This is a genomic window from Pseudoduganella sp. jia 12 (assembly GCF_055502675.1).
The window spans coordinates 57,672-170,599 of record NZ_JBUXKP010000008.1 but is presented as its reverse complement, the minus strand read 5'-3'; the positions used below and the strand labels follow the sequence as shown (position 1 = coordinate 170,599).

The window sequence follows — 112,928 nt, the reverse complement described above, 5'->3', positions numbered from 1 at the left end:
GGCCAGGTACATGCGCAGGTCGGTGCCGGCCAGCGCTTCCCACAATTGCTCCTGCACGCGGTGCGGCCGCAGCGCGTCGAGGATCAGCAGCGTGCAGCCGGGCCGGTGCGCCGCCAGCAATGCCGCGGCGCGCCCGATCGCCTCGGCCGCTTCGCGGTGCAGCCACGCGCAGTCGAGCGGCGAGTACAGGTCGCGGCCCACGAAGTTGTCGCGCGTGGCATAGCGCAGGTCGACACGGATGCCGGCGATCGACGACAGGTGCCGGTAGTCCGGGTGGCCGGGGTTGCCGGTCAGCTGCTCGCTGGTGATGGTGGGCTTCATGGCCGGTGTCCTGACATGTCCAGGCAGGCGCGGGCAGCCTGCGCAATGCAGCCGGCGAGCTGGCCTGCGCCGTGGGAGAGCGGCGAATGGCCGGCCGTCAGCAGGTACAGGGCGATGCCGATCGGCGGCTCCAGCGGCCGGCGCTGGATGCGCGTGGACGACGCGGCCGTAAACGGGTCCACGACCGCCATGCCGCCGCCCGCCTCGACCAGCGAGCGGGCGATCTGGTATGTCTGCACCACGGTGCGGAAGGTGGGATGAAAGCCCTGTGCCTCGCATGCGGCCATCACCAGTTCGCCGAGCGGGTCGTCGTCGGCATGGCCGATCAGTTCTTCCTGCAGGCCGCATGGCGACAGCGGCAGCGCCAGTTCCTCCTCGCGCCACGTGCCGGGCGGTGCGATCGCCGTCATCGCGCCATGCGCGATCGGTTCGGCGACGATGCCGGGGTGGCGCGGGTCCTGCAGCGACAGGCCGATATCGGCCTCGCCGAGGCGCAGCATGTTGACGATCTCGCTCGTGTGATGCGTGGCCAGTTCGCAGCGCGTGGCGGGAAAGTCGCGCCGCCATCGGGTCATCGCATCGGGCAGCACGGAGACGGCCAGCGTGGGCGTGGAGACCAGCCGGATCGTTTCCACCGCCCGTCCCTTCAGGCTCGCGGCCAGCCGCCGGATGCCCTGCAGGTCGCGGTGCAGCTTTTCCGTTTCGGCGAACAGCCGGTGCGCTTCCGGCTTCGGGTACAGCTTGCCGCGCACGCGCTCGAACAGCGGCATGCCGAGCTGCAGTTCCGCATGCTGCAGCACCTTCGTGACGGCCGGCTGGGAGATGTGCAGCACCTGGGCGGCGCCGCTGATCGTGCCGACCTGCATGATCGCGTGGAAGACTTCGATGTGGCGCAGGCGCATGGGCTCCCCTTCTGTCGAATGTTCAGGATAGGAGAATCGCCACCGCGGCGCAACGCTTCAGGGCTTGGCCGCGGCCGGCGCCGCTTGCTGGACAGGCTGCGGTGCCGGCTTCGGCGCCGTCAGCACTTCCAGGATCGCCGCGCTTTCCGCATCGGGCCAGCCATCCCAGTTGGCCTGCCGGTACTTGGTCTGGAACGCCACCAGCACATTGTGCGTGGCTTCGTCCAGCACGCCGGTGTTCGGCACCGCATAGCCATGCTGCGCCAGCTTTTGCTGGAACCAGGCGATGTCCGGCATCGCCGCCTCGAAGCGCGCCTTGTTCTGCGCCACGGCGTTTGCATCCGGCCACAGGATCAGGCCCGCGTCCGCCAGCTGCTTCCACGGGAACAGCGGCCCCGGGTCCTGCTTGCGCTGGGGTGCGATGTCCGAATGGGCCAGGATGTTTTCCGGCGCCACGCCGTGGCGCTTGACCAGATCCTTCAGCAGCGGGATCAGCTGGTCGATCTGCGCCTGCGGGAACGGATAGTACTGGCGGCGGCCGTCGGGCGTGAGCGTGAAGCCGGGGTTGACGATCTCGATGCCGATCGAGCTGCTGTTCAGGTTCGTGAAGTTCTTCCAGTTCGACACGCCGGCATGCCAGGCGGCGTTCTTCTCGTCCACCAGGGCGTAGAACTTCGGCTGCGTCGTGTCGGTCAGCAGGTAGTGGGCGCTGACTTCCTTTTCCGTCAGCAGCATGATCGAGCGCTGCAGGTCGGACACCGTGTAGTGCAGCACGATGAAGCGCACGCGGCTGCTTTGCCCCTTCGCGGTCAGCGAATGATCGAGCTGGTAAGGCGGCGCCGGCGGCGTGGTGGCGCAGCCGGCCAGCGCGGCGGCGAACAGGGTGGCAAGCAGGATCTTTTTCATCGTGTCGGGTCAGGTCTTGGTAGGTTCGGGCCGGATGGCCAGGCGCGCGGCTGCCGCGTGCGGCCGCGCTGTTCTTTGTTCGAGGTCCAGGCCGGCCGGCAGCGCCTCCCGCATCGCCTGCGCGATCAGGGGATGCAGCCCGGCCGCCCGGCCCGACAACACGATCGGCCGCGGGCCGAAGCGTGACGCCAGTGCCTGCGCCAGCCGGGCCAGTTCGACGCCGGCCTGCCGCAGGATTTCGCGCGCTTCCGGATCTTCCTCCGCGCTGCGCGCCACGGCCAGCGCCAGCTGCCCGATCTCGCCCCGCTGGCGGGTGTAGATGAACTGCCGCGAGAACGACCAGTCGCTGCCGCCCACGTGATCGAACACCGCGCGGGCCAGCGGCGATGCCTGCCAGGCGCCCGGCTGCTCGTCTTCGCGGCGCCAGATGCGGCGCATCGCCTCGCGGGCAATCCAGAAACCACCGCCGCCATCGTCCAGCACCACGCCGCGGCCGCCGGCGCGGTGGACTTCGCCGCCCGCATCGATGAACGCCGCGATGGAACCGGTACCGGCATAGACGAGATACCCGTTGCCGGGCTCGAACGCGTCGAGGAAGGCGATTTCGATATCGTTGCACAGGTTGATGTCCTGCGGCGCCACGCCGAGCAGTTCGGCCAGCCAATCGGTGAGCAGTTGCGAATCGCCGCCGAAACCCGTCAGGCCGGCGCTGACACGGCATGGCCGGCCATGCGCCAGCACGTCGCGGGCCAGCGCTTCGAAGGTGGTGCGCAGGCGCGCCCGCCCTTCCGGGCTGGCCATCTGCAATGCGGATGACCCGGCCACGTGGCCTTCGGCGACGATGGTGCCGAAGGCATCGGCAAGCGCCCAGCGCGTTTGCGTGCCGCCGGCATCGATGCCCAGGCCAACGTCATGCGCTTCCATCATGCGCCTTCATCACACTTTTGCGCCGGCACGCGCGCTCTCGTTCCCGACGCGATCGACCGCCGTGACGACCACGGCGCGCGCCGGCACGCCGGCCAGATCGCGCAGCACGATTTCGTTCTTGCCGGCCGGCGCCGTCGTGAAGCGCCACTCGTCGCCGTAGCGCGCCCAGATCGCGTAGGTCACGGCGTTTCTCGCCGTGCCGATCGCCACCGCCAGGCCGCCATCGCCCCGCTTTACCGCCACCGTGGGGGCATCGGGTGCCCGGTCGCCCAGCCATGGCGAGGCCGGCACCAGCGCCGCGCTCTGGTAGCTCTGCGCCTTCAGCCGGTCGTACAGGCCGCCGCGGTTCTGCATCAATGGGGCGATCGAGAAATGCACGTGGCCCCGCGCGGCCGGGCGGCTGCGCGTGACATCGATCTGCTGCACGATTTCGTCCGGCCCGAACGGCTTCGCGGAACCGTCGGCCGTGCGGCTGGTGAACAGGCCGGGCCACACGTGGCGGCCGCGCGTGTTCTGCGCCAGCCAGTAGTCGAGCAACACCGGATAGGCCTGCGGCGCCTGGCCGATGGGCCAGTACAATTGCGGCGCCAGGTAATCGAGCCAGCCCTTCTGCAGCCACAGCTCGGCATCGGCATACAGCTTGTCGTACTGCGAAAAACCGGCGATGCCGCGCGGGCGGCGGTCCGGGCGGCCGATGCCGAACGGGCTGATGCCGAACTTCACCCACGCCTTTTCGCGGCGGATGCCCAGGTAGATCCGCTCGATCAGGCGGTCCACGTTCTGCCGCCGCCAGCCGGCGCGGTCGAGCGTGCCGCCGCCGCGCACGTAGCGCTGCCACGACGGTTCGTCGGGAAACGGCAGTTCCGGCTTTTGCCACGACGGCGCATCCAGCGCCACCGCTTCGCCGCCTGCCGAGGCGGGCGCCTCGATCGGGTAGGGATAGAAATAATCGTCGATGTGCACGCCGTCGATGTCGTAGCGGCGCACCACGTCGAGGATCACGTCCAGGGTCCGCTGCGATGCGGCTTCTTCGCCCGGGTCCATCCACAGCAGCTTGCCGTAGGTTTTCACGGCCTGCGGGTTGGTGTTCGCGAAATGCTCTTTCGCCAGCGGCGTGCGGGCGGCCGCATGGCGCGCGCGGTAGGGATTGAACCACGCGTGCAGCTCGAGGCCGCGCGCATGCGCCTGGTCCACCCAGAACTGCAGCGGGTCCCACATCGGCGACGGTTCCTTGCCGGAGCGGCCGGTCATGAACTCCGACCACGGTTCCAGTTTCGAGGGATAGATCGCATCGGCGCTGGGGCGCACCTGCAGCACGATCGCATTCAGGTTCAGCGCCTTGGCCCGGTCCAGGATCGCGACCGCCTCGGACTGCTGTTTGGCCACCGGCGCGTTGCTGCGGCTGGGCCAGTCGATGTTGGCGACGGTGGAGACCCAGGCGGCGCGGAATTCGCGCGGCGCGGCGGGCGGCTCGTTGCCCGTGTAGCGCAGCGGCTCGGGATGCGGGACGGGGCCGGTCGCGCCAGCGCCGGCGGCAGGCACCTCGGGACGTTTCGGGGATGTCGAGCATGCGCTCATCAGCGCCGCCAGGACGCCGGCGCTGCCTGCGGAAAGCAAAAGCCGCTTGTTACGATCGAAAGCCAAGACCACTCCTGTGAAATAAGCGGCAATATTGTAATCCCAGCCGCTTGCCTGGCCCCGTCCTGGTCAGTTTCGGCCAAACCCGGGGTCGATCTTCACCAGCGCCGTCATGGCGAACGCGGGAATCGTGGCCAGGCAGGCCCAGATGAAGAAGTTGCGATAGCCCATGAGCTCCTGCAGGTAACCGCTGGCCATCTGCGGCACCATCATGCCCAGCGCCATGAAGCCGGTGCAGATCGCATAGTGCGCCGTCTTGTGCTCGCCCTCGCACACCATGATCATGTACATCAGGTAGGAGGCAAAGCCGAAGCCGTAGCCGAACTGCTCGACCGCCATCGCCACGGTGACCAGGCCGATGCTGTCGGGCTGCGTTTGCGACAGGTAGACGAACACGAGGCCCGGCAGGTGCAGGATGAACGCCATGGGCCACAGGCAGCGCTTCAGGCCGAAACGGGCGATGGCCAGGCCGCCCAGCAGGCCGCCGACCGTCAGCGCGATGATGCCGACGGTGCCGTAGACGAAGCCGACCTGCGTATTGTCCAGCCCCAGCCCGCCCTCGGCCACCGGGTCGAGCAGGAACGGCACGGCCATCTTCAGCAGCTGCGATTCGCCGAGGCGGAACAGCAGCAGGAAGCCGAGGATCGTGACGATGCCTTTCTTCTGGAAGAATGCGGCGAACGTGAGGAAGAATTCGGCGAACGGGCTGCCTTTCACGCGCGCCGGCGTGTCCGCGGCGGGGCGCGGCAGCATGAAGAAGTGCCAGGCGCACAGCAGCGCGAACACCGCGGCCAGCAAGCCGAATACGATCGACCACGCGCTGCGGGGGTCGCCCGTGCGGGTGATGAGGATGCCGGCCAGCGCCACCAGGGCGCCCTGGCCCGTGATGTTGGCCAGCCGGTAGAACGTGCTGCGCACGCCCACGTAGGCCGCCTGCTCCTTTTGCGGCAGCGCGAGCATGTAGTAGCCATCGGCAGCGATATCGTGCGTGGCGGACGAGAAGGCCATCAGCCACAGCACGGCAAGGCTCGCCTGGAAGAACGTGGGAAGGTGCGTCGTGAAGGCCACCAGCGCCAGCGCCACGCCGGTGAGGCCCTGCAGTGCCACGGTCCACTGGCGCTTGGTGCCGAACATTTCCACGACCGGCGCCCACAGCGGCTTGATGACCCAGGGCAGGTACAGCCACGACGTGTAGAGGGCGATTTCCGTATTGGAGAAGCCGGTGTTCTTGTACATCACCAGCGAGAGGGACATGACGGCGAAATAGGGAATGCCCTGGCCGAAGTAGAGGGTGGGCACCCACCACCAGGGACTGCGCTGCGCTGCTTTCATTACATCCTTCGATTCGACGACTATACAAGGATGCAGGCGGCGCTTCAGGCGTTCAGGGCCCCGCGCACGCTGCCTCCGGCTCGTGCCAGCAGGCTTTCGGCCCGCGGCACCGGCACCTTCTTCAGCAGTGCGACGATGGCCACCTTGACGTGGAAGCCGCACTCCTCCAGCACGGCCCGCGCGGCGGCTTCGTCGGCGCCGGTGGCATGCACCGTCAGGCGCACCGTGCGCGCGAACAGCTTGGCGTTGGTGGGTTTCAAGTCTACCATCAAGTTCCGGTACACCTTGTAGAGCCGCACCATGATGGCGCTGGAGATCGTGTTCAGCACGATCTTCTGCGACGTGCCGGCCTTCAGCCGCGTGCTGCCCGAGATGACCTCTGCACCGGTATCGAGCGTGATGCCCACGTGCGCCCCGGTGACTACCGGCGCATCGGCATTGTTGGCGATGCCGATCGTCAGCGCGCCGGCTTCGCGCGCGGCGTACAGGGCGCCCAGCACATACGGCGTGCCGCCGGACGCGGCCAGCAGCAATACCACGTCGTCGGGAGCGGGGCCGATCGAGCGCAGGTCGCGGGCGCCCTGTTCGCGGTCATCCTCCGCCCCCTCGACCGCCATGAACATCGCGCCCTCGCCGCCGGCCAGCAGCGCGACCGCGCGTTCGGGCGGCCAGGAAAACGTGGGGTACAGCTCCACGCTGTCGAGCACGCCGAGCCGGCCCGAAGTGCCGGCACCCACGTAGACCAGCCGCCCGCCCGCCGCGATGCGGGGCACGGCCGCCTCGATGGCCGCGGCAATTCGTGGCGCCGCCGCGCGCACCGCCTGCACGGCGTTGAACTGGTCGTCGACGAACGCCGCCACCAGCTCGGGAACCGGGTACTGGTCCAGCTGCGCGTGCTCGCTGCTCGGGGCTTCGGTTTTCAGCATGGAAGCCAGTGTATGCCAAAGCCCTCAACCGCGGCGCATCTCGGCCACGAAGTCGTAGTGGTCGCTGCGGCAATAGGAATGCGTGAGCTCCACCGCCTCGCCGTTCTCGAGATAGGCGATGCGGGTGATGAACAGCACGGCCTGGCCTTCGGGCACGTCGAGCTGGCGCGCCAGCTCGGCCGGGGCGTTCATCGCGCGGATGTGCTGCAGCGCGCGCACCGGCGGCTTGCCGATCCGTTCCAGGTACTGGTACAGCGAATCGCCGATCGCCAGCGGATCGGGCACCACGGTGGCCGGCAGCACGCTCACTTCATAGGCCATTGCCACGTCGTCGGCAAAACGCAGCCGTTCCAGCCGGGCCACCCTGGTGTTCGGCGACAGGGCAAGGCTCATCTGTTCGTCCGCGCCCGCGATGACGATGTCGCGCCGCAGCCAGCGCGAGGCCGGCTTGTAGCCACGCTGCTGCAACTGCTCTGAAAAGCTCGACAGGTTCGACAGCGGCTGTTCGATGCGCGGCGCGATGTAGTTGCCCGAACCGCGCTTGCGCACGACGAGCCCCTGCTCCACCAGCTGGTCGATGGCCTTGCGGGCCGTGACGCGCGACACGTTCAGCTGCTCGGACAGCGTGCGCTCGGAGGGCAGCGCCTGGTCCACCTGGTAGCGGCCCGCGCGCACGTCATCCGTCAGCTTGCGCGCGATCTGCATGTACAGTGGCGAGGTGTCCGGCTTCGACCCTTCGAGCCTCGAACCTGCCGGCTTCGCAGCATGCGGCTTCGAATCTTCAGGCTTGGCACCATCGCGTGGCTGGGCTGCTTCCTTGGCTTGCTGCAAAATCATGACAATTCTCCTATACCGCATAGTGTAACGGCGATGGACAATGGCCGCCTCGTTCGCCGCGCATGGAAAACACGGGCGCGCATCGCGGCAGAGCTTGTCCAACGACGCAGTAATCCGTACCGGACAGGCATCACCCGCGGTTATGGCCGGCGCATCAGCTTTCATTGGCCGGGCAGCCGGTGCCGGGCGTAAGCTCTTTCCTCACATCGGATCGGGGGCCATGGCCGCATGCAGCACAAGCAATACCAGGTGGTCGTCATCGGCGGCGGCGTCGTCGGCCTCACCTCGGCCTGGTGGCTGCTGGAAGCGGGTTTCCGTGTCGCCCTGCTCGAGCGGGCGCCCGGCGTGGGCAACGGCGCCAGCTACCGCAACGGCGGACAGCTGAGCTACCGCTACGTGTCGCCGCTGGCCGATGCCGGCGTGCCGTGGAAGGCGCTGCGGTGGATGTTCCAGGAGGCGGGGCCGCTGCGGTTCCGGCCCGAGGCCGATGTGCGCCAGTGGCGCTGGCTCGCGCAGTTCCTGGCCAACTGCAATGCCGCGAGCAACCGGCGCACCACCGTCAAGCTGCTGGAACTGGGAGAGCACAGCCGGAACATGATGGCGCAGCTGGCTCCCACGGTGCCGCTGGCCGAATTCGGCTGGCGCGATGCGGGCAAGCTGGTCGTCTACCGGTCCCGGGCCCTGTTCGACGCCGCCATCGCCAAGCCCGATCCGGACAACAGCCGCCGCGTGCTGAGCGGCACCGAAGCGGCCGCGCTGGAACCCGCCCTGGCTTCCCTGGCGCCGCGGCTGGCCGGCGGCATCTTCAACAGCGGCGAGGCGGTGGCCGACTGCCATGCCTTCTGCCTGGCGCTGGAACGGCGGCTGCAAGCGCATCCGCGCTTCGACGGCACCATCCATGCCAATGCCACTTGCCTGTTCGCGGAAAACGACAGGATCTCCGCCGTCGAAACAGATCGCGGATGGGTGACGGGCGAGCACTTCGTGCTGGCCGCCGGCATCGCGAGCCGCAGCCTGGCCGCCACGGCCGGCATCCGCCTGCCCCTGTATCCGCTGAAAGGCTACAGCCTGACCGCGCCCATCGGTCCCGGGCACACGGCGCCCGCCATCAGCGTGACCGACTTCGAACGCAAGACGCTGTACGCCCGCATCGGCGACCAGCTGCGCGTGGCGGCGATGGTGGACATGGTCGGCGAGGACACGTCGCTGAACCCGCGCCGCGTGGCCGGCCTCACGCGCCTGGTGCGCGACACGATGCCCGCGGCCGCCGACTACTCGCGCATCGTCCCCTGGGCCGGCCTGCGCCCCGCCACCCCGAACAGCGCCCCGCTCCTCGGCCCCACGCGGCACGGCAACCTGTGGCTGAACGTGGGCCACGGCCCCCTCGGCTTCACCTTCGCCTGCGGCACCGCCGCCCTCCTCGCCGACCTGATGACCGGCCGCCCTACCCCGTTCGCCCTCGACATCCTCGCCTGGCCCCGATAAACATTGCCTGGAAAATGGGGACGTACCCCATTTTCCAGGCAATATTTCTCGAAAAATGGGGTACGTCCCCATTTTTCAAGCAACTTTTCGTGGTGCGAGCGCCTGCGGGGCGATATGGCGGATAATGTCGGCTTTTCATTGTCCGACTTGCCATGTCCAAGACGAAGATCCCGGCCGGGTGCCCTTGCGGCGGCGGGCCGTCGCTGGCGGCCTGCTGCGGCCCATACATCAATGGCAGCCAGTTGCCCGCCACGGCCGAGCTGCTGATGCGCTCCCGCTACACGGCCTACACGCTGAGGAACGAGCCCTACCTGCTGGCCACCTGGCATCCCAGCACCCGTCCGACCGAGCGGATCATCGATCCGGACGAGCCGTTGCAATGGCTGGGACTTGAGGTAAAATCGACTTTACGTTTACGTCAACGTAAAGCAGATTTCGGCGGCCAGGGCCATCCGGACCAGGACTATGTGGAATTCGTGGCCCGCTTCCGCCAGCATGGCAAGGGACAGCGGCTGCACGAGATCAGCCGCTTCCTGCGCGAGCCCGACCCAAGCCTCGGCGGCACGCCGCGCTGGTTCTACGTCGACGGAGATTTTCCGACCAAAGAATAAAGGGGACACCGCATGCCGCACATCGACAGCAAACTCAATCCGCGCAGCGAGGATTTCCGCGCCAACGCCGCCGCCATGGAGGCGCTGGTCGACGACCTGCGCCTCCGCGTCGCGAAAGTGGCCGAAGGCGGCGGCGCGGCGGCCTGCGCGAAGCACACGGGGCGCGGCAAGCTGCTGCCCCGCGAGCGCGTGCGCATGCTGCTCGATCCCGGCACCCCGTTCCTCGAATTCTCGCAACTGGCCGCCTTCGACATGTATGACGACGCGGCGCCATCGGCCGGCATCATCACCGGCATCGGCCGCGTGTCGGGCCAGGAATGCGTCATCGTCTGCAACGACGCCACCGTCAAGGGCGGCACATACTACCCGATCACGGTGAAAAAACACCTGCGCGCGCAGGAGATCGCCGAGCAGAACAGGCTGCCGTGCATCTACCTGGTGGATTCGGGCGGCGCCAACCTGCCGAACCAGGACGAAGTCTTCCCCGACCGCGACCACTTCGGCCGCATTTTTTATAACCAGGCCAACCTGTCCGCCCAGGGCATTCCGCAGATCGCGGTCGTCATGGGTTCGTGTACGGCAGGCGGCGCCTACGTGCCGGCGATGAGCGACGAGTCGATCATCGTCAAGGAACAGGGCACGATCTTCCTGGGCGGCCCGCCGCTGGTGAAGGCGGCGACCGGCGAAGTGGTGACGGCGGAAGACCTGGGCGGCGGCGACGTGCACACCCGCCTTTCGGGCGTGGCCGACCACCTGGCGCAGAACGATACCCACGCGCTGGCGCTGGCCCGCAACATCGTCTCGCACCTGAACCGGCAAAAACCCGATTTCGCCGTTCGTGAAGTCGTCGAACCGAAATTCGCGCCCGAGGAACTGTATGGCGTGATCCCCGTCGATACGCGCAAGCCGTTCGACATCCGCGAAGTGATCGCGCGCATCGTGGACGGCAGCGAGTTCGACGAATTCAAGGCCCGCTACGGCACCACGCTGGTGTGCGGCTTCGCCCACATCCACGGCATGCAGGTGGGGATCATCGCCAACAACGGCATCCTGTTTTCCGAATCCGCGCTGAAGGGCACGCACTTCATCGAACTGTGCTGCCAGAGGAAGATCCCGCTGGTCTTCCTGCAGAACATCACCGGCTTCATGGTGGGCCGCAAGTACGAGAACGAAGGCATCGCCCGCAACGGCGCCAAGATGGTCACCGCCGTGGCCACGGCCGCGGTGCCGAAGTTCACCGTCATCATCGGCGGCAGTTTCGGCGCCGGCAACTACGGCATGTGCGGCCGCGCCTATTCGCCGCGCTTCCTGTGGATGTGGCCCAATGCGCGCATCTCCGTGATGGGCGGCGAGCAGGCCGCCTCCGTGCTGGCCACCGTGAAACGCGACGGCATCGAAGCAAAGGGCGGCACGTGGTCGCAGGACGAGGAAGCCGCGTTCAAGCAGCCGATCAAGGAACAGTACGAACACCAGGGCCATCCCTACTATGCCAGCGCGCGGTTGTGGGACGATGGCATCATCGACCCGGCCGACACGCGCATGGTGCTGGGCCTGGGCCTGTCGGCGGCATTGAACGCCCCGATCCCGGACACGAAATTCGGCGTCTTCCGCATGTAACCGCGCAACCCAGGAAAAGCACATGAACTACGACACCCTCACCCTCGACACGGCCGGCGCCATCGCCACGGTCACGTTGAACCGCCCGGACGTGCGCAACGCGTTCAACGAACAGTCGATCGCCGAACTGACGGCCGCCTTCACGGCGCTGGGCCAGGTCGACGGGATCCGCGCCATCGTGCTGGCTGCGAACGGCTCGGCCTATTGCGCCGGCGCGGACCTGAACTGGATGAAGAAGATGGCCGGCTACTCGGAAGACGAGAACCGCGCCGACGCGATGGGGCTGGCGAACATGCTGCGCACCATCTACGCATGCCCGAAGTCGGTGGTGGCCAAGGTGCACGGCGACTGCTATGGCGGCGGCGTGGGCCTGGTGGCCGCCTGCGATATCGCGGTGACCACCGAGGATGTGCATTTCTGCCTCAGCGAGGTGAAGCTGGGACTGCTCCCGGCCACCATCTCGCCCTATGTCATCAAGGCGATGGGGGAAAACGCCGCACGGCGCTACTTCCTCACCGCCGAACGTTTCAATGCCAGGGAAGCGCTGCGCATCGGCTTCGTGCACGAAGTGGTCACCGCGTCGTCGCTGGACGGCCAGGTGACCGCCATCGCCAACGCGCTGGCGTCCAACAGCCCGAATGCGGTACGGGAGGCGAAAGCGCTGGTGCGCGAGATCGCCAGCCAGCCCGTCACGGATGTGCTGGTGGCCGATACCGCCCACCGCATCGCGAACATCCGTGCGTCGGACGAAGGGCGCGAAGGCGTGGCCGCGTTCCTCGAGAAGCGCAAGCCTTCCTGGCTCGGTTAACAATATGGAGTAACGAGTTTTGACGAACAACACCAGCGATTGGGTGGCCCGCAGCCTGAAGAGCGTGTGGCACCCCTGCACCCAGATGCAGCACCATGAGACAGTACCGCTGATCCCCGTCAGCCACGGCCGCGGCGCGTGGCTGTACGACCATGACGGCCGGCGCTACCTCGACGCGATCAGCTCATGGTGGGTCAACCTGTTCGGCCACGCCAACCCGCGCATCAACGCGGCGCTGCGCGACCAGCTGGACGTGCTGGAGCATGCGATGCTGGCCGGCTTCACGCACGAACCGGTGATCCGCCTGTCCGAGCGGCTGTCCGCGCTGACGGGCGGCGTGCTGGGTCACGCGTTCTACGCGTCCGATGGCGCCTCGGCCGTCGAGATCGCGCTGAAGATGAGTTTCCACAGCTGGCGCAACGCGGGCCGCACCGACAAACAGGAATTCGTCTGCCTGCAGGGCAGCTATCACGGCGAAACGATCGGCGCGCTGGCCGTCACCGACGTGGCGTTGTTCAAGGACGCCTATGGCCCGCTGCTGCGCGCCACGCAAACGGTGATGTCGCCCGATGCGCGCCAGGCCCGCGACGGCGAAACGGCACAGGACGTGGCACGCCGCGCCGCGGCGGATGTGCAGCGCCTGTTCGAAGCAAAAGCGGACAGGATCGCCGCCATCATCATCGAGCCGCTGGTGCAATGCGCGGCCGGCATGGCGATGCACGATCCGCTGTACCTGCAACTGGTGCGCAAACTGTGCGATCAACACGAAGTTCACCTGATCCTCGACGAGATCGCCGTCGGCTGCGGCCGCACCGGCACGTTCTTCGCCTGCGAACAGGCCGGCATCTGGCCGGACTTCGTCACGCTCTCGAAAGGCATCAGCGGCGGCTACCTGCCGCTGTCGCTCGTGCTGACGCGGGACGAGGTCTACCAGGCCTTCTACAGCGCCGACATCACGCGCGGCTTCCTGCACTCGCACTCGTACACCGGCAACCCGCTTGCCTGCCGCGCCGCACTGGCCACGCTCGACATTTTCGAGGAAGACGGCGTACTGGAAGCGAACCGCGGCCGGGCCGGCAAGCTGGCCGCCGCGATGGCGCCGCTGGCCGATCACGCACGGGTGACGAACCTGCGCCAGCGCGGCATGATCCTGGCGTTCGACGCGGTCGGCGTGGACAAGACTTTCTCGCGCCGCTTCTTCGCCAATGCCACGCGCAACGAGCTGCTGCTGCGCCCCATCGGCTCGACCGTGTACCTGATGCCGCCGTATATCCTGGACGACGAGGAAATCGCCGGCCTGGCGGCGCGCACGCAGGCCGTGTTCGAACAGACACTGGCGGAGGCATGATGGACTTGCTGGACCGACTCGCAGCGAACCTGGACGGGCTGAAGGAAAAAAGCCTGATCCGCACGCGCCGCACCGTCGACACACCCTGCGGCCCGCGCGTGACCGTCGAGGGCCGCGAACTGCTGGCCTTCTGCAGCAACGATTACCTGGGCCTGGCCGCGCATCCCGCCATCACGGCCGCGCTGCGCGAAGGGACCGAACTGTATGGCGCCGGCAGCGGCGCATCGCACCTGATCAGCGGTCACAGCCGCGCCCACGCAGCGCTGGAAGAACGGCTGGCCGATTTTGCCGGCCCCCACCTCGTCGATGCCCGCGCGCTGTACTTCAGCACCGGCTACATGGCCAACCTGGCCGTGCTGACCGCGCTGGCGGTGGGCGACAAGGACACGGAAATCTTCAGCGAGGCGCTGAACCATGCGTCGCTGATCGACGGCGCCCGGCTGGCCCGCACGACCGTCAAGGTGTATCCGCATGCCGGCGTGGAAGCGCTCGACGAACTGCTGGGCACCAGTCACGCGCGCAACAAGATCGTCGTCACCGATTCCGTGTTTTCGATGGATGGCAACCTGGCGCCGCTGCCGGAACTGCTGGCGCTGTGCGAAAAGCATGGCGCCTGGCTCGTGGTCGACGACGCGCACGGCTTCGGCACGCTGGGCGAAAACGGCCGCGGCGCCCTCGAACATTTTGGCCTGCGCTCGCCCTACCTCGTCTATATGGGCACGCTGGGCAAGGCAGCCGGCGTCGGCGGGGCATTCGTTGCCGCCCATGCCACCGTGATCGAAACGCTCATCCAGCGCGCCCGCCCCTACATCTTCACGACGGCGGCGCCGCCCGCCCTGGCGCACGCGCTGCTGACGAGCCTGGACATCATCGGCGGCGGCGAGGGCCGCGAGCGCCGGTCGCACCTGGCCGGTTTGGTGGCACAATGGCACGATGGCTTGCGGCTGCAGGGCTGGACGGCACTGCCTTCGCGAACCGCGATCCAACCCGTCGTCATCGGCGCCAACGGGGCGACGATGGAAGCCGCCGCGGCGTTGTACGAACGCGGCATCTGGGTCGGCGGCATCCGCCCGCCCACCGTGCCGGCCGATTCGGCACGGCTGCGCGTTACCCTGTCCGCCGGCCACACCGCGGCCGAAGTGGCCCGGCTGGTCGACAGCATCAATGAAGTCAATGCCCATATGGAAAGGAGCCGAGATGGCGCTTGAAGACCCGGTGATCGTTCCTGTAGTGGAAACACCCGCGGCTATTACGGAAGAGCCGGAAGACCTGGAACCGGCGCCCGCGACAACGCTGGCCGCGAGCGGCATGCCGCCGCACTTCTCCTGCTTCGTCACCGGCACGGATACGGAAATCGGCAAGACGCTGATCTCCTCGGCCATGCTGCATGCGCTGGTGCGCCAGGGCGTGAAGGCCTGCGGCATGAAGCCGGTGGCCGCCGGCGCCGTGCTGCGCGACGGCACGCTGCACAACGACGACTGCGACCAGCTCGAAGCGGCCGGCAACGTGCACCTGCTGCAGTCGATCACCACGCCGTTCCTGCTGAAGGAGCCGGCGGCGCCGCACATCGCGGCCGCGCTGGAAGGCATTACCATCGACCCGGTGCCGATCCTGGCTGCCTACGTGGAAATCGCCGCCGCCAGCGATGCCAGCGTGGTCGAAGGCGTGGGCGGTTTCCGCGTGCCGCTGACCGACACCTACGATACCGCCGACCTGGCGCAGCAACTCGGCTTGCCCGTGGTGCTCGTCGTGGGGATGCGGCTGGGCTGCATCAATCACGCGCTGCTGACCGTGGAAGCAATCGCCGCGCGCGGCCTGAAGCTGGTGGGCTGGGTGGCCAATGCGCTGGAACCGGAAATGGCGTTCGCCGACGAGAACATCGAGGCGCTGGCCGACCGTATTCCGGCGCCGCTGCTGGGCCGCGTGCCGCGCCTGGCGCAAGCCAGCGCCGCCGCCGCGGCCGAGTACCTGGATTTCACGAGCCTGCCGAACTGGCCGGCTCGCCGCGATACAAAGTAAAACATTAAAGGAAGAACCAGATGTCCCTGCATGAACCGAAAACCGTCGCCCTGCACCGCCCGACCGCGGCCATCAAGCTGCCCGAGGGCACGTGGCCGCGCGAGGAGGTGCTGGCCCTGTTCGAACTGCCGTTCAACGACCTGATGTTCCGTGCGCAGCAGGCGCACCGCGCCAATTTCCCGGATGGCGATGTGGAACTGGCCACGCTGCTGTCGATCAAGACGGGCGGCTGCGAAGAAGACTGCGGCTACTGCCCGCAGGCCGCGCGCTACGACACCGGCGTGGAAGCAAAGAAGATCCTCGATACCGAAACGGTGCTGGAAGCGGCGAAGCAGGCCAAGGAAAACGGCGCCACGCGTTTCTGCATGGGCGCTGCCTGGCGCAGCCCGAAGGACCGCGACATGGAAAAGGTGGAAACCATGGTGCGCGAAGTGAAGGCGCTGGGCCTGGAAACCTGCGCCACGCTGGGCATGCTGGAAGCGGACCAGGCCGAGCGCCTGAAAGCCGCCGGCCTCGATTACTACAACCACAACCTGGACACGGCGCCGGAGTTCTACGACAACGTGATCTCCACCCGCCAGTACCAGGACCGCCTGGACACGCTGGGCCACGTGCGCGACGCCGGCCTGAAAGTCTGCTGCGGCGGCATCGTCGGCATGGGCGAGACGCGCGACCAGCGCGCCGGCCTGATCGCCCAGCTGGCGAACCTGAACCCGTATCCGGAATCGGTGCCGATCAACCACCTCGTGCAGGTGGAAGGCACGCCGCTGCACGGCCTCGATCGCCTCGACCCGCTGGAATTCGTGCGCACGATCGCCGTGGCGCGCATCACGATGCCGAAGGCGCGCGTGCGCCTGTCTGCCGGCCGCCGCGAACTGGGCGAAGCCGTGCAGGCCATGTGCTTCATGGCCGGCGCCAACTCGATCTTCTACGGCGACAAGCTGCTCACCACCGACAATCCGGAAGCGAACGACGACCGGGCGCTGCTGGCCAAGCTGGGCCTGTCGACGCGCGCCGCCATGCTGGAGTCGGTGCAGAAGGAAGCCTGCGGCTGTTGAGTAAGAATGCCAGCGCCCCGGCAGAGGGCGCGGCACCTGCATTGCAATCAATCGGTACGGGCCACAAGCCCTTTGCCAATTGCTACCTGCACCACAAGAGCATGCAGCACCCAAATGCAAAAGCCGGGGTCAGACCCGGCGGTCCGACCCCAGGGTTTGCCGTGGGGTTTGACTCTCAAATAACGGAGACACCCATGTTCAAGAAAATATTGATCGCCAACCGCGGCGAGATCGCCTGCCGCGTGGCCGCCACGGCCCGCAAGATGGGTATCCGCACCGTGGCCGTGTATTCGGAAGCCGATGCCAACGCAAAGCACGTGGCCGTCTGCGACGAGGCCGTGCTGCTGGGACCCGCCCCGGCCAAGGAAAGCTACCTGTGCGGCGACAAGATCATCGCCATCGCGCTGGCCACCGGCGCGCAGGCGATCCACCCCGGCTACGGCTTCCTGTCAGAGAACGCCGAATTCGCGGAAGCCTGCGCCGAAGCGGGCCTCGTCTTCATCGGCCCGCCCGCGGCAGCGATGCGCGCGATGGGTTCCAAGTCGGCGGCGAAATCACTGATGGAAAAGGCCGGAGTGCCGCTGGTGCCGGGCTACCACGGCGATGAACAGGATGCCGCCTTCCTGCAGCGCGAAGCGGACCGCATCGGCTACCCGGTGCTGCTGAAGGCTTCGGCCGGCGGCGGCGGCAAGGGCATGCGCGTGGTCGACAACGCCGAAGCGTTCAGGGAAGCGCTGGCTTCCTGCAAGCGCGAGGCGATCAGCTCCTTCGGCGACGACAAGGTGCTGGCCGAGAAATACCTGCAGCGCCCGCGTCACATCGAGATCCAGGTATTTGCCGACACGCAGGGCAACTGCATCTACCTGTTCGAACGGGATTGCTCGGTACAGCGCCGCCACCAGAAGGTGCTGGAAGAAGCGCCGGCACCTGGCATGACCGATGAACGCCGCGCGGCGATGGGCGACGCGGCCGTGGCGGCGGCAAAAGCCGTCGGCTACGTGGGCGCGGGCACCGTGGAATTCATCGCAGAACAGGATGCAAGCGAGGATGGCAGTTTCTACTTCATGGAGATGAATACGCGGCTGCAGGTCGAGCATCCGGTCACGGAGATGATCACCGGCACCGATCTCGTCGAATGGCAGCTGCGCGTGGCGGCCGGCGAACCGCTGCCGAAACGGCAGGACGAGCTGACGATCCGCGGCCACGCGCTGGAAGCGCGGATCTACGCCGAGAATCCCGACAAGGGTTTCCTGCCGTCGATCGGCACGCTGCGCCACCTGGATACGCCCGAGGCGGTGCAGTTCGAAGTGGGCGGCATGGGTGGCATTGGCGGCCAGCCGGCCGCCGTGCGCGTCGATTCCGGCGTGCGCGAAGGCGATGCGATCTCGCCGTTCTACGATCCGATGATCGCCAAACTGATCGTCTGGGGCGCCGACCGCAAGCAGGCCCTGGCGCGCATGGCGCAGGCACTGTCGCAGTACCAGATCGTGGGGCTGACGGGCAATGTGGCGTTCCTCAAGCGGCTCGTTGAAAGCGAGGCTTTCACCAGCGCGGACCTGGATACGGGCCTCATCGAACGCAATGCCGACACGCTGTTCCCACCGGCGCGCTCGCTGCCGGTGGCCGCGCTGGCACTGGCCGCCGTGGCGCTGATCGAGCACGAGAAAACCCGGGCGGGCGGCACCAGTGCCGGCGACCCATGGGGCCAGGCGCTGGGCTGGCGCCTCAATTCCCGCCTGGCTCGCACGCTGGCGTTCCGCGACGAGAACGGCAAGGATTACGATCCGGTGTTCACATACCTGCCGCATGGCTGGGAACTGTCGATCAAGGGCCTGTCGGTCGACGTGGCGCTGCTGGCGCGCGATGGCGTCGACCTGTCGGTGCGGCTGGGCGATGCGTCGGTGCACGGCACCGTGCGCCGCGATGGCGATACGTTCCACGTCTTTACCGGCGGCGGCCACCACGTGCTGCACTACCAGGACCCGCTGGCCCATGCCGGCGAAACCGAAGCGGAAGGTGGCCGCCTGACGGCGCCGATGCCGGGCAAGGTCGTCGCCGTGCTGGCATCCCAGGGGCAGGAGGTCAGGAAAGGCGAGCCGCTCGTCATCATGGAAGCGATGAAGATGGAACACACGATCGCCGCGCCGCACGACGGTACTGTGGATGAAATTTTATATGCCGTGGGCGACCAGGTTGCGGACGGCGCGCCGCTGCTGGCCTTCCGCGCCGCGGCCTGAGGAGAACACATTGCATATCCTGCTGTACCGTCCCGATGGCGATACCGGCCCATGGGCGGAAGAATTCGCACGCCACCTGCCACAGGCCCGGTGCGTGACGTGGCGCGAGGGCGACAAGGTTCCGCCCTGCGATTACGCCGTCGTCTGGGCACCGCCGGAAGCGATGCTGCGCGACCTGGCCGAGGTAAAAGCCGTATTCCTGATGGGCGCCGGCGCCGATGCGATCCTGAAGCATGCCGGCGCCCTGCCCGCCCACATACCGATCGTGCGCCTGGGCGACGCGGGCATGGGCGTACAGATGGGCGACTACGTGACGCACGCCGTGCTGCGCTACTTCCGCCGCTTCGACCGCTATGAAGACCAGGCCGCCGTCGGCGAATGGCGGCAACTGCCATCGCACGAGCGCGCGTCGTTTACGGTGGGCGTGATGGGTGCCGGCGCGCTGGGCCGGCGCGTGCTCGATTGCCTGCGCCCGTTCGGCTTCCCGCTGCAAACATGGTCGCGCAGCGCGAAGGAAATCGACGGCGTGCGCAGTTTCGCCGGCGACGACGCGCTCGATGCTTTCCTGCGCAGCACGCGCGTGGTCGTCTGCATGCTGCCGCTGACGGATGCCACGGCGAATATCCTCGACCGCACCAACCTCGGCAAGCTGCCGCAGGGCGCCTACGTGATCAACGTGGCGCGCGGCGCGCACCTGTCGGAGCCGGACCTGCTGGCTTATATCCAGGCCGGCCATATCGCCGGCGCCACGCTCGACGTGTTCCGCAACGAACCGCTGCCGCGGCAGCACCCGTTCTGGGACGAGCCGCGCATCACGATCACGCCGCACATTTCCGCGCTCACCTTGCGCGACGAAAGCGTGCGGCAGATCGCCGGCAAGATCGGGCAGCTGGAACGGGGCGAACCCGTCGCCGACGTCATCAACAGAGAACTGGGATACTGAAATGAACCTGCCGGAAAAAGTGAAGATCGTCGAGGTGGGCCCGCGCGACGGCCTGCAGAACGAAAAGGAAAACGTGCCGGCCGAGGTGAAGATCGAGCTGGTGAACCGCCTGTCCGCCGCGGGCTTCGCCAACGTGGAGGCGGCGGCGTTCGTGTCGCCGAAATGGGTACCGCAGATGGCCACCAGCCGCGAAGTCATGGACGGCATCGCGCGCAAGCCGGGCGTGATCTATTCCGCGCTGACGCCGAACATGCAGGGTTTCGAAGCCGCGCTGGCGGCGAAGGCGGATGAAGTGGTGATCTTCGGCTCGGCGTCGGAAGCCTTTTCGCAGCGCAACATCAACTGCTCGATCGCCGAATCCATCGCCCGCTTCGAACCGGTGGCGAAGGCCGCGAAGGATAACGGCGTGCGGCTGCGCGGCAGCATCAGCACCGCGTTCGGCTGCCCGTACCAGGGCGAGGTGCCCCTCGATGCCGTGGCCGACGTGGTGGCCCGGATGCGCGACCTGGGCTGCGACGAAATCGACATCGCCGACACGATCGGCGTGGCCACGCCGCGCCACACGCAGGCGGTGATGGAAACGGCGATCCAGGCCTTCCGCATCGATGCGCTGTCCGGTCACTTCCACGATACCTACGGCCAGGCGCTGGCCAATATCTACGCTTCGCTGGAGCTGGGGATCTCGATCTTCCACTCGTCCGTGGCGGGACTGGGCGGCTGCCCGTACGCGAAAGGCGCCACCGGCAACATCGCTACTGAGGACGTGCTGTACATGATGAACGGGCTGGGCATCGAAACGGGCGTCGACCTGGACGCCGTGGCCGAGGCTGGCCACTACATTTCGCAATTCCTCGGCCGCAAAAGTTCCAGCCGCGCCGGGAATGCCTTGCTGGCCAAGCGCAACGGCTGAAGCATTGCTGAGTTCGTGTTGCCGGACCATGGTCCGGCTGCCTGGCACGGGGACACGAACTCAGCCGCAGTCGACGACACCGGCCAGAGGCGATATGCGGGGCTGAAGTATTGTTGAGCCTGCGTGTCCCGGTGCCTGGCACGGGGACACGGACTCAGCCGCAATTAACGTACGGTTGGCTGGCGATAATCGGGGCTAAAGCATTGTTGAGGCCGTGTCCCGGTGCCTGGCACGGGGACACGGCCTCAGCCTTGGATAAACCGCGTGCACAAACAAAAACCCCCGCAAGCCTAGACTTGCGGGGGTTCCTGATGAATCTTGGTCGGAGTACAAGGATTCGAACCTTGGACCCTCTGGTCCCAAACCAGATGCGCTACCGGGCTGCGCTACACTCCGAAGAAGCAAGATAATACCGCTCGAAACCGATCGCGTCAAGGCCCTCTTAAAAAATTCGTTCCAAGGCCCACATAGCAAATAAACAATATGCGAATATAAGCATCCCTGTTTCAGGACTTGGAGCCATGCAACAGACCCTGACTTATCCCGAGCGGCCGCGTCGCGGCGGCCTCGTGGCCGGTATTGCCGTTTCGATTCTGGTGCACGCGTTGCTGCTGTCGGTCCTGCGCGCGCCGTCGGCGCCGCCTGCCCAGCCGGACGAACGGCGCTGGACCCAGCCGCTGACGATCCGCATCGTGCCGCCGCCGCCACCGCCGCCTGAACCCATCGCGCGCGTCGAACCGCGGGCAAAGCCGGACAAACCCGCTTCCCGTCCCGCGCCGGTACGCACCGCTCCCGAGCGCGCCAGGCCCGACACGGCCGCACCGTCGGAAACGGTGGTGGTACCGGCGGCACCCGCCGAGCCGGCACCGGTGGAAAGCGCACCCCGATTCGATCCGGACGCGGCACGTGCCGCCGCGCGGGCGATGGCAAAGGACCTGGATGTGCCGTCCGGAAACTGGGTTGCGGAAAAGCTGAAGAAAGAAAAGGAACGGCAGGAAACGGAGGATGAGCGGCTGGGCCGCAATATCGCCGGGGCGGCGCGCCCGGATTGCAAGACAGCCTATGCCGGCGCCGGCCTGCTGGCGCCACTCATCATGTTGATGGACAAAAAGGGCAGTGGCTGCAAATTCTGACGAAAGGAAATCGATGCTGACAATACTGGGGAAATTACCGTCGATCAACGTGCGCAAGGTACTGTGGACTTGCCGCCTGCTCGACTTGCCTTACGAACTCGAGCCGTGGGGCAAGGGCGAACGCGACCCGAACGTACCCGAATTCCTCGCATTGAACCCGAACGCCCAGGTGCCGGTGCTGCGCGACGGCGACACGGTGCTGTGGGAATCGAACACGATTTGCCGCTACCTTGCGCACGACAGCGTCCTGCTGCCGGCCGACCGCCTGCAGCGTGCCCGCATCGAGCAATGGATGGACTGGCAGGCAACCGAGCTGAACGCATCGTGGCGGGCGCCCTTCCTCACCCTGCTGCGCGGCAGCACCCAGTTCACCCCGGAAGCGGTGACAGCCGGCGTGCGCGAATGGAATACAAAGATGGCGCTGCTGGACCGGCACCTGGCTGACACCGGTTCCTTCGTGGCCGGGGACACGTTCTCGCTGGCCGACGTGGTCATCGGCGTCTCCGCCCACCGCTGGCGCGCGACACCGATCGACCGCATCGACCTGCCCGCCGTGGCCGCCTACATGGAACGTCTGTCGCAAGTGCCCGGCTTCGCGGAAAACTGCGGCGCCGGCACACCATAAAAAACCGGGGACAGACCCCTGTTTAGAGGCAACTCTTTCCTGAAAACAGGGGTCTGTCCCCAGTTTTGCGCTACGTATTGCCCTTCAGCGCCAGCGCGCGGTCGTAGAGCGCATTCTTCTTGGCGCCCGTGATCTGCGCGGCGAGGCCAGCTGCCTGCTTGAGCGGCAGTTCGGCCAGCAGGATCTTCAGTACCCGTTCGGCTTCGGCGTCCTGCGCATCGGATTGCGCGGCGGCGCCTTCCAGCAGCACGACGAACTCACCCTTTTCCCGGTGCGCGTCGCCGGCCAGCCAGGCCATCGCGTCCGACAGCGGGCAGCGATGGATTTCCTCGAACAGCTTGGTCAGTTCGCGCGCGAACACGACTTGCCGCGTGGGCTCGAACACGGCCACCAGCGCTTGCGTGAATTCGGCGATGCGGTGCGGCGCCTCGTAGAACACCATCGTGGCCGTGACGTTACGCAAGGCGGTCAGTGCGGTCTCGCGCTGCTTTGCCTTGGCGGGCAGGAAGCCGACGAAATGAAACTGGTCGTTGACCAGGCCGCTGGCCGACAATGCCGTGACGGCGGCCGACGCGCCGGGCAGCGGCATCACGCGCAAGCCCGCGGCACGGACCGCGTCGACGATCTTCGCGCCGGGGTCGGAGACGGCCGGCGTGCCCGCATCGGACACCAGCGCGATACGCTCGCCGGCCTGCAGCCGCCGCACGATCGTCTCGCCCGCTTCCCTTTCGTTGTGCATGTGCGCGGCCAGTAAAGGCTTGCTGATGCCGAAGCGCTGCATCAGGTGCGAGGTATTGCGGGTATCTTCGCAGGCGACCGCGTCGACCAGCCCGAGAACGTGCAGCGCCCGCAGGCCAATGTCGGTAACATTGCCGATGGGAGTGGCCACTACGTACAATGTTGCCGTAGGATACGTCTGAAGCGCGGTCTCGCCGAGCACCGGCAAGGCGGCAATCGGGCTGGATTCGTGAACTGTCATTGGGGGTAGGATGCTGGCGAATAAGATCAAAACACTGCTGTTGTGCGTGGCGGCCGCGCTGTCGGTATCGGCGTGCAGCACGCCTTGCGGCAGCCCGGGGGCATTGTGCGCGCCAATCGATACCGTGACAAGCCCGGCGCCGCGCGTGACCGCGCTGCCCGAACGGCCACCCGCGCCAACGCCCGAGGAAGAAGCCCAGGTGCAGACATTTGCCGTGGCCATGCCCGGCGCCGCCGCGGAAGGCCAGCCAGCAGCCGCGGTGCCGGGCCAGACGGTGCGCATCGGCGTCGTGCTGCCGCTGCGTTCCGAAACGCTGGGCCGCGCCGCCGATGCCGTGCGCGCCGGCTTCATGGCCGCCTGGGAACGCGAGCGCGCCGGTTTCGAGGTCACCATCATCGAAACGGGCGATGCCGCGGACGACATCCTCTCCACTTACCAGGCCGCGCTGGCGCAGCAGGACATCATCGTGGGCCCGCTGGCCCGCTCGGCCGTCACGGCCGTCGCCGCCAGCCCGCTGGTGACGAAGCCCACCATCGCGCTGAACCATCCGGAAGACCGCGAGGGCACCACGCTGCCGCCGCAAATGCTGTCGATCGGCCTGTCGATCGAGGAAGAGGCGCGCCAGGTGGCCGAATGGGCCGCGCGCGAGTACCCGGGCGCCAACGTGATGATCCTGTCCGGCAGCACTGCCTGGCAGCGCCGCATCGCCAACGCATTCGCCGCGCACGCGCCGCAGGTGGGCATCGCCACCAAGACGCTGGAACTGTCGGCACTGAACGGCTACCTGAGCGACGGCGAAATGGTGGCGTTGCGTGCCCGCCTCGTCGAACAGCCGGTGGACCTGCTGTTCGCCGCGCTCGATGCCGACCAGGCGCGCCAGCTGCGCGTGGCGCTGTCCGCGCCGCCGCTGAGCGAGATCCCGCTGTACGGCACGTCGTCGCTGAATCCGGGCCGCGTATCGCTGTACCAGGGTGCGGAACTCGATGGCGTGAAGCTGCTCGACCTGCCATGGCAGATCCAGCGCGACAACCCCACGGTCGCAAGCTACCCGCAGCCGGTCCCGCGCGACGATGAGCGCCTCAGCGCCGACATGGAGCGCCTGTACGCACTGGGCATCGATGCCTTCCGCGTGGCGCGCGAGATCGCGCTGCGCCCCGGCCAGCCGATCTCGCTCGATGGCGTGACGGGCCAGCTGTCGATCGACTTCGGCAACGGCCCGGCGCGCGTGAAGCGCGTGGAACCGGCCGCCATCTACCGCAACGGCGTGCCGGTGCCCGTCACCACGCCGTGATGCCTCCATGGCCCGGACCGACCTGCAGCGCAAGGGCCAGCTGGGCGAGGATGCCGCCCTGGAGCACCTGCTGGCGCATGGCCTGGCGCTCGTCGAACGCAACTTCCTGTGCAAGGGCGGCGAGCTCGACCTGATCATGCGCGACGGCACGCACCTCGTCTTCGTCGAGGTGCGCCGGCGCCGCAGCCGCGCCTTCGGCGGCGCCGCCGCCAGCATCACGCCCGCCAAGCAGCGGCGCATGAAGATCGCCGCGCAAGTGTTCCTGCTGCGCTACCCGAAACTGCCGCCATGCCGTTTCGACGTGGTGGCGATCGACGGCGATGCCATCGACTGGCTGAAGAACGTGCTGGACTGAGCCTGGCTCGCCCGACAGGCTATCGGGCCCGTACCGAAGTGATAACCGAAGTGATAACATGATCGGCTGAGCAATCACCCGCGAGTCCCGCGCGACCATGCCCCCGTCGCCCCATCGATGAAGACACGCACCTACTTACTCCTGATGCTGGTGGCGATCATCGTGCCCGTGGCATGCCTGGCGATGTTCGGGCTGTCGATGCTGCTGCAGTCCGAACGGGAATCGCGCATCCGCGGCATCGAGGAAATGGCCAATTCCACGTCGCTGCAGATCGACAGCGAAATTGCCAGGGCCGAAGGGGCAATCCGCATCGTCGCCAATTCGCGGGAAATCAGGACCGACGATACCGAAGGCCTGTACCGGCTGCTGTCGGCAACGCGCACTTCCCCCCTGAGCTGGACGATGATCGCCGATTACTCGGGCAGCGGCGTGATCAACACCCTGGTGCCCTATGGCACGCCGCTGGCGAAAAACACGGGCAAATGGGCTGCCGATATCTACGACAGCCAGCAGACCCGGGTCGGTGGCTACTTCATCGGTGCGAGGTCGAAGCGCGGCGTGGTGTCGGTGAACGTGCCGGTTCCCAAGGCGGCCGGCAGGAAGTATGTCGTCGTCCAGATCTTCGATCCGAATTACTTCAACAAGGTGTTCCAGCGCCATACGCTCGAACCGGGCTGGATCATCGGTGTGTTCGATGCCAACGGTATCTCGATCGCACGCAACAAGGGAGCCGGGCAATTCGTCGGCAAGCCCGTGCGCCCAGGGCTGTATGAAGCCTCGCGCCGGCAACCGCGCGGCATGGTCGACAACATCACGCGCGAAGGTGTGCGTGTCTACACCGTCTTCGTCCGCTCCAGCCTCACCAACTGGACCGTGGCCATCGGCGTGCCCGTCGATGAAATCGAATCGGCCGCACGGTTGACCACCTGGTATGCGGCTGCCGCGTTGCTGGCGATTCTCGGTGTCGCGGTCAGCATCGCCGTCTTTTTCGCTCGCCGCATCGACCGGGCGCTCGAGGGAGCGACGTCGGCCGCGCAGGCGCTGGCCGAAGGAGCGGTGGTCAGCGTGGCCCCGTCCGGCCTGCAGGAGGCGGATGGGCTGCTGCACGTGCTGCACCGCACCGGCCTGGCGCTGGTGCATGAAAGCGCCGCCCGCGCCGGATTGGAGGAGGAACGCGAGCAGCTCCTGGCAATGGAGCGATCCGCACGCCGGCGCGCGGAAGCCCAGGACGAAGCCAAGGACAACTTCATTTCGATGCTGAGCCACGAGCTGCGCAACCCGCTGGCGGCGCTCACCAATGCCGTCGCCGCCGTCCGGTTGCCCGCGATGCCGGCGTCAAGCAAGGAACGGGCATGGCATATCGCCGATCGCCAGCTCGCGCACCTCACGCACATGGTGGGAGACCTGCTCGATGTGCGGCGCGTGCTGTCCGGCAAGGTGACGTTGCGGACGGCCCGCGTCAACGTGGGCGACCTCGTGAAATTCTGCTGCGATGCGAAGGTGGTGGCCAACACCAAGGACCATGAATGGATGGTTTGCGTGGAAGACGCTTATGCGGACGTCGATGCGAACCGGCTCACGCAGGTCGTCGACAACCTGCTGGCCAACGCCATCAAGTACACGCCGGAGGGCGGCAGCATCACGGTGCGGACAAGCTGCGCGAACGGAACGATCGTCATCGAAGTGGCCGATACCGGGGTCGGCATCGCGCCCGACGTGCTGCCGACCATCTTCGATTCGCTGGTGCAGGGCCCCACGACCATCGACCGCTCGCAGGGCGGCCTGGGGCTCGGCCTCTCCATCGCCCGCGGCCTCGTGCACATGCATGGCGGCACGATCACGGCCGACAGCGATGGCCCCGGCGAAGGGAGCACGTTCACCGTCACCCTGGCGCAGGCTGAACCAGGACAAGGCGCTCCGGCCGCATGATGTTCGACCGATGATCGTGCGCGCACTCGAGGTCCTGCTGCTGCTCGTGCTGGTGGCCGGGCAGCCTTTCGCTCGCGCCGCGGTCACGGCCCCCGCCATGGCGGCTCCCTTGCTGGCCGACTACACCCACACCGCCTGGACGGAACTCGACGGCGCGCCGGTGGGCGTCACGAAATTCGCGCAAGGCTCCGACGGCTGGCTGTGGATCGCCACGCCGACGGGCTTGTACCGCTACGACGGCGTGCGCTTCGAGCGCACCGGCAAGGTCCATGGCCACGCGCTCGATTCCAGCAACATCATGGCGCTGACGACCACGCCGGACGGCGCCGTGTGGATCGGCTACCGCGTCGGCGGCATCTCCGTGTTCAGGAAGGATGGCACGCACACGTACATGGAACGCGATGGCCTGCGGCCGGTCGGCGTAATGCACCTGGAAGCGGCGCCGGACGGTGCAATCTGGGCGGCGATGCGCGACGGCGTGGCCGTGCTCGCACCAGGGGGCAAGCGCTTCGATTACCTGGGGGAAGAGGTGGGCCTGCCGACCCGCGGCGTGTTCCAGGTGCTGTTTACCCGCGACGGCACCACCTGGATCGGCACGAACTCGGGCGCCTACTTCCGCAAGCCGGGCGAAACCCGCTTCACGCACGCCTGGCCGCGCAAGGCACTGGTATGGCTGTGCGAAGGACCGGACGGCACGCTGTGGGGCAACGATTTCGACCGCGGCTATCACCGGGTGCGCACCGTGCCGCCGCCCGCCGGCCAGAAGGCCAGGCCGGCATTCGCCGGCATCGGCATGCTCTTCGACCGGCGCGGAACGATGTGGGTGACCCACGCGGACAGCCTGGAGCGCAAGGTGGTCCTGCAAGAACCCGGTCAGCCGGACCAGTGGGGCCTCGGCAAGCCGGACCAGTTCCTGTCGCCCCTGAACGGCATCACCGGCGCCCTGCTGGGCGCGATCTTCCAGGACCGCGAAGGCAACCTGTGGATCGGCACGTCGCGCGGCATCGACCGGCTGCGCCCGAACCGGCTGCACACCGTGCCCGTCGCCACCCCGCTGGAATACCCCGTGCTGGTGGCCGGGCCGGCCGGCGGCATATGGGTAGGCGATTATGCCCGCGACCTGTGGCGCTACGGTCCCCGCGGGCGCACCACGCGCGAAGTGCCGGGCGCCATCACGGCCAGCTACACGGCACCGGACGGCACGCTGTGGCTGGGCGGGATGGAAGGCGTGCTGCGGCGCGATCCGGACGGCACGCTGGCATCGATCCCCTTTCCGGGTGGCGTAAAGACTTATCGCGTGCATGCCATGCAGCAGGACCGCGATGGCGCGCTGTGGGCCTCGTTCAACCTCGGCACGGGCGTGCACAAGCTCGTCGGCGGCGAGTGGGTCAAGTCGGGCGGCTTGCGAGGTATTCCCGAACTGCTCACCACGGCGATGGCCCGCGATGGCGCCGGCGCGCTGTGGATGGCGCACCTGCGCAGCCAGGTCACCGTCGTGGACGGCGGCGCGGTGCGCAGGCTCGGCCCCGGCCAGGGCCTGGACATGGGCACGGTGCTGACGCTCTATTTCGACAGCAAGGGCGGCCCCGCCGCCATGTGGGCAGGCGGGGAGGACGGCGTGGCGCTGTATCGCAACGGCCGCTTCATGGCCCTGCATGGCGAGCGCCATGAACGTTTCCGCGGCGTGTCGGGCATCGTGCGCATGCCGGAGGGCGACCTGTGGCTGCACGGTGCCGATGGCCTGTATCGCATTCCCGCCGCCGATCTGGATAAATGGCTTAATAGCGGCCAGGCCGTGGGCTTCGAGCGTTTCGACGCGCGGGACGGCATGCAGGGCCACGCGCCGCAGTTGCGGCCGGTGCCCTCGCTGCGCCGCTCGCGTGACGGCCAGCTGTGGTATGCGACCACGAGCTCGGTCGGCACCATCGGCCCGGCCGCCATCCCGCGCAATCCCCTGGTGCCGCCGGTCGAGATCAGCGGCATCGTCGCCAACGGCCAGCCTCATGCCATCGCCAGCCATGCCATCGCCAGCCATGCCGCTGCCGGCCATGCCATTGCCGGGCGCTCGCTCGGCCTGCCGCAGGGAACGCGCAGCCTGCAGGTCGACTTTACCGCCCTCTCCCTGTCGATCCCCGAACGGGTGCGCCTGCGCTACCGGCTGGTGGGGCTGGATCACGGCTGGCAGGACGCCGCAGGGCGCAGGCAGGCCAACTACACGAACCTCGCACCGGGCAGCTACCGCTTCGAAGTCATCGCCTCGAACGAGGACAATCTCTGGAACACGGAAGGCGCCGCGCTGGAGATCCGCATTCCGCCCACGTTCGTGCAAAGCATCTGGTTCAAGCTGCTGCTGGCGGCCGCGGGCCTGCTGCTGCTCTACGTGGCCTATGCATTGCGGATCCGCTACCTCACGCGGCGCATGCGGGAGCGGCTGCACGAACGCCTGGCCGAACGCACGCGCATCGCCCGCACGCTGCACGACACCCTGCTGCAAAGCATGCAGTCGCTGCTGCTCTCCTTCGACGCGCACAGCCGCTACCTGAAGGAAGGCACGCTGGAACGCACGCGCCTGGACCAGACGCTCGACCTGGCCGAACGCCTGCTCGTGGAAGGCCGGGACCAGATCATGGTGCTGCGCGAGTCGGCCACGCCGGAAGTGCTGGAACTGACGCTCGGGCAGTACGGCAGGGGCCTGGCCAGCCATGGGCCGCACGCGTTCGACATGAAGGTGACCGGCAAGCCGCGACCATTGCGCCACGACGTGCATGAAGAGCTCTATGCCATCGCGCGCGAAGCACTGTTCAATGCATCGCGCTATGCGCAGGCCACCCGGATCGAACTCGACCTGGAATATGGCGCCACGGCGTTCGTGGTGCGCATCCGCGACAATGGCCAGGGCCTGGAGGAACCCGTCGCCACGGCCGGGCACCGCCCCGGCCACTGGGGACTGGTGGGCATGCGCGAGCGCGCCGGCGTCATCGGCGCCACGCTGGACATCGACAGCAAGCCCGGTACGGGGATGGAAATCACGGTGTCGGTGCCTGCCAGGAAGGCCTATTGAAAAGATGCGGCAATCATGCCTGAACGGCACCTTTAACCTGTTTATAAGCCTCTTTTGTAAGCATTATTAACAGGCATTGCCGGCCGCGAAGGACCGCAGCACTATATAATTTCAAGACTATGACGAACCAACGCATCCTCTCGCACTTCCACGAAAGTGCCGAAACCAAGATCCAGTCCGCCACCGTGCTCGCGCAACCCATCGCGCAGGCGATCGAACTGATGTTCTCAGCCCTTTCCAACGGCAACAAGATTCTCGCCTGCGGCAACGGCGGCTCTGCAGCCGATTCCCAGCATTTCGCTGCGGAACTCGTCGGCCGCTTCGAGCGCGAGCGCTTCCCGCTGCCTGCGCTGGCACTGACCACCGACACGTCGCTGCTGACGGCGGTGGCGAACGACTACAGCTACCGCGAAATCTTCAGCAAGCAGGTGCAGGCGTTCGGCCAGGCCGGCGATATCCTGCTGGCCATTTCCACGTCCGGCAACTCGGCCAACGTGATGGCGGCGATCGAAGCGGCGCTGGAGCGCGAGATGCGCGTGGTGGCATTGACCGGCAAGGGCGGCGGCGCCATCGGCAAGATGCTGACCGACGCCGACGTGCACATCTGCGTGCCGGCCGAGCGCACGGCGCGCATCCAGGAAGTACACCTGACGTGTATCCATTGCATTTGCGACGGCATCGACGTCGCCCTGTTCGGAGGAGATGTGCATGAGTAATAATTTGCTGGCCCGTTTGCAGCGCCCCGTCGCGGTTGCCCTGCTGGGTGGCGCGTTGATGAGCAGCCTGTCGGGCTGCGTCGGCCTCGTGGTCGGCGGCGCCGTCGCCGGCACCATGGCGGCCTCGGACCGCCGCACGTTCGGCGCGCAGACCGAGGACAAGGCGATCGCCGTCAAGGCGGACGTGCGCCTGCGTAACGTGCTCGACGATACCGGCCACGTGAACGTCAATGCGTTCAACCGCAAGGTCCTGATCACCGGCGAAGTGCCGAACCAGGCGAAGAAGGATGCCGTCGAACGCGAGGTGAAGGCGATCGAGGGTGTGCACTCGGTGACCAACGAGCTGGCGATCGCCGGCCCGGCCAGCTACACGTCCCGCTCGAACGACACGCTGCTGACCACGAAGGTGAAGGCCAGCCTGGTCGACGCGAAGGATATTTCCGCCAATTCGTTCAAGGTGGTGACCGAGCGCGGCGAAGTCTACCTGATGGGCCGCGTGACGCAGTTCGAAGCCAACCGCGCGACCGAGATCGCGCGCGGCGTGAGCGGCGTGACGAAGGTGGTGCGCGTGTTCGAGTACATCTCGGAAGAGGAGTACAAGCAGTACCAGAACACGCCGGCCCCGGCGCAAGTGTCGAACTGACGCCCGGGCACGCGCCATGAGCACCTCGTCGAAAGCATGGATCAAGCCGGCCCTTGCGGCCGCCGTGATCGCGGGCGTGGGCTTCGCCGCCTGGATGTCGCTGAACAGCACGCCCACCGCGCCGCAGATCACGTTCACCGGCATCAAGGGCGAGCGCATCACCCCGGCCGACCTGCGCGGCAAGGTGGTGATGGTGAATTTCTGGGCCACGTCGTGCGCCACCTGCGTGGCGGAGATGCCGGAGATGGTCGACACGTACAACAAGTTCAAGGGCCAGGGCATGGAATTCATCGCCGTGGCCATGAAATACGACCCGCCGAACTACGTGGTGAATTTCGCCGAAACGCGGCAGCTGCCGTTCAAGGTGGCGCTCGACATCACCGGCGAAGCGGCGAAGGCATACGGCGACGTGTCGATGACGCCGACCACCTTCGTCATCGACAAGGATGGCAAGATCATCAAGCGTTATGTCGGCAAGCCGGAATTCGCGGCGCTGCACCAGTTGCTGGAAAAGGCGCTGGAGGGGTAAGTAAAAAAAGACGCCGCGGCGTCTTTTTTTTGGCCCTCGTTATCCCTCGCTCGTTATCCCTCGCTCAGCGCACCCGGCGCACCGACGAGGCCTGGTTGTTCAAGCCTTCGATCGCCGGATAGCGGCCCGGCCCGAAGACCCTGCAGCGGCCGCGGTAGTCGTCGTGCTCGCAGACTTCCCACTCGCCTTCGCGCACGACCATCGAGGCCGCGCGGTCGTTGAAATCCTTCGAGCGCAGCGACCCCACGTCGCCTCCCAGCGAGACGCGGTCGCCGCTGAAATTGCGGGAGGCATACAGCTCGACCGGCGGGCCGCGCCGGTCATCGCCCCGGCGGTCGCGCCAGTCGTCCCGGCGGTCGTTGCGGTCGCCCTGGCCGTCGCGGCCATCGCCCCGGTAGCCGTCGCGGTCGCGCCGGCGGTCCACTTCGCGTGCCGACGATGCCACGTCGTTGAAGCCGCTCAGCATCGGGTATTCGCCCCGCTCCAGCACGATGCAGCGGCCACCGAAGTCCTTGTGCTCGCACAGCTCCCAGGTACCCGACCGCACGACGACCGACGACACGCGATCGTTGAAGCCGATATGCTCGAAATTGGTGGTGGTGCCGCGCACGGTCACCTGGGGACCGCGGAACTCGGCGTGCGTATACAGCGAGATCTCGCCAGCGGCAGCGTGGCCGATCGGGATCAGGGTTGCCAGCAGGGCTGCGGCGGCGAACAGGCGTTTCATGGTTTTTCTCCATCTCGATGCGTTGGCCGGGCGCGACGCGCGCGCGGCTCGTAGAGGCATAACGCGGCGGCGGCACTGGCGGTGCACGCGGCAGCTGTAACAAATTCCTACGGCCCGCCTGCGCTTCTTCCACGCTCGGCTCATCCCATGCCGGCCGCGATCTGTCACAGGGCCGATCGCGCTGGCCGCCGCGTGTTCGATACTCGGACCTTCACCGACAAAGGTGCCTCGCCGCGCCAATACCGCGCCATGATGCCTGAAACGACACTAGCCGCAATGCTGTCCGCGCTCACTGCCCTGCCGACGGCCACGCGTGCCGAAGAACCGGCCATCGCGACGGTGACCGTAACGGCGAAAAAGGAACCCGTCACCAGGAAGCTCGACAGGACGGTGCATGACGTATCGGCCATGCCGCGAGCCGTGAACGGTACCGCGCAGGACGTGCTGCAATCGATTCCCGAAGTCTCGGTCACGGCCGACGGAAACCTTGCGGTCAAGGGCAATTCGCAGGTTACCGTCCTGGTCGACGGCAAGCCGACGGCCATGCTGTCGGGTGACGAGCGGGCGGTGGCGCTGCAGACCATGAGCGGGGCCGACATTGCGAGCGTCGAGGTCATTACCCATCCATCGGCCGCATCCGGCGCCAGCGGTGCGGTCGTCAACATCGTGTTGAAGCGCCATCGCAAGCCTGGCACCCATGCGCAGGTTCGCGGCAGCGCCACGGACCAGGGCTTGTGGAACGTGGGCATGTCGGGAGACGCGACGAGGAAGGATGTCAGCGTGCACGGCAACGTGGCCTATCGCCGCGACGGCACGCAGAAATGGCGCGGATCGGAAGTGGAATGGAACGATCCGTTCGATGGCCAGTCCGCAGGAACCGCGCAGTCGTCGGGCGTCTTCGTCCGGCGCATCGTCCGTAGTGCGGCACTGGGCATCGACTACGCCATGAGCGCCACGGACAACGTCAGCCTGTCGGCGCGGCACAACGGGCGCCGTTCGCGCCCGCTGCTCGACACGCTCAACACGACCCGCACCGACGCTGGCCAGTCCTTCTTCCACCGCATCTCGTACGGCCCCAACGAGCAGTCCGACGGCAGTGCGAGCCTGGCCTGGAGCCACCAGGGACAAGGCACGGCGCTCAAGGCGATGGTCCAGCGCAGCAGGACAAGCGGCCTGGTCGACAAGTCGTACAGGGACGTGTTCATTCAACCGGCGCAGGCCACCGCCTACAGCCGTGGCGCCACGGCATCGGCACGCCGCCTCGACCAGGCCACGCTCGACTGGAGCCGGGCCTCGCGGCACGGCCAGTGGAGCATGGGCGTGGATCTCCAGGACGAAAACAACGACCTGTCGAACTACCAGGCTGCCGTCGACCCTTCGACGGGACAGGAAGTGCTTGATCCCGGCACGACCAACGGCTATGCCGTGCAAAACACGGTGAGCGCCGCCTACGTGACGAACAAGACCAGGCGCGGCCAATGGGAAGTGCTGCTGGGCGGGCGATTCGAGCGCACGGCACTCCGGGTACGACCGGCACAAGGCAGCGTGCAGTCAAGGCATTGGCAGGGCCTGGCCCCCAGTCTTCACGTGGGCTATGCCGCGACCGGCAAGGTGGACGTGACGCTCGGTTATCGCCGCAGCCTCCAGCGGCCCGATCCGCGCGACCTCAATCCGTTCACCACCTATGTCGACGCGCAAAACCTGAACCGCGGCAATCCAAACCTCGCGCCACAGCGGCTGGCTTCATGGGAGATCGGCGCCAACGCGACGGGCAAGCACCTGAGCGGCAGCCTCGGTGCCTTCCACCGCACCAGCCGCGATACCGTGGTAGAGGCGCGCAGCGTTGCCGGCAACGTACTCGTCACGTCGAAACAGAACGGCGGGCTGGCCCGCTCGGCCGGCATGACCGGCTCGCTGGAGTGGACACCCGATGCACAGCTGCGGCTGGGCATGGACGGCGGCGTTTACAGCGTCGTGTTCCACACGCCCGACTTCCCCGGCCTAGTGCGCCAGAACGACATCGCGGGCTACGTGAACTTCAGGGCCGGCTACAGCGCCGGACAGGACGACCTGTCGCTCGATGCGCATGCCCAGTCGTCCACCATCACGCCGCTGGGCCGGCAAGGATCGACCAGCAGCGTCAACGCGACATGGAAGCGCGCCCTCACCGGCACGTGGAGCCTGACGGTCAATGCGAACGATGTGTTCGACGGCAGCAGGCGCACATACCGGACCGATGCAAGCACGTTCCGCCAGGCCGGGTTCGACCATTTCGTCGCGCGGCGGGTCTACGTGGGCTTTGTGAAGAAGCTCGAGTGACGTGGCCTACAGCCACATCGCCAGCGCCGAATACACCGTCAACGCCACCATCGCCGCGCAGAACACCTTGCGCCACAGCGGCTGCGACAGGTAGCGCCGCAGCAGCGCGCCGGCGCCGGCCCATACGGAGATGCAGGGCAGGTTGACGGCGCAGAAGATCAGGCAGTACAGCGTGATCGCGAGCGGCACCGGCATGCCTTGCGGGAGAAACGCCGAGCTGCCGGTGACCGCCATGACCCAGGCCTTGGGATTGCAGAACTGGAACGCGGCCGCCGCCATGAAGCCCATGGGCTGGCGCGCTTCTTCTGTCCGGCCGTCGAACTTCATGTCGCGCAGCTGCCAGGCGAGGTACAGCAGGTAGCCCGAGCCGGCCACCCTGAGCGCGAGCTGTGCCGCCGGCACGGCCATCACCAGGGCGCCGATGCCGGTCGCGCAGATGGCCAGCAGTATGCCGAAGCCGATCGTGATGCCCAGCATGTGCGGAATCGAGCGGCGAAAGCCGAACCAGATGCCGGAAGAGGTCAGCATGATGTTGTTCGGCCCGGGCGTGATCGAGGCCACGAAGGCGAACATCATCAATGGCAGGTAGGGGATCAGGTAGTGCACGGGACTCTCCTCGGTGAGATGCCATGCTAGTCGAAGTGGCAGGTACAGTACCGGTACACTTTTCCGGATAGCGCTATCCGTAGTGGCGGTAGTTGTACCAGTACACTTTGCACCGCGGCGCTACTTCCCGCCGCTGTTCTTTTCCCTTTCTTCGCGTTCCCTGCGCTCTCGCTCTTTTCTTCTCCCGTGTGTGTACCACTCGCGCAGGATCGGCGAGATCGCGGCCACGATGCCCGCGCAGATGATCGCTATCCCCGCGTACAGCATGTCATTTCGGGTACAGCACCATCTGCGTGCAGCGGAACAGCGCGATCGTCTTGCCGTTCGCCTTGTTGGTCACGGTGGCGTCCCACACCTGCGTGGTCTTGCCCATGTGGACGGCCTTCGCCGTGACGGCGATCGTGCCTTCGCGCACCGTGCCGAGATGGTTCGACTTCAGCTCGATGGTGGTGAAATTCTCGGCGCCTTCGGGCAGGCTCACGAAGCAGCCGTAGCCGCAGGCGGTGTCGGCCAGCGTGACGACGGTGCCCGCGTGGAGAAAGCCGTTCGGGGCCAGGTGGTGCTTCCGGATTTCGATCTCGGCGGAGAGTTCGCCCTGCGCGGCCGCCGTGAAGCGGATGTTCATGTGGTCCGGCAGCGTGCCGTTGGCGCGGCTGTTGAAACGTTCGAGTTTTTGCTGGATGTCGTCCATGGCGTGCCCCTGGTTGAATGTTGCATGATAAACCCTGGCACACGCCATGCGGGACGAGCGAGTCTTCTAAACCACAGTCCTCAATCGGCCTTGAAGTTCTGCCCCAGCGACATCGGCTTGTTCAGCAGGATCGTCTTCGGATCGCGGCAGATGATCACGAGGATCGCGATGGTGGCCAGGTACGGCAGCATCGACAGGAACTGCGAGGGCACCGCGATTCCCAGGCCCTGGCCGTGGAACTGCAGCACGGTCACGCCGCCGAACAGGTAGGCGCCGAGCACCACGTTGCGCGGCTTCCACGTGGCGAACACCACCTGCGCCAGCGAGATCCAGCCCCGGCCCGCCACCATGCCTTCCACCCACATCGGCGTGAGCGCCAGCGACATATAGGCGCCGCCCACGCCCGCCATCGCGCCGCCGAACAGCATGGCCGCATAGCGCAGCTTGACGACCGGCATGCCGATCGCGTGGGCGCTGTGCGGCGCTTCGCCCACGGCACGGATCTGCAGGCCGGTGCGCGTGCGCGCCAGCATCCAGCCCACCGCCACGACGAGCAGCAGCGACAGGTAGACGACGGGATCGAAGCGGAACAGCAGCGGCCCGATGAACGGTATGTCCGACAGTACCGGGAACGACAGCGGCGCGATCGGCGCCACCGTCTGGCCCACCAGGTCGCGGCCGAGGAAGGCGGAGAGGCCGATGCCGAACAGCGTCAGCGCCAGGCCGGTCGCCACCTGGTTCGTCTGCAGCGTCAGGACGAGGAAGCCGAACAGCAGGGACATCGCCATGCCCGCCAGCAGAGCGGCCAGCATGCCCAGGGTCAGCGAACCAGTGCTCACCGTGGCCATGAAGCCCGTCACGGCGCCGACGAGCATGATGCCTTCGAGTCCCAGGTTCAGCACCCCGGAGCGTTCGGCGACCAGTTCGCCGGACGATGCCAGCACGAGGGGCGTGGCGGCACCGGCGGTGCTGGCCAGGAATGCGATCACGTATTCGGTATTCATGCGGCGATCTCCGGCGTTGCGACAGGCGCCACGCGGGTGCGCGGCTTGAAGCGGTAATGGATGAACAGGTCGGCCGCCAGCAGGTAGAACAGCAGCAGGCCCTGGAACAGGCCGGTGATGGCCGATGGCAGTTGCAGCTCGATCTGCGCGGCCTCGCCGCCGATGTACAGCAGCGACATCAGCAGCGCCGCCAGCAGCACGCCCACCGGATGCAGCCGGCCGACATAGGCGACGATGATCGCCGCGAAGCCGTAGCCGGGCGAGACGGACGGCTGCAGCTGGCCGATCGGGCCGGCCACTTCGCCGACGCCCGCCAGGCCCGCCATCGCGCCACTGACGAGGAATGCCAGCCACACGTTGCGCGGTGCCGAAAAGCCCGCGTACAGCGCGGCCGCCGGCGACATGCCGCTGACCTGCATGCGGTAGCCGGCGAAGGTATGGCGGCAGAAGAACCACGCGCCCGCCACGCCCACCAGCGACAGGACGAACGCGCCGTTGACCCGCAGGCCTTCGACGAGCAGCGGCAGCGTGGCCGAGTCGCCGAACATCTTCGACTGGGGGAAATTGAACCCGTCCGGATCGCGCAGCGGGCCGTGCACCAGGTAGCTCAGCAGGAGGTAGGCCACGTACACGAGCATGAGGCTGACGAGGATCTCGCTGGTGTTGAAGCGCGTGCGCAGCAGCGCGGGAATCGCCGCCCACGCCATGCCGCCGAGCGCGCCGGCAACGAGCATCAGCGGCAGTACCCACGGCGCTTCCACGCCGTCGAAGTACAAGGCCACGCAGCCGGCGGCGATCGCGCCCACCGTGAGCTGGCCGTCGGCGCCGATATTGTGCACGTCCGCACGGAACCCGATGGCCAGGCCCACGCCGCACAGGATCAGCGGCGTGGCCTTCAGCAGCAGTTCGCCCACGCCATACAGCGTGGTGGCGGGCTTGATGAAGTACACGTAGAACGCGTGCAGCGGTTCCTGGCCCATGGCCATGAACAGAATCGAACCGCTGACGAGCATCGCCAGGGCGGCGATCAGCGGCGATGCGAGCATCATCGCGCGCGAGGGGGCGGGGCGGGCTTCAAGCCGGGACATGGCAGCTTCCTTCCTGGTTTGCATCGACGGCGGAGGCTGTGGAAAAGTCGCCACTCATCCACACCCCGACCTGGTTGACGGTAGCCTGGGCGGCAGGCACTGCCGGCGACAGCCGGCCCTTGGCCAGCACGGCGATGCGATCGCACATCATGAACAGTTCGTCGAGTTCCTCGGAGATGACGAGCACCGCCACGCCCTGGTCGCGCAAGTCGATGATCGCCTGCCGGATCAGCATGGCCGCGCCGATGTCGACACCCCACGTGGGCTGCGCCAGCACCATCACCTTCGGCGCCAGCGCGATCTCGCGTCCGACGATGAATTTCTGCAGGTTGCCGCCGGAAAGGCTGGAGGCGGCGGCCCCGACCCCGCCGCACTTCACCTTGAAGCGCTCGATCACGCGGCCGGCAAAGGCAGCGATCGCGCCACGCTGGATCAGGCCACTGAGCAGGCCATGGCGCAGCATGCCGGCACCGTCGGCCAGGTACCCCGTCAGCAGTGCGTTGTCGGCCAGCGACATGCCCGGCACGGCGCCACGCCCCAGCCGCTCCTCCGGCACGAAGCCGAGGCCGAGCCGGCGCCGCGCGGCCGCGTTCATGCGGCCGGCGTCGATGCCGAGCAGGCGGATGCCTTGCGGATGGCGCAGCGGCGCTTCGCCGGAGATCGCCTTCATCAGTTCCTGCTGGCCGTTGCCGGACACGCCGGCCAGCCCGACGATCTCGCCGGCATGGAGGTCCAGCGTGATGTCCTGCAGGTCGGTGCCGAACGGATCGGGGCTGGGCAGCGACAGCCGGTCCAGCGCCAGCCGCACTTCGCCCGGGTCGCGGGGCGCCAGCGTGCACGTGGGCAGGTCGCCGCCGATCATCAATTCGGCCAGCTCGTGCGCCGTCTGCGTGCGCGGCGTGGCCGTGCCGGACACGCGCCCGGCGCGCAGCACGGTGGCCTTGTCGCACAGCGCCTGGATCTCGTCGAGCTTGTGGCTGATGTAGAGGATGCTGACACCTTCCGCCGCCAGCTGGCGCAGCGAGACGAACAGCTTCTGCACCGCGTCCGGCGTGAGCACCGACGTGGGTTCATCCATGATCAGCAGGCGTGGCGATTGCAGCAGGCAGCGCACGATCTCCACGCGCTGGCGCTCGCCGACGGACATGCTGTGCACGCGGCGCTCCGGATCGAGCGGCAGGCCATAGCGTGCCGAGACCTCGCGGATGCGCGGCGCCAGCTTCGCCGGCGTGATCCTCTCGTCCAGCGCCAGCGCGATGTTCTCGGCCACGGTCAGCGTTTCGAACAGCGCGAAATGCTGGAACACCATGCCCACGCCAAGGCGGCGCGCGGCGGCTGGCGAAGGGATCGTGACCTGCCTGCCTTCCCACAGGATCTCGCCGGCATCGGGCTGCGTCACGCCGTAGATCATCTTCATCAGCGTGCTCTTGCCCGCGCCGTTCTCGCCCAGCACGGCGTGGATTTCGCCGGGCATGACGACAAGGTCGACACGATCGTTGGCAACGACGGACGGGTAGATCTTCGAGATGCCGAGAAGCCGCAGCCTCGGCTCGACGCGCGGTCCTGCGTGCGGTTCGACTTCATGCCGCCCGGGAGGCGGTTCGAAGGGTAGGGTCATCTGCGGCTCCATCGTGGGTAACGAGAAAACCTCTGCAAGTCTCATGCCATCACCTTGCAGGCGACCACACTCGCATGCCACCACACTGCATGCCACCTGTCGGGCTGGCACAGCAATGTATGCGCCATTTTGTATACAAATCGCACCACAATATGTGCACTATCTCCCCATTGAAGTGCATCCGGCATGACCGTGTCCCATTCACCGCCGAGCACGATTCCTGCTTTCCCACCACGATCGTGCGCGGAGAGATTGCGCCCGAATCCAGCCAGAAGCGGAGACTGTCGATGACGAAGCACACCCCGGCGGAGGGCCCACCAGGCCGCCGCATGCCCGCGGCCGAACCGGCGGCGGCAAGCAAGCGCGTAAACAAAGCAGCAGATCGGCCAGCGAATACGCCAGCAAATAAGCCGGTAAACAAGCCAGTAAATAAGCCAATAAGCAAGCCGGTAAATAAGCCGGTAGATAAGGTGGCAGACAAGCCGGTGAGCAGGAAGCGCGGCGAGGCCGCGGTCGATGTGCGTATTTACAACGCCGTCGTGAACGCCGTGATGAGCCACAAGCTGCCGCCCGGTACCCGGCTGGGCGAAGCGGAATTCTGCGAGCTGTATGGCGTGAGCCGCACCACGGTGCGCAAGGCGCTGCAGCGGCTGGCGCACGACCACATCGTGGTGCTGCGGCCGAACCGGGGCGCCGTGGTGGCATCGCCATCGCCGCAGGAAGCACGCGACGTCTTCGCCGTGCGCCGCGCGCTGGAGCGCGAGATCGTGCCTCTCGTGATCCGGCACGTCACGCCCGCCTCGATTGCCCGTATCCGCGCCGCACTGGATGCGGAAGAACAGGCGCGCCGCGGCGGCGACCGTGCGGCCTGGATCCGCCTGGGCGGCGAATTTCACCTGCTGCTGGCGGAACTGGCCAACAACGCCGTGCTGCGGCGCTTCATGGTGGAACTGGTGTCGCGCTCGTCGCTGATCATCGCCGTGTATGAAAACCCCGGCACGCCGATGTGCGGCAACCACGAGCACCACGACCTGATGGCCCTGATCGAAAAAGGCGATGTGACCGGCGCCACCGCGCTGATCGAACATCACCTGGAGGAAATCGAGGCGCGGCTGCATTTGGACACGCCGGAGCGAAAGTTGAGTCTCGCCGAGGCACTATTCGGCCCCTAGAAAATTGTATACAAAACGCCCCAAAGTTGTGTGCATAATGCACCGGCAATGCACATCGGCATCGTTTGGACGTTCCGTCCTGGTGCGGAATTTCAAAGCGAAGGACACGCCGTCATAGGAGACAGCGGGGTGGCCCGGTACTTGCTAAGGTACTGTCGACGTTGCATGCAATCTTTCGGCACATTGGATGCAATCCGTTACACAACACTTACAAGGACTACGCATGAACACCATTCGTCTTGCTGCTTCGTTCGCTCTCGCCGCCACCTTCGCCAGCGCCGCCCACGCGGCCGACTGGAGCGACACTTCGCTGAGCTACCGCTACGGTACGAAATTCTCGGAGCCCTACAACGGCGCCGACATCACGAAGCACGTGGTGAACTTCAGCCACGCCAGCGGCTACAAGTACGGCAGCAATTTCTTCAGTGTCGATTACCTGATGTCGGACGAGAACGACCCGTCCGCCGTGGGCTCCCGGTCGGGTGCCCACGAAGCGTATGCGCTGTACCGCCACACGTTCGACCTGGGCAAGATCACCGGCAAGAACCTGGCCTTCGGCCCGTTCCGCGGCGTGGGCATCGTGGCCGGCTTCGACATCAACAGCAAGACCGATGCGGGCTACAACTCGAAGAAGCGCATGCTGGTCCTGGGCCCCACGTTCATGTTCGACGTGCCCGGTTTCTGGGACGTGAGCCTGGTGGCGTTGCATGAATCCAACGCACCGTACAACGGCTTCACCCAAACGGCGACGGACCGCTACCGCTACGACACGCACGCCGCGCTGTTCAGTTCCTGGAGCATTCCCATCCCGAACGTGCCGCTGGCGTTCGAGGGTTATGCGAACTACATCGGCACCAAGGGCCTGAACGAGTATGGCGCTCCGACGGCCGTGGAAATCAACGTCGACATGAAGCTGATGTACGACGTGAGCCCGCTGGTCGGCGCGAACAAGAACACGTTCAAGGTCGGCGTGGCCTACCAATACTGGAAGAACAAGTTCGGCAATCCGTCGAAGACCGTCCCAGGCGCCACCGCACGAACCCCGATGGTGCGTGCCGAATACCATTTCTGACCAACCTGTAGAGGAACATCATGAATCGTCGCAAGCTGCTCGCCCTGGCCACCCTGTCCGCCGCGCTGGGCGCGGCCGCCACCGCCGCTCCGGCGCTGGCACAGGAGCCCTTGAAGGTGGGTTTCGTCTATATCGGCCCGGTCGGCGACGCAGGCTGGACTTACGCCCACGAACAGGGCCGTCTCGAAATGGAGAAGGCACTGGGCGGCAAGGTGAAGTCCACCTATGTCGAGAACGTGCCGGAAGGCGCGGACTCCGAACGCGTGATCCGCAAGCTTGCGGCGGATGGCAACAAGCTCATTTTCACCACTTCGTTCGGCTACATGAACGCGACGGAGAAAGTGGCAAAGGCCTTCCCGAACGTGGTATTCCAGCACGCCACCGGATTCAAGACCCACAAGAACATGGGCGCGTATGAAGCGCGCCTGTTCGAGGGCTCCTACCTGCAAGGCATCATCGCCGGCAAGATGACGAAGACGAATACCCTCGGCTTCGTGGGTTCGTTCCCCGTGCCGGAAGTGATCCGCAACATCAACGCCTTCACGCTGGGCGCGCAAAGCGTGAACCCAAAGATCAAGACCAAGATCATCTGGGTGAACAGTTGGTACGACCCGGCCAAGGAACGCCAGGCGGCGGAAACGCTGATCGCCCAGGGCGCGGACGTGCTGACGCAGAACACCGATTCCCCGGCCACGCTGCAGGCGGCCCAGGAAAAGGGCAAGTACGCGTTCGGCTGGGATTCGGACATGGAGCGCTTCGCACCGAAAGCGCACCTGACCGCCAGCACCAACCAGTGGGGCGCCTACTACACCGAAGTGGCCAAGGGCGTGATGGCGGGCACCTGGAAGACCGGCCACGTGCATGGCGGGCTGAAGGAAGGCATGGTGAAGATGTCGCGGCTGAACGCCGCGGTACCGGCCGATGCGGCCAAGCTCTTCGAAGCGAAGAAGGCCGCCTTCACGGCCGGCACGTCGGCGCCGTTCACCGGCCCGATCAAGGACCAGTCGGGCGCCGTCAAGGCGGCCGCCGGCGTGCAGATGCCATGGAAGGAACTGATGTCGATGAACTACTACGTGCAGGGCGTGGAAGGCACGATTCCGAAGTAATCCCGCATATCGAAAAACCGATTGACCCGAGTTGCGGGACGGGCCCCCACCCGTCCCGTTTTTTTATTCGAAAGACCATATGACCGAACCGACAGCGCGCGACCACCAGTTCCTGACGGACGTGCTCGCGCTGGCCCAGCGCTCGCGCGACGAGGGCCACCACCCGTTTGCCGCCATCATCGCCGATGCCGAAGGCAACGTGATCGCGCAGGCGATGAACGCATCGAGCAGCGACCGCACCGCGCATGCGGAGATGAATGCGCTGCGCATCGCCTCGTCGCAGTATTCGCCCGACCGGCTTGCGGGCGCGACGATGTACACGAACGCCGAACCCTGCGCCATGTGCGCGGGCGGCACCTACTGGAGCGGCGTGGGAAGAGTGGTGTATGCGATGTCCGAAGCGACGCTGCTGTCGCTGACCGGCAGCGATCCGGAAAACCCCACGCTGTCGCTGCCGTGCCGGCAAGTGTTCGCCGCCGGGCAGCGGCCGACCGAGGTGATCGGGCCTTGGCGCGAGGATGAAGCGAAGGTCGCGCACGCGGGCTTCTGGCACAAGGATTAGGAAGCCCTGGGCCGCAGCCGCATCCGCAACGCCGTCGGCCCCATCACGAACCCCTGCACTTCCGCCGGCTCCGCGCGATCCTTCGCCCGCACGCCGGCGATATCGAAACGGCCCAGCAGCAAGGCCATCGCCACCTTCATTTCCACCAGCGACAGGTAGCGCCCCGGGCACATGCGCGGGCCCGCGCCGAACGGTAGTGCCACGCCCTTGTCCGCCTTGCCGGACAGCCAGCGCTCCGGATCGAAGCGTTGCGCATCCGGGAATGCCTTGTCGTCCACGCTGTCATGGCGCAGCACGCACCACAGCAGCGTGTCCTTCGGCAGCGCGACGCCCATCACCGTGGTGTCGCGCAGCGCCTGCAGCGGCAGGAACGGCGCGGGCGGTTTCAGGCGCATCGCTTCGAGCGCGCAGGCATCCAGGTAATCGAGCGTGCCGATGCTTTCCGGCGTCAGCGACGAGACGTTGTCGCGTACTTCCCGTTGCACGCGCGCCAGCGCTTGCGGGTTTTGCCACAACAGCCAGATCAGCCATGCCAGTGCGCTGGACGTGGTGTCCTCGCCCGCCAGCAGCATCGTGGTGACGTTGCCGGCCACGCCGCTGTCGTCCACGCCACTATCGGGCTGGTCGGCCGCGGCCAGCATCGCCTGCAGCATGTTGGCCGGGTGTTCGCGCAGTGCGGGATCGGCGGCCATCGCGGCCCGGGCATCGGATATGAAACCATCCGTGGCTTCGCGCACCGCCCGCACGCTGCGCTCCAGCCGGCGGTCCGCCGGCAGCCTGAACCACCGCCAGTAACGGAATGGCAGCAGCGAGCGGCGCGCCACACCCGCCAGTACGGTTTCCACGTGTTCCTGGATCGCATCGCCACCGCTCTCGATCGTGTTCACATCCGCGCCGAACGCGAGGCCGGCGATCACGTCCACCGCATAGCGTTTCAGGTCGGCGTTCAGGTCGATCTCGCCCTCCCCGGCCGCCAGCCAGCGTGCTTCCAGCCGCCGTGCGACCTGCACCATGCGGTCGAAATAGGCCCTGATCGCCGTGGGCGAAAAGGCATGCATCACCATGCGGCGCTGGTCGCGCCATACGTCGCCTTCGGCCAGGAACAGGCCGACATTGCCGCCCAGTTCCGCCGACACCTCGGCCGTGATGGACGGGCGCCGGAAGCCATCGGGCCGGTCGCGCAGCACGGCAGTGATAGCGGCGCTGTCGGACAGCACGACCACTTCGCGCGGCCCGATGCGCGCGCGGAACATCGGGCCATGTTCGCGGCTCCACCGTTCCATCGCCAGGTGGATCGTCGACGGTTTCAGTTGCAGCGCATTGCCCAGCAGCGGCAGGCCGCGCGGCGCGGGCAGGTCGGCAATGCTTTGCGGGCGGGACGGGTCGGGCATCTCGGCGGCGGCGGTACTCATGCGCTCTCCTTGCAGGTCGATGGTGCCCAGTGTGCCCTGCGCCGCGCCGGCGGTCTTGAACGTTTGCGACACGGGTTTGCGACACGGGAGTGCCGGGCATGCGGCGCGCTGGGATACCATCGTGCCATGACGACCGCCCTGCCCCCCACCGTCGCCCGCCTCGCCGCCCCCCGGACCCCGCTTGCCTCGTGCATCCGCGGCTATATGCTGCGCAGCACGCTCGGTGTGCCACTGGCACCGGCGCAGCGTGTCAACCGCTTTCCCGCCACGCCGTTCTGCTCGATCACGTGGATGATCGCGGGCAGCGGCGAGCTTGTCGAACCCGCCACGCCCGGCGCGGTAGCGCAGCCGGGCAGCGTGATCTTTTCCGGTCCGCGCACGCAACCTTTCGCGACCGCGAATCCCGGCCCGGTCCACACGTTGACGGCGCTGTTCTTCGCCGATGCACTGCATGCGCTGACGGGCCTCGACATGGCGGTGCAGCTCGACGCCATGACGCTGGCGGACGACGTGCTTGGCGAGGCATGGCGCGGCGTGACGGCAGACGTGCTGGCCGCGCCCGACGACGACGCCCGGATCCGCGTGTTCGAAGACTGGCTGGAGCCGCGCTGGCGTGCCGTGCGTGGCGATGCCGCCGGTGCCGGATCGTGGCCGCTGGCGCAGGACTGGGTGCAGTCGCTGGCCATGCGCGCGGCCGTTTCCGGCGCCGGGCGCAGCGCCCGCATGGCCGAGCGCCGCGTGCGCGCCTGGGCCGGCCATCCGCTGCGCACATTGCGGCGCCTGGCCCGCGTGGAGGAGTCGCTGCTCGCCGCGCGCGACGAGCACCAGGCGGGGCACGTGTCGCTGTCCGACGTGGCGCTGCGCTCCGGTTATTCGGACCAGGCGCACCTGTCGCGCGAGGCGCGGGAGCTCGTTGGCAGCAGCCCGCGGGAGATCATCCGGCTGGCGCAGACGGATGAGAGTTATTGGCCGTACCGGATCTGGTGGTAGGCGTACGCATGCACGCCAGCATCATCAAAGGTCGACTGCGTCCGCCGGATTCAGTGTCAGCTCGGCACGCTGTTCCTGCGACTTTTCATTCCACGCTTTCCAGCCTTCCGCTTGCGTTTTGGTGACACGTTCACGATGGGTCTCGAACATCTCGACGCTTGCCGCGGTTTTTTCGACGATCCGCGTTTGTGCCATCCACATCGGGAAATCCTTGTTCTTGATGCTGTAATCGGACGATCCGTCGGTGCGCAGCGGCCGCAGCTGGAAGCCGTTGCCGTAGATGAAGCGCACCAGCACGAAGTAGCGTTTGCCGGCCTCCACATTTATGTCGAGGAAATGCGCGCGGATGCCGATCTGCGTTGCCATCAGCAGATGGTGCCCCGGCGTGAAATCGAGCACTGCCTTGGTGTGCGAGCCGGTAGTCGCCAGGTGCGTGCGCTTGTCGCCTTCGACTTCGAACAGGCCGACCGGGAACATCCCCTGGATCGAATTGATCGGCTCCAGGAAGACGATTTGCGCTTTGTCCGCCGGCGGCGGTGGCAGGTCCTGGGAAGCCGTTTCAGTGAATTGGGGTGGCGGCGGCGGGGCGCTGGCACAACCGGAAAGCGTGAAGACCGCGAACGCGGACAGTGCGAGGAGAAGACGTTGCATATCGACCTATTATTTCGTAGAAGAATTTTATGTTACAAATTGGCTACGAATCATAATCGCTGGCGGTCGACCGCAACAGGTCATAAAGCGATTATCCCCACGCAATTGGCTCTTTTCCAACACTTTCCAGATAATCATTTGCTCTTGAGAACGGCTTACTGCCAAAAAAACCCTTGTGCGCCGCAAACGGCGACGGGTGCGGCGACGTGATGACGAGGTGTTTCGTCGTATCGATCAGCGCCTTCTTGGCGATCGCGTAGCTGCCCCACAGGATGAACACGATGTGTTCGCGCTCCTGCGACAGCGTGCGGATCGCGGTATCGGTAAACGTCTCCCAGCCCTTGCCCGCATGCGAGCCGGCGACGCGGGCACGCACGGTCAGCACGGCGTTCAGCAGGAACACGCCCTGCTCCGCCCAGTCGGACAGGTCGGTGCGGGTGCGCTGCACACCGAGGTCGCTTGCCAGTTCCTTGAAGATGTTCTGCAGGCTGGGCTGCGGGCGGTTCCCGTCCGGAACGGAAAAGCAGAAGCCCATCGCGGCGCCCGGCGTGTGGTACGGATCCTGGCCGAGGATCACTACTTTCACGTCGTCGAACGGCGTGAGGTCGAAGGCGCGGAAGATGTCCTTGGCCGGCGGGCAGCATTGCGTCGTTTGATATTCGGTGCGGACGAAGTCGGTGAGCTCGGTCCAGTAGGGTTTTTCGAACTCGGCTTGCAGGTGCTGCTTCCAGGAGGGTTCGATGCGTACGGTCATTGGGTTTTCGGATATGAAAACGGCGGCTTGCAAGCCGCCGGTCGGGTAGGTTGTAATGCCATGCGTCAGCCAGCCGGTTTCCATGCACGATCGGCTACGGTAAGGAATATCATGGCGATCCATGTCAAATATACCTCACAGTCACACTATATGGCGTGCGGTTTGATGACGTGTGCACCGTGCGCTTCCGTACTAGTGCAAGAGCGTTGCCCGCACTGGATCTGATAGTGGTTAGTAGAAAAGACGTCCGTGTCGATATCGATCATGCATGTCATCGGAAATCAAATTTTTTCGACTTCGACTATCGACTATTGCTCCATAGCAAAACACTATGCCGAAGTCTCTTTACTATAGATCGGGCTAGACAAACTATAGTAGGAGCTCAAAATGGCAACTCAAGTAAAAGAAAAGGGACGTTTCGAGATGTGGAAGGACGGCCTGAACAAAGGATCCCGCCAGGCCAAGTGGCATTCATATGACTGTGAAATTAAATCTGCAATCACCGAGTTCGACCGTCATTTAACAGGTACGGCAGGATATACAAAACTGGACTGGCGGCTTGTCAAAGCAATGCTATGGGTAGAGACAGGCGCAGGTAATGCGGTATGGAGAATAAAGCCAATGCAGATTGGTGTGGCGGGAGATCCAGGCTTATCTGCTTTGTTATCAGGTGACGAAGGCGGCGATATAATCATGCCTCCAGATCTTAAAGAAAACCTGAATTTCAATAACGCAAGAGCAATACCTGCTTACAACATAAGGGCAGGGATTGCCTACTTGCTGATGCGAATGGCTAAGTTCAAGCATCAAAGTGTCATGACATCCGATTTGAAAACGTATGAAGCTCTCATAAATCGTGGTGACAATATGGCGAGAATCGCTGCAACATACGGAACGACTACCGAAATCCTTCGTAAGTTGAACCCTCAGGCTGCAATCTTAAGGCCGGGACAAGTCCTGCTTTATCGGAAAGGGGCCGTAAACCGGGTCATCGTCGGATGGCACACAATTACCGTTCCTGAAGTTGCCAGACTTTACAATGGCGGCGGCGACGCAAGATATGCACAGAAGCTCAGCTTCGCTCTTGAACTGATCAAATACGGTGTGGAGGCAACATGCGATTGAAAAATTTTTTTATTGCCGCAACTGCAGTCATTCTCTCGAATGCGTATGGGGCAAATCAGAATCATCCTGATCCGGTCGAGGATGTCTTGGAAAAATGCGCATATGAATCTCAAGCTGGAATGCGTGATTGCCTTGCCAGGAGCGTCAGCGAAAGCTCAAGAGTGCTCATCTCGGCCGAAAAAAAATTGGTCTCGGCCCTCAAGCAATGGGATGAGCAGCCAAAGTTCGTTTTAAAAGCCAGAGACCAGCTCATAAGCGCCGATGACGCCTATCTGAAGTACCGCGATGCTCAGTGCGCGTTTGCCTCGGCACTCGGTGGAGGTGCTATAGGAAATGCATTGGAGCTGCGACGTCTGGCTTGTATCTTCGGATTGAACATGGAACGAGCAGCGCACTTGACACGCCTTGCTTCCTCGCTGTCTCGTAAATAAGTTGGACAGCGCCTCCAGCTTCGGGGGACGTTAGCTTATGCGCATTTGATCAACGCGTTCGTAGTATTTGCATAGCTGCCTGCAACAGGACACAGCCGACACCTCCCCGCAAATAAGCATATTCACAGTCGGTATTTGCCTCCTCTGTTCCTTGCCCCGTAAGATTGCCATCCGGTCAAGCTTACGCAAGGAATCCGCCATGCCGCGCACTACCCTTTCAATCCCGCCGCTGCGCCGCAGTGCCATCGCCTGCGCCGTGCTGCTGGCGGCATTGCCGGCAGCCCAGGCACAGACGTCGAGCCCCGCAGTTGCAGACGATCCGGCGGCCAGCACGGCCGCCATCGACCAGGTCACCATCGTCGGCTCGCGGGCGCGCAACCGCACCGTGTTCGACAGCGCCGTGCCGATCGACCGCTTCGGCGCGCGCGAAGTGGACAATGCGCTGGCCAGCGGCGACCTCGGCGCGGCCTTGCAGGAGCTGTCGCCGTCGATCAATTTCCCGCGCATCGAATCGAGTGGCGCCGCCGATTCCGTGCGCGGCATCCAGTTGCGCGGCCTCGCGCCCGACCAGGTGCTCGTGCTCGTGAACGGCAAGCGCCGGCATGCCAGCGCGGTGCTCGATACGGAAAGCAGCTTTGCCGGCATCGTGCCGGTGGATGTCAACGCCATTCCGCCCGGCGCCATCGACCACATCGAGATCCTGCGCGACGGCGCCGGTGCCCAGTACGGCAGCGATGCCGTGGCCGGCGTGATCAATATCGTGCTGAAAAAGGCGCGCACGGGCGGCTCGGCCTCGGTCAGCTTCGGCGCCAACCATACCGACTTCGAACCCACGAACGACACGAAGACCGACGGCCAGACCACCATCGTGAGCGCCGACTACGGCCTGCCGGTGGGCGATGCCGGCTACTTCCGCTTCGGCCTGGAAAACCGCCTGCGCAACCCCACCAACCGCGCTGGCGCCAGCGATGCCGGCTGGACGTCGTGGAATGCCACGCCGGCCGACCTGGCGCTCGACGGCCAGGTAGTCTTCAAGTCGGGCGACTCGGAACAGCGCAACACCTACGCTTTCTACAACGCACTGGTGCCGGTGTCGGAAGGCGTGGATGCCTACTCGTTCGCCACCATCAACAAGCGCAAGTCCGACGGCAGCGCCTACTTCCGCTATCCCGGCGATCCCTCGAACGTGCCGGAGATCTACCCGAACGGCTATCGCCCGAACACGAAGGGTGACATGACGGACGTGAGCGTCGTGGCCGGGCTGCGCCTCGCACGTGGCGGCTGGAACTGGGACCTGAGCGCGCGGCACGGTGGCAACAAGTTCGAGTACGACCTCGCCAACTCGCTCAACGCTTCGCTGGGCGCGGCGAGCCCCACCCGCTTCCACCTGGCCACGTTTGACTTCGACCAGGATGCCGTCAACGCCGACCTCACGCGCGAGCTCGACCTGGGCATCGGCGCGCCGGTCAACCTGGCCGTCGGTGCCGAGTACATGCACGAGACCTACAAGAGCACACCCGGTGATGCCGCCTCCTATGCCGCGGGCACCGTGGCCGGCGCGCCACCGGGTGCGCAAGCCGGGCCGGGCCTGCGCCCGCAGGACGCCTTCGACGGCAGCCGCTCGGTGCGCTCCGTCTATGCCGACATCGAAAGCGACATCACCCCGCGCCTGCTGGTGGGCGCCGCGGCCCGTTACTCCGACTACAGCGACTTCGGCAACGCGCGCACCGGCAAGCTGTCGGCACGCTACAAGGTGACCGAGTCGTTCCTGCTGCGCGGCTCGCTGTCGAACAGCTTCCGCGCGCCGGCACTGGTGCAGACGGGCTTCCGCTTCTCCACGCTCAATTTCAACAGCGACGGCACTGCCCTGCAGACCGCCTCGCTGCTGCCGGCCAGCGATGCGCTGGCGCGCGCGTTCGGCGCCGAGAACCTGACGCCGGAAAAGTCGACGAACCTGTCGCTGGGCGCGGCATGGCGCCCGCAGCGCAACACCAGCGTGACGGTGGACGCCTACCGCATCAGGCTGCGCGACCGCATCACCCGCACCAGCGACCTGCAGAGCGATGCCGCCACGGTCTATCTCGCCGCGATCGGCCGCACCGACATCCAGTCGGTGGCCTATCTCGCCAACCTGCTCGACACCACCACGACGGGCCTCGATGTGGTGGTCAACCACGACCTGCCGTTCGCCGGCGGCAAGCTGGACCTGAACGCCGCGCTGAACCTGAACAGGACGCGCATCGACGACGTGCACCAGAGCCCTGCCGCGCTGGCAGGGATCGATCCGGACCTGACGCTGCTGACGGAAAACAGCCTGTTCCGCATCCGCAACGCCTCGCCCGAATCGAAGCTGGTGCTGGGCGCCGACTGGCAAGGCGCGCGCTGGGGCGTGCAGGCCCGCGCCACGCGCTTCGGTTCGCTGGAGGATTTTTCGTACGACGATGAGGCGGAAGTGATCGACGGCATGCATGCCCAGCGCTTCGGCGCCGTATGGACGCTGGACGTGGAAGCCCAGTACAAGCTGACGAAGCAGCTCACGCTGTTCGCTGGCGCCGACAATCTCTTCGACCGCTATCCGCAGCGCGTGCGCGAGACGAACAACGCCACCTATGGCGGTGCCCTGCCGTACAACTTCATCAACCCGATCGGCTTGAACGGCGCGTATTTCTACGGCCGCCTGCGCTACACCTTTTAATCCATCCTGAACCAACATGAAACTCACCAAACTGTTTTCCGCTATCGGCTTCAGCGTACTGATGGCCGCCCAGGCGCAGGCCTTCGACAGGAATGCCCTCGTGCTGATGACCGACTTCGGCACCTCGGACGGTGCTGTCTCCGCGATGCGCGGCGTGGCGTTCGGTGTCGACCCGGCGCTGCAGGTGTCGGACCTGACGCACAACATTCCCGACTACGACATCTGGCTCGGTGCCTACCGGCTGTACCAGACGGCGAACTACTGGCCCAAGGGCAGCGTATTCGTCAACGTGGTCGATCCGGGCGTGGGCACGGAGCGCAAGTCGGTGGTGCTGAAGACCCGTGAAGGCCGCTACTTCGTGGGCCCGGACAACGGCCTGTTCACCTTGATCGCCGAACGCGACGGCGTGGCGGAACTGCGCGAGATCGACGAGAAGGTCAACCGCCTGGCCGGCTCCGGCGAGTCGTACACCTTCCATGGCCGCGATGTGTATGCCTACGTTGGCGCGCGGCTGGCGTCCGGCGCGATCACCTTCGAACAGGTGGGGCCGGTTCTGCCGAGCGAATCGGTGGTGAAGATCGCCTACCAGAAGGCCGTGCGCAATGGCGAGACCATCCGCGGCATCGTGCCTGTGCTGGACAGCAAATACGGCAATGTGTGGACCAATATTCCCAAGTCGCTCTTCGAGGAACTGAAGATCGGCGTGGGCGACCCGGTACAGGTGCGCTTCCTGCACAAGGGCAAGCAGGTTGCCAAAGTGGTGGCGCCGTTCCAGCACACGTTCGGTGGCGTGGCCAAGGGCCAGCCACTGGTCTACCTGAACAGCCTGCTGGACGTGGCCGTGGCGACCAGCTGGGGGAACTTCGCGCAGAAGCACAAGATCGAATCGGGCGTGGACTGGGAAGTGGAGATCAAAAAGGCCGCGTCGAAGTAAGGCGAAATAAGGCGAAACAAGGCGAACAGGGAAATCAGGAAGCAAGGCGTGGAAGGCGTTGCGTGGTCTGGCCTCGCAGATGCCATGTTGTCTGCGTGGTACCGAGACCACGATATCGCGCCCGTTATACGCGATATGCAAGCAGGCGTATATACAAGGTGTTTAGTTGTTTATAATAAACACTAGTTGTATTTCAGATATATGCTTGCTTTCCCGGCCATCGCGGAACCTCGCCAAGCGCTGCCGGCCCGATCAACTCAAGAGTAGTACAAGCCAATACCATGATGATTTCCACGTTCGCCAAACGGCTGTTGCCAGCATTGCTGGCCACAGCCTTTACCTGTTCGGCACAAGCTGCCGTCACCACCATCGACCTGGGCGCTGCCGCCGGCTACAGCGCCTTCTTCTATGGCGACGTCAGCCAGGTGGTGGACGTGGAAGGCCGCCTGGCGGTCGGCGGCTCGCTCGCTACCAGCGGCCTCTCCGTCGGCTATCGCAGCGCCTATGGCGTGACTGGCCCGAGCCTGGTCGTGGCCAACGATGTGAAACTGATCAACGGCGATATCTTCACTGGCCCGAAGACCAATGTCGATACGAACGCGACGATCGGCCCGATCACCGAATATGCCAAACAGACCGGCTATGGCGTCTACGGCGGCAGCAATACCTCTTCCGCCTACCACGCGCTCGACAAGCAGGCCAACGTCATCGACTTCGGCGCGGCCAAGAATCAGTTGAGCAAGCTGTCGAGCGACCTGGGCCAGGAAGCAGGCAACGGTACTGTGGAAGCCAAGTGGGGTGGCCTGTACCTGACGGGCGATAACAGCTCGGATCTGCAAATTTTCAACATCCATTCCAGCGAGCTGAACAATTTGTACCTGCAAGACATCAAGGCTGGCGCGAGCGTCGTCATCAATGTGACGGGCGGCGGCACGGTCACCTTCAGCGGTGGCCAGGACGGTCAACTGAAAGACCTGCGCGACCGCGTGCTGTGGAACCTGACCGATGCCACGACCGTCAATATGGCGACGTTCGCCTACGGCACCGTGCTGGCGAACAACGCCACGCTGATCGGCACCGGCCATCTGGAAGGCAACATCATCGCCAACGCCATGGATGCGCGTGTGGAAATCGGCTACGAGCCATTCCAGCCTTTTGGTCCCTCGCCGGTACCCGAGCCGACGACCTATGGCATGCTGCTGGGCGGCCTGGGTCTGATTGGAATGCTGGCTCGCCGCCGCAAGGCAGCCAGCGCGGCGTAACAGGGTAGCGAAACAGCAGCGAAACAAAGCGTCGCGCGATCACGCATGGCCGCGCGGCGGATCCAGGCGGGATATGAAAACGGCGGCCAACAGGCCGCCGTCGACATGAAGCTTATGGCGTTCAGCCCGCCGCTTCCAGCAGGTTATGCGCCTGCACGTCCGCGTGATACGAGCTGCGCACCATGGCGCCCACGGCGGCGTGGCCGAAGCCCATCTTGTACGCCTCTTCCTCGAACATCTTGAACACGTCCGGGTGCACGTAGCGGCGCACCGGCAGGTGGCTGTTCGACGGGGCCAGGTACTGGCCGATCGTCAGCATGTCGATGTCGTGCTCGCGCATGTCGCGCATCACCTGCAGGATCTCCTCGTCCGTTTCGCCCAGGCCGACCATCAGGCCCGACTTGGTCTTCACGTTCGGGTACATGGCCTTGAAGTCCTTCAGCAGCTTCAGCGAGTGCAGGTAGTCGGCGCCGGGGCGGGCTTCCTTGTACAGGCGGGGCACCGTTTCCAGGTTGTGGTTCATCACGTCCGGCAGGCCGTCGGCGAAGATGTTCAGCGCCTTGTCCAGGCGGCCGCGGAAGTCCGGCACCAGCACTTCGATCTGGGTCTTCGGGGACAGCGCCTTGGTCTTGGTGATGCACTCGACGAAGTGGCCGGCACCGCCGTCGCGCAGGTCGTCGCGGTCCACCGACGTGATCACCACGTACGACAGGCGCAGCTTGGCGATCGTGTTGGCCAGGTTGCCCGGCTCGTCCACGTCCAGCGGGTCGGGGCGGCCGTGGCCCACGTCGCAGAACGGGCAGCGGCGCGTGCACTTGTCGCCCATGATCATGAACGTGGCCGTGCCCTTGCCGAAGCATTCGCCGATGTTCGGGCAGGAAGCTTCCTCGCACACGGTCACCAGCTTGTTTTCACGCAGGATGTCCTTGATCTCGTAGAAGCGGCTGGACGCCGATGCCGCTTTGACACGGATCCACTCCGGCTTCTTCAGGCGCTCGACCTGCTCGATCGGCACGATCTTGATCGGGATGCGCGACGTCTTGCTGGCGCCTTTCTGCTTTTCGCTCGGGTTGTAAGCGGGGGCGGCGGTCGTGGTCTCGGTGGTCATAGGGTTCTCTGGTTGATTCATTCAGGCGGCGGCGGAGAGATCGGTCGGTGCGGCGGCTTGGGCAATGGATTGGGCAGCGGATTCGGCAACGTCGAGCTGGCGCACCAGCTCGTTGGCCAGCGCCAGCTGCACATCGGCCAGCGGCACGTCGACGCCCATCGACCGCATGTCGATGGTTTCCAGGCCGGCATAGCCGCAGGGGTTAATCCAGGTAAACGGCGCCAGGTCCATCGCCACGTTCAGCGACACGCCATGGTAGGTGCAGCCGTTGCCCTTTACTTTCAATCCGAGCGCGGCGATTTTCGCGCCGCGCTTCGGGCCTTCTGCGATATAGATGCCGGGCGCGCCGTCGATGCGCTCACCCGCCAGGCCATAAGTGGCCAGCACATCGATGATTGCCTGCTCGATCTTGTGCACGAACTGGCGGGCATACAGCTTGCCGCCCGGCTTGTTGCGGCGCAGGTCCATCAGCAGGTAGATGACGACCTGGCCGGGGCCGTGGAACGTCACTTCGCCGCCACGGTCCGTCTGCACGACGGGAATTTGCGCGGCGCCGCCCAGCAGGTGGCCACGGTCCGCGCCCAGGCCCAGCGTGTAGACGGCCGGGTGCTCGACGATCCACAGCTCGTCGGGCGTGTCCGGCGTGCGCGCTTCCGTGAAGGCGCGCATCGCGGCGAACGTGGGTTCATAGTCGGCTTGACCGAGGTGGCGGATCAGCGCCGGTTCGGATGGCGTCGTGGACATCGTGGACATTGGCAAGGCTCGTTGATCAAAGCCCTGCAATTATACGCCTGCTACCTTGCTCTTGCTCAAAGACTGGGCAGTTGCTTACAGGACAATTTTGACCATCGGGTGGCCGGACAGCTCGGAATACAGCGCATCGAGCTGCTCGCGGCTGGTGGCGCGCACGGTCACGGTCAGGCCCGTGTACTTGCCGCCGGACGAAGGGCGAACTTCCAGTTTCCCTTCGTGGAACGTCGGGTCGTGCTTCGTGATGACTTCGACGATCGTTACGGTGAAAGCATCGTGCGTGGGGCCCATCACCTTGATCGGGAAGTCGCTCGGGTATTCGATGAGGGACTCTTCAGGAGGGATCGCAGCCATGTCTATTCCAATCGATAACGGATGAGTGAACGGCGCCGGCGTGGACAAGACCGCGCGCCAATCCGCTATTTTAGCGAAAGGGGCCGCGATCCGGGGTGGCGCAAAAAAAAGGCCAGCCCTGAAGGCTGGCCGAAAACTATTCTGGGGTGAGGAAATACCACGCACGGAATAGTTGGGACATTGGTACGGTCACGGGAATCGCTTCGCTGCGGCTGTTTGGACGATGGCCTGTCGTGCATGCTTTCCCGGCATGACAACACTTTAGCCAGTGTACAAACCACCTGCTACGGCTTTGTGACAGGCTGCGCGAAACCGCGGACGAACGAACAAAATTCCGGGCTGGACCGCGAGCTGGAAACCGGGGACGAGAAACTGGGGACGTACCGGTACGCCGGACCGCCTGGTTTCCAGGCAATCTTTCCTGGAAACCAGGGTACGTCCCCAGTTTTGCCGTGCGTCCCCAGTTTTGCCGTGGAGATGCGACCGATCAGCGCTCGCGGACGCCATCGCCACGGTCGGGGCGGTTACCGCGCGGCTGCACGCTGGGGGCGGGTGCCGGTGCGGGGGCCGGCTGCGCCATCGGGGCCGGGCGCGGCTGCATGGCCGGAGCCGGCATCGGTGCCGGTGCCGGTGCCGGCCGCGGCTGGGCGATCTGTGCCGGCGCCTGTTGCTGGATCGACATGCGCTGGGCAGCCTCGGCTTGCCGGCGGTTGTCCATTTCGCGGCGTGCTTCCATCATTTCGCGCCGCTGTTCCAGCCGCTCATTGGCGATGAAGGACCGGGATGGCGCCTCCACCTGCGGCCGCGGTGCGGGCGCAGACGGCTGCACCGCCACCGGGGCGGGGGCACTGAATGCCGGCTGGGCAATGGGGCGATCGACCTGCGGACGCTCCACGCGCGACCGATCCACCTGCGGGCGATCCACCTGCGGCCGTTCCACGCGCGGGCGCTCGGTCACGATCACGTTATTGCCCCGGAACGGGGCTTCGTTGCGCTCGCGCTGCATCCGGTCCGCCACGCTGTCGACGTTGCGGTCGCCTTGGAAGCGGTCGGCCTGGACACGGTTCGTGGTGATCACCTCGCGGCCGCGGTCGCCCTGCAGCCGGTCCGGCGTACCGTCGCGGTTGCGGTCGGCCTGCAGGCGATCGGCGATGCTTTCGCGCTCGCGGCCCACGAACGCACGGTCCGGCGTGCCGTCATTGTCGCGGTCCGTCTGCAGCCGGTTGATCTGTGGACGGTCGGTTTGCGGCCGGCTGACTTGCGTTCCACCGGTTTGCGGCCGGTCGGCGATGCCATCGCGGTTGCGGTCCGGCGCGCGGGCAAAGCCCGGCACCACGGGCGCGGCGGCCACCGGCAACCTTCCCGGGTTCGATCCCACGCTGGCACGCGGCAGGGTGTTGACCTGCACGCTGCGGCGTCCCTCGAAGCCTTCGCGCGGCACGATCGTCACGCCCTCGCGGCGCACCTGCACGTTTTTCCACCGTTCGTTATTACCGCGGTGCTGCCAGACCAGGCGCCGCTCGTGATCCGGCGTCACGTGATAATGGGGCACGTAGCGGTCGCGCGGCGTCAGCGGATACCAGCCCAGGCCGGGGCGGTGGCGGCGGTCGTTGAACGCCACCGACCAGCCGTCGCCGCCCACCCAGCCCACCAGGGCCGGCGCCCACACCGGGCGGCCGACGATGTTGCCCGGCGCCCAGTACCAGCGGTTGCGCACGGTGACCCAGCGGCCATAGTGGAACGGCGCGTAGCCCCATGGCGCGTTGTCCACCCATGTCCAGCCCCATGGGGCCACCCAGGCCCAGCGGCCATCGCTGTACGGCGACCAGCCGCTGGCCACGGAGCGCGGTGCCCACAGCGGGCCGTAGTCGTCGTTGACCGTCCAGCTGCCGTAATGGTCCAGCTCTTCGTAGCCGGTCACGTAGCTCGGGATGTAGCGGGTCGCGATCGCGGCCTCGTCGCGGCGGTCGCGGGCGAAGGCCCAGGAATCGAACGCATCCTGCAAGGCCTGCCCGGTGCGGACATCGTCGCCGCGGATCTCGGCGCGCTTGCCGGTGCGCAGCGTCAACGCGGTGCCGGCCGCTTCCAGGCGGGCAATGCCCATCAGCACGGAAACAGTCGTGGTATCGGGTTCGCGGTCGGTATCGACACGCACGGTGCCCGGCTCCGTCAGCAGCACGCGACCGTGCGGCGTGGCCAGCTCGAAGCCGGACAGCGCCTGCGGATCGTGCACCCGCACGCTGGCCGAACCGTAGTTCAGGCGCAGGCGTATCACGTCCTCGTCCAGATCCTCGATGTCGAGCGCGCTGTCGCCATCCAGGCGCACGGCGACCGGGCCCACGCGGAATTCGGTGCGCGCGCCACGCGCGGTCGAGATGCGGTCGCCTGACTTGACGGGCCAGTTCAGCAGCGAGCCGGTTTCATCGCCGTCGTCGGTCTGCACCGTGACCTGGCCCTCGGCGGCGGAGATGCGGCCCACCAGCGTCGGCGGCTCGGCGGCCAGCGCCAATGATGAAGCGGCCACGAGGGCCGCCAGTAATACAAAATGCAGGAATTTGCGGGACATCAGGATCTCCGGCGACGTTATGTGGTTCAGCTATTTCCTCAGTTCTCCCATATAACGCCGGAAACCGGCCGAAGAAGACGTCCGTTACAAATAATTTCGAATCCGGGATCAGGCGTTACGTTTGACAAAGAACAGCGCCGTGCCGACCGCCATCAGCAAGCCGCCAAAGATACGGTTTTGCAGTCGCATGGCCCGCGCGTCGCGGAAGTAGCCTTGCATCGTGGAAGCGAGATAGGCATAGCCATGCATGACAGTCATGTCGATCGCCACCATGGTGGCGGCCAGGATCAGCAGCTGGGGCAGCACCGGTTCGCCCTGCGTGATGAACTGCGGCAGCACCGCCACCATGAAAATGATGCCTTTCGGGTTCGTGGCGTTGGTCAGGAAGCCCGTCAGCAACCGGCGCTTCACCGAAGGCACCACGGCGCGGGACGCCAATTCCACTTCCGCGCCCTCCTTCACCCTGGCGCGCCACTGCGACAGGCCCAGGTAGATCAGGTACAGCGCACCCACCGTCTTGACGATATTGAACGCCACTTCGGACGCCAGCAGCAGCGAACCGACACCGGCACCGGCGATGAACAGCACCAGCAATAAGCCCAGTTGCAGCCCCATCACCGTGGCGCTGGCCTTCTTCACGCCATAGGACAGCCCGTGGGACATCGACAGCACGGCGCCGGACCCGGGCGACAGCGCGATGATGATGGCGGAAATGGCGAAACCCAGCCAGGTAGCGAAACTCATGTCGACAGCCCTGCACGAAAAGATGAAAAAACGATGAAGAGGGCGATTGTAGCGCGGCGGCGCCACCGGACGGGTAAGGTAAGATTGCCACATTTTTATCACTAACGAGAGAATGCCCGATGGCCGGAACCAGCCTGCTTGCCCTGATCGACGATATTGCCACCATCCTTGACGACGTAGCCGCCATGAGCAAGGTTGCCGCCAAGAAAACCGCCGGTGTGCTGGGCGACGACCTGGCGCTGAACGCACAGCAGGTGTCCGGCGTGAAAGCGGACCGCGAGTTGCCCGTGGTGTGGGCGGTGGCCGTGGGCTCCATGAAGAACAAGGCGATCCTGGTGCCCGCCGCGCTGGCGATCAGCGCGTTCGCCCCCTGGGCCGTCACCCCGCTGCTGATGATCGGCGGCGCCTACCTGTGCTTCGAGGGCTTCGAGAAACTGGCCCACAAGTTCCTGCACAGCAAGGAGGAAGACGAGGCGCATCGCGCCGAGCTGGCGGCCGCCGTGTCCAACCCGCAAATCGACCTGGTCGCCCTGGAAAAGGAAAAGATCAAGGGCGCCGTGCGCACGGACTTCATCCTGTCCGCCGAGATCATCGTGATCGCGCTGGGCACCGTGGCCGGCGTGCCGTTCAGCCAGCAGGTGGCGGTGCTGGTCGCCATCGCGCTGGCGATGACGGTCGGTGTCTATGGCCTGGTGGCCGCGATCGTCAAGATGGACGATGCGGGCCTGTATCTCTCCCAGCGCCCCGGCGCCGGCATGGCCGTGCCGCGCCTGGTCGGCCGTGGCCTGCTGGCCGCCGCGCCGCGGCTGATGAAGCTCCTGTCGGTGCTGGGCACCGTGGCCATGTTCATGGTCGGCGGCAGCATCATCGTGCATGGCGCGCCGTTCCTGCATCACGCGGTGGAAAATGCCGCGGCATCGACCGGCCCGGTGGTGGCTGCCATTACGCCGCACGTGGCGGATATCGTCGTTGGCGTAATCACCGGCGCCATCGTGCTGGCGGTCGTGACCGTCGTTGGCAAGATGCTGCGCGGCATCAAACGCAAGGCTTGAAGGTTCTGGTCTGATCCCCGGGCGGCGCGTCGCATGGGGCCTCCCGCCGCACCGATATCATTCCAAAGGAGTATTCATGGCAATCAATCAACGCCCTACCAGTGCCTTCGTCGGCGCTTCCTGGCTGGCCCTGCTGATCGGCGTCATCACTTACCTCGTCGGCCTGTGGAACGCCACGATGCAGCTGAACGAAAAGGGCTATTACCTGACGCTGCTGCTGTATGGCCTGTTCGCCGCCGTGTCGCTGCAAAAGTCCGTGCGCGACCGGCTCGAAGGCATCCGCGTCACATCGCTGTATTTCGGCCTGTGCTGGGTGTCCGTGCTGGCCGCGCTGGCGCTGCTGGGTGTGGGCCTGTGGAACGCCACGCTGGCGCCAAGCGAAAAAGGGTTTTACGCGATGTCGTTCGCGCTGAGCCTGTTTGCCGCAGTGGCCGTGCAAAAGAACGTGCGCGACAGCGCCGACCCGGTGGAAGAGGCAGTGCAGGAAAAAATCTGACGACCGCTCGACCACGCTTCCCTGGACAGCCATCTGTTGCCCGGCAAGAGATGGCGTTTCTATTTTTGCGTGGCTGTTCTATTTTTGACCTATATCAAAGTTTTAAAGTGTTGCTCTAATTAAACTGGGTCCGATGGCGCATTGCCATAAAGAAATACCCCAGGAGCAACCATGTCCAACACCTTTTCCGCCGCCATGCCGGCCGTGCAGTTCGATGCCGACATCGTCGGCAAGCTGTCGATGTCCGGTCCGCGTTACACGTCGTACCCGACCGCCGACCGCTTCACACCGGATTTCGGCTATGGCCACTACCTCGAAGCGCTGGCCGGGCTCACCTATCGCGGCGGACGGCGGCCGCTGTCGCTCTACCTGCACGTGCCCTTCTGCGACCGGCTGTGCTGGTACTGTGCCTGCAACAAGATCGTCACGAAGGACCGCGCGAAGGCGGCCACCTACCTGGGCTACCTGAAGCAGGAAACGGCCATGCAGGGCAAGCTTCTCGCCGGCATAAACCGCGTGGAACAGCTGCACTTCGGCGGCGGCACACCCACCTATTTCTCCGACCGGCAGATGGCGGAACTGATGGCGCACCTGCGCCGCCACTTCGACTTCGCGCCCGAACAGGAAGGTGAATTTTCGATCGAGATCGACCCGCGCACCGTCGACCCGCAGCGCATCCACTCGCTGCGCACGCAGGGCTTCAATCGGGTCAGCCTGGGCGTGCAGGACTTCGATCCAGACGTGCAGAAGGCCATCAACCGCATCCAGCCCTACGCGGAAACGATGGCGATCATGCATGCCGCGCGCGACGCCGGATTCCGCTCGGTCAGCGTGGACCTGATCTACGGCCTGCCGCTGCAGACGATGGCAACGATGGAAGCCACGCTGTCGAAGATCATCGTGGCGAATCCGGACCGCGTCGCGCTGTACAACTACGCGCACATGCCGCACCTGTTCAAGCCGCAGCGGCGCATCAACGACGTCGACCTGCCCTCCCCCGCCGTCAAGCTGGACATGTTTGCGCTATGCATCAGCCGGCTCGCCGCGGCCGGCTACGTGTACATCGGCATGGACCATTTCGCCAAGCCGCAGGACGACCTGGCCGTGGCGCAGCGCCAGGGCCGGCTGCACCGCAACTTCCAGGGGTATTCGACGCATGCCGAGATGGACCTGGTGGCCTGCGGCGTGTCGGCCATCAGTGCCGTCAACGGTACGTACAGCCAGAACGAGAAAACGCTGGACGCCTACTATACCGGGCTCGATGCCGGCAAGCTGCCCATCGCGCGCGGCCACCGGCTCGATGCCGACGACCTGCTGCGCCGCCTGGTGATCCAGCGGCTGATGTGCAATTTCGAGCTGTCGGTGGCATCCATCGCGCAGGGGATGGTCGAGCCGTTCCGCGAGTACTTCGCCCCCGAGCTGCGGGAGCTGCAGGCGTTCGTGGCGGACGGGCTGGTGACGTTCGAGGACGACTGGATCTCCGTCACGCCGAAAGGCCGGCTGCTGATCCGGAACATCTGCATGGTGTTCGACCGGCACCTGCGCCAGGCACGCCTGCTCGCGGCCGCAGCACCGGCCGCAGCACCGGCCGATGCACCGGTCGCCACGCAGCCGCTGCGCTACTCGCGCACCATCTGACCGGCGGCGGGACGCAGGCATGAGCGCGCTGAATCTGCTCCCCGTGTTCGCCGTCGGCCTGGCCGGCAGCGTGCACTGCATCGGCATGTGCGGCGGCATCGTGGGGGCGCTGAGCGGGGCATTGAAACCACCCGTTCCACGGCGCACGATCCGGATCGTACCGGATACTTCCACCTTTCCGGCGATCGATCTCGACGGCGCCGCACGCGTGCTGACCTATAACGCGGGGCGCATCGCCAGCTACATGCTGGCCGGCGCCCTGGCCGGCGGGCTGGTGAACGGCGCAGGCACGCTGGCCTTTGCCGCGCGCTGGCAGGCGATCGCCTACCTGCTGGCCAATGCCATGCTCATGGCGCTCGGCCTTTACCTGATGAATGCCTGGCACGGCCTGGTGCGCGTGGAAGCCGCCGGCAACGTGCTGTGGCGCCGGCTGCTGCCGGCCATGCGCTACCTGCTGCCGGCCGATACCCTGCCGAAGGCATTCGCGCTGGGCGCGCTGTGGGGCTGGGTACCGTGCGGCATGGTGTACAGCGTGCTGCTGACGGCACTGCTGGCCGGTTCCGCCACGGGCGGCGCCACCGTGATGCTGGCGTTCGGCCTCGGCACGGTGCCGATGCTGCTGGCGCTCGGCCTGGCCGGCGCATCGTTGCGCCAGGCGATGCAGCGGCCCGCCATGCGCGCCGCCTGCGGCATGCTGGTGCTGGGCTTCGGCGTGCTGGGCCTGGTGCGCCATGCCGCAAGGCTGCCGCACGGCTGGCTCGACGCATTGTGCGTGGCGGTGCCGGCATGAACGCCGTGCCGAAACCGCAATGCTTCCACTGCGGCTTGCCCGTCCCGGCGGGTTCGGGCTGGCACGTGCAGATCGATGGCGCGCCCCGCGACATGTGCTGCCCCGGCTGCGCGGCAGTTGCCCGGACGATCGTCGACATCGGCCAGGCCTGCTACTACAGCGACCGCACCGGCTTCGCCGCCACGGCCGATGGCGCCGATGCCAATGCCGTGCCTCCCGAGCTGCGCCTGTACGACGGCGACAGCCGCTTCGTCGCGGAAGACGGCGGCATGGAAGCCGTGCTACTGGTCGAAGGCATCCGCTGCACGGCCTGCATGTGGCTCGTCGAAGGGCGGCTGCTGGCGCTGCCCGGCGTGACGCTGGCCAGCCTGAACGTGGCAACCGAACGGCTGACCGTGCGCTGGCATCCCGGCCGGGTCGAACTGTCCGCCATCCTGCATGCGCTGCGCACGATCGGCTATGCCGCGTGGCCGTACGATACCGCGCGCCATGAGGAACAGTTGCGCAAGGCGGCCCGCACGCTGGGCCGGCAGCTGTTCGTGGCCGGCCTGTCGATGATGCAGGTGATGATGTACGTGGCGCCCGCCTACCTTGCCGGCGATGGCACGCTCGATGCCGACATGGCCGCGCTGATGCGCTGGGCCAGCCTGCTGCTGACGATTCCCGCCGTCGTCTATTCCGCGCAGCCGTTCTTCCGGGGCGCCCTGGCCAGCCTGCGCGCCCGCGCTTTGGGCATGGATGTGCCGGTGGCGCTGGGCATCGCCGCGGCGTTCGGCGGCAGCGTGGTGGCCACCGTGCGCGGCGCGGGCGACACGTATTTCGATTCCGTCACCATGTTCGTGTTCCTGCTGCTGGCCAGCCGGTGGCTGGAACTGCATGCGCGGCGCAAGGCGGCCGGAACCCTGGAGCGCATGCGCCATGGCCTGCCCGCCGCGGCCACGCGCTTTGCCAGCTGGCCGGGATCGGGTGAGACCAGCGTCGTCGCCGCGGCCACGCTGGTGGCGGGCGACCATGTGTTCGTGCGCACCGGCGAGGCGTTCGCGGCGGACGGTATCATCGCCGAAGGCCGCACGTGCGTCGACCTGGCGCTGCTCACCGGCGAATCGGCACCGCAGCCGCGGGCGCCCGGCGAGCACGTGCCCGGCGGCGCCGTCAATGCCAGCGGGCCCGTGGTGCTGCGCGTGACGAAGCCGGTGGCGGAAAGCACGCTGTCCGGGCTGCTGAACCTGGTCGAACGGGCCGGCGGCGCAAAGCCGCGCATCGCGCAATGGGCCGACCGTGTCGCATCGCGCTTCACGGCGGCCCTGCTGCTGCTGGCGTTGCTGGCAGGCGTGGCGTGGCACTTCGTCGACCCGGCGCGCGCATGGCCGGTGGCGATCGCCGTGCTGGTCGTGTCGTGCCCTTGCGCGCTGTCGCTGGCCACGCCGTCCGCCCTGGCCGCCGCCACCGACGCCCTGCTCGGCAAGGGCGTACTGGTGATGCAGCCGCACGTGCTCGAAACGCTGCACCGTGCCACGCATGTCGTGTTCGACAAGACGGGCACGCTGACCGCCGGCCGCCCCACGGTGCAGTCGGTGCAGGCACATGGCGATATCGACCGCGATGCCTGCATCGCCATCGCCGCCGCGCTGGAAAAAGGCAGCCTGCATCCGGTGGGACGGGCCATCGTGGCACGGGGCGAGGAACTCGCCTGGCATGGCTGGCAGGCCAGCGGGTTGTCGGAAACGCCCGGCATGGGCGTGGAAGGCATGGTGCAGGGGCGGCGCTACCGGCTGGGCAATGGCGCCTTCGTCGCCGCCATGGCGGGCGGCACGCCACCACCGGCGGTGCCCGACACCACGGCCGTCCATCTCGGCACCGACGGCCAGTGGCTGGCCTGCTTCGCGATCGCCGATCCCTTGCGGCCGGACGCACAGGCCACCATCGCGCACTTCCACGCGCAGGGCAAGCAGGTGATCCTGCTGTCCGGCGACCGGCAGGCAGTGGCCGATGCGGTGGGCGCGCGGCTGGGGATCGCCAGGGCGATCGGCGACTGCCTGCCCGCGCGCAAGCTCGATTACGTGCAGCGGTTGCAGCGCAAGGGCGCCATCGTCGCCATGGTGGGCGATGGCATCAACGATGCCGCCGTGCTGTCCGCCGCCGACGTATCGTTCGCGATGGGCAGCGGCGCCGAGCTGGCGCAGGTGCGTGCCGACGCCGTGCTGCTGCACGGCCGGCTCGGCCTCGTCGCCGATGCGGCCGCCACCGCCGCTGCGGCGATGCGCGTGATCCGCCAGAACCTTGCCTGGGCCTGCGTGTACAACGCCGTCGCCATTCCCGCCGCCGCGATCGGGCTGCTCGGACCGTGGCTGTCCGGCGTCGGCATGGCCGCCAGCTCCGCGCTGGTGATCCTCAACGCCCTGCGGCTGCGCTACCGGTAAGGGAGCCTTCGATGGAATCGCTGTACCTGCTCGTTCCCGTGTCCATCGCGCTCGTCTTCGGCGCCCTGTGGATCTTCTTCAAGGCTTCCGACGACGGCCAGTTCGACGACCTCGAAGGCCCCGCCCTGCGCATCCTGCAGGACGACGACCACTGACCACCCACTACTGCCAGGCGGATGAGTTTTTGCGTCATGGCAGAAAAACCGGGGACGTACCCCTGTTTAGAGGAAATTTCCTCTAAACAGGGGTACGTCCCCAATTTTGCGTCCCAATTCAACACCAGGGACAGTCCCCAACGTTTTTACAACACCTGTGATGCACTTGGTCAATTTTGACTTAAGTCAAAGTTTTTAGCCCCTGCGCTGCGTAACCTCCGAGGCATATCAAGACAGATAACCCGGGGGTGTTCAATTGGAACAGAACTACAACTACAAGGTCGTGAAGCAGTTCGCGATCGCGACGGTGCTGTGGGGCGTCGTCGGCATGCTGGTCGGCGTGGTCATTGCCGCGCAGCTGGCCTGGCCGGGCCTTAATTTCGACGTGCCGTGGCTCAGCTATGGCCGCCTGCGCCCGCTGCACACGAACGGCGTGATCTTCGCCTTCGGCATTTCCGGCCTGTTCGCCACGTCGTATTACGTGGTGCAGCGCACGTGCCAGGTGCGGCTGTTTTCGGACCGCCTGGCCGCCTTCACGTTCTGGGGCTGGCAGGCCGTGATCGTGTCGGCCGTGATCACGCTGCCGATGGGCCTCACGCGCGGCAAGGAATACGCCGAGCTGGAATGGCCGATCGCGATCCTGATCGCCCTGGTGTGGATCGCCTATGCCGTGGTGTTCTTCGGCACCATCGTCAGGCGCAAGGTGCAGCACATCTACGTGGCCAACTGGTTCTTCGGCGGCTACATCCTCGCCGTCACGCTGCTGCACGTGGTGAACGGCATGGTGATGCCCGCCACGCTGACGAAATCGTATTCGATGTACTCGGGCGTGCAGGACGCGATGATCCAGTGGTGGTATGGCCACAACGCCGTGGGCTTCATCCTCACGGCCGGCTACCTGGGCATGGTGTACTACTTCATCCCGAAGCAGGCCGGGCGCCCCGTGTATTCGTACCGCCTGTCGATCGTGCACTTCTGGGCGCTGATCTTCACCTACATGTGGGCCGGCCCGCACCATCTGCACTACACCGCCCTGCCCGACTGGACGCAGTCGCTCGGCATGGTGTTCTCGCTGATCCTGCTGGCGCCATCGTGGGGCGGCATGATCAACGGGATCATGACGCTGTCCGGCGCATGGCACAAGCTGCGCACGGATCCGATCCTGAAGTTCATGATCGTGTCGCTGTCGTTCTATGGCATGGCCACGTTCGAAGGCCCGATGATGTCCATCAAGACCATCAACGCGCTGTCCCACTACACCGACTGGGGCATCGCCCACGTGCACGGCGGCGCGCTCGGCTGGGTGGGCTTCATCACGATGGGCTCCATCTACTACCTGCTGCCGCGCCTTGCCGGCCGCACGAACATGTACAGCACGCAGCTGGTGGACCTGCACTTCTGGGTCGCCACCGTCGGCGTGGTGCTGTACATCGCCGCGATGTGGATCGCCGGCGTGATGCAGGGCCTGATGTGGCGCGCCGTGAACCCCGACGGCACGCTCACCTACACCTTCGTCGAGAGCGTGAAGGCCACCTACCCGTATTACGTGGTGCGCTTCGCCGGCGGCACGCTGTACCTGGCCGGCATGGCGATCATGGCATACAACACCTGGATGACCCTGCGCGGCCGCGACGTGCCGGTGGCCGCCATCCCGCAACTCGAAGCCGCGTGAGGACACCATGAAACTGTTCCGCAATTTCTCGCACGAATGGATCGAGAAAAACCCCTGGCTGCTGATCGCGCTGGTCACGCTGGTGGTATCGGTGGGCGGCGCCGTGGAGATCGTGCCGCTGTTCTTCCAGCGCTCGACGACGGAACCCGTGGCCGGACTGGAGCGCTATTCGCCGCTGCGCCTCGCGGGCCGCGACATCTATGTGCGCGAAGGCTGCTACGCCTGCCATTCGCAGATGGTGCGCCCGTTCCGCGCAGAGACCGAACGCTATGGCCACTACTCGGTGGCCGGCGAGTTCGTGTTCGACCGCCCGTTCCAGTGGGGCTCGAAGCGCACCGGCCCGGACCTGGCCCGCGTAGGTGCCCGCTACAGCGACGAATGGCACCGCACGCACCTGCGCAACCCGCGCGACGTGGTGCCCGAGTCGAACATGCCCGGGTATCCGTGGCTGGCGCAGACGAAGCTGGCGCCGCGGGACATCGTGCCAAGGCTGCGCGCATTGCAGCGCCTCGGCGACGGCTATACCGATGCCGAAATCGCCGCCGCCCCGGCCACGCTGGCCGACAAGACGGAAGAAGACGCGCTGGTCGCCTACCTGCAGGGGCTGGGCACCCTGATCAAGTCGAGGAACTGAACCATGAACATCGAACACATTTTCGACGGGGCGAGCAGCGTGATGACGGTGGTGTCGTTCGTCACCTTCGCCGGCATCTGCGTGTGGGCGTGGTCCGCGCGCAAGCAGCGCGACTTCGCGCAGGCGGCGCAACTGCCCTTTGCCGACGAGGAGAAGCACGATGGCTGATTTCACCAGCGATTTCTGGAACCTGTACATCGCCGTGCTGACGGTGCTGGGCATCCTGGGCTGCGGCGTGCTGCTGTACACCCAATCCACGTTCAAGGCGCCCGCCGGCAAGGTGGAAACCACCGGGCACGTATGGGACGACGACCTGACGGAGCTGAACACGCCCATGCCCCGCTGGTGGATGTGGCTGTTCTACATCACGATCGTGTTCGCCGCCGCCTACCTGTTCCTGTATCCGGGCCTGGGCACGTATGCCGGCAAGTTGGGATGGCAATCGTCCAGCCAGTACAAGGCCGAACTGGCAAAGGCGAACGATGCCTACGGCCCGCTGTTCGACCGGTACCGCCGGCAGGATGTGAAGGCGGTGGCCGCCGATCCGCAGGCGCGCGCGATGGGCGAACGGCTGTTTCTCACGTATTGCGCCCAGTGCCACGGCTCGGATGCGCGCGGCAACAAGGGCTATCCGAACCTGACGGACAGTGACTGGCTGCACGGCGGCACGCCGGAGGCGATCAGGCAGACGATCATGAACGGCCGGCATGGCGTGATGCCGCCGATGGGCGCGGCGCTGGGGTCCGACAAGGACATCGAGAACGTGGCCCACTATGTGCTGAGCCTTTCCGGCAGCCCCGTGGCCGATCCGATCAAGAGCGTTTTCGGCAAGAGCAAGTTCACCGCCTGCTTGGCCTGCCATGGCGCCGGCGGCACCGGCAACCAGGCGCTCGGCGCGCCGAACCTGGCGGACAAGACGTGGCTGTACGGCGGCAGCGCCGAGGCGATCATGGACACCATCCGCGAGGGCCGCGACAACACGATGCCGGCGTTCGGCGACTTCCTCGGCGAAGGCAAGGCGCATGTGCTGGCCGCCTACGTGTGGGGCCTGTCCAATCCGGCGGAGTAAGGCATGAACGCTCCGCCCCCCGAACAGGTCATCCGCATGTACGAGAAGCGCCAGCCGATCCATCCGCGCGAAACGGACGGACGCTACGCGCGCCTGCGCTGGCTATGCGTGTGGCTTACGCAGCTGGCCTACTACGCCACGCCATGGCTCACGTGGAACGGCCGCCAGGCCGTGCTGTTCGACCTGGGCACGCGCAAGTTCTACCTGTTCGGCCTGGTGCTGTGGCCGCAGGATTTCATCTACCTGGCCGCGCTGCTGGTCATCTGCGCATGGGGGCTGTTCCTCGTGACGGCCGTGGCGGGCCGCGTGTGGTGCGGCTTCGCCTGCCCGCAAACGGTGTACACGTCGGTCTTCCTGTGGATCGAACGCAGGATCGAGGGATCGCGCGCGGCGCGCATCGCACTGGACCGGCAAGGTCCGTCGCTGCGCAAATCCGGCAAGCGCACCGCCAAGCATCTCGCCTGGGGTGCCGTGGCGCTGTGGACGGGTTTTACTTTTGTCGGCTACTTCACGCCGGTGCGCGAACTGGGCACCGGCGTGGCCACGCTGTCGCTCGGGCCGTGGGAATGGTTCTGGGTGCTGTTCTACGGCTTCGCCACGTACGGCAACGCCGGCTGGCTTCGCGAACAGGTGTGCAAGTACATGTGCCCCTACGCCCGTTTCCAGAGCGCGATGTTCGATCGCGATACACTGGTCATCACATACGACACGCGGCGCGGCGAACCGCGTGGAAAAAAGTCCACGAACGGAGCCTGCATCGACTGCACGATGTGCGTGCAGGTGTGCCCGACCGGCATCGACATCCGCGACGGCCTGCAATACGAATGCATCGGCTGCGCTGCCTGCGTGGATGCCTGCGACGGCGTGATGGACCGGACCGGCCAGCCGCGCGGCCTCATACGCTACAGCACGGACCGCGCGATGACCTCGAACCTGCCGGCGGCGCGGATCCGGCAACGCGCATTGCGTCCGCGGGTGCTGGCCTACTGCGCCGCGCTGCTGGTGGCGTGCTTCGCCACCGGCTTCGCACTGTCCACGCGAATCCCCCTCAAGGTGGACGTGATCCGCGACCGCGGCTCGATGGGCCGCGAAGTCGACGGCGGTGCGATCGAGAACGTGTACCGGCTGCAGGTGATGAACACGTCCGAACAGCCGCACCGCTACCGCATCGCGGTCGCCGGCCTGCCCGGCCTGGTGCTGGCCAGCGGCGACGTCGTTGCGCTGGCCGCCACCGAAACACGTGCCGTGCCGGTGCGGGTGCAGGCACCGCATGGCGCTGGCCAGGCTGGATCCAACGACATCACATTCACGCTGGCGGCGCAGGGCGACGCGCACCTCGCCGTCGAAGAGCGCGCGGTATTCATCGTGCCGCGCTGAAGGAGACAGGCATGCAGACGATTTCCGCCACGCCGTGGTACCGCGAACGGTGGCCCTGGCTGCTGATGGCCGGTCCGGCCGCCGTGCTGGTCGCCGGCTTCGGCACGGCCTGGCTGGCCTTCGCGCAGCCGGATGCGCTGGTGGTCGGCGATTACTACAAGCGCGGCAAGGCGATCAACCAGGACTTGCGGCGCGACCGCGCCGCCGCCGCGCTGGGTGCCGCCGTCGCGCTGCGCTACGATCCCGCGCACGGCGTGCTGCAGGGCCGCCTGTCCGCGGCCGTGCCGTTGCAAGGCGCCCTGCAGGTGCACCTGGCCCACGCCACGCAACCGGAAAAGGACTTGCGGCTGCTGGTGCGCCCCGATCGCGATGGCGACTTCGCCGTGCCGCTGCCGCTGCTCGAGCGCAGCCGCTGGACCGTGCTGGTGGAGGACGAAAAGCGCACGTGGCGCCTGGAGGGCCAATGGCTATGGCCAGCGCAACGGGCAGCCTCGCTGGCGGCACGGCAAAACCGGTGACAGACACCGGTTTTTCTGGAATATTTCCTGGACCCTGGCAGACAGTGGGCAGTCAGGCGCAGGTTTCGGTGCCCGCCGTGATGGCTTTCAGCCGCGCCAGGTCGAGCACCTCGATTTCGCGGTTCGCCACCTTCAGCAAGCCCAGCTTCTTGAATTTGTTCAGCAGCCGGCTGATGCTCTCGATCGTGAGGCCCAGGTAGTTGCCGATATCCTCGCGCGACATGCGCAGCTGGAACGCGGTGCCCGAATAGCCGCGCGCTTCGTAACGCGAAGCCAGGTTGACGAGGAAGGCGGCGAAGCGCTGCGTGGCCTGCATATTGCCCAGCAATAGCATCACGCTTTGCTCGCGCGTGATTTCCTGGCTCATCATGCGGTGGAAGTGGCGCAGCAGGGTCGGCATGTCGATCAGCAGCTGTTCCAGGCTGGCGAACGGGATTTCGCACACTTCGCTGTCTTCGAGCGCCTGCGCGCTGCAATAGTGGCGGTCGGTACTGATCGCGTCCATGCCCAGCAATTCTCCCCCCATCTGGAACCCAGTCACCTGTTCTTCGCCGTTGGCGTTGATCTGGTAGGTCTTGAAATGGCCGAGCCGGATCGCGTACAGGCGCGTAAACGGGTCGCCGATGCGAAACAGGTTCTCGCCCTTCTGCAGCCTGCGGCGCCGGCCGATGATCTCGTCGAGCTTGTCCATATCGCCCATCTCCAGCCCCATCGGCAGGCACAGCTGGTGCATGCTGCAGGTGGCGCAGCGCGCCTTCAGGATGTCGATCGTTGCGCCGGGCAGGGTGAGGGAGGGAAGCTCGTGCATCATGGTCATGGTCCGGTTACGGTGGCCTCCAGTGTACTGGATACCACTTGCCAACACGACGGCGGGAAACTTGCATGCAGCGTGCCCTTCCGCACAGTGTGCAAGTCATGCGGCGGCGCATAGTGGCCCGACAAGATGGCGGGAGGAGACATGCATCCGCTTGGTATCAAGGCGAAAGTCGCGCTGGCGACGACCATCACGTCCATCGTGATGATCGCGCTGGTCACCTTTCTGCAGGCCCAGCGCATGCAGGAGGATTTTTCGCGCGTGCTGTTTGCCCAGCAGGACGCGCTGATCGCCCGTACCGCGCTGGAACTCGATGAACGAATGGCGCTGCTGCGCGACATCGTTGCCGAATCGGCGCGCTGGCAGCCGCGCGAGATCTGCAGCGACCCGCCCGCCCTGCGCGCCCACTACGACTACCGCGCCGTGCTGCGCCTGTTCGACGATATCCTCGTCGTCAGCCCTGCTGGCGTCATCGTGGCGGATGTGCCGGCGCTGCCGGGCCGCCCCGGCATCAGCGTGGCGGACCGCGCCTACTTCCAGCGCGTGATGCGGGAAAAGGCGCCGCTGATCGCCGAACCGGTCATCGGCAAGTCGGTCGGGCAACCCGTCGTGCAGATCGTCGCGCCCGTGCTCAGCGAAGAGGGCGATGTGGCCTGCGTGCTGATCGGCGTGCTGCGGCTGTACAAGGACAACCTGCTGGGCCACCTTCGATCGGCCAAGGTGGGCCGCACCGGCCATTACTACATCGTCACCGGCTATGAGCCGTCGATCTACGTGGTGCACCGTGACCCCGCCCGCCTGATGCAGCAGCGCGACCCACGCGGTTTTCCATCGACGTTACGGGCGATCCGCGAAGGGTTCGAGGGCACCACGATCAGCACCGATGGCTATGGCGTGCGCGCGCTGCTCAGCTACAAGCGGCTGAAGACGGTGCCCTGGGTCCTGATCGCTATCCTGCCCGCCGAAGAAGCCTCCGAACCGTTCGAAGACCTGCTGTCACGGCTGGCGCTGTGGGGCACGCTGGCCTCGCTCGTCACCGCGGGCGTCATCACCTGGATCATGTTGCGGATGATGTCGCCGCTGATGCGCCTGCGCGACGCGATCGGCGCCCTGCGCGGCGACCCGCGGCACTTCACGCCGCTGCCGGTCGCCTCGCGCGACGAGATCGGCGAGCTGACCGGCGCGTTCAACGACCTGATGCGCGAACGCGAGGCGGCCGACGACCATGCGCGCGAGCTGATGGACGAGCTGGAGACGCGCGCCGCCGAGCTGGAACGGGCGCGCGACCGGGCCGAGGCGGCGAACCGGGCCAAGAGCGACTTCGTGGCCAACATGAGCCATGAAATCCGCACGCCGATGAACGCCGTGCTGGGCATGGCGCAACTGCTGCAGAACACCGACCTTTCGCCGCAGCAGCGCAAGTACCTGCACATGATCCGCACCGCCGGCGATTCGCTGCTGGGCATCCTGAACGACGTGCTGGATTTCTCCAAGATCGAAGCGCAGCGCATGGAGCTGTCGCCGGTCGAATTCGACCTGGACGAATCGATGAGCACCCTGGCCACGACGATGACGATGAATGCGGGCGACAAGGAACTGGAACTGGCCATCGTCGTCGATGCCGACGTCCCCCGGCTGCTGCACGGCGATGCGCTGCGGCTGCAGCAGGTGCTGGTGAACCTGGCCGGCAACGCGATCAAGTTCACCGCGCAGGGCGAGGTCGTCGTCGAGGTCAAGGTCGCCGACCAGGACAACACCACGGCGCGCCTGCGCTTCGACGTGCGCGACACCGGCATGGGCATGAACCCGGAACAGCTGTCGCACCTGTTCCAGGCCTTCACGCAGGCCGATGAGAGCATCACCCGGCGCTTCGGCGGCACCGGCCTGGGGCTGGCGATCACGCGCCGGCTGATCGAGCTGATGGGCGGCGAGATCCAGGTTGAAAGCGAACCGGGCAAGGGAAGCCGCTTCTGGTTCACGCTGCCGTTCGGCGTGCTGCCCGGGGTGGAAGCGCCGCGCAAGCCGGCCGCCGGCCACCTTGCCGTGCTGGTGGCGGACGACAACGCCACCAGTCGCGACCTGATCGGCCGGCTGATCCGCGCCTGGGGCTGGGAAGCGGAGCTCGTCGATTCCGGCAGCGCCGCGCTGGCGATGTTCTCGTTCCGCCTGCGCACCGGCCGGCCGTACGACGTGGTGCTGGCCGACTGGCACATGTCCGGCCCGGACGGCTATGCGCCGGCCGCGGCGATCCGCCGCGAGGCGGCGGGCCACCGGCAACCGATCGTGGTGATGCTCAATGCGTTCGCGCGCGAACGGCTCGAAGAGATCTCGAAGGGCGCCGAAGCCGATGCGGTGCTGGTCAAGCCGATCACCAGTTCCACGCTGTTCGACGCGCTGCACCAGGCCCTGGTGGTGAAGGTGGGCGGCAGCGAACTGGTACCCGCCGCCGCCGGCCATGCGGGCCGGCTGCAAGGCGTGCATTTCCTGCTGGTCGAAGACAATCCGCTGAACCAGGCCGTGGCGCGCGGCATCCTCGAGCATGCCGGCGCCACGCTCGACGTGGCAGGCGACGGCCGCCAGGCGCTCGATGTGCTGGGCGTGGATGCGCAGCGCTACGACATCGTGCTGATGGACATGCAGATGCCCGTGCTGGACGGCTTCTCGGCAACCGCCGCCATCCGCACCGAGCTGCGGCTGCCGCTCCCCGTCATCGCGATGACGGCCGGCGTGCTGGCTTCCGAGCGGGACCGCTGCATGGCGGCCGGCATCACCGATTTCATCGCCAAGCCGGTCGTCGTGGACGAGATGATGACGGTGATCGAGCGCTACGTGCCGGCACGGCGCAGGGCCACGAAAGAGCCCGGACAGATGCTTCCCGAGGCGCAGGGCGACGAACCCGTGTTCAGCATGGACAGCCTGGCGCGCGTGATGGGCCGCGATCCGAAAGGCCGGGCGCTGATGCGCAAGATGGTGGAAGGCGCCCTCGAAGGCGGCATGGCCCCGGCGGACGAAGCGGACCAGGCGCTCGCCGCCGGCAATCCGCAGGCGGCCGCGCGCACTTTCCATACGCTGCGCGGCGCCCTTGGCGTGCTGGGAGCGAAACGGCTGGTCAAGGCCACGATGGATGCCGAGATGGCGATCGCGGAACTGCCCGCCAGCCAGCTGGCGCCCCACTTCGCGGCGGTGCGCCACGAACTGGCGCTCGTGCTGGAGGCGGGCCGCGCCTGGCTGGCGCAGGCCAGTGGCGAACCCTGAGGCGCGCCGTCGGGCTTTAGCGGTTCAGGAAGACCTGCCCTGGCGGTGGTTGAACAACGCGCCCGCGGCCAGCCCGATGGCGAAGGCGCCATACACGAGCGCCAGCGAACGTTTCGACAGGCGCACGTCGAAGCCCGGCTGCAGGCGCTCCGGCGTCAGCTTGTAGTCGACGAAGCAGGCCACGGCCGATGCCGCGGCCGCCGATGCCAGCTTGGATGCCACGCCCGGCTTGTCGAACACCTTGCCCGCGGCCTGCTCGAAGATGCTGGCCCAGAAATGCGAGCTGGCGTGGTGGATCGCATAGCCCGTCAATGTGTACTTCCAGGTGGGTTCGTCGTTCACGAAGGCCCTGTCGCCCCACACCACGTGGCTGATGGCGTTGGCGCCCGCATACGGGCTGCCCGTTTCCTGCTTCGAGCGCAGCGCCAGCGCGCCCGTCGAGGCCAGGCTTGCCAGTGCGCCCGGCATCATGCCCTTGATAATGACCTGCTTCCAGTTATCCATACCGTTCTCCGAATGTTCTGTTTTCTTCCTATACTGGGCCCTCCGTGACAACGAGGACCTGCGATGGTGATCCTGCTGACCGGTGCGACCGGCTTTCTCGGTTCCCGCTTGATGCCGCTGCTGCGCGCGAAGGGCCACCGCGTGGTGTGCGCGGGGCGCCGCCGGCAGCCGGGGTGCGACTTCATTGCGGCCGATTTCGCCCACGATAGCGAAAAATCGGACTGGGTGGCGCGCCTGTCCGGCGTGGACGCCGTGATCAACTGTGTCGGTATCATCAAGGAGGCGCCGGGACAGACATTCGCGCGGCTGCATGGCGAAACGCCGCGTGCGCTGTTTGCCGCCTGCGTGGACGCACGCGTGCGGCTCGTGGTCCAGGTCTCCGCGCTGGGCGCCGACGAAGCCGCCACCACGCCCTATCACCTGAGCAAGAAGGCCGCCGACGACTTCCTGGCCACGCTGCCCCTGCGCTCCCGCATCGTGCAACCGTCGCTGGTGTACGGACCCGAGGGCGCCAGTTCGCGCCTGTTCCGCATGCTGGCCACGATGCCGTTCGCCGTACGCTTCGGCACGGCGCCGCAGCCCGTGCAGCCGGTACACGTGGACGACGTGTGCCAGGCAATCCTTGCGCTGCTGGACGAAAGCGGCGGGCCGCGCAGCGCCCGGGTGCCGCTCGTGGGGCCCGCGCCCCTGCCGTTCATCGGCTACCTGGGCGTGCTGCGGCGCACGCTCGGCCTGGGCCGCCTGCGCGTGCTGCCGCTGCCGTACACGATCGCCCGGGGCATGGCGTGGCTGGGCGGCTTCGTGCCGGGCAGTCCGCTCACGCCGGACACGCTGCGCATGCTCGCGCGCGGCAACACCGCCGATCCCGCGGCAACGACGCGGCTGCTGGGTCGCCCGCCACGGCCTGTGGACAAGTTCATCACTCATCCACAGGCGGAGCGCCGCGAAGCGCAGCTTGGCTGGCTGTTGCCCATGCTGCGCCCCAGCCTGGCGATCGTGTGGATCTGGACGGCGTATGTGTCCGCATTCGCCTGGCCTGTGGACGACAGCTACCGGCTGCTCGAGCGCACCGGCATCCCGGCCCTGCTGGCGCCGCTGATGCTGTATGGCGCCAGCGCGCTCGACCTGCTGTTCGGCATCGGCACGCTGGCCCTGCCGCGGCGCTGGCGCCGCCCGCTGTGGCTGGCGCAGATGGGCCTGATCGGCTTCTATACCGTGGTGATCGCGCTGCGCCTGCCGGAATTCGTCTGGCACCCCTATGGCCCGCTCAGCAAGAACCTGCCGATGCTGGCCGCGATCTGGCTGCTGTACGAGCTGGAAAAGAAGGAGTAACGCAATGGAATACCTTGTCGTGAAGTGGCTGCACATCCTCAGTGCCACGTTCCTGTTCGGTACCGGCATCGGGTCCGCCTGGTACCTGCTGTTCGCCGTCGTCAGCCGCAACGTGGCCGCCATCGCCGTGGTGTCGCGCATCGTCGTCATGGCCGACTGGCTCTTCACGGCAACGACGATGGTCGTGCAGCCCTTGACCGGCTTTTATCTCGTCCACATCGCCGGGTATCCGCTGCACAGCAAATGGATCGTGTGGTCGGTGGCGCTGTTCGTCATCGCCGGGCTGTGCTGGCTGCCGGTCGTGTGGCTGCAGATGCGGCTGCGCGATCTGGCCGCCGCGGCCGTGACAGCGAACACACCGCTGCCGCCACAGTTCTGGCGCTATTTCCGGATCTGGGTCGCGCTGGGCATTCCCGCCTTCTTTGCCTTCCTCGCCGTGTTCTGGCTGATGGTGGCCAAGCCGATGTAGCCCTTCGCAAGGCGTTCGAATTTTTCGATTATAGAAAGGTAATCTTTCCGTTTTTGTTTTCTTCCGGGTTTGTTCATACTTCATTCCATCGACGCAGCACAAACAAAACAACGCAGCGTCAGACTTTCGAAGATATCGACAATCCAATCAATAACTCATTGCATAACCCCAGGAGAAAACACCATGCCGATCGCCAAAGCCCAACCCGGTAAAACCCTGCTGAACGGTGCCGACCACACGCTCATCCTGATCGATCACCAGTCGCAGATGTCGTTTGCCACGAAATCGATCGATGCCACCGTGCTGCGCAATAACACCGCGCTGGTCGCCAAGGCGGCCGCCGAATTCAAGGTGCCGACGATCCTCACCACGGTGGCGGCCGAGTCGTTCTCCGGCCCGATCTACGACGAGATCCAGTCCGTGTTCCCGGACCAGAAACCGATCGACCGCACCACGATGAATACCTGGGAAGACCAGCGCATCGCCGACCGCGTGAATGCAATCGGCAAGGGCCGCATCGTGCTGGCCGGGCTGTGGACTTCCGTATGCATCGTCGGCCCCGCGCTGTCCGCGCTGGACCAGGGCTTCGAGGTGTATGTGATTACCGATGCTTCCGGCGACATCACCGAGGAAGCGCACGGGATGGCCGTGCAGCGCATGGTGCAGGCCGGCGCCCGTCCGATCACGTCGCTGCAATACCTGCTCGAACTGCAGCGCGACTGGGCCCGCGGCGAGACGTACGACCAGACGGTGAAGACCGCGGTGGCCAATGGCGGCGCCTATGGCCTGGGCCTGGTCTATGCGAAGTCGATGTTCAACGCCTCGGAAGGGCATTGATGGCGGGCGCGCCCGGAGCGTGAGGGTCTCCGGGCGGCGCTTTTCACCGCGCCGCCAGCTGCGGCGCTTTTGCTGCGCCGCCGGCTGCGGCGCTTTTGCTGCGCCGCCGGCTGCGGCGCTTTTGCTGCGGTCATACCGCCTGGCGGTGCAGGAGCGCGGCCAGGCGATCCAGGTTCTGCTCGTTGGCACCGGCCACGAAGCGCGCCACCTTCGCACACTCGGCCGGATCGCCGAAGTGCATCGTCCAGCGCAGCCGCGTGCGCTTGTCTTCGTCCGCGAATTCGAACGTGGCGCGGAAGGTGTGGCCGGAGACATGATCGAACACGATCCGCTCTTGCGGCACGATCTCCACGAAGTGCGATTCGTTCGGGTAGGTGGTGCCGTCCGGCCCGTGCATCACGAATGTCCATGCGCCGCCGGGTGCAAAGTCGAATCCCTGGAAGGTGCTCGTGAAGCCTTCCGGCCCCCACCATTGCGCCAGCTGTTCCGGATCGCTGAAGGCGGCAAACACGCGTTCGCGCGGCGCGTCCAGCACGCGGGTGGTGACGATGTCGCAATTGTCCGGGCTGCGTTGTTCCATGCTGCGTTCGTTCATGATTTCTCCAATGATCGTCGAAACATTGTAGTGCCATACGATCCGCTTTGTTTTGGACAGCAAAACTGGGGACGTACCCTTGTTTTCAAGAAATTTCTTTCAGCGCAAGCTGTTCGCGAGTTTCCTGGAAACAGGGGTACGTCCCCGGTTTTTCTTCAGCGAACCGATTTCGCGGCGGTTCGCGCGATTTCGGCAAATGCCTGCACCGCCGGTGCGGCACGGGACAGGTTGCGCAGGATCAGGCCCACGCGCCGCCGCACCATCGGCCGCAGCGGCCGGGCAACGATGCATGGGTGCGTTTCGGCCATCGCGTGCGGCAGCGCCAGCTCGGGCATCACGGTGACGCCGTCGCCATTGTCGACGAGGCCCAGTACCGTGACCATCTGCGACATGCGGTAGCGCACGTGCGGCGCCAGGCCGGCGTTGGCGAACAGCGGCTCGACCAGTGCCGAGCACCCCTGTTCGGGCATGATGAACGGCAGTCCCACCAGCTCCTCCAGCGTGACGGCGCGCTTCGCCGCCAGCGGATGGTCGCGCTGCACCAATGCGACCAGCTGGTCCTCGACCAGCGGCACGGTATCGAAACGGTCGTCCGGCAGCACGGCGAAGCCCACGTCGACGCGGCGGTCCGCCACCCAGCCGATGACGGCCGCATCCGGCCCCTCGTCGATCTGGACCTCGATGCCGGGATAGCGGGCACGGAACGCCTTCAGGATCGCCGGCAGCAGCTTCAGCGACGATGTGGGCCCGAACGAGCCGATGCGGATCAGCCCCTGGTTCAGCCCGCGCGCCACGGCGGCATCCTGCCGCATCGCCTCCTGCAGCCCGAGGATCTCGCGGGCGCGCAGCAGCAGGCGGCGGCCCAGTTCCGTCACCTCGACGGCGGCCTGCTGGCGCTCGACCAGTTGCACGTCCAGCTCCTGTTCGAGGACACGGATCGCATGCGACACGGCGGACTGGCTGATGCCGAGGCGCAGCGCGGCCGCCGTGAAGCCGCGCATCTCGGCCACCATCACGAAGATTTCCAGCTGGGTGAATGTCATGGTTGCCGTGGAAAACAAGAACAGCCCATGAGCTTATGCTCATTTGCCTATGAGTTGGGATAAGCAATACTGTATGGCTTCCTGAACCCCGGACGCAAGCACAACATGACCGACTCCCTCGTGAAAAACAACCTCGTGTACGGCAAGCTCGTACTCGTCACCCTGTTCTGGGGCGGCACGTTCATCGCCGGGCGCATCGTCGCGCATGCGCTGCCGGCGATGACGGCGGCCGCGCTGCGCTTCGCCGTGGCGGCGGCGCTGCTGCTGCTCGTCGCCTGGAAGAAGGAAGGCGGCCTGCCGCGCCTGACCGGCAAGCAGGTGGCGGCCACGGCGGCGCTGGGCCTGACCGGCATCTTCCTGTACAACCTGTGCTTCTTCGGCGCGCTGGGCACGATGCCGGCCGGGCGCGCGGCGCTGTTCATCGCGCTGAACCCGATCGTGACCGCGCTGGCCGCCGCCGTGCTGCTGCGCGAACGGCTGCACGCCGTGAAGTGGGCCGGTATCGCACTGGCGTTCGCCGGCGCGGCCATCGTCATCACGCGCGGCGATCCCGTGGCGGCGCTGCACGACATCGGCCAGTCGCTGGGCAAGGGCGAATTGCTGATGCTGTGCGCAATCAGCAGCTGGGCCGCCTACACGCTCGTGGGCCGTGCCGCACTGAAGGGGCTCACGCCGGTGGCCGCGACCACCTATGCGGCCCTGTGGGGCCTGCTGTTCCTGCTGGTGGGCGCGGGGCGCGACCTGGTGGTCCTGGAATGGAGCGGCATCGGCTGGCAGGTGTGGGCCAGCCTGGGCTACCTGGGCGCGTTCGGCACGGTGCTGGGCTTTGTCTGGTACTACGAGGGGGTAAAGGCGATCGGCGCCTCGCGCACCGCCGTGTTCAACAACCTGGTGCCCGTGTTCGGCATCGGCCTGGCGGCGCTGCTGCTGGGCGAGCAGGTACTCGCCTCGATGGTGGCCGGCGGCGTGCTGGTGGCGGCAGGGGTGACGTTGACGAACCGCTGAGCCGGATTGTTCCGGTTGGTATCGTGCGATGGCATGCCGGCCGATCTCCCTATCATGGCGCCTTCCAGGAGGAAGGAACCATGCGCTACCTGATGCTGTTGATGTTCGCCGTGCAGCTGGCCGGCTGCGGCACCGTGCTGTCCGCCGATGAACGGGGCGCGGTGGCGGGCAAGACCTACGTGATCACCGGCGCCTCCAGCGGTTTCGGCAAGGGTGTCGCGCTGGAGCTGGGCGCCATGCGGGCCAACGTGGTGCTGGCCGCGCGCCGCACCGAGGCATTGAATGCCGTGGCGGCCGAAGTCACCGCGCGCGGCGGCACGCCGCTGGTGGTGACGACGGACGTCAGCCGCCAGGAGGACGTGCAACGCCTGCTCGACGCGGCCGTGGCGCGCTTCGGCCGTGTCGACGTGTGGATCAACAATGCCGCCGTCGGCGCCATCGGCGTGTTCGATACCGTGCCGCGGGAAGATCATGCGCGCATCGTGGACGTGAACCTGAAAGGTGTCATTTACGGCAGCCACGTGGCGCTGCGGCAGTTCCGCAAGCAGGGTGCCGGCACGCTGGTGAATATCGGTTCCGTGGAAAGCGCGATCCCGCAGGCGTTCCACGCAACGTATTCCGCGACCAAGGCGGCCACGCTGTCGCTGGGCCGCTCGCTGAACGAGGAGTTGCGGCTGACCGGTGCCGGCAACATCGCCGTGGCCACCGTGCTGCCATGGGCCGCCGATACGCCGTTCTTCACGCATGCGGCGAACTACAGCGGCGGCACGCCGCGCATGCCGCTGATGGACGATCCGCAAAAAGTCGTCGATGCGATCGTGTGGATTTCCGTGCACCCGCAGGAGGAGCTGGCGGTGGGGTGGAAGGCCAAGGCCGCGTACGCGGGGGCACGGCTGGCGCCCGACCTGGCCGAACGCGCGGCCGCCAATGTGGCGCATCACTACCAGTTCAAGACGGCGCCGCCGGCACCGGCCACCCCGGGTGCCGTGCACCAGCCGATGCAGGGCACTACGGGCGTGGAGGGCGGGCACCGCGCACGCATGGAAGTGGAAAATGACAGGGAAAACGCGCAACCAGCCGCCACGCGCCGCGGCGACTGACCTGCCGGCTTATTTCGCGCCGGCCTGCACGGTCTTGAGGTACTGCTCGTAGACGTCGTACATGCCGCTGAAGCCCTGCTGCATCGATGCATGCGCGGCGAAGAAGGTGGCGCATTCGGCGTCGCTGGCGTTCGCCGGCGCCGAGTGCAGCGTGAGGGTCGTCTTGCCGTTGTCTTCTTCGAGCGTGGCGGTGTTGCGCACTTCCAGCGGCCACATGGGCAGGAGCGGGTAGCGGATACGGTTGCCGGCTTCGTCGGCAAAGCCGTTGACGAACACGAAGCGGTGCGGGGGCTCGATTTCCTGGAAATCGAAACGGCCCCAGACGTCCATGCCGGCCATGGCATCGCGCGGGTGCATGCAGTAGTGGAAGATGCCGCCGGGGCGCACGTCGGCACGCGCCACCGTGATCGTGCATTCTTTCGGGCCCCACCAGTGCCGCAGGTGTTCCGGGTCGGTCATCGTGGTGAACACCAGATCGCGCGGCGCGTCGAATGTGCGACGAAGGGTCAGTGCCACCTGGTCAGCGGTTGCCATGTTCGTTCTCCTTGGTTTGCAGGTCAGTGATTGGTTGTCGAGGCGGCCCGGGTTTTTCCCGCGAATGATGAGACTGGCCGGTTCGTGCATGCCGAAAAGCCGGTTTCTTATTGGCTTTTCGTCAATTTACCAGACTAACGGTAGGTTTTCAGCTGTTGATTTTCCAGGCTGAATTCCATGGCGAACGGGAACTCCTGGGCACATGGCTTGCCGTTGCACACGGCAGGCTTGTACTTTTCCAGCATCAGCACGTTGGCCATCACCGTCGTGGTTTTCGGATCGGGCGAGCGGTACACCTTCACTTCGTTGGCCCGGCCATCGGCGCCCACGATCACGCCCATCTCGACCAGCCCTTCCACCTGCAGCGCACCGCCGGCGGTTGAAATCGAGCGCATCAGCTTGCCGTAGCCACGCAACGGGTAAGGCGGCTCGTCGTTCGGCCCCATTGCCTCGTACATGGCGCGCAGCCGTGCCTTGTCCGCTTCCGGCAATTCCGCGTAGGTCTTGTCCGGCGGGAAATGCAGGCGCATCGCATTGCGCTTCAGGTTCGTCCCGGTCTGCGCATCCTCTGCTTTCATGGAGTATTGCTGCGCATGGGCCAGGCAAGTCGACAGCGCCAGCAAGGCGCCCAATACAAGGGGGATCCGCAAGGTGAACTCCAGATTGGCAATGTCGTGTTTATAACGCATCGCCCCCCATGGAAAACTCTCGCATTGTCACACTACAACTAATTTCCAAAAACCGGGGTCAGACCCCGGTTTCAGGAAATATTTCCCAAATTCGGGGTCTGACCCCGGTTTTAGGCAAGTTTGCGGCGTTACCACCCGGTGCCGGAACAGTATTGCTCGACGTATTTCTGGTGCGATGGCAGTTGCGCGACGGTGCGGTCGATGGCGCCGCTGATGTTGCCGAGGAAGTGGGCCAGTTCCTTGTCGCCCATCAGGTCGGCGGTCTGGTGGTGCGAGGCGGGCAGGATGCCCTGGCCCAGCATCACCTGGATCCACGAGTTTTCGGCGAACAGTTCGTTCGATACGCGGAACACGCGGCCCGTGTCGCGGAACAGGTCGATACGGTGCTGCAGCGATGGCGGCAGCTTCATCGTGGCGGCGTCGCGCCAGTACGGGGTGTCGCGGCGGTTCGTGACGGTGTAGTGCAGGATGATGAAATCGCGGATGTGCTTGATTTCGTAGTCGGCCTGCTGGTTGTATTCGTCGATGTCGGCCTGGCTGATGCCGTCTTGCGGGAACATCTGCATCAGCCGGATGATGCCGCGCTGGATCAGGTGGATGCTGGTCGATTCGATCGGTTCCAGGAATCCGCTGGCCAGGCCGATCGCCACGCAGTTGCCCTTCCACGTCTGCTTGCGCTGGCCCGGCGTGAAACGGATCACGCGCGGTGTCGTCAGCGTTTCGCCGTCGACGGCAGCCTGCAGCGTGCGCAGCGCCGATTCGTCGTCTGTGTAGCGGCTCGAATACACCATGCCGTTGCCCACGCGGTGCTGCAGCGGGATCTGCCACTGCCAGCCGGCGTAGCGCGCGATCGACCGGGTGTACGGCACGGCGTCGCGCACGGATTTCGTCTGCAGCGCGACCGCGCTGTCGTTGAACAGCCAGTGCGACCAGTCGTCGTACTCTACGCCCATCGTCTGGCCGATCAGCAGTGCGCGGAAGCCCGTGCAGTCGATGAACAGGTCGCCCTCGAGCTCCGCGCCCGAGTCGAGCCGCAGCGCGATGATGTCGCCGCTGACCAGGTTCTTGCGCACCTCGGCGATCTTGCCTTCCACGCGCTGCACGCCATAGCGCTCGCTGAACTTGCGCAGGAATTTCGCATAGCGGCCCGCATCCATGTGGTACGCGTAGTTCATGCCGTTGTTCGGCAGGTGCGCGAAGCGGTTCTGCAGCCCCGCCTTGAGCTCCAGACAGTAGTCGCCATAGTCGCCGGCGATGCCGCGCTCGCGCCCCTTGCGCCAGAAGTGCTGGAAGCCGGCCGTCCAGTGGTCGGTGCCGGTGGTGCCGAACGAGTGGATGTAATCCTCGTTCACGTTGCGCCAGTTCTCGAAACTGATGCCCAGCTTGAACGTGGCCATCGTTTCGGCCATGAACTCCTGCTCGTTGATCTCCAGGAGGTGGTGGAAATTCATCAGCGTGGGGATCGTGGCTTCGCCGACGCCGACCGTGCCGATCTCGTCCGACTCGATCAGCTTGATGTCGAGCAGCTTGCCCAGCGATTTCGACAGCCCGGCCGCGACCATCCATCCGGCCGTGCCGCCGCCGGCGATCACCACGCGGCGTACCGGCTTTTTCTCGCGTTGCTGTTCCATGTCCGTCTCCTTGTTCTTGTGTATGCGCTCAGCGGTTCATCCGCTTCAGCAGCTGGGCGCGCAGCGCGCGCGCCATGTCCTCGGTCATCGGCGCCAGCATGCGCTGCGCGGCCGGCGGGATATGGGCGGACGTTTCGCCATCGTGTTCGAACACGTAATGGCGGAACAGGCCTTCCCATGCCTTGCGCTGCTCGGGCGGCAGGTCGCGGATCGTCATGATCGCGTACATCAGCGCATTCGTCGGCGTATCCATGTAGTGCGGGGTCTGGCGCCACCAGTAGTTCACCAGCACGTTGAACGCTTCCAGCGCCTCGACGTGGTGCCACCACATGCTGGGAATGAACAGCGCATCGCCCGGTGCCATCTCCGCCACCTGCGCATGCTCCAGCGCCTCGGCAAAGCGCGGAAAGCGTTCGAAGTCCGGCGCATGCAGGTCGACGAGGCTGATCGCCTGCCCGGCCGGCGTGAAGTCCAGGGGCCCCACGTACAGGTTCGGCAGCTGGTCCGGCGGGAACAGCGTGAACCGGCGCCGGCCCGCGGTCACGCAGGCCAGGTTGTCCGGCGCGTCGTAGTGCGCGGCGATGCGTGTGCGGTTGCCGATCCAGATCGATGCCAGCGGATCCCGGTCTTTGCCCAGGTCGACGTCGTTCTCGCTGCGGAAACCCGGCAGGCACGCATCGATCGTGGTGGAGCCCACGTAGATCGCCGGCGGCTGCTCGTCGTTGCGGTGCGCTTCCAGTTCGTCCAGCACGCCGTTCAGGGGCGCATGCACGGGGCGGAAGTTGAAGCCGGAAATATCGTCGTTGTAGAAGAACCTTCCGCCGATGTCCGGTAGGCCGAGCATGGCGACAACGGGGCCGCCCGCATAGAAGCGCTTCAGGTAGGCGGATGCCGCTTCCTGCGATTCCAGCGCAGCGCGCACCATCGGCCATTGCGCCACCAGGCCGCGCAGCAGCAGCGGCTGCGTGGACGTGAGGATGCGGTCGTTCAGGTCGCGCGGCGTGAGGCCGCGCAGTTCAGCGACCGGCAGCATGCTGCCGGTTCTCCCGATTTTTCCGGTCGATCAGCGCACGGAATTGCGACAGCGATGCCAGCACCATGTGGATCGGCTGCAGGTAGCCGGCCCGGTGCAGGGCGCCGATCGCTTCGGTACCGAGGGCATGCAGGCGCTCTTCGTGGATCGTGTAGAAACCGGCGAGGCGGTTTTGCGAACCGTCATCGAGTTCGATGTCGAACACGAACGATTCGAGCAGCTCGTACTTCAGCAGCGCCTCGACGAAGCCCGCGTTGCTCTGCAAGCCTTCGTGGATCGTGAACAGCATCGAGTTGACGCGTTCGAGGTATTCCGTGATGCCGCCGTGCGGCAGGAATGCCGGCTCGCCTTCGGTTCGCGAATCATCGGACTTGACTATGCGCGGGCTGTCCAGGTCCACGTGCACCAGCATCTCCTCGCCGTTGCGGCCGATCAGGAACGGCTGGCGCTCGATCATCAGCGGGATTTCCGGCGCATCCCAGCCGTCGGCCTTCAGGAACAAGTTTTCACCGGCCTGGAAACCGAACAGCGCGACCGGCTCGAACGTGCGGCCGTCTTCCGCCTTGCGGAACACGATCGGATAGTGCGCCTGCAGCGTGCGGAACTCGGCGGGAAAGGTGGCGGCGTACATCTGCTCGTCGCCCAGGCCGGGGCCGTGCCGGGTGATGACCTTCAGGTCCTTGTGCTGGACATTGTTCAGTAAAACGTGGTTTGTCATGCGTGTCTCGTCTGTTCTAGATTTTCTGCAGCCCGTGAAGGCGGATATGGTCGATCAATTCGCGGTTCGACGGCAGCGCGCGCAGCATCCTGCGCGTGAGCTCGGCGGCTTCGCGGAAGTAGCCGTCGGCATTGCCCGTCGAATCGCGCCGCGTGATGCGTTCGCGGTCGGGCCTGAAATCCATCCCGTACAGCACGTACTGCCAGCTGGCCGATGGAAAGACTTCCTCGATGCGGTTGAAGTCCAGGCGCGACGGCGGCCGGTGGCGCCACAGCGCCAGCAGTTCCTGCAATCGCGCGGGGATGGTCTCGGCGCGGCGGTTGTCGTGCCAGTAATCGGCATCACTGCGCGGATCGGTACGCCCGCTCAGCACATAATGCAGCTTCAGGAATTCGATGACGCGCTCCCAGCGATACGTGAACGCATCGTTGAAGCGGCGCGCCACGATATCCATCGCGTCGCGCGTGGCCGGCAGGTCGTCGCTGACCATCGCCGCCGACATCTCGACCAGCGCCAGCGCGGACGCTTCCAGCGGTTCGATGAAGCCGGCGGACAGGCCGATGGCGACCACGTTGCGGTGCCAGAACTGCTCGCGGTAGCCGGGTTCGAAGGTGAGCTTGCGGGGCGCGGGCATGTCCGTGCCTACGTAGACGCGCAGGTCCGTTTCGGCCTGCTCGTCGGTGGTGTGCGCGCTCGAGTACACGTGGCCGATGCCGCGCCGCGTGGGCAGGCCGATATCCCAGATCCAGCCGGCGCGCTGCGCGGTGGACGTGGTCTGCGAGGCGATCGGGCTGTCCTCGCGCTCGTACGGTATCTGGACGGCCAGCGCGCAGTCGTTGAACAGCACGTCCTTGCGGTGCAGCAGCGGCACGCCGTAGTGGCGCCCCAGCAGCAGCGACTGCATGCCGGTGCAATCGATGAACAGGTCGCCCTCCAGGGCGCCGTGTTCCTTCGTTTGCAGCGAGGCGATGTCGCCGTTCCCATGGCTGTTGACGGCGGTGACATGGTCCGGCACGTAGCGCACGCCCAGCTTTTCCAGGCAGTGCTTGCGCAGGAAGACGCCGAACTTGCCGGCATCGAGGTGGTAGCCATAATTGGCCACGGCGGCGAATTCCGGCGTGGCCGGCTGCTTGGGCGCCCGGCCGTTCGTGCACAGGTGCGGCTGGAAGCTCACCAGGTCGGCGAACGGCACCCCCGGGAAATCGCGCTGCCAGCGTTCCACCAGGTCCGCTTCGCCGAAGCCTTGCGGCAGTACGAACGGGTGGAAATAGTAATCCTCGGCACCGCCGCCATGGCGCCAGCCGTTGAAGCGGGAACCCTGCTTGAACGCGGCGTCGCACTCGCGGAAGAACGCCGATTCGGAAACGCCGATGCGGTGCAGCGTGTCGCGCATCGACGGCCAAGTGCCCTCGCCCACCCCGATCGGCGCCACGTCCGGCGACTCGACCAGCGTCACACGCAATGCAGGATGGTCGGCTGCGATGACGCCGGCGGTCAGCCAGCCGGCGGAACCGCCGCCGACGATGACCACGTGATTGATCAGGCTGGACATGAGGAACCCGAGTACAAGTCAAACTACGAAAGTGGCAATTAGTCTAACCGAAAAACTAACACCGCCGTGGCAAATGAGATAAAAATCGGGAGGGGCTCCGCCACGCACGGAGCCCCTCCCCTCTCATAGTATGAAAACGATCGTCAGAACTTGTAGCGCAGACCCAACATATAGCGCGCGCCGGCCTGCGTGGCATTGACCAGCATGCGCTCGTTACGGCCGTGCTGGCGCGTCGTTTCGTTGGTCAGGTTGATGCCCTCGAACTGCATCGACAGCTGCGGCGTGATCGCATAGCCGACCGACAGGTCGAACTGCCCGTACGCTTCCGTGTAGACCGGGTTCGGGCCCGCGCCATCGAACGTCGAGGCCAGGAACTTGTCGCGCCAGTTGTAGGCGGCGCGCACGTTCCACTTGTCGTTCTCGTAGATGCCGACCAGGTTGGCCGAGTCGGACAGGCCGACCAGCGCGAACTGTTCGCCGGCGCTGGCGTTGTCGAAGCCCAGGCCGGAATCGACATACGTGTAGTTGGCCGATACCCCGAAGCCGCTGTCGCCGAACATGTGCTGCACGTTGACCTCGAAGCCTTTCAGGCTTGCCTTCTTCTGGTTCGAGAACGACGTGATGCGGAAGTTCGCGACCGGGTCGCCCGGCTGGCCGACGATGGTGCCGGTGGCGTTGCCGGCGGCATCGTCATTGCCGCGCGTGACACCCGGTGCCGTCGGATGGTTGCGGAAGATGTAGTTGCGGATGCACGTGGTGTCGGCGGTGGCGCAGCCATTGGCCAGCGCCAGGTTCCACAATGCCCCGCCCGCCGGGGTGTGCAGGTTGAACGGCGTGGCATTGACCTGCGACACGCCGGCGTAGTTATCGAGGTTCTTCTTGAAGAAGCCGAGCGCGAAGAAGTTCTGCTTGCCGTAATACCACTCGTACGACAGGTCCAGGTTCTTCGACTCGACCGGCTTCAGGCCCGGATTGCCCGACGTGCCGGTACCGCCATCCACGCGCGCCAGCGCGGTCAGCACCGTGCCGCCCTGGATCTGGTCATAGCGCGGGCGGCCGATGGTTTCGCCATACGACAGGCGCAGCTTCATGTCCTGGCGCAGTTCGATATCGGTATCGATGCTGGGCAGCAGGTTGTTGTACTTGCCGGTCAGCGTCGTGAAGTCCGGGGCGCCGAACTGCACCGGGAATTCGTTCTGCGATACCCAGGAAATGCCGGTGGCGGTCTGCACGAGGGCCGAAGACACCACGTCCGTCTTCTCGTAGCGCAGGCCGATGGCCGTATGGATCGGCAGCGCCGTGTCCCAGTCGGTATTGAACTGGATGTACAGGGCCTTGGATTTTTCCTCGGTGCGCTGGTCGGTATCCCAGCGGTCCTTGATCGAATACAGGTCCGGCCGGCCGGATGCCTTGATCGCCAGGTCGCGCACCTGGCCGAAATCGAACGTGTAGAAGTTGTTGAACAGGGCCGGGTTGCCGGAGCCGTCGATCTTGTCGAAGTAGCCGCGCACGGTCGCCGGGTGCCACACGCTGCTGGGGTAGTCGGCCGGGCTGCTGGCGCCGCCCCAGGTGTCGCGCTGCATCGTCGAGAAGGCGGAGCGGTTATCGACCTTGGTGGCGGACAGGCCGAAGTTCAGCTGCGACGATTCCATCACCTTCAGGCGGCCCTTGAACTGGGCCTGGCTGATTTCGCCTTTCATGTAGCCGTTGCGGAACGCGGAGCCGGTGACCTGCTGCGGCGCGCGCGCGAAATCGGCGCCGGCGATCGACAGCACGGGGAAGTCCTGGCTGAAGTCGGCCGTGGTGTCGCCGCGGCTGAACGACGCGGTGCCGATCACGTTGTCCGAGCCCCACGGGCTGTCGGCCTGCGATTCGGCGGTGGAGCGGTGCACGTCCAGCTCCAGGCGCAACGCGGAATTGACCTTCCACAGCGTATTGAAGCCGACCGACTTGTTTTCGCTGACGGTGGCGAAGTCCGCGCCGCCCATCGCGATGTCGCTGGTCCCGGCAGGGAGGAACTCGGTGTACACCAGCGGGCCGGCGGCCGGGCCATCGGTCCAGCTGGAGGCGGAAGGGCCGAAGTTGAACCATGCCGACAGGTCCTGGCGGCGCGTGTGGATCTTGTTCTGCGAATAGGTGTAATCGAGCGTGGTGGTCAGGTCCTTGCGCGGTGCGAACTGGAACGTCAGCTGGCCATTGGTGCGCTCGCGCTGCACGCCGTTGAACGCATAGTTCAGGTTTTGCGGCAGCGAATAGACATCGGCGGCACCGGGCCGGTTGGTAATGTTCTCCGAGCCGGGAGCGCCGGGCTGGGGAATCGTGCCGCCCGCCGTGGAGCTGCCCAGGTAAGGACCCTTCCAGCCATTGCCCACGGATGCCGTGCTGTAGCCCAGGTTGCGTTCCTGGTAGCTGGCGCTGACGGACACGCCGAACATGTTGTCGTTCCAGGTATTGCTGTAGATGCCCGAGATTTCCGGCGTCACCCGCTTGCCATCCCTGACGTCGCCCGGCAGGTTCGATGCCGACCTGTCGTACACACCCTTGACACCCACGCTGGCCAGCATGCCGGGGCGGTCGAGCGGGCGCGCGGTCATCACGTTCAGGGTGGCGCCGATGCCGCCGGCCGGCGTTTCGGCACGGCTGGTTTTATAGACCTGGATCTGCGATACCGCCTCGGATGCGAGGTTGGCGAAGTCGAACGCGCGGCCATTCAGGTCGCCCAGGTTCGACGTGGGCATCTGGCGGCCGTTCAGCAGCACCATGTTGAAGTCGGGCCCCACGCCGCGCACGGTGACCTTCGAGCCTTCGCCGATCGAGCGGTCGATCGACACGCCGGAAATGCGCTGCAGCGATTCGGCCAGGTTCGTGTCGGGGAACTTGCCGATGTCCTCGGCCACGATGCCGTCGACGATGCCGTCGGAATTGCGCTTCAGGTTCAGCGACGACTGCATCGACGCGCGGATGCCCGTCACCACCACCGACTGTACCGGCTGCGACGACGACAGGTCGGCGCCCTGCGCTTGCGCCACGTCCTGGGCCCATGCCGGCAGCGCGGTGGCGGCGCACGCGCTGGACACGGCCAGGGCAATCAGTTTCTGCTTTGTTTTCGGATATTGCATGTGGTCTCCTGTGTTCTTATGGTTTTCTACCCGGCTGCCGCTACTGCTATGGAAACGTTTCCATATCTGATCGCTCAATGGTAGGTTGACGATTCTGCGTTGTCAATCGGAACAGATTTCTTGTTGGTCGCTACTGTTGTAAAAACACCGGCCGGCGCCGGCGTGACGCGGGCGCTGGATCAACGCTGAAATCAACGTTGAAATACCCGCACGTACTCCACTTCCATGCGCCATGGCAGGCTGTCGTCGCGCACGGCGCCACCCAGGTCGCCCCCTACCGCGAGGTTCAGCAGCAGGTACTGCGGCCGGTCGAACGGCCACTTGTCGTAGTCGCCATCGTGCGGGTTCGCCAGCTCGGCGTAGTTGCGGCCATCCACGCCCACGAGGATCCGGTCCTTCGTCCACGTGAGCTGGTAATCGTGGAATGCGTCGCATGCATCGGGCACCATCGTCCTGCTGGTCTTGCCCGTGCCGCGCGGCCAGTTCTGCGCGTTCGTGTAGATGCTGCCGAGGATTTCGCCGGGTTTGTGGCCCACGTGTTCCATGATGTCGATCTCGCCATCGGCCGGCCATTTTCCACCGGTACCCAGCATCCAGATCGCCGGCCAGCTGCCGGGACCGCACGGCAGCCTGGCACGCACTTCGATGAAGCCATGCGTCCAGCTGGCCTTGCCCCGCGTGACGAGCCGCGCCGACGTGTAGGCCTGGCCGCCGTAATCGGGCATCGATACCAGTGCTTCCTTGCGGGCGGTAATCACCAGGCGACCGTTTTTTACTTCGGCATTCTCGCGGCGCGCGCTGGCGTAGTACTGCAGCTCCTTGTTGTGCCAGCCGGTGCGGTTGGCCCTGGTGTCGTACGCCCACTTCGCCGGGTCGGGCAGGCCGTCGACGTCGAATTCATCCGCCCATACGAGCTGCCAGCCGGCCGGCTTGCCTCCCGCCGTTTCCGCGGCCAGGGCAATGCCGGCGACGGCCAGCAAGGCAAGGAAGGCGACAATGGTGGAGCGGCGGTGCAGAGCAGCCATGGGGTCCCCGGATTGACGGCGCGGCGGGCGCATGCAAAGATGAATGTCGTTGCATGGTAACGTTTCCACTCTTTTCCTGCAACGCGCGCCGCGATCCGTATCGCAGCATGCGTTGCGTTCCTGTCACATCACCGGATACGAAATGATGAAATCCTGCTGGACCCTGCTGGCCCTCGCCGCCCTGTCGACCGGCGCCGCTGCCGCCGCACCGTTCCAATGGCCGAATGGCGCGAAGGCCGCCGTCAGCCTGGCCTACGACGATGCCGCCGACTCGCAGCTCGATCACGCGATCCCCACGCTGGACAAATACGGCATCAAGGGCACGTTCTACCTCACGCTCTCCAGCCCCAGCATCGACAGGCGCCTGCCCGCATGGCGCGCCGCGGCGCAGGGCGGCCACGAGCTGGCCAACCACACGCTGTTCCACCAGTGCCGGCGCTCGCTGCCGGACCGCGGCTGGGTCGAGCCGCACCGCGACCTGGACACGACGAGCGTGGCGCAATTGAAGGATCAGATCACGCTCGCCAACACGATGCTCCATGCGATCGACGGGCGCCGCGAGCGCACGTTCACCGCGCCGTGCGGCGACCTGCTCGCCGGCGGGCAGAACTACCTGCCGGCCGTGCAGTCGGAATTCGTGGCGATCAAGGCCAGCATCGGCCGCGGCGCGGTGCCCTCGATGGCGGCGCTCGACCCTTACCTCGTGCCGGTCGTGGTGCCCGTGGGGCTCAGCGGCCAGCAACTGATCGCGATGGTGAAGGAGGCGGCCGACAAGGGCACGATGATCTCGTTCACCTTCCACGGCATCGGCGGCGACCACCTGGCGAACTCCAGCGCGGCGCACGAGGAACTGGTGAAGTACCTGGCCGAGAACCGCAAGATGGTCTGGACCGATACGTTCCTGAACATCATGAAGTACGTGAAGAGCCGCTGAGCTCGTGTTGTCGGGCCATGACCCGACTGCCAGGCACGGGACAGGGGGCTATCCCGCTGAGCTCGTGTCCCGGTGCCAGGCACGGGGACAGGGGTGGAGACAGGTTCAAGCACGGAACAGGCGTTCGACGGAATGGGCGACATCGCTGCGTTTGGCGCCGGTGGGTGAGTTCCAGTATGCTCGTCATGTTTTGTCAGCGGAACAGGAATTTCAGTGGCAACCATCAAAGACGTCGCCCGCCTGGCGGGCGTGGGCCTCGGTACCGCGTCGCGCGCGATCAACGGCAGCGGGCCGGTATCGCCGGCCACGCTGGAACGGGTGCAAAAGGCGATCGAGGAGCTGGGCTTCCGGCCCTCGCACGCGGCGCGGGCGCTGCTGTCCGGTTCGTCGAAGATGATCGGCGTGTACATTCCTGCCCTGTCCGGCACGTTCTTCACCCCGATCCTGCAGATCATCGACACCGAATTGCGCGCCGCCGGCCTGCACATGGTGGTGGCGTTCGGCGTGGGCCTGGGCGACGCGCGGCGCCAGGCGATCGAAGGCATCGAATTCCTCATCGAACGCGGCTGCGATGGCCTGGTCGTGATGACCAGCGCGCTGGACGAAGACGATCTCGCCGTGGCCGGCAGCAGGCTGTCGCGCCTGGTGGCGCTGAACCACGGCTTCGCCACGATCCCGGACCAGTGCTTCACCGTCGACCACGTGCTGGGGGGCCGCCTGGCCGCGCGCACGCTGCTGGACAACGGGCACCGCGACATCGCCCTGCTGACCGGCCCGATGCAGCTCGAGGACAGCGTGGCCCGCATCGACGGCTTCCTTGCGGAGCTGGCCGCCGCGGGCATCGACACGGCCGCGATGTGGCGCCATGAGGGCGACTTTTCCCCGGCCAGCGGCTGGACCGCGGCGCGCGAGCTGGTGGCATCCGGCCGCAAGCCCACCGCGCTGTTCTGCGCCAACGACGAAATGGCCGTGGGCGCGTTGTCGCACTTCCAGGAAGCGGGCATTCGCGTGCCGCGGGACCTGTCCGTGCTGGCCTACGACGACACGCCGAGCGCCGAGTATGCGGCGCCGCGCCTGACGTCGGTGCGCATGCCGTGGCGGCAGATGACGCTGAACGGCGTCAATGCCCTGCTCAACCTGTGCTATGGCCTGCAGCGGCCGGTCGAGCGCGATTTTCCCGTGACGGTGACGATGCGGGCTTCGGTGGCGAACTTGCGGGACTAGAATAGCGAACCAAGCCCATCACGCACGGCCGGCTCACGAGGCTGGCCAGACCGGAGCCCCGCCATGATCTTCCGCCAGCTGTTCGACCCCACTTCCTCGACCTACACGTACCTGCTCGCCGATGGCGGCGAGGCACTGCTGATCGACCCCGTCTACGAGCAGGTGCCGCGCGACCTAGCGCTGCTGCAGGAACTCGGCCTGGAACTGCTGGCCACGCTCGACACGCACGTGCATGCCGACCACGTGACCGGCGCATGGCGCCTGCGCCAGCGCTGCGGCAGCCGCATCGCACTGGCGCAGGCGGCGGGTGCGGAACTGGTGGACCGCCCGCTGCGGCACGGCGACCGCATCGCCTTCGGCGCGCGCCACCTGGACGTGCGGGCCACGCCGGGCCACACGAGCGGCTGCCTCACCTACGTGCTCGATGACGCGAGCATGGCCTTCACGGGCGACAGCCTGCTGATCCGCGGCTGCGGCCGCACCGACTTCCAGGGCGGCAGCCCGCAGGCGCTGTTCGCGTCCGTGCGCGGGCAGATCCTGTCGCTGCCCGACGATTGCCTGCTGTACCCGGCGCACGACTACCGCGGCATCACGGTGACCAGCGTGGCCGAGGAGCGCCGCTTCAATCCGCGCCTGGGCGGCGAAGTGGACGTGGGCGATTTCACGGGCCACATGAACAACCTGCACCTGCCGCATCCGAAGATGATCGCGGTCGCCGTTCCCGCCAACCTGCGCTGCGGCCAGCCCGAAGGCGGCGCGCTGCCCGCCGAAGCGCCGGCCTGGGCACCGCTGACGCTGCGCTTTTCCGGCGTGTGGGAAATCGAGCCGATGGCATTGCTCGAACACGGACACAAGACACAGATCCTCGACGTGCGCGAGGAAGCGGAATTCATCGACAGGCTGGGCCACCTGCCGGGTGCGCGGCTGGTACCGCTGTCGCAGCTGACCGAACACCTGGATACGCTGGACAAGGCGCGGCCCGTGGTAGCCGTGTGCCGCTCCGGCGTGCGCTCGGCCCAGGCCTGCGTGCTGCTGGCCAAGGCGGGCTTCGGCCAGGTGGCCAACCTGGCAGGCGGCATGTTGCGGTGGAAGATCGAGGGCATGCCGGTGGCGGCGGAGGTGGGCGGCGCGCCGCTTCAACCGTGAATCGTGCCGCCGGACAGCTCAGGTATAATCGAACGTTGCCATACCAACAATAAAGTCCATCATGTCCGTAAAGTCGCGAAACAATGTCCATGTCGCGGGTAACGGGTCGGCCACCATGGTGTTCGCGCACGGCTTCGGCTGCGACCAGACCATGTGGCGTTTCCTCGCGCCCGCTTTTGCCGAACGCTTCCGCACCATTTCGTTCGATCTCGTCGGCAGCGGCCGCTCCGACCTGTCGGCCTATGATCGCGCCAAGTACGGCACCCTGCACGGCTATGCGGACGACCTGCTGGAAATCCTCGACGAATTCGCCACCGGGCCGGTGGTATTCGTGGGCCATTCGGTCAGCACGATGATCGGCCTGCTCGCCACGATCAAGGCGCCCGAACGCTTCGTGGCCCAGGTCATGGTCGGGCCGTCGCCCTGCTATATCGACGATGGCGACTATGTCGGCGGTTTCAGCCGGGAAGACATCGACGAGCTGCTGGAGACGATGGATGCCAACTACCTGGGCTGGTCGAGCAGCCTGGCGCCGGCCATCATGGGCGCGCCGGGGCAGCCGGAACTGCGGGCCGAACTCACCGACAGCTTCTGCCGCAACGATCCCGAGATCGCAAAACACTTTGCCCGCGTGACGTTCCTGTCCGACCACCGGGCCGACGTGCCACGCTCCACCGTGCCGGCACTGGTTCTGCAATGCAGCGACGACCTGGTGGCACCGCTGGACGTGGGCAACTACCTGCACCGCCACCTGCCCAGGAGCACCCTGCACGTGATCGACAACGTTGGCCACTGCCCGCACATGAGCGCGCCCACGGAAAGCTCGCGCGTCATCGAGGGGTTCCTCGCGCAGACCCTGCGCTGATTCACGTAGCCCTTACTGCGCAGCCCTTATCTCGTGGCCCACACTCCGGCAGCCGATACGCTGTTCGACCACGCCGCCTGTGCCCTCGTGGTTACCGGCGCGGACGGGGTGATCCTGAAGGTGAATGCCACCGCCTGTACGTGGCTTGGCTACGCGGAGGACGAACTGGTCGGGCAGCGGCGCATGCGCGACCTGCTGCCGGTGGGCGCCCGCCTGTTCTATCACACCCATTGCCAGCCGATCCTCGAAATGCAGGGATCGGTGGCGGAGATCCAGGTGGCGCTGGTCAACCGCCGCAAGGAGCGCTTGCCCGTGCTGATCAACATCGCGCGCCGCCGCGATGGCGATGCCGCCTTCGATCATTGGGCGCTGTTCAAGGCTTCCGACCGCCATGCCTACGAGCGCGAATTGCTTTCTGCCCGCAAGGCGGCCGAGGGGGCGCTGGAAGCGCGCCGCGAAGCCGAAGCCAGGCTGCAGGCGGCGAACGCGCAACTGTCCGTGGCCGACCGGCGCAAGGATGAATTCCTGGCCACGCTGTCGCACGAGCTGCGCAATCCGCTGGCACCGATGCGCAGCGCGCTGGACGTGCTGAAGTTCAAGCTCGGCGCCGATGCCGACCCACGCCTGCTGGGGGCGTTCGACCGCCAGTTGCGCCACCTGACCCGGCTGGTCGACGACCTGATGGAAGTGTCGCGCATCACGCAGGGCCGCATGCAGCTGAGCCGCGTCCCGGTCGAACTGGGCGCGCTGGTGCGCGGCGCCGCGCAGGACCTGGTTCCGCTGATGACGGCGGCGCGGCACACGCTGCACGTCTTTGCCGCCGAGCCACCGGTGCTGGTGCACGGCGACGCGACGCGCCTGGCCCAGGTGGTCATCAACCTGCTCACCAACGCGGCCAAGTACACCCCCGAAGGCGGCGCCATCGAACTGCATCTCGCCTGCCTGCCCGGCATCGCGGAGATCCGCGTGCGCGACAACGGCATCGGCATTCCCGCCGAAGCGCTGCCCACGGTGTTCGACATGTTCTCGCAGCTCGAACCGGCGCTGGAACGGTCGAAAGGGGGGCTCGGCATCGGCCTGGCGCTGGTGCGCGGCATCGTCGAGCTGCACGGCGGCACGGTGCACGCGGATAGCGCGGGACCGGGCCAGGGCAGCGAATTCACAGTGCGCCTGCCGCTGGCGGCCGGCGCCGCCTGCCCCGCCACCGAAACGTCCGCCGGCCCGGTGCCGGCCGCGGTAGCGAACGCGGTGCGCATCCTGGTCGTGGACGACAACCGCGATGCGGCCGAAACGCTGGCGATGGCGCTGCAGGTATCGGGCTATGAAACGCGCACCGTGCACACGGCCGGTGCGGCCCTCGAGACCGCTGCCGCATTCCGGCCCGAGGTGGCGCTGCTCGACATCGGCCTGCCCGACATGAACGGCTACGAACTGGCACGCCTGCTGCGCCAGCTGCCCGGCGGCACCGCGATGACGCTGGTCGCCACCACCGGCTGGGGCCAGCAGAAGGACCGCGAGCGGGCGCTGGAAGCGGGCTTCGACCACCACATGACCAAGCCCGTCGAGCTTGGCGTCCTGCGCGACATCCTGCTCAGGGAATTCGCGGGCCGCTGAGCGGCATGCCATTGCCGCTCCGGCTCAGCGGATGGCGATCAGCGCGAACATCCGGTGCAGTTCGCGGCGCACGGTGCGCTCCGGCTCGGCTGGCGCAGGCGCATGTTCCTGGACGCGCTGCAAAGGCTCGCCGCCTGGCGCGATACCGGCGGGCGGCTGCTGCGTGGATACGGGGAATGCGTCAGCACCTGGCTGATGCGCGAGGGCGTTGTTCTTCATCCTGTTCTCCATGGTGGATGTTGGCAAACTACTAAAATCCAGTATACCGGACAGTTTAATCTTGTATACTGGATTCTCGCGAGCTGTTGTATTCCCACCAAGGAGCCTGTCTTGTCACAACCAAGTCCACTGCCGGTCGCGCCGGATGACGAACGCTACTGGAGCACCATCCGGCGCCGGTACGCACCCTCGTCCGATTTCATCAACCTGGAAAACGGCTACTTCGGCATGCCGGCCATTCCCGTGCAGGAGGCGCTGCGCCGCCACCAGGAACAGGTGGACCGCGAGAACGCGTATTTCCTGCGCGTGCGCTTTCCCGAGCGGCTGGAACAGGTGATGGCGGCGCTGGCCGCCTTTACCGGCGCCGGCCGCGACGAGCTGCTGATCACCCGCAACGCGATGGAATCGCTGAACATCCTGATCCAGGGCTACCCGTTCGTGGCGGGCGACGAGGTGCTGCTGGCGCGGCACGACTACGACAGCGCCATCGACACCTTCGGCATGGTGGCCGAGCGCAAGGCACTGGCGCTGGCGACCGTGGACGTGCCGCTCGACCCGGGCAGCGACGAGGAGATCGTGGAGCTGTACGAGGCGGCGATCACCGCGCGCACGCGGCTCCTGCATGTCACGCACGTCGTGCACCGTACCGGCCAGGTCATGCCGGTGGCGAAGATCGCGGCGATGGCACGCCGGCGCGGGATCGACGTCATCGTCGACGGCGCGCATTCGCTGGCCCATATCGACTACACGGTGCCGGAGCTGGGCGCGCCGTTCGCGGCGTTCAACCTGCACAAGTGGGTGGGCGCGCCCCTGGGCACGGGCCTGCTGTACATCGCCAGGGAGCGCATTGCCGATATCGCGCCGCTGTTCGGCGACGTGGGCCATGCGCCCGGCGACATCGTGAAGCTCGGGCACTTCAGCGCGGTGCCGCCCGCGCCGATCCTGGCGATCGAGGATGCGCTGCGCTTTCATGCATCGATCGGCACGCGCAACAAGGAAGCGCGGCTGCGTTACCTCGCCGGCTACTGGATGGACCGGGTGCGCGCCCTGCCCGGCGTCAGGCTGTTTACCCCGACCGACCCAAGCCGCCATGGCGCACTGGCCTCATTCGGCATCGATGGCATGCCGGCGCGCCGGGTGGTCGAACGGCTGATGGGCGAACACCGCATCTTTACCGTGGTGCGCGGCATCGGCGATGGGGAATGCGTGCGTGTGACGCCGCACCTGTACACGTCGCTCGAGGATCTCGATGCGCTGGTGGCGGCGATCCGCGTACTGGCGGGCCACTGAGCCGCTAGCGTTCCACCACGGTGCGGGGCACGATGGGCGCCTGCATGACCTGGGCGATCAGGTAGCGCGCCGGGACCGTGCCGGGATTGTGGTAGGTGCTCGGCTCGTCGAGGCGCATGACGAGGCAGTCGCCGGCGGCCAGTTCCCAGCGCGTATCGCCGACGGTGATTTCCATCTGTCCTTCCAGCATCCACAGCTGGCGGTCGATGTCCTGCGACGACGTTTCATAGGCCACGCGGGCGCCGGCCGGAAACGTGATTTCGACCAGCTGCATCAGGGAAGGAACGGTGGGCGACAGTGTGCGGCGCACATAGCCCGAGCCGGGATCGGTCCACACGGGCTGCTCGCCGGCGCGCGCGATCGGCGAGGTTGCATCGACGGGTTTTTCGAACAGCGACGCCACCGGCACGCCGAGAGCGGCGGCCAGCTTGTCGAGCACCGTGGCGGTGGCACTGCTTTCACCACGCTCGATCAGCGAGATGTTCGACTTGCTCACGCCGCTGAGTTCGGCCAGCACCGCGAGGGTCATGCCGCGGGCATTGCGCAGTTCGCGCAGGCGGGTGGCGATGATTTGATTGATGTCCATGGGGCGCGAGTATACAGCCGTGTCGCCGCCGTGCCTTCCCTGCCGCTAGAATGTGGCCATGCCCCGCAAAAACCCGATCTTTCCCGGCCCCCGCACCGCCCGTGGCGCCGTCCTTGCCGTGCTGTTGTCGAACACCGACCAGGCGGGCGCCGAACCGCTGCGCGGCCGCGTCACGCTCGCCGCCATCGTGCGCGCGCTGAAGCGCAAGTACCACTGGCCCATCGAAACGACGAGTTTTCCGTCGAACGCCGCCGATGGCCGCGCCACCTGGGCCACCGTGTACAGCCTGCCGCCCGAAGTCATCGATGCCGCGCTGGACGAGAAGGGGCGCGACTGGCTGAAGGCGGCGTCGTAGCAACCTTTCCATCGCCATGTCAACCACCGGCGATTTCATCCTGCTTGCCACCTGCAACGCCGCCATGCATCGCATGGCTGTACACCGCCGCCGGGCAGCCGTGGGATTGGTGATGACTTGATTGGTGATGACTTGTTACCGGACTTGTTTTTATAACAAGTCCGTGACAGCATAGCGGCCTGGTTACCACGAAACCCACGGAGGCACGATGAAATCGCATTGGCTGGTTCATGCAGCAGCAATCCTCTTCGCAGGCTCCGCGCACGCCCAGCTCGTGGAGCCCTCCTCGCAACAGGCGAACCTGTATGCCACGCAGCAAGCGGCCATGCAGGCATCGTTCGACAAGGCTTACCAGCCCTACCCCCGCGCCTACGGGCGGGACGAAGCGGCCGTTTCCAGCGACAAGGCCTTCCAGGGGCTCTTCAAGCGCGACCCGAGGCTGGTCGGCGGCTACCAGCTGACGCCGAACCTGGCCATCGAGGCCGGTTACGTCTACCTGATGGACCGGGGCTTTCACCGCATCGATCCCTGGGAACCGGAAAATCCGCTGGGCACCCTGAACATCAATAACTTCAGCAGCCACCTGGCCGCGAAGTATTCGCTGCCGCTGACCGACAAGCTGGTTGCCTATGGCAAGGTGGGCAAGGCCCACAGCGTGATGACGCCATCGATCAGCGTGGCGCGGGCGAGAGCGCGCGAAACGGGCAAGCCGTTACGCGAGAACGAAATGGATACGGGCCTCTACCTCGGCGCGGGCGCGCAGTACAAGGTCGACGAAAAAACGACGATCGACGCGCAGTACGGCAGCCATGGCGACTCGGCGAAAAAATGGGGCAAGGCGACCAATTCCACCGGCGTGCGTGCCAACCTCAATATGGGTTTCTGATCGGCGGCGATGGCACCCGGCGGCACGGCGGCAAGTCAGTCTCCTGATTGGCCGGCACCATCGCGGTCGCGGTCGTGATGCCGCATCGCGCGAAAGGGCGGCAGCCACGGTTCGCGGCGGATCGTCCACAGTTCGTAGGTGGGTTCGAACTGGCCGGGCGCGTCCAGCGTGCCGAGGTTCACTTCGATTTCATCGGCGCTGCGCGAATAGACCGACGACCCGCAACGCGGGCAGAAGAACCTGCCCGCGTAGTCCCCCGTCTCGCCCTCGACCGTCACCGCATCCTCGGGAAAGATCGCCGAAGCATGGAACAGCGCGCCGTGGTGCTTGCGGCAGTCGAGGCAGTGGCAGACGCCCACGCGACGGGGCGCTCCTGTCGCCACGATGCGCACATTGCCGCACAGGCAGCCACCGGTGACCTGGTCCATGCCGCGCGGTTCCAGGGCTCAGGAGCGGCGGCTCACGAGCCGCGCGCCGATCGCCAGGCCGATCACCGCCGCGCCCACCACCAGTGCCGTATTGCGCTGTCCTTCGGGCCGACGCTGGCCGCCATCGATGCCGCTGGCGCCGGCAGGCGGCGCATACATGGTGCCGGTGGTGTCGCGCGCCGGCTCCGCGCGCTTCGACCACTTGTCCATGAAGCGGTTCATCAGCATCGCAGCGAGGGGATTGGCGAACTCCCCGAGTTTCAGCAAGGGCGCGGGCATGCCGATCACCGTGCTGGGGCGTGGGTGGCGTGCCAGTTTCACCACGGCGTCCGCCACCTTCTCGGGTGACAGCGCACCGGGCGGATACGTCAGCTTCGCGCCCGTGTAATTCCCGGCATGGTAGACCGCCGGGGTATCGACGAACGTGGGATAGACGTCGCAGATATGGATCTGCGGATGGTCGCGCATCTCGCCACGCAGTGCCGCGCTGAAGCCGCGCAGCCCGAACTTGCTCGCGGAATAGGCTGCCGCATAGGGCGACGTGATGTAGCCGCCCAGCGAGATCATGTTGACCCAGGTACCGTGGCCCTGCGCCACGAAGACAGGCAGCACGGCGTGCGCCTCGTTCATGTGGCTGACGAGGTTCGTCTCGACGACCTGGCGGTGATCGGCCATCGGCACGTCGAGGTATTTGCCGACCACGCCGATGCCCACATCGCTGAACCACAGGTCGATACTGCCCAGCGCGGCGCGTGCGTCGGCCGCGAAGGCCGCCACCGCGTTCGTATCGGTCACGTCGACGACCTGCACTGTTGCCTGTCCGCCCGCCTCCCGGCACCGGCTGGCGATATCCTCCAGCCCCTCCCTGCCGCGTGCGCCCAGTACCAGATGCGCGCCCTGCCTGGCGAAAGCGACTGCCGTCGCGGCACCGATGCCGCTCGATGCGCCCGTGATGACGACGCGTAAAGTGCCTTGCTTCATGCTTGACCACCTTTCAACGATTGCGGGAGTCGTGCAAGTTACCCGATAAGAATCGAACGTGGCGCAGCCCATGGCCGCATGCAATCCCCGGAAAGAGCCATCGACAACCTGGCAACTTTTAAGTTAGTATTGCGATTGATTCTCATTTAGATTCTCATTCCACCACTTTCCAGGAGTTGTCATGTTGTCCGATCGCGCAGCCAGTCCCGCCCCGCACCAATTCTCCCAGCAGTCCGGGAGGCGCGGTATCCGGCTGACCATGCTGTGCGCGAGCCTGTCGCTGGCCTATCCGCTGGCCCTGCACGCGGCCGAGGACGTGGCGGCAAACATGGCGACAAACGCGGCGGATGCGGTGGATGCGGCCGCCACGATGCAGACGGTGACCGTCACGGGTACCGCCGACAACAACACGGAAAACACCGGTTCCCTGGCCAGCCGCAAGGCCAGCGTGATGAAGGGCTTCGAAGACGTTCGCGACATTCCGCAGCCGGTCACCGTGATCACGCGCCAGCTGCTGGACGACCGCAACTTTCTCGACCTGCACGACGTGCTGCAGAACACGCCGGGCGTGTCGGTCGACTACACCGACAGCGAACGTGTGTCGTACCACTCGCGCGGCTACCAGATCGACGCGCTGCAGGTCGATGGCATCACGATCAACCAGAGCGGTTCGCACTTCGTGCAGCCGGATACGGCCGTGCTGGACCGCGTGGAAGTGCTGCGCGGCGCCTCGGGCATGCTGCGCGGCTCGGGCAATCCTTCGGCCACCGTGAACATGGTGCGCAAGCGCCCCACGCGCGAATTCCAGCTCTCCGGCGCGGCCACCGTGGGCCGCTGGGATCGCCATCGCGTGGAAGGCGACATCTCCGGTGCGCTGAACGCCTCGGGCTCCCTGCGGGGCCGCGCCGTGGTCGTGGCGGACGAAAAGGAGTTCTTCCAGAAGGCCAAGCAGGAAAAGCGCGAAGTGCTGTACGGCGTGGTGGAATACGACCTGGCGCCGACCACCACGGTCACCGCCAGCCTGCAGCACACGGACCTGGACGCCACCGGCGCCTGGGGCGGCATGCCGGGCAACCTCGACGGTTCGCCGCTGTACCTGCCGCGCGATACGTACCTGGGCGTGGACTGGAACCGCTGGAACCGCTACAACGACATCGCCCAGGCCGAGATCGAGCACCGCTTTGCCAACGGCTGGACCGCGAAAGCCAGCGTGGCCTGGGTGCATTTGGCGCTGAAGGACGGCGGCTTCAAGCAGTCGTATTTCACGCGCGTTCCCGGCACCGACCCTTACCGGTTCAGCGTGGCCTCGGCGCAGTACACGGGTGCCGAAAGCACGCAGAAGGTGTTGAACCTGGTGGCCAACGGACCGTTCACGCTGTTCGGCCGCAAGCATGAGCTGATCGTGGGCGGCGAAGCGCTGCGCACCGAGGCCGTCGACAGCTGGGGCCAGGGCAACCTGTATCCGCAGATCGTGGATATCCGCACCTTCGATCCCTACACCACGTATGCCGAGCGCGACGTGGCCACGCCGGGCAGCGCCAATCCGAACTTCACGCGCCAGAAAGGCGTGTTCGGCACGGCGCGGCTGTCCGTCACCGATCCGCTGACGCTGCTCGTCGGCGGGCGCCTGTCCTGGTGGGAATACGCGGTGCCGCGCACCCCGGCCAGTAACTACAAGATCGAGCGCGAAGCCACGCCGTTCGCGGGCCTCGTGTACGACTTCAACCAGCATGTGAACGCCTACCTGAGCTATACGGAGATCTTCACGCCGCAAAACGTGAAGGATGCGAACGGCAGCATCATGCAGCCGATCCGCGGTGAAGACTACGAAGCGGGCGTGAAGGGCGATTTCTTCGGCGGCAAGCTGACGGCATCTGCCGGCATCTTCCACATCACCAACGAAGGCAAGGCGGTCGAGGATCCCACGTCGATCAATCCATGCACGCCGTACTACATCACCGGCTTCTGCCGCGTGGCCGGCGGTAAAACTCAAAGCAAAGGGTGGGAGCTGGAAGTGGCCGGCGAAATCCTGCCAGGCTGGCAGGTGCAGGCGGGCTACACGAATACCCGCACCAAGTACATCACCGATACCAGTAGCGCCAACACGGGCCTGCCGCTGCGCAGCATCGACCCGCGCCACAAGCTGAACGTGTTTTCCAACTACCGCTTTGGTGGCGAGCTGAACGGTGCGCTGCAAGGCCTGACGGTGGGCGGCGGCGTGCGCACGCAGGACGGTTCCTATGTGACCGCCGGCGGCCTGACGGCGCGCCAGGGCGGCTACTCGATCTTCAACGCGATGGCCAGCTACAAGTTCAACGAGCGCTACTCGGTGCAGCTGAACGTGGACAACCTGTTCGACAAGACGTACTACAAGAAGTTCGCGCCCACCGGCATCAGCTACTACTACGGCGACCCGCGCTACGTTTCGCTGACGCTGCGCGCCAGCCTGTAAGCCGTCACAGCGCCTGCCCGCCCGACACCTCGATCCGCTGGCCCGTCACCCAGCGGTTGTCGGCGGACAGCAGGCTGGCGACCATCGGGCCGATGTCGTCCGGCACGCCGACCCGGCCCAATGCCGTCATCTGCGCCAGCATGCGGTTCAGGTCGGGGTTGTCGCGCACGGCGCCGCCACCGAAATCCGTCTCGATCGCACCCGGCGCCACCGTGTTGACGGCAATGCCGCGGCTGCCGAACTCCTTCGCCATGTAGCGCGTCATCACTTCCACCGCGCCCTTCATCGCCGCGTACGCCGCATAGCCTGGAATGGTGGTGCGCGTCAGCCCGGACGACAGATTGACGATCCGGCCGCCATCGGCCAGCAGCGGCACCAGCGCCTGCGCCAGGAAAAACACGCCCTTGAAATGCACATCGACCAGGCGGTCGAACTGCGCCTCGGTCGTCTCGGCCAGCGGCGCATGTTCGCCATGGCCGGCATTGTTGACGAGGTGGTCGAACGTGGTGCGGCCCCAGGTCGTGCGCAGCGCGGCTTGCAGCGTCTCCACGAAGGCCGGGAACGACGCGATGTCGCCGCTGTCGAGCCGGATCGCCACCGCCTTGCGGCCGAGCGCCTCGATCTCGGCCACGACGGCCTGCGCATCCCCGGCGCGGCTCTGGTAGGTGAGAATGACGTCGCCGCCACGGCGGGCGATGCTGGTTGCCGTGTTGCGGCCGAGGCCGCGGCTGGCGCCGGTAACGAGGGAAATCGTGGTCATGCTGGACTCCTTGGGAAAAAACGTGATCGGGAGACGCCATGGTGCGGCCGGAATGCCGACCGGAATTTCCCGATACCGCGACGTTTTTGCCTAATCCTCCAAATGGCGAATGCCCGTACGATTTTCGGTTACATTGGCGCCATGACACCCCTGCTCGACGCGGTCCGCCGCCATGCCGACCTCCATACGAACGCCGACGGCCTCGGCATTTCCGCCATTCCCGGCCTCATGACCGTGCGCGCGTTCGCGCCCAGCGGCTTGCAGCACGCGATCGCCAGACCGATCGTCTGCCTCGTGGTCCAGGGCAGCAAGAACGTGACGGTGGGCACCACGTCCATGGACTTCAGTGCCGGCGAATCGCTGCTGATCGCGGCGGACGTGCCGATCGCCAGCCAGATCACCCGGGCCAGCCTGGCGGCGCCCTACCTGTCGCTGGTGCTCGAGCTGGACCATGCCGTGATCGCCGAACTGGCCGTGCAGATGGGGCAGGCGCCGGAGGGTGAACATGCGCCAGTGCGCGTCGATACGACGGATGCGGAAGTGGCGGACGCGGCATTGCGGCTGCTGCGCCTGCTCGACCGTCCCGCCGCCGTGCCCGTGCTCCACGCCCAGCTGGTGCGCGAATTGCATTACTGGCTGCTGGCCGGCCGCCATGGCCCCGCGCTGCGCCGCCTCGGGTGGCCGAACGGCCCGGCGCAACGGGTGGCACGCGCGGTCGCCTTGCTGCGCACCGATTTCGCCCGCACGCTGCCGGTCGAGCGCCTCGCCGAGGTGGCGGGCATGAGTCCCTCGTCGTTCCACCAGCATTTCCGCGCGGTGACGTCGCTGTCGCCCCTGCAATTCCAGAAAGGATTGCGGCTGATCGAGGCGCGCCGGCTGATGGTGGCCGAAGGCGCCTCCGCCAGCAGTGCTGCCTTCGCCGTCGGTTATGAAAGCGTGCCCCAGTTCACGCGCGAGTACGGGCGGCTGTTCGGCGCCACGCCCGTGCGCGATGCCAAGGCGTCACGGGAGCGCGTGGCGACCGCCTAGTGGGTCACTAGCGTGCGCCGGGAGCACGATTGGCGCGGCAATTGGTATTGCAGCCGGATTCGACATAGTATGGTTACCGCCGCGTCTTCCCATTTCCGCCTCCAACATCGTTCCCGGGCCGCCGATCATGACGAGCGAACACGAGCCACCGCCAGCCGCCGAGCCGGGCACGCCGGAGCTCTCGTTCGGCCAGCTCCTTTACCGCTTCCTGTTCTTCGACTGGCTGTTCCGCGACGTGAACGCGGCGCGCGACCTGTATGAGCGCCATGCCGCGCGCCAGCACAACCAGCGCATGAGCCGTTATCTGCCCGTCTACCTGCGCCGCTGGTCCGTGCTGGCGGCGTTCGATTTTGGTCTGGGCATCCTGTTCGAGAAAGTGGTGCAGGCAACGCTGGTGTCGGCGTGGTTCTTCACCTGGTCGTGCGTGACGGTGACGGGCATGGTCGTCATCACCGTGGCCTGGCTGTTCCTTGCATTTGCGCGCATGCCCTGATGTCGCTTATGCCGGGAACGAGAACCCCGGCGGATAAGCATGGAACCCGTCGAAGTCCGCTTTCCCCACCGGCATGCCAGCCTGCCGCGCAATGGCATACACCATGCTGTAATGGAAAAAGAAGTTGGGCAAGCCATAGAGCATGAAGTAATCCGGTCCATCGAAATGCAGGTCGGCGAAGCCGGCCACCGTGTCCACCCGCCGTGCGGCGAGATCGTCGAACGCGTCGGCGGGCAGGGTGGCCAGGTACGCGGCGGACTGCGCCAGCTCACGCCGCACGCCCTCCAGCGTGAAATCTTCTCCCTCGAACGATACGATCGCGCGGCCCGCGAGCGGGCAACTGACACGCAAGGTAAAACCGATGGCGGTGCGCGCCTGTTGCAGCAGCGGCGCCATGCCGGGGTGCAGGCGCTGGCCGGCCACGGCCGGGTCGGTATCGGCCACGCGTTGCAGCAGGTGGTCGAGGCGGTCCAGGTAATGCAGGAAAACGCGTGGTGGCGCGATCATGGTCAGCTCCTGTTTGCCGATGGGGTGATGACGGGTATCATAGAGGATACCGTTCACCTGGCACCCGTTACCGAGCCGCCATGCGCCGCTGGATCCTCATCATGCTGCTGCTGATCTACCCGTTCCAGGTTGCCCTGGCAATGGCGGACCGCTGCTGCCTGACGACACCGCAGGGCGTGACGCACCATGCAACGGCGGCGCAATCCGCAGCGGCGCAGCCCATGGCCGGCAGCGGTGACGACCACGGCAGCGCCAGCGACCCGCACTGCGCGGCCTGCGTGTTCGTCCACACGATCAGCTTTCCCCCCACCATCGCCATGATTCCGGCCGTGCACGACGCCGTGCCCACGTTTGCCGGTCTCGTCCCCGCCTTGCCTTCGCACAGCCCCGGCCGCCCCGAACGGCCGCAGTGGCCGCCTGCCGCCCAGGCATAGCGCGCAGGCTTCCTGCGCCTGATCCGATCCTTTCGATCGCGATCCTTTCGATCCATCATCAGGAGCATCCATGTTCATCCAGCCCGGACGACGATTCGTCCCGGCCGTGGTGCTGGCCTTCGCCTGCGGCATCGCCGCGGCGGGGGAGCCGGCCACGGCCATTCCGCTCGACCTGCCGGCCGCCATCGCGCTGGCCGACGGGTACCATCCGACATTGCGTGCCGCCGCGCACGAGGCCAGCGCCAGCGCGGCCGCCGTCGAGCAGGCCGGCCGCCTGCCGAACCCCGAACTGGCCTACCTGCGCGAAGGCCACCGCGCCGGCAGCCGCACCACGACCGTGCAGATCAACCAGCCGCTCGAACTGGGCGGCAAGAGAAAAGCCCGCATCGCTGTCGCACAAACCGCATTCGAGCTGGCCGGCAGCGACCATGCGCTGCGCCGGCAGGCCTTGCGGGCCGACGTCATCGCGGCGTTCTACACGGCCCTCGTCGCGCAGGAGCGCCGGCAACTCGCGCAGGCGACGCTGGACGTGGCGGGCAAGAGCCTGGCGGCCGTCGAGGGCCGGGTCGCCGCCGGCAAGGTGTCGCCCGTGGAAGCAAGTAAGGCGAGGGTGGCGCAGGCCGATGCCCGCGTCGAACTCGAACGCGCCACGGCGGAGCTGGCGATCGCCCGCAACGCGCTGGGCGCGCTGGTGGGCGAAACGCTCGATGCGCGCGTGCTGGCCGGTGGCGCGGTCAGCATGCTGCCACCCGTCGAACCGCTGGCGGCGCTGCTGCAACGGTCCGCCGGCGCGCTGTCCGTGCGCCGCGCGCGCCAGCAGCTGGCGTTCCGGAATGCGCAGGCCGATGCCGAGCGCGCCGCCCGCGTGCCGGACGTGACGCTCACCATCGGCAGCCAGCGCGACGACCAGCTGGCGCACCGCCAGGCCATCGTCGGCGTGGCGATTCCCTTGCCGCTGTTCGACCGCAATGCCGGCAACCTGGCCGCGGCAACCGCGCGTGCCGATGGCGCCCGCGCGGAACTGCAAGCCGCCGAACTCGCGGCCCGCACGGACCTCACGGCCGCCCACCTGCGCTATGGCCAGGCGCGCGGCGAGGCACTGCTGCTGGAGCACGACGTGGTGCCGGAAGCGCGCTCCGTCCACGAGCTGACGATGAAAGGTTTTGAATACGGCAAGTTCACCTTCCTCGACGTGCTCGACGCGCAGCGCACATGGTTCCAGGCCCGCGCCCGCCAATGGCAGGCCATGCTCGATGCGTGGCGCGCCCACGCCGAGATCGAACGCCTCGCCGGCCCCGCACACACCGACACACACTGACAAGCAAGAGACTGACATGACGAGAAAACAGAAACTGGCGATTGCGCTGATGTGCGTGGTCGCCGCCGTGCTGGCCGCGCTGATGCTGTGGCGCCAGCCTGCCGGCGATGGCCACGATGGCCACGATGAGCACGGGAAAGACGGCAAGCACGAACAGCACGGCGCAAGCGCGGACCACGCGGCCCACGAGGATTCGCATGGCCACGACGACCGCCACGCGGAAGACGCTCCCGCGGCCGCCGAGTCGGATGCGATCGCGATGACCGATGCGCAGATCAAGGCCAACGGCATCGCCATCGATGCCGCGCAGCCGGCCGCGCTGCGCGAAACGCTGCACCTGCCGGCGCAGGTGCGGGCCGATGCGGAACGCACGGTCGCCATCGCGGCACCGGCGCGTGGCATGGTGCAGTCGGTGCTGGTGTCGCCCGGCAGCACGGTGCGCAAGGGCCAGGGCCTGGTGACGCTGCAAAGCCCGGAAGTGGCGCAGTGGCGTGCCGATGCCGCCGCAGCGGCGCAGCGGCTGCAACTGGCCCGCACGGTCGTCGAACGCGAGCGCAAATTGTGGGACGAGCGCATTTCGGCGCGGCAGGATCTCGACATCGCGCAGGCCGCGTTCAATGAAGCGCAGGTGCAGGCCGATGCGGCGCGCCAGCGCCTGGCCGCCTTCGGCATTGGCACGTCGGGTGGCGCCACCGTCACGATCCACGCGCCGCTGGCCGGCGTGGTCACCGACCGGCCCGCGGTGGCCGGCATGGTGGCGGACGTGACCCAGCCATTGCTGACCATCGCCGACCTGGGCCGGGTGTGGATCGAGGCGGCGGTGCCGTCGGGCAGCCTGGCGCAGGTGGAACCGGGCATGCCGGCCACCGTGACGTCGACCGCGCTGGCCGAAGCCGTGCAGGGTACCGTGTCGTTCGTGGGCCCCGTACTGGGCGAAACCACGCGCATGGCCACCGCCCGCATCACGCTGCCGAATCCGGGCCTGCGGCTGCGGCCCGGCATGCTCGCCACCGTCGACCTGCTGGGGCCGAAAGGCGATGCCGCCGTGACCGTGGCGGCCGACGCGGTGCAGACGATCCATGAACGCAGCGTGGTCTTCGTGCGCACGCCGGGCGGCTTCGAGGCACGCACCGTGACCATCGGGCGCTCGGACGGCCGGCGCACGGAGATCGTCAAGGGGCTCGCGGCGGGTACGCGTCACGCTGCGGTTGGCAGCTACCTGCTGAAAGCCGATCTCGGCAAGGCAGAAGCCGAGCACGATCACTAAGGGGCCGCCATGTACCAACAACTGATTGCCGCGGTGATTGCGCGGCGCTGGCTCGTCGTGTTCGCCGTGCTGGGCCTGGCCGCGATGGGCCTGTACAGCTACGGGCGCCTGCCGATCGACGCGGTACCGGACATCACCAACGTGCAGGTGCAGATCAACGCGCCCGCGCACGGCTATTCGCCGCTCGAGGTGGAGCAGCGCATCACGTTCCCCATCGAGACCGTGATGAACGGCTTGCCGGGGCTGGAGCAGACCCGGTCCTTGTCGAAATACGGCCTGTCGCAGGTGACGGTCGTGTTCCGCGACGGCACCGACATCTATTTCGCCCGCCAGCTCGTGAACGAACGGCTGCAGCAAGCGCGTTCGCAATTGCCGCCCGGCGTGGAACCGTCGCTGGGACCGATCGCCACGGGGCTCGGCGAGATTTTCTACTGGACCGTGGAAGCGAAGGAGGGCGCCCGCAAGCCGGACGGCACGCCGTACACGCCGACCGACCTGCGCGAAATCCAGGACTGGGTGGTGGCGCCGCAATTGCGCGGCGTCCCCGGCGTTACGGAGGTCAACACGATCGGCGGCTACGAAAAGGAATTCCAGGTGGCGCCGGACATGGACCGCCTGGCCGCGCACGGCCTGAGCCTGGCGCAACTGGTGACGGCGCTCGACCGCAACAACGGCAACGCGGGTGCCGGCTACATCGAGCGCGGCGGCGAACAGTTCGTCGTGCGCACGCCAGGCCAGTTGCGCACGGCCGAGGAAATCCGCAATATCGTGCTCGACGTGGTGCAGGGCGCCCCGATCCGCGTGCGCGACGTGGCGGATGTAGAGCTGGGCCGGGAACTTCGCACCGGCGCGGCCACGGAGAACGGCCGTGAGGTGGTGCTGGGCGCCGTGTTCATGCTGATCGGCGAGAACAGCCGCAGCGTGGCCGACGCGGCGCGCCACCGGCTGGAGGACATCAACCGCTCGCTGCCGGCAGGGGTGCAAGCCTTGCCTGTGTACGACCGCTCCGTGCTCGTCAACAAGGCGATCGGCACGGTGCGCAACAACCTGGCCGAAGGCGCACTGCTGGTGGTCGCGATCCTGTTCGTCTTCCTCGGCAACCTGCGTGCGGCACTGATCACGGCCATGGTGATCCCGCTGACGATGCTGCTGGTGTTTACGGGCATGGTGCAGGCGGGCGTCAGCGCCAACCTGATGAGCCTTGGCGCGCTGGACTTCGGCATCATCATCGATGGCG

105 protein-coding genes and 1 tRNA gene (2 of these 106 cut by a window edge) are annotated in these 112,928 nt (G+C 66.3%); 64 read left to right on the top strand and 42 right to left on the bottom strand.

The features are described 5' to 3' along the window. The 8 genes in view from ACY65G_RS18970 to ACY65G_RS18935 are tightly spaced (at most 57 nt apart) and all read right to left on the bottom strand, a layout consistent with a single transcriptional unit that may run on beyond the window. A protein-coding gene (locus ACY65G_RS18970; protein ID WP_464998856.1) for a M15 family metallopeptidase crosses the window boundary here: on the bottom strand, positions 1-321 show its 5' portion. Its footprint begins 300 nt before the window's first position; only the first 321 of its 621 coding nucleotides appear in the window; the start codon lies at positions 319-321; the stop codon falls past the left edge of the window. Next, positions 318-1,223 carry a LysR family transcriptional regulator gene (locus ACY65G_RS18965; protein ID WP_464998855.1) on the bottom strand — a complete coding sequence of 302 codons (906 nt, stop codon included), beginning with the start codon at positions 1,221-1,223 and terminating at the stop codon, positions 318-320. Before ACY65G_RS18965 ends, ACY65G_RS18970 begins: the two co-directional genes overlap by 4 nt. A 57-nt stretch (positions 1,224-1,280) precedes the next feature. Then, entirely contained in the window at positions 1,281-2,129 is an 849-nt protein-coding gene (locus tag ACY65G_RS18960) for an N-acetylmuramoyl-L-alanine amidase (RefSeq protein ID WP_464998854.1), read from the bottom strand. 9 nt (positions 2,130-2,138) lie between these two features. Continuing rightward, the gene (locus ACY65G_RS18955; protein WP_464998853.1) at positions 2,139-3,056 is read right to left on the bottom strand and encodes an N-acetylglucosamine kinase; all 918 of its coding nucleotides are present in this window, start codon (positions 3,054-3,056) and stop codon (positions 2,139-2,141) included. Between the two features lie 9 nt (positions 3,057-3,065). Continuing rightward, on the bottom strand, positions 3,066-4,706 hold the full coding sequence (locus ACY65G_RS18950) for a glycoside hydrolase family 10-like protein (protein WP_464998852.1): 1,641 nt from the start codon (positions 4,704-4,706) through the stop codon (positions 3,066-3,068). A gap of 57 nt (positions 4,707-4,763) precedes the next feature. Beyond that, positions 4,764-6,026: an MFS transporter gene (locus ACY65G_RS18945; RefSeq protein WP_464998851.1), complete on the bottom strand. Its 1,263-nt coding sequence runs from the start codon at positions 6,024-6,026 to the stop codon at positions 4,764-4,766. Between the two features lie 44 nt (positions 6,027-6,070). Continuing rightward, positions 6,071-6,952 carry an N-acetylmuramic acid 6-phosphate etherase gene (locus tag ACY65G_RS18940; protein WP_464998850.1) on the bottom strand — a complete coding sequence of 294 codons (882 nt, stop codon included), beginning with the start codon at positions 6,950-6,952 and terminating at the stop codon, positions 6,071-6,073. Between the two features lie 24 nt (positions 6,953-6,976). Beyond that, positions 6,977-7,657, bottom strand: coding sequence for a GntR family transcriptional regulator (locus ACY65G_RS18935; RefSeq protein ID WP_464998997.1), 681 nt, complete (start codon positions 7,655-7,657; stop codon positions 6,977-6,979). A 360-nt stretch (positions 7,658-8,017) separates the two neighbouring features. Here ACY65G_RS18935 and ACY65G_RS18930 point away from each other — a divergent pair, with 360 nt between their 5' ends. The 11 genes from ACY65G_RS18930 to ACY65G_RS18880 all read left to right on the top strand — a co-directional run bounded on the left by ACY65G_RS18930 (position 8,018) and on the right by ACY65G_RS18880 (position 20,825). Then, positions 8,018-9,274 (top strand): D-amino acid dehydrogenase, encoded by a 1,257-nt coding sequence (locus ACY65G_RS18930; protein ID WP_464998849.1) that lies wholly within the window; start codon positions 8,018-8,020, stop codon positions 9,272-9,274. 152 nt (positions 9,275-9,426) lie between these two features. Then, complete coding sequence (locus ACY65G_RS18925; RefSeq protein WP_464998848.1) at positions 9,427-9,885, top strand: YchJ family protein; 459 nt, start codon at positions 9,427-9,429, stop codon at positions 9,883-9,885. Between the two features lie 12 nt (positions 9,886-9,897). Beyond that, complete coding sequence (locus tag ACY65G_RS18920; RefSeq protein ID WP_464998847.1) at positions 9,898-11,502, top strand: carboxyl transferase domain-containing protein; 1,605 nt, start codon at positions 9,898-9,900, stop codon at positions 11,500-11,502. A gap of 22 nt (positions 11,503-11,524) precedes the next feature. Then, positions 11,525-12,310, top strand: coding sequence for an enoyl-CoA hydratase/isomerase family protein (locus tag ACY65G_RS18915; protein ID WP_464998846.1), 786 nt, complete (start codon positions 11,525-11,527; stop codon positions 12,308-12,310). A gap of 19 nt (positions 12,311-12,329) precedes the next feature. Continuing rightward, a complete protein-coding gene (locus tag ACY65G_RS18910) occupies positions 12,330-13,658 on the top strand; it encodes an adenosylmethionine--8-amino-7-oxononanoate transaminase (RefSeq protein WP_464998845.1) in 1,329 nt (442 codons plus the stop codon). After that, entirely contained in the window at positions 13,658-14,866 is a 1,209-nt protein-coding gene (gene bioF, locus ACY65G_RS18905) for an 8-amino-7-oxononanoate synthase (protein WP_464998996.1), read from the top strand. The genes ACY65G_RS18910 and bioF overlap by 1 nt, the downstream gene beginning before the upstream one ends. Next, the gene (gene bioD / locus ACY65G_RS18900) at positions 14,856-15,677 is read left to right on the top strand and encodes a dethiobiotin synthase (RefSeq protein ID WP_464998844.1); all 822 of its coding nucleotides are present in this window, start codon (positions 14,856-14,858) and stop codon (positions 15,675-15,677) included. Before bioF ends, bioD begins: the two co-directional genes overlap by 11 nt. Positions 15,678-15,697: 20 nt before the next feature. Beyond that, complete coding sequence (bioB, locus tag ACY65G_RS18895; RefSeq protein WP_464998843.1) at positions 15,698-16,735, top strand: biotin synthase BioB; 1,038 nt, start codon at positions 15,698-15,700, stop codon at positions 16,733-16,735. A 194-nt stretch (positions 16,736-16,929) separates the two neighbouring features. Then, positions 16,930-18,972, top strand: a complete 2,043-nt coding sequence (locus ACY65G_RS18890; RefSeq protein ID WP_464998842.1) for an acetyl/propionyl/methylcrotonyl-CoA carboxylase subunit alpha — start codon at positions 16,930-16,932, stop codon at positions 18,970-18,972. Positions 18,973-18,982: 10 nt separating this feature from the next. Beyond that, the gene (locus ACY65G_RS18885) at positions 18,983-19,915 is read left to right on the top strand and encodes a 2-hydroxyacid dehydrogenase (protein WP_464998841.1); all 933 of its coding nucleotides are present in this window, start codon (positions 18,983-18,985) and stop codon (positions 19,913-19,915) included. A gap of 1 nt (position 19,916) precedes the next feature. Next, the gene (locus ACY65G_RS18880) at positions 19,917-20,825 is read left to right on the top strand and encodes a hydroxymethylglutaryl-CoA lyase (protein WP_464998840.1); all 909 of its coding nucleotides are present in this window, start codon (positions 19,917-19,919) and stop codon (positions 20,823-20,825) included. Positions 20,826-21,144: 319 nt separating this feature from the next. On the opposite strand, the gene ACY65G_RS18875 is transcribed toward ACY65G_RS18880, so the two are convergent. After that, positions 21,145-21,221 (bottom strand) — tRNA-Pro (locus tag ACY65G_RS18875). A 125-nt stretch (positions 21,222-21,346) separates the two neighbouring features. Here ACY65G_RS18875 and ACY65G_RS18870 point away from each other — a divergent pair. After that, positions 21,347-21,958 carry a hypothetical protein gene (locus ACY65G_RS18870; protein ID WP_464998839.1) on the top strand — a complete coding sequence of 204 codons (612 nt, stop codon included), beginning with the start codon at positions 21,347-21,349 and terminating at the stop codon, positions 21,956-21,958. Between the two features lie 13 nt (positions 21,959-21,971). Next, positions 21,972-22,583 carry a glutathione S-transferase family protein gene (locus tag ACY65G_RS18865; RefSeq protein WP_464998838.1) on the top strand — a complete coding sequence of 204 codons (612 nt, stop codon included), beginning with the start codon at positions 21,972-21,974 and terminating at the stop codon, positions 22,581-22,583. Positions 22,584-22,653: 70 nt separating this feature from the next. On the opposite strand, the gene rsmI is transcribed toward ACY65G_RS18865, so the two are convergent. Then, on the bottom strand, positions 22,654-23,562 hold the full coding sequence (gene rsmI / locus ACY65G_RS18860; protein ID WP_464998837.1) for a 16S rRNA (cytidine(1402)-2'-O)-methyltransferase: 909 nt from the start codon (positions 23,560-23,562) through the stop codon (positions 22,654-22,656). Between the two features lie 10 nt (positions 23,563-23,572). Here rsmI and ACY65G_RS18855 point away from each other — a divergent pair, with 10 nt between their 5' ends. The 7 genes from ACY65G_RS18855 to ACY65G_RS18825 all read left to right on the top strand — a co-directional run bounded on the left by ACY65G_RS18855 (position 23,573) and on the right by ACY65G_RS18825 (position 32,086). Beyond that, positions 23,573-24,853 (top strand): penicillin-binding protein activator, encoded by a 1,281-nt coding sequence (locus tag ACY65G_RS18855; RefSeq protein WP_464998836.1) that lies wholly within the window; start codon positions 23,573-23,575, stop codon positions 24,851-24,853. 7 nt (positions 24,854-24,860) lie between these two features. After that, positions 24,861-25,208 (top strand): YraN family protein, encoded by a 348-nt coding sequence (locus ACY65G_RS18850; RefSeq protein ID WP_464998835.1) that lies wholly within the window; start codon positions 24,861-24,863, stop codon positions 25,206-25,208. A 117-nt stretch (positions 25,209-25,325) separates the two neighbouring features. Continuing rightward, positions 25,326-27,137 carry a sensor histidine kinase gene (locus tag ACY65G_RS18845; protein ID WP_464998834.1) on the top strand — a complete coding sequence of 604 codons (1,812 nt, stop codon included), beginning with the start codon at positions 25,326-25,328 and terminating at the stop codon, positions 27,135-27,137. Between the two features lie 10 nt (positions 27,138-27,147). Further along, a complete protein-coding gene (locus tag ACY65G_RS18840; protein ID WP_464998833.1) occupies positions 27,148-30,198 on the top strand; it encodes a sensor histidine kinase in 3,051 nt (1,016 codons plus the stop codon). A 119-nt stretch (positions 30,199-30,317) separates the two neighbouring features. Next, positions 30,318-30,914: a phosphoheptose isomerase gene (locus ACY65G_RS18835; protein WP_130187004.1), complete on the top strand. Its 597-nt coding sequence runs from the start codon at positions 30,318-30,320 to the stop codon at positions 30,912-30,914. Beyond that, positions 30,907-31,557 (top strand): BON domain-containing protein, encoded by a 651-nt coding sequence (locus tag ACY65G_RS18830; RefSeq protein WP_464998832.1) that lies wholly within the window; start codon positions 30,907-30,909, stop codon positions 31,555-31,557. Before ACY65G_RS18835 ends, ACY65G_RS18830 begins: the two co-directional genes overlap by 8 nt. A gap of 16 nt (positions 31,558-31,573) precedes the next feature. Beyond that, the gene (locus ACY65G_RS18825) at positions 31,574-32,086 is read left to right on the top strand and encodes a peroxiredoxin family protein (RefSeq protein WP_464998831.1); all 513 of its coding nucleotides are present in this window, start codon (positions 31,574-31,576) and stop codon (positions 32,084-32,086) included. Positions 32,087-32,150: 64 nt separating this feature from the next. Here the strand turns inward: ACY65G_RS18825 and ACY65G_RS18820 are convergent, their stop codons facing one another. Next, positions 32,151-32,813 carry a beta/gamma crystallin-related protein gene (locus tag ACY65G_RS18820; RefSeq protein WP_464998830.1) on the bottom strand — a complete coding sequence of 221 codons (663 nt, stop codon included), beginning with the start codon at positions 32,811-32,813 and terminating at the stop codon, positions 32,151-32,153. A gap of 276 nt (positions 32,814-33,089) precedes the next feature. Here ACY65G_RS18820 and ACY65G_RS18815 point away from each other — a divergent pair, with 276 nt between their 5' ends. Further along, on the top strand, positions 33,090-35,132 hold the full coding sequence (locus ACY65G_RS18815) for a TonB-dependent receptor (protein ID WP_464998829.1): 2,043 nt from the start codon (positions 33,090-33,092) through the stop codon (positions 35,130-35,132). Positions 35,133-35,138: 6 nt separating this feature from the next. Here the strand turns inward: ACY65G_RS18815 and ACY65G_RS18810 are convergent, their stop codons facing one another. From ACY65G_RS18810 to ACY65G_RS18790, 5 genes are all read right to left on the bottom strand, one after another. Next, complete coding sequence (locus ACY65G_RS18810) at positions 35,139-35,708, bottom strand: LysE family translocator (RefSeq protein WP_464998995.1); 570 nt, start codon at positions 35,706-35,708, stop codon at positions 35,139-35,141. A 298-nt stretch (positions 35,709-36,006) separates the two neighbouring features. Next, complete coding sequence (locus ACY65G_RS18805) at positions 36,007-36,429, bottom strand: PaaI family thioesterase (protein ID WP_464998828.1); 423 nt, start codon at positions 36,427-36,429, stop codon at positions 36,007-36,009. Between the two features lie 80 nt (positions 36,430-36,509). Beyond that, entirely contained in the window at positions 36,510-37,433 is a 924-nt protein-coding gene (locus ACY65G_RS18800) for an ABC transporter permease (RefSeq protein ID WP_464998827.1), read from the bottom strand. Next, the gene (locus ACY65G_RS18795; RefSeq protein WP_464998826.1) at positions 37,430-38,521 is read right to left on the bottom strand and encodes an ABC transporter permease; all 1,092 of its coding nucleotides are present in this window, start codon (positions 38,519-38,521) and stop codon (positions 37,430-37,432) included. Before ACY65G_RS18795 ends, ACY65G_RS18800 begins: the two co-directional genes overlap by 4 nt. Beyond that, positions 38,508-40,139, bottom strand: coding sequence for an ABC transporter ATP-binding protein (locus ACY65G_RS18790; RefSeq protein ID WP_464998825.1), 1,632 nt, complete (start codon positions 40,137-40,139; stop codon positions 38,508-38,510). Before ACY65G_RS18790 ends, ACY65G_RS18795 begins: the two co-directional genes overlap by 14 nt. Positions 40,140-40,609: 470 nt before the next feature. On the opposite strand from ACY65G_RS18790, the gene ACY65G_RS18785 reads away from it, so the two are divergent. The 4 genes from ACY65G_RS18785 (at position 40,610) to ACY65G_RS18770 (ending at position 44,051) form a co-directional block, all read left to right on the top strand. Further along, positions 40,610-41,311 (top strand): GntR family transcriptional regulator, encoded by a 702-nt coding sequence (locus tag ACY65G_RS18785; protein WP_464998824.1) that lies wholly within the window; start codon positions 40,610-40,612, stop codon positions 41,309-41,311. Between the two features lie 223 nt (positions 41,312-41,534). After that, positions 41,535-42,383 (top strand): outer envelope protein, encoded by an 849-nt coding sequence (locus tag ACY65G_RS18780; RefSeq protein ID WP_464998823.1) that lies wholly within the window; start codon positions 41,535-41,537, stop codon positions 42,381-42,383. Between the two features lie 20 nt (positions 42,384-42,403). After that, on the top strand, positions 42,404-43,489 hold the full coding sequence (locus tag ACY65G_RS18775; protein WP_464998822.1) for a BMP family ABC transporter substrate-binding protein: 1,086 nt from the start codon (positions 42,404-42,406) through the stop codon (positions 43,487-43,489). Positions 43,490-43,568: 79 nt separating this feature from the next. Further along, a complete protein-coding gene (locus tag ACY65G_RS18770; RefSeq protein WP_464998821.1) occupies positions 43,569-44,051 on the top strand; it encodes a nucleoside deaminase in 483 nt (160 codons plus the stop codon). Here ACY65G_RS18770 and ACY65G_RS18765 read toward each other — a convergent pair. Beyond that, on the bottom strand, positions 44,048-45,535 hold the full coding sequence (locus ACY65G_RS18765; protein ID WP_464998820.1) for a cytochrome P450: 1,488 nt from the start codon (positions 45,533-45,535) through the stop codon (positions 44,048-44,050). The genes ACY65G_RS18770 and ACY65G_RS18765 overlap by 4 nt on opposite strands. A 54-nt stretch (positions 45,536-45,589) precedes the next feature. Between ACY65G_RS18765 and ACY65G_RS18760 the strand changes: the two genes are divergently transcribed. Beyond that, a complete protein-coding gene (locus tag ACY65G_RS18760; protein ID WP_464998819.1) occupies positions 45,590-46,453 on the top strand; it encodes an AraC family transcriptional regulator in 864 nt (287 codons plus the stop codon). Between the two features lie 24 nt (positions 46,454-46,477). Here ACY65G_RS18760 and ACY65G_RS18755 read toward each other — a convergent pair whose 3' ends face one another. After that, positions 46,478-47,104 (bottom strand): hypothetical protein, encoded by a 627-nt coding sequence (locus ACY65G_RS18755; protein WP_464998818.1) that lies wholly within the window; start codon positions 47,102-47,104, stop codon positions 46,478-46,480. Positions 47,105-47,195: 91 nt separating this feature from the next. After that, a complete protein-coding gene (locus ACY65G_RS18750) occupies positions 47,196-47,942 on the bottom strand; it encodes a uracil-DNA glycosylase (RefSeq protein WP_464998817.1) in 747 nt (248 codons plus the stop codon). Between the two features lie 303 nt (positions 47,943-48,245). On the opposite strand from ACY65G_RS18750, the gene ACY65G_RS18745 reads away from it, so the two are divergent. The 5 genes from ACY65G_RS18745 (at position 48,246) to ACY65G_RS18725 (ending at position 54,305) form a co-directional block, all read left to right on the top strand. After that, positions 48,246-48,983, top strand: coding sequence for a LysM peptidoglycan-binding domain-containing protein (locus tag ACY65G_RS18745; protein WP_464998816.1), 738 nt, complete (start codon positions 48,246-48,248; stop codon positions 48,981-48,983). Then, a complete protein-coding gene (locus tag ACY65G_RS18740) occupies positions 48,974-49,414 on the top strand; it encodes a lysozyme inhibitor LprI family protein (protein ID WP_464998815.1) in 441 nt (146 codons plus the stop codon). Before ACY65G_RS18745 ends, ACY65G_RS18740 begins: the two co-directional genes overlap by 10 nt. Before the next feature lie 199 nt (positions 49,415-49,613). Further along, positions 49,614-52,109, top strand: coding sequence for a TonB-dependent receptor plug domain-containing protein (locus tag ACY65G_RS18735; protein WP_464998814.1), 2,496 nt, complete (start codon positions 49,614-49,616; stop codon positions 52,107-52,109). Between the two features lie 16 nt (positions 52,110-52,125). Then, positions 52,126-53,043: an SAM hydrolase/SAM-dependent halogenase family protein gene (locus tag ACY65G_RS18730; RefSeq protein WP_464998813.1), complete on the top strand. Its 918-nt coding sequence runs from the start codon at positions 52,126-52,128 to the stop codon at positions 53,041-53,043. Positions 53,044-53,324: 281 nt separating this feature from the next. Next, positions 53,325-54,305 (top strand): choice-of-anchor A family protein, encoded by a 981-nt coding sequence (locus ACY65G_RS18725; RefSeq protein WP_464998812.1) that lies wholly within the window; start codon positions 53,325-53,327, stop codon positions 54,303-54,305. A gap of 121 nt (positions 54,306-54,426) precedes the next feature. Here the strand turns inward: ACY65G_RS18725 and lipA are convergent, their stop codons facing one another. From lipA to ACY65G_RS18700, 5 genes are all read right to left on the bottom strand, one after another. Next, positions 54,427-55,413, bottom strand: coding sequence for a lipoyl synthase (lipA, locus tag ACY65G_RS18720; RefSeq protein ID WP_464998811.1), 987 nt, complete (start codon positions 55,411-55,413; stop codon positions 54,427-54,429). A gap of 21 nt (positions 55,414-55,434) precedes the next feature. Further along, positions 55,435-56,157, bottom strand: a complete 723-nt coding sequence (gene lipB, locus ACY65G_RS18715) for a lipoyl(octanoyl) transferase LipB (protein ID WP_464998994.1) — start codon at positions 56,155-56,157, stop codon at positions 55,435-55,437. A gap of 84 nt (positions 56,158-56,241) precedes the next feature. Next, the gene (locus tag ACY65G_RS18710) at positions 56,242-56,517 is read right to left on the bottom strand and encodes a DUF493 family protein (protein WP_464998810.1); all 276 of its coding nucleotides are present in this window, start codon (positions 56,515-56,517) and stop codon (positions 56,242-56,244) included. 487 nt (positions 56,518-57,004) lie between these two features. Continuing rightward, positions 57,005-59,083: a DUF6600 domain-containing protein gene (locus tag ACY65G_RS18705; RefSeq protein ID WP_464998809.1), complete on the bottom strand. Its 2,079-nt coding sequence runs from the start codon at positions 59,081-59,083 to the stop codon at positions 57,005-57,007. Between the two features lie 108 nt (positions 59,084-59,191). Beyond that, complete coding sequence (locus ACY65G_RS18700) at positions 59,192-59,827, bottom strand: LysE family transporter (RefSeq protein ID WP_464998808.1); 636 nt, start codon at positions 59,825-59,827, stop codon at positions 59,192-59,194. Between the two features lie 119 nt (positions 59,828-59,946). Between ACY65G_RS18700 and ACY65G_RS18695 the strand changes: the two genes are divergently transcribed. The 12 genes from ACY65G_RS18695 (at position 59,947) to ACY65G_RS18640 (ending at position 71,648) form a co-directional block, all read left to right on the top strand. After that, positions 59,947-60,879 (top strand): DUF808 domain-containing protein, encoded by a 933-nt coding sequence (locus tag ACY65G_RS18695; RefSeq protein WP_464998807.1) that lies wholly within the window; start codon positions 59,947-59,949, stop codon positions 60,877-60,879. Positions 60,880-60,955: 76 nt separating this feature from the next. Continuing rightward, on the top strand, positions 60,956-61,375 hold the full coding sequence (yiaA, locus tag ACY65G_RS18690; RefSeq protein WP_464998806.1) for an inner membrane protein YiaA: 420 nt from the start codon (positions 60,956-60,958) through the stop codon (positions 61,373-61,375). Positions 61,376-61,546: 171 nt separating this feature from the next. After that, a complete protein-coding gene (gene hemN / locus ACY65G_RS18685; protein ID WP_464998805.1) occupies positions 61,547-63,013 on the top strand; it encodes an oxygen-independent coproporphyrinogen III oxidase in 1,467 nt (488 codons plus the stop codon). Positions 63,014-63,032: 19 nt separating this feature from the next. Next, entirely contained in the window at positions 63,033-63,803 is a 771-nt protein-coding gene (locus ACY65G_RS18680) for a sulfite exporter TauE/SafE family protein (protein WP_464998804.1), read from the top strand. Next, the gene (locus ACY65G_RS18675; protein WP_464998803.1) at positions 63,800-66,223 is read left to right on the top strand and encodes a heavy metal translocating P-type ATPase; all 2,424 of its coding nucleotides are present in this window, start codon (positions 63,800-63,802) and stop codon (positions 66,221-66,223) included. Before ACY65G_RS18680 ends, ACY65G_RS18675 begins: the two co-directional genes overlap by 4 nt. 11 nt (positions 66,224-66,234) lie before the next feature. Beyond that, positions 66,235-66,378: a cbb3-type cytochrome oxidase assembly protein CcoS gene (gene ccoS, locus ACY65G_RS18670; protein ID WP_464998802.1), complete on the top strand. Its 144-nt coding sequence runs from the start codon at positions 66,235-66,237 to the stop codon at positions 66,376-66,378. A 256-nt stretch (positions 66,379-66,634) separates the two neighbouring features. Beyond that, positions 66,635-68,050, top strand: coding sequence for a cytochrome-c oxidase, cbb3-type subunit I (gene ccoN, locus ACY65G_RS18665; protein ID WP_464998801.1), 1,416 nt, complete (start codon positions 66,635-66,637; stop codon positions 68,048-68,050). A gap of 7 nt (positions 68,051-68,057) precedes the next feature. Next, positions 68,058-68,684 (top strand): cytochrome-c oxidase, cbb3-type subunit II, encoded by a 627-nt coding sequence (gene ccoO / locus ACY65G_RS18660; RefSeq protein ID WP_464998800.1) that lies wholly within the window; start codon positions 68,058-68,060, stop codon positions 68,682-68,684. A 3-nt stretch (positions 68,685-68,687) separates the two neighbouring features. Next, on the top strand, positions 68,688-68,852 hold the full coding sequence (locus ACY65G_RS18655) for a cbb3-type cytochrome oxidase subunit 3 (protein ID WP_464998799.1): 165 nt from the start codon (positions 68,688-68,690) through the stop codon (positions 68,850-68,852). Further along, positions 68,845-69,753, top strand: coding sequence for a cytochrome-c oxidase, cbb3-type subunit III (ccoP, locus tag ACY65G_RS18650; RefSeq protein ID WP_464998798.1), 909 nt, complete (start codon positions 68,845-68,847; stop codon positions 69,751-69,753). Before ACY65G_RS18655 ends, ccoP begins: the two co-directional genes overlap by 8 nt. A 3-nt stretch (positions 69,754-69,756) precedes the next feature. After that, a complete protein-coding gene (gene ccoG / locus ACY65G_RS18645; RefSeq protein ID WP_464998797.1) occupies positions 69,757-71,130 on the top strand; it encodes a cytochrome c oxidase accessory protein CcoG in 1,374 nt (457 codons plus the stop codon). Between the two features lie 11 nt (positions 71,131-71,141). After that, positions 71,142-71,648 carry a FixH family protein gene (locus ACY65G_RS18640; protein ID WP_464998796.1) on the top strand — a complete coding sequence of 169 codons (507 nt, stop codon included), beginning with the start codon at positions 71,142-71,144 and terminating at the stop codon, positions 71,646-71,648. Between the two features lie 52 nt (positions 71,649-71,700). Here ACY65G_RS18640 and fnr read toward each other — a convergent pair whose 3' ends face one another. After that, entirely contained in the window at positions 71,701-72,459 is a 759-nt protein-coding gene (gene fnr, locus ACY65G_RS18635) for a fumarate/nitrate reduction transcriptional regulator Fnr (RefSeq protein WP_464998795.1), read from the bottom strand. Between the two features lie 147 nt (positions 72,460-72,606). Here fnr and ACY65G_RS18630 point away from each other — a divergent pair, with 147 nt between their 5' ends. Beyond that, complete coding sequence (locus ACY65G_RS18630) at positions 72,607-75,717, top strand: response regulator (protein WP_464998794.1); 3,111 nt, start codon at positions 72,607-72,609, stop codon at positions 75,715-75,717. A gap of 24 nt (positions 75,718-75,741) precedes the next feature. Here the strand turns inward: ACY65G_RS18630 and ACY65G_RS18625 are convergent, their stop codons facing one another. Further along, the gene (locus ACY65G_RS18625) at positions 75,742-76,221 is read right to left on the bottom strand and encodes a hypothetical protein (protein ID WP_464998793.1); all 480 of its coding nucleotides are present in this window, start codon (positions 76,219-76,221) and stop codon (positions 75,742-75,744) included. A 63-nt stretch (positions 76,222-76,284) separates the two neighbouring features. Between ACY65G_RS18625 and ACY65G_RS18620 the strand changes: the two genes are divergently transcribed. The 3 genes from ACY65G_RS18620 to ACY65G_RS18610 all read left to right on the top strand — a co-directional run bounded on the left by ACY65G_RS18620 (position 76,285) and on the right by ACY65G_RS18610 (position 78,859). After that, positions 76,285-77,553 carry an SDR family oxidoreductase gene (locus tag ACY65G_RS18620; RefSeq protein WP_464998792.1) on the top strand — a complete coding sequence of 423 codons (1,269 nt, stop codon included), beginning with the start codon at positions 76,285-76,287 and terminating at the stop codon, positions 77,551-77,553. A gap of 4 nt (positions 77,554-77,557) precedes the next feature. Continuing rightward, positions 77,558-78,022: a DUF2269 family protein gene (locus ACY65G_RS18615; protein ID WP_464998791.1), complete on the top strand. Its 465-nt coding sequence runs from the start codon at positions 77,558-77,560 to the stop codon at positions 78,020-78,022. Between the two features lie 183 nt (positions 78,023-78,205). Next, positions 78,206-78,859, top strand: a complete 654-nt coding sequence (locus ACY65G_RS18610; RefSeq protein WP_464998790.1) for a hydrolase — start codon at positions 78,206-78,208, stop codon at positions 78,857-78,859. Between the two features lie 130 nt (positions 78,860-78,989). Here ACY65G_RS18610 and ACY65G_RS18605 read toward each other — a convergent pair whose 3' ends face one another. Both ACY65G_RS18605 and ACY65G_RS18600 read right to left on the bottom strand, forming a co-directional pair. Next, the gene (locus tag ACY65G_RS18605; RefSeq protein ID WP_464998789.1) at positions 78,990-79,454 is read right to left on the bottom strand and encodes an SRPBCC family protein; all 465 of its coding nucleotides are present in this window, start codon (positions 79,452-79,454) and stop codon (positions 78,990-78,992) included. Between the two features lie 155 nt (positions 79,455-79,609). Beyond that, positions 79,610-80,497, bottom strand: a complete 888-nt coding sequence (locus ACY65G_RS18600; protein WP_464998788.1) for a LysR family transcriptional regulator — start codon at positions 80,495-80,497, stop codon at positions 79,610-79,612. 105 nt (positions 80,498-80,602) lie between these two features. Between ACY65G_RS18600 and ACY65G_RS18595 the strand changes: the two genes are divergently transcribed. Together ACY65G_RS18595 and ACY65G_RS18590 are read left to right on the top strand one after the other, a co-directional pair. Then, positions 80,603-81,502: a DMT family transporter gene (locus ACY65G_RS18595; RefSeq protein ID WP_464998787.1), complete on the top strand. Its 900-nt coding sequence runs from the start codon at positions 80,603-80,605 to the stop codon at positions 81,500-81,502. Positions 81,503-81,582: 80 nt separating this feature from the next. Next, on the top strand, positions 81,583-82,602 hold the full coding sequence (locus ACY65G_RS18590; protein WP_464998786.1) for an SDR family NAD(P)-dependent oxidoreductase: 1,020 nt from the start codon (positions 81,583-81,585) through the stop codon (positions 82,600-82,602). A 9-nt stretch (positions 82,603-82,611) separates the two neighbouring features. Here the strand turns inward: ACY65G_RS18590 and ACY65G_RS18585 are convergent, their stop codons facing one another. The 8 genes from ACY65G_RS18585 to ACY65G_RS18550 all read right to left on the bottom strand — a co-directional run bounded on the left by ACY65G_RS18585 (position 82,612) and on the right by ACY65G_RS18550 (position 92,903). Beyond that, positions 82,612-83,136 carry an SRPBCC family protein gene (locus ACY65G_RS18585; protein ID WP_464998785.1) on the bottom strand — a complete coding sequence of 175 codons (525 nt, stop codon included), beginning with the start codon at positions 83,134-83,136 and terminating at the stop codon, positions 82,612-82,614. Positions 83,137-83,270: 134 nt separating this feature from the next. Further along, a complete protein-coding gene (locus ACY65G_RS18580; RefSeq protein WP_464998784.1) occupies positions 83,271-83,786 on the bottom strand; it encodes an energy transducer TonB in 516 nt (171 codons plus the stop codon). 167 nt (positions 83,787-83,953) lie between these two features. Next, entirely contained in the window at positions 83,954-85,456 is a 1,503-nt protein-coding gene (locus ACY65G_RS18575; RefSeq protein ID WP_464998783.1) for a tryptophan halogenase family protein, read from the bottom strand. A 28-nt stretch (positions 85,457-85,484) separates the two neighbouring features. After that, a complete protein-coding gene (locus tag ACY65G_RS18570; RefSeq protein ID WP_464998782.1) occupies positions 85,485-86,489 on the bottom strand; it encodes a cupin-like domain-containing protein in 1,005 nt (334 codons plus the stop codon). Beyond that, positions 86,473-87,207: a SapC family protein gene (locus ACY65G_RS18565; protein WP_464998781.1), complete on the bottom strand. Its 735-nt coding sequence runs from the start codon at positions 87,205-87,207 to the stop codon at positions 86,473-86,475. Before ACY65G_RS18565 ends, ACY65G_RS18570 begins: the two co-directional genes overlap by 17 nt. A gap of 16 nt (positions 87,208-87,223) precedes the next feature. After that, positions 87,224-88,759 (bottom strand): tryptophan halogenase family protein, encoded by a 1,536-nt coding sequence (locus tag ACY65G_RS18560; RefSeq protein ID WP_464998780.1) that lies wholly within the window; start codon positions 88,757-88,759, stop codon positions 87,224-87,226. 143 nt (positions 88,760-88,902) lie between these two features. After that, complete coding sequence (locus ACY65G_RS18555; RefSeq protein ID WP_464998779.1) at positions 88,903-91,878, bottom strand: TonB-dependent receptor; 2,976 nt, start codon at positions 91,876-91,878, stop codon at positions 88,903-88,905. 191 nt (positions 91,879-92,069) lie between these two features. Continuing rightward, a complete protein-coding gene (locus ACY65G_RS18550; RefSeq protein ID WP_464998778.1) occupies positions 92,070-92,903 on the bottom strand; it encodes a glycoside hydrolase family 16 protein in 834 nt (277 codons plus the stop codon). Positions 92,904-93,045: 142 nt separating this feature from the next. Here ACY65G_RS18550 and ACY65G_RS18545 point away from each other — a divergent pair, with 142 nt between their 5' ends. From ACY65G_RS18545 to ACY65G_RS18525, 5 genes are all read left to right on the top strand, one after another. Beyond that, positions 93,046-93,837 (top strand): polysaccharide deacetylase family protein, encoded by a 792-nt coding sequence (locus tag ACY65G_RS18545; RefSeq protein WP_464998777.1) that lies wholly within the window; start codon positions 93,046-93,048, stop codon positions 93,835-93,837. 213 nt (positions 93,838-94,050) lie between these two features. After that, positions 94,051-95,061 carry a LacI family DNA-binding transcriptional regulator gene (locus ACY65G_RS18540; RefSeq protein ID WP_464998776.1) on the top strand — a complete coding sequence of 337 codons (1,011 nt, stop codon included), beginning with the start codon at positions 94,051-94,053 and terminating at the stop codon, positions 95,059-95,061. A 63-nt stretch (positions 95,062-95,124) separates the two neighbouring features. Further along, entirely contained in the window at positions 95,125-96,207 is a 1,083-nt protein-coding gene (locus ACY65G_RS18535; RefSeq protein WP_464998775.1) for an MBL fold metallo-hydrolase, read from the top strand. A gap of 61 nt (positions 96,208-96,268) precedes the next feature. Further along, positions 96,269-97,072 (top strand): alpha/beta fold hydrolase, encoded by an 804-nt coding sequence (locus ACY65G_RS18530; protein WP_464998774.1) that lies wholly within the window; start codon positions 96,269-96,271, stop codon positions 97,070-97,072. A 33-nt stretch (positions 97,073-97,105) separates the two neighbouring features. After that, a complete protein-coding gene (locus ACY65G_RS18525; protein ID WP_464998773.1) occupies positions 97,106-98,686 on the top strand; it encodes a hybrid sensor histidine kinase/response regulator in 1,581 nt (526 codons plus the stop codon). A 24-nt stretch (positions 98,687-98,710) separates the two neighbouring features. On the opposite strand, the gene ACY65G_RS18520 is transcribed toward ACY65G_RS18525, so the two are convergent. Then, complete coding sequence (locus tag ACY65G_RS18520) at positions 98,711-98,905, bottom strand: hypothetical protein (RefSeq protein ID WP_464998772.1); 195 nt, start codon at positions 98,903-98,905, stop codon at positions 98,711-98,713. A 111-nt stretch (positions 98,906-99,016) separates the two neighbouring features. Here ACY65G_RS18520 and ACY65G_RS18515 point away from each other — a divergent pair, with 111 nt between their 5' ends. Continuing rightward, entirely contained in the window at positions 99,017-100,195 is a 1,179-nt protein-coding gene (locus tag ACY65G_RS18515) for an aminotransferase class V-fold PLP-dependent enzyme (protein WP_464998771.1), read from the top strand. 4 nt (positions 100,196-100,199) lie between these two features. On the opposite strand, the gene ACY65G_RS18510 is transcribed toward ACY65G_RS18515, so the two are convergent. Beyond that, positions 100,200-100,781 carry a helix-turn-helix domain-containing protein gene (locus ACY65G_RS18510; RefSeq protein ID WP_464998770.1) on the bottom strand — a complete coding sequence of 194 codons (582 nt, stop codon included), beginning with the start codon at positions 100,779-100,781 and terminating at the stop codon, positions 100,200-100,202. Between the two features lie 58 nt (positions 100,782-100,839). Between ACY65G_RS18510 and ACY65G_RS18505 the strand changes: the two genes are divergently transcribed. Then, positions 100,840-101,136 (top strand): hypothetical protein, encoded by a 297-nt coding sequence (locus ACY65G_RS18505; protein ID WP_464998769.1) that lies wholly within the window; start codon positions 100,840-100,842, stop codon positions 101,134-101,136. 208 nt (positions 101,137-101,344) lie between these two features. Beyond that, a complete protein-coding gene (locus ACY65G_RS18500; RefSeq protein WP_464998768.1) occupies positions 101,345-102,022 on the top strand; it encodes an outer membrane beta-barrel protein in 678 nt (225 codons plus the stop codon). Positions 102,023-102,057: 35 nt separating this feature from the next. Here ACY65G_RS18500 and ACY65G_RS18495 read toward each other — a convergent pair whose 3' ends face one another. Continuing rightward, the gene (locus ACY65G_RS18495; protein ID WP_464998767.1) at positions 102,058-102,450 is read right to left on the bottom strand and encodes a GFA family protein; all 393 of its coding nucleotides are present in this window, start codon (positions 102,448-102,450) and stop codon (positions 102,058-102,060) included. An 18-nt stretch (positions 102,451-102,468) separates the two neighbouring features. Continuing rightward, a complete protein-coding gene (locus ACY65G_RS18490; protein ID WP_464998766.1) occupies positions 102,469-103,431 on the bottom strand; it encodes an SDR family oxidoreductase in 963 nt (320 codons plus the stop codon). A 181-nt stretch (positions 103,432-103,612) separates the two neighbouring features. Between ACY65G_RS18490 and ACY65G_RS18485 the strand changes: the two genes are divergently transcribed. After that, positions 103,613-105,883 (top strand): TonB-dependent siderophore receptor, encoded by a 2,271-nt coding sequence (locus ACY65G_RS18485; RefSeq protein WP_464998765.1) that lies wholly within the window; start codon positions 103,613-103,615, stop codon positions 105,881-105,883. Between the two features lie 4 nt (positions 105,884-105,887). Here the strand turns inward: ACY65G_RS18485 and ACY65G_RS18480 are convergent, their stop codons facing one another. Further along, positions 105,888-106,643 (bottom strand): SDR family NAD(P)-dependent oxidoreductase, encoded by a 756-nt coding sequence (locus tag ACY65G_RS18480; protein WP_464998764.1) that lies wholly within the window; start codon positions 106,641-106,643, stop codon positions 105,888-105,890. Between the two features lie 141 nt (positions 106,644-106,784). On the opposite strand from ACY65G_RS18480, the gene ACY65G_RS18475 reads away from it, so the two are divergent. Together ACY65G_RS18475 and ACY65G_RS18470 are read left to right on the top strand one after the other, a co-directional pair. Next, positions 106,785-107,672 (top strand): AraC family transcriptional regulator, encoded by an 888-nt coding sequence (locus ACY65G_RS18475; RefSeq protein ID WP_464998763.1) that lies wholly within the window; start codon positions 106,785-106,787, stop codon positions 107,670-107,672. A 127-nt stretch (positions 107,673-107,799) separates the two neighbouring features. Further along, positions 107,800-108,165 (top strand): hypothetical protein, encoded by a 366-nt coding sequence (locus ACY65G_RS18470; protein WP_464998762.1) that lies wholly within the window; start codon positions 107,800-107,802, stop codon positions 108,163-108,165. A gap of 6 nt (positions 108,166-108,171) precedes the next feature. Here the strand turns inward: ACY65G_RS18470 and ACY65G_RS18465 are convergent, their stop codons facing one another. Continuing rightward, a complete protein-coding gene (locus ACY65G_RS18465; RefSeq protein WP_464998761.1) occupies positions 108,172-108,672 on the bottom strand; it encodes a DUF1993 family protein in 501 nt (166 codons plus the stop codon). A gap of 80 nt (positions 108,673-108,752) precedes the next feature. Between ACY65G_RS18465 and ACY65G_RS18460 the strand changes: the two genes are divergently transcribed. The 4 genes from ACY65G_RS18460 to ACY65G_RS18445 form a co-directional block, all read left to right on the top strand. Then, positions 108,753-109,106: a hypothetical protein gene (locus ACY65G_RS18460; protein ID WP_464998760.1), complete on the top strand. Its 354-nt coding sequence runs from the start codon at positions 108,753-108,755 to the stop codon at positions 109,104-109,106. Positions 109,107-109,176: 70 nt separating this feature from the next. After that, entirely contained in the window at positions 109,177-110,424 is a 1,248-nt protein-coding gene (locus tag ACY65G_RS18455; RefSeq protein WP_464998759.1) for a TolC family protein, read from the top strand. Positions 110,425-110,440: 16 nt separating this feature from the next. Further along, complete coding sequence (locus ACY65G_RS18450) at positions 110,441-111,691, top strand: efflux RND transporter periplasmic adaptor subunit (RefSeq protein ID WP_464998758.1); 1,251 nt, start codon at positions 110,441-110,443, stop codon at positions 111,689-111,691. A 9-nt stretch (positions 111,692-111,700) separates the two neighbouring features. Beyond that, positions 111,701-112,928: the start of an efflux RND transporter permease subunit gene (locus ACY65G_RS18445; RefSeq protein WP_464998757.1), read on the top strand. It continues 1,919 nt past the right edge of the window; 1,228 of the gene's 3,147 nt are visible here — the first part of the coding sequence; its start codon is at positions 111,701-111,703; its stop codon lies beyond the right edge, outside the window.

What these genes read in the sequence shown, in the direction of transcription:
- ACY65G_RS18965 (WP_464998855.1), bottom strand. Translation starts at nt 1,223, where the DNA reads ATGCGCCTGCGCCACATCGAAGTCTTCCACGCGATCATGCAGGTCGGC.
- ACY65G_RS18960 (WP_464998854.1), bottom strand. Translation starts at nt 2,129, where the DNA reads ATGAAAAAGATCCTGCTTGCCACCCTGTTCGCCGCCGCGCTGGCCGGC.
- ACY65G_RS18955 (WP_464998853.1), bottom strand. Translation starts at nt 3,056, where the DNA reads ATGATGGAAGCGCATGACGTTGGCCTGGGCATCGATGCCGGCGGCACG.
- ACY65G_RS18945 (WP_464998851.1), bottom strand. Translation starts at nt 6,026, where the DNA reads ATGAAAGCAGCGCAGCGCAGTCCCTGGTGGTGGGTGCCCACCCTCTAC.
- ACY65G_RS18940 (WP_464998850.1), bottom strand. Translation starts at nt 6,952, where the DNA reads ATGCTGAAAACCGAAGCCCCGAGCAGCGAGCACGCGCAGCTGGACCAG.
- ACY65G_RS18935 (WP_464998997.1), bottom strand. Translation starts at nt 7,657, where the DNA reads ATGCAGATCGCGCGCAAGCTGACGGATGACGTGCGCGCGGGCCGCTAC.
- ACY65G_RS18930 (WP_464998849.1), top strand. Translation starts at nt 8,018, where the DNA reads ATGCAGCACAAGCAATACCAGGTGGTCGTCATCGGCGGCGGCGTCGTC.
- ACY65G_RS18925 (WP_464998848.1), top strand. Translation starts at nt 9,427, where the DNA reads ATGTCCAAGACGAAGATCCCGGCCGGGTGCCCTTGCGGCGGCGGGCCG.
- ACY65G_RS18920 (WP_464998847.1), top strand. Translation starts at nt 9,898, where the DNA reads ATGCCGCACATCGACAGCAAACTCAATCCGCGCAGCGAGGATTTCCGC.
- ACY65G_RS18915 (WP_464998846.1), top strand. Translation starts at nt 11,525, where the DNA reads ATGAACTACGACACCCTCACCCTCGACACGGCCGGCGCCATCGCCACG.
- bioF (WP_464998996.1), top strand. Translation starts at nt 13,658, where the DNA reads ATGGACTTGCTGGACCGACTCGCAGCGAACCTGGACGGGCTGAAGGAA.
- bioD (WP_464998844.1), top strand. Translation starts at nt 14,856, where the DNA reads ATGGCGCTTGAAGACCCGGTGATCGTTCCTGTAGTGGAAACACCCGCG.
- bioB (WP_464998843.1), top strand. Translation starts at nt 15,698, where the DNA reads ATGTCCCTGCATGAACCGAAAACCGTCGCCCTGCACCGCCCGACCGCG.
- ACY65G_RS18890 (WP_464998842.1), top strand. Translation starts at nt 16,930, where the DNA reads ATGTTCAAGAAAATATTGATCGCCAACCGCGGCGAGATCGCCTGCCGC.
- ACY65G_RS18880 (WP_464998840.1), top strand. Translation starts at nt 19,917, where the DNA reads ATGAACCTGCCGGAAAAAGTGAAGATCGTCGAGGTGGGCCCGCGCGAC.
- ACY65G_RS18870 (WP_464998839.1), top strand. Translation starts at nt 21,347, where the DNA reads ATGCAACAGACCCTGACTTATCCCGAGCGGCCGCGTCGCGGCGGCCTC.
- ACY65G_RS18865 (WP_464998838.1), top strand. Translation starts at nt 21,972, where the DNA reads ATGCTGACAATACTGGGGAAATTACCGTCGATCAACGTGCGCAAGGTA.
- rsmI (WP_464998837.1), bottom strand. Translation starts at nt 23,562, where the DNA reads ATGACAGTTCACGAATCCAGCCCGATTGCCGCCTTGCCGGTGCTCGGC.
- ACY65G_RS18855 (WP_464998836.1), top strand. Translation starts at nt 23,573, where the DNA reads ATGCTGGCGAATAAGATCAAAACACTGCTGTTGTGCGTGGCGGCCGCG.
- ACY65G_RS18850 (WP_464998835.1), top strand. Translation starts at nt 24,861, where the DNA reads ATGGCCCGGACCGACCTGCAGCGCAAGGGCCAGCTGGGCGAGGATGCC.
- ACY65G_RS18845 (WP_464998834.1), top strand. Translation starts at nt 25,326, where the DNA reads ATGAAGACACGCACCTACTTACTCCTGATGCTGGTGGCGATCATCGTG.
- ACY65G_RS18840 (WP_464998833.1), top strand. Translation starts at nt 27,148, where the DNA reads ATGATCGTGCGCGCACTCGAGGTCCTGCTGCTGCTCGTGCTGGTGGCC.
- ACY65G_RS18835 (WP_130187004.1), top strand. Translation starts at nt 30,318, where the DNA reads ATGACGAACCAACGCATCCTCTCGCACTTCCACGAAAGTGCCGAAACC.
- ACY65G_RS18830 (WP_464998832.1), top strand. Translation starts at nt 30,907, where the DNA reads ATGAGTAATAATTTGCTGGCCCGTTTGCAGCGCCCCGTCGCGGTTGCC.
- ACY65G_RS18825 (WP_464998831.1), top strand. Translation starts at nt 31,574, where the DNA reads ATGAGCACCTCGTCGAAAGCATGGATCAAGCCGGCCCTTGCGGCCGCC.
- ACY65G_RS18820 (WP_464998830.1), bottom strand. Translation starts at nt 32,813, where the DNA reads ATGAAACGCCTGTTCGCCGCCGCAGCCCTGCTGGCAACCCTGATCCCG.
- ACY65G_RS18815 (WP_464998829.1), top strand. Translation starts at nt 33,090, where the DNA reads ATGCTGTCCGCGCTCACTGCCCTGCCGACGGCCACGCGTGCCGAAGAA.
- ACY65G_RS18810 (WP_464998995.1), bottom strand. Translation starts at nt 35,708, where the DNA reads ATGATGTTCGCCTTCGTGGCCTCGATCACGCCCGGGCCGAACAACATC.
- ACY65G_RS18805 (WP_464998828.1), bottom strand. Translation starts at nt 36,429, where the DNA reads ATGGACGACATCCAGCAAAAACTCGAACGTTTCAACAGCCGCGCCAAC.
- ACY65G_RS18800 (WP_464998827.1), bottom strand. Translation starts at nt 37,433, where the DNA reads ATGAATACCGAATACGTGATCGCATTCCTGGCCAGCACCGCCGGTGCC.
- ACY65G_RS18795 (WP_464998826.1), bottom strand. Translation starts at nt 38,521, where the DNA reads ATGTCCCGGCTTGAAGCCCGCCCCGCCCCCTCGCGCGCGATGATGCTC.
- ACY65G_RS18790 (WP_464998825.1), bottom strand. Translation starts at nt 40,139, where the DNA reads ATGACCCTACCCTTCGAACCGCCTCCCGGGCGGCATGAAGTCGAACCG.
- ACY65G_RS18780 (WP_464998823.1), top strand. Translation starts at nt 41,535, where the DNA reads ATGAACACCATTCGTCTTGCTGCTTCGTTCGCTCTCGCCGCCACCTTC.
- ACY65G_RS18775 (WP_464998822.1), top strand. Translation starts at nt 42,404, where the DNA reads ATGAATCGTCGCAAGCTGCTCGCCCTGGCCACCCTGTCCGCCGCGCTG.
- ACY65G_RS18770 (WP_464998821.1), top strand. Translation starts at nt 43,569, where the DNA reads ATGACCGAACCGACAGCGCGCGACCACCAGTTCCTGACGGACGTGCTC.
- ACY65G_RS18760 (WP_464998819.1), top strand. Translation starts at nt 45,590, where the DNA reads ATGACGACCGCCCTGCCCCCCACCGTCGCCCGCCTCGCCGCCCCCCGG.
- ACY65G_RS18755 (WP_464998818.1), bottom strand. Translation starts at nt 47,104, where the DNA reads ATGCAACGTCTTCTCCTCGCACTGTCCGCGTTCGCGGTCTTCACGCTT.
- ACY65G_RS18750 (WP_464998817.1), bottom strand. Translation starts at nt 47,942, where the DNA reads ATGGAAACCGGCTGGCTGACGCATGGCATTACAACCTACCCGACCGGC.
- ACY65G_RS18745 (WP_464998816.1), top strand. Translation starts at nt 48,246, where the DNA reads ATGGCAACTCAAGTAAAAGAAAAGGGACGTTTCGAGATGTGGAAGGAC.
- ACY65G_RS18740 (WP_464998815.1), top strand. Translation starts at nt 48,974, where the DNA reads ATGCGATTGAAAAATTTTTTTATTGCCGCAACTGCAGTCATTCTCTCG.
- ACY65G_RS18735 (WP_464998814.1), top strand. Translation starts at nt 49,614, where the DNA reads ATGCCGCGCACTACCCTTTCAATCCCGCCGCTGCGCCGCAGTGCCATC.
- ACY65G_RS18730 (WP_464998813.1), top strand. Translation starts at nt 52,126, where the DNA reads ATGAAACTCACCAAACTGTTTTCCGCTATCGGCTTCAGCGTACTGATG.
- ACY65G_RS18725 (WP_464998812.1), top strand. Translation starts at nt 53,325, where the DNA reads ATGATGATTTCCACGTTCGCCAAACGGCTGTTGCCAGCATTGCTGGCC.
- lipA (WP_464998811.1), bottom strand. Translation starts at nt 55,413, where the DNA reads ATGACCACCGAGACCACGACCGCCGCCCCCGCTTACAACCCGAGCGAA.
- lipB (WP_464998994.1), bottom strand. Translation starts at nt 56,157, where the DNA reads ATGTCCACGACGCCATCCGAACCGGCGCTGATCCGCCACCTCGGTCAA.
- ACY65G_RS18710 (WP_464998810.1), bottom strand. Translation starts at nt 56,517, where the DNA reads ATGGCTGCGATCCCTCCTGAAGAGTCCCTCATCGAATACCCGAGCGAC.
- ACY65G_RS18705 (WP_464998809.1), bottom strand. Translation starts at nt 59,083, where the DNA reads ATGTCCCGCAAATTCCTGCATTTTGTATTACTGGCGGCCCTCGTGGCC.
- ACY65G_RS18700 (WP_464998808.1), bottom strand. Translation starts at nt 59,827, where the DNA reads ATGAGTTTCGCTACCTGGCTGGGTTTCGCCATTTCCGCCATCATCATC.
- ACY65G_RS18695 (WP_464998807.1), top strand. Translation starts at nt 59,947, where the DNA reads ATGGCCGGAACCAGCCTGCTTGCCCTGATCGACGATATTGCCACCATC.
- yiaA (WP_464998806.1), top strand. Translation starts at nt 60,956, where the DNA reads ATGGCAATCAATCAACGCCCTACCAGTGCCTTCGTCGGCGCTTCCTGG.
- hemN (WP_464998805.1), top strand. Translation starts at nt 61,547, where the DNA reads ATGTCCAACACCTTTTCCGCCGCCATGCCGGCCGTGCAGTTCGATGCC.
- ACY65G_RS18680 (WP_464998804.1), top strand. Translation starts at nt 63,033, where the DNA reads ATGAGCGCGCTGAATCTGCTCCCCGTGTTCGCCGTCGGCCTGGCCGGC.
- ACY65G_RS18675 (WP_464998803.1), top strand. Translation starts at nt 63,800, where the DNA reads ATGAACGCCGTGCCGAAACCGCAATGCTTCCACTGCGGCTTGCCCGTC.
- ccoS (WP_464998802.1), top strand. Translation starts at nt 66,235, where the DNA reads ATGGAATCGCTGTACCTGCTCGTTCCCGTGTCCATCGCGCTCGTCTTC.
- ccoO (WP_464998800.1), top strand. Translation starts at nt 68,058, where the DNA reads ATGAAACTGTTCCGCAATTTCTCGCACGAATGGATCGAGAAAAACCCC.
- ACY65G_RS18655 (WP_464998799.1), top strand. Translation starts at nt 68,688, where the DNA reads ATGAACATCGAACACATTTTCGACGGGGCGAGCAGCGTGATGACGGTG.
- ccoP (WP_464998798.1), top strand. Translation starts at nt 68,845, where the DNA reads ATGGCTGATTTCACCAGCGATTTCTGGAACCTGTACATCGCCGTGCTG.
- ccoG (WP_464998797.1), top strand. Translation starts at nt 69,757, where the DNA reads ATGAACGCTCCGCCCCCCGAACAGGTCATCCGCATGTACGAGAAGCGC.
- ACY65G_RS18640 (WP_464998796.1), top strand. Translation starts at nt 71,142, where the DNA reads ATGCAGACGATTTCCGCCACGCCGTGGTACCGCGAACGGTGGCCCTGG.
- fnr (WP_464998795.1), bottom strand. Translation starts at nt 72,459, where the DNA reads ATGATGCACGAGCTTCCCTCCCTCACCCTGCCCGGCGCAACGATCGAC.
- ACY65G_RS18630 (WP_464998794.1), top strand. Translation starts at nt 72,607, where the DNA reads ATGCATCCGCTTGGTATCAAGGCGAAAGTCGCGCTGGCGACGACCATC.
- ACY65G_RS18625 (WP_464998793.1), bottom strand. Translation starts at nt 76,221, where the DNA reads ATGGATAACTGGAAGCAGGTCATTATCAAGGGCATGATGCCGGGCGCA.
- ACY65G_RS18620 (WP_464998792.1), top strand. Translation starts at nt 76,285, where the DNA reads ATGGTGATCCTGCTGACCGGTGCGACCGGCTTTCTCGGTTCCCGCTTG.
- ACY65G_RS18615 (WP_464998791.1), top strand. Translation starts at nt 77,558, where the DNA reads ATGGAATACCTTGTCGTGAAGTGGCTGCACATCCTCAGTGCCACGTTC.
- ACY65G_RS18610 (WP_464998790.1), top strand. Translation starts at nt 78,206, where the DNA reads ATGCCGATCGCCAAAGCCCAACCCGGTAAAACCCTGCTGAACGGTGCC.
- ACY65G_RS18605 (WP_464998789.1), bottom strand. Translation starts at nt 79,454, where the DNA reads ATGAACGAACGCAGCATGGAACAACGCAGCCCGGACAATTGCGACATC.
- ACY65G_RS18600 (WP_464998788.1), bottom strand. Translation starts at nt 80,497, where the DNA reads ATGACATTCACCCAGCTGGAAATCTTCGTGATGGTGGCCGAGATGCGC.
- ACY65G_RS18595 (WP_464998787.1), top strand. Translation starts at nt 80,603, where the DNA reads ATGACCGACTCCCTCGTGAAAAACAACCTCGTGTACGGCAAGCTCGTA.
- ACY65G_RS18590 (WP_464998786.1), top strand. Translation starts at nt 81,583, where the DNA reads ATGCGCTACCTGATGCTGTTGATGTTCGCCGTGCAGCTGGCCGGCTGC.
- ACY65G_RS18585 (WP_464998785.1), bottom strand. Translation starts at nt 83,136, where the DNA reads ATGGCAACCGCTGACCAGGTGGCACTGACCCTTCGTCGCACATTCGAC.
- ACY65G_RS18575 (WP_464998783.1), bottom strand. Translation starts at nt 85,456, where the DNA reads ATGGAACAGCAACGCGAGAAAAAGCCGGTACGCCGCGTGGTGATCGCC.
- ACY65G_RS18570 (WP_464998782.1), bottom strand. Translation starts at nt 86,489, where the DNA reads ATGCTGCCGGTCGCTGAACTGCGCGGCCTCACGCCGCGCGACCTGAAC.
- ACY65G_RS18565 (WP_464998781.1), bottom strand. Translation starts at nt 87,207, where the DNA reads ATGACAAACCACGTTTTACTGAACAATGTCCAGCACAAGGACCTGAAG.
- ACY65G_RS18560 (WP_464998780.1), bottom strand. Translation starts at nt 88,759, where the DNA reads ATGTCCAGCCTGATCAATCACGTGGTCATCGTCGGCGGCGGTTCCGCC.
- ACY65G_RS18555 (WP_464998779.1), bottom strand. Translation starts at nt 91,878, where the DNA reads ATGCAATATCCGAAAACAAAGCAGAAACTGATTGCCCTGGCCGTGTCC.
- ACY65G_RS18550 (WP_464998778.1), bottom strand. Translation starts at nt 92,903, where the DNA reads ATGGCTGCTCTGCACCGCCGCTCCACCATTGTCGCCTTCCTTGCCTTG.
- ACY65G_RS18545 (WP_464998777.1), top strand. Translation starts at nt 93,046, where the DNA reads ATGATGAAATCCTGCTGGACCCTGCTGGCCCTCGCCGCCCTGTCGACC.
- ACY65G_RS18535 (WP_464998775.1), top strand. Translation starts at nt 95,125, where the DNA reads ATGATCTTCCGCCAGCTGTTCGACCCCACTTCCTCGACCTACACGTAC.
- ACY65G_RS18530 (WP_464998774.1), top strand. Translation starts at nt 96,269, where the DNA reads ATGTCCGTAAAGTCGCGAAACAATGTCCATGTCGCGGGTAACGGGTCG.
- ACY65G_RS18520 (WP_464998772.1), bottom strand. Translation starts at nt 98,905, where the DNA reads ATGAAGAACAACGCCCTCGCGCATCAGCCAGGTGCTGACGCATTCCCC.
- ACY65G_RS18510 (WP_464998770.1), bottom strand. Translation starts at nt 100,781, where the DNA reads ATGGACATCAATCAAATCATCGCCACCCGCCTGCGCGAACTGCGCAAT.
- ACY65G_RS18505 (WP_464998769.1), top strand. Translation starts at nt 100,840, where the DNA reads ATGCCCCGCAAAAACCCGATCTTTCCCGGCCCCCGCACCGCCCGTGGC.
- ACY65G_RS18500 (WP_464998768.1), top strand. Translation starts at nt 101,345, where the DNA reads ATGAAATCGCATTGGCTGGTTCATGCAGCAGCAATCCTCTTCGCAGGC.
- ACY65G_RS18495 (WP_464998767.1), bottom strand. Translation starts at nt 102,450, where the DNA reads ATGGACCAGGTCACCGGTGGCTGCCTGTGCGGCAATGTGCGCATCGTG.
- ACY65G_RS18490 (WP_464998766.1), bottom strand. Translation starts at nt 103,431, where the DNA reads ATGAAGCAAGGCACTTTACGCGTCGTCATCACGGGCGCATCGAGCGGC.
- ACY65G_RS18485 (WP_464998765.1), top strand. Translation starts at nt 103,613, where the DNA reads ATGTTGTCCGATCGCGCAGCCAGTCCCGCCCCGCACCAATTCTCCCAG.
- ACY65G_RS18480 (WP_464998764.1), bottom strand. Translation starts at nt 106,643, where the DNA reads ATGACCACGATTTCCCTCGTTACCGGCGCCAGCCGCGGCCTCGGCCGC.
- ACY65G_RS18475 (WP_464998763.1), top strand. Translation starts at nt 106,785, where the DNA reads ATGACACCCCTGCTCGACGCGGTCCGCCGCCATGCCGACCTCCATACG.
- ACY65G_RS18470 (WP_464998762.1), top strand. Translation starts at nt 107,800, where the DNA reads ATGACGAGCGAACACGAGCCACCGCCAGCCGCCGAGCCGGGCACGCCG.
- ACY65G_RS18465 (WP_464998761.1), bottom strand. Translation starts at nt 108,672, where the DNA reads ATGATCGCGCCACCACGCGTTTTCCTGCATTACCTGGACCGCCTCGAC.
- ACY65G_RS18460 (WP_464998760.1), top strand. Translation starts at nt 108,753, where the DNA reads ATGCGCCGCTGGATCCTCATCATGCTGCTGCTGATCTACCCGTTCCAG.
- ACY65G_RS18455 (WP_464998759.1), top strand. Translation starts at nt 109,177, where the DNA reads ATGTTCATCCAGCCCGGACGACGATTCGTCCCGGCCGTGGTGCTGGCC.
- ACY65G_RS18450 (WP_464998758.1), top strand. Translation starts at nt 110,441, where the DNA reads ATGACGAGAAAACAGAAACTGGCGATTGCGCTGATGTGCGTGGTCGCC.